The organism is Streptomyces sp. NPDC034085 (assembly GCF_055575555.1).
This window is the reverse complement of the sequence record NZ_JBVISL010000012.1, coordinates 1-115,026: the sequence shown is the minus strand read 5'-3', so window position 1 is coordinate 115,026 and position 115,026 is coordinate 1. Positions and strand designations below refer to the sequence as shown.

General features: G+C 70.9%; 97 protein-coding genes and 9 pseudogenes (1 of these 106 only partly in view). 58 read left to right on the top strand and 48 right to left on the bottom strand.

Features of this window, described 5'->3' with window-relative positions; all coding sequences use genetic code 11:
• Positions 1-133: the 5' end (the start) of an ABC transporter substrate-binding protein gene (locus tag ACZ501_RS30720; RefSeq protein ID WP_468799809.1), read on the bottom strand. 1,184 nt of this gene lie to the left of the window's left edge; only the first 133 of its 1,317 coding nucleotides appear in the window; the start codon lies at positions 131-133; its stop codon lies off the left edge, out of view.
• A gap of 186 nt (positions 134-319) precedes the next feature.
• Here ACZ501_RS30720 and ACZ501_RS30715 point away from each other — a divergent pair, with 186 nt between their 5' ends.
• Entirely contained in the window at positions 320-1,627 is a 1,308-nt protein-coding gene (locus ACZ501_RS30715) for an ROK family protein (protein WP_468799808.1), read from the top strand.
• 51 nt (positions 1,628-1,678) lie between these two features.
• On the opposite strand, the gene ACZ501_RS30710 is transcribed toward ACZ501_RS30715, so the two are convergent.
• The 7 genes from ACZ501_RS30710 to ACZ501_RS30680 all read right to left on the bottom strand — a co-directional run bounded on the left by ACZ501_RS30710 (position 1,679) and on the right by ACZ501_RS30680 (position 12,053).
• Complete coding sequence (locus ACZ501_RS30710; protein ID WP_468799806.1) at positions 1,679-4,111, bottom strand: glycoside hydrolase family 3 C-terminal domain-containing protein; 2,433 nt, start codon at positions 4,109-4,111, stop codon at positions 1,679-1,681.
• A 135-nt stretch (positions 4,112-4,246) separates the two neighbouring features.
• Positions 4,247-5,329, bottom strand: a complete 1,083-nt coding sequence (locus ACZ501_RS30705) for a DUF1996 domain-containing protein (RefSeq protein ID WP_468799804.1) — start codon at positions 5,327-5,329, stop codon at positions 4,247-4,249.
• Between the two features lie 58 nt (positions 5,330-5,387).
• Positions 5,388-7,556: a discoidin domain-containing protein gene (locus ACZ501_RS30700; protein ID WP_468799802.1), complete on the bottom strand. Its 2,169-nt coding sequence runs from the start codon at positions 7,554-7,556 to the stop codon at positions 5,388-5,390.
• A 72-nt stretch (positions 7,557-7,628) separates the two neighbouring features.
• On the bottom strand, positions 7,629-9,809 hold the full coding sequence (locus ACZ501_RS30695) for a discoidin domain-containing protein (RefSeq protein WP_468799926.1): 2,181 nt from the start codon (positions 9,807-9,809) through the stop codon (positions 7,629-7,631).
• Positions 9,810-10,030: 221 nt separating this feature from the next.
• Positions 10,031-10,684, bottom strand: coding sequence for a hypothetical protein (locus tag ACZ501_RS30690; RefSeq protein ID WP_361611665.1), 654 nt, complete (start codon positions 10,682-10,684; stop codon positions 10,031-10,033).
• Positions 10,685-11,230: 546 nt separating this feature from the next.
• Positions 11,231-11,458, bottom strand: coding sequence for a DUF5133 domain-containing protein (locus tag ACZ501_RS30685; protein WP_361611663.1), 228 nt, complete (start codon positions 11,456-11,458; stop codon positions 11,231-11,233).
• Between the two features lie 211 nt (positions 11,459-11,669).
• Positions 11,670-12,053 (bottom strand): hypothetical protein, encoded by a 384-nt coding sequence (locus tag ACZ501_RS30680; RefSeq protein WP_468799800.1) that lies wholly within the window; start codon positions 12,051-12,053, stop codon positions 11,670-11,672.
• Between the two features lie 103 nt (positions 12,054-12,156).
• Here ACZ501_RS30680 and ACZ501_RS30675 point away from each other — a divergent pair.
• From ACZ501_RS30675 to ACZ501_RS30660, 4 genes and pseudogenes are all read left to right on the top strand, one after another.
• Positions 12,157-12,234: pseudogene (locus ACZ501_RS30675) on the top strand (YxiG-like protein); the annotation flags it as partial.
• Between the two features lie 254 nt (positions 12,235-12,488).
• Positions 12,489-13,358, top strand: a complete 870-nt coding sequence (locus ACZ501_RS30670) for an MBL fold metallo-hydrolase (RefSeq protein ID WP_468799798.1) — start codon at positions 12,489-12,491, stop codon at positions 13,356-13,358.
• Positions 13,359-13,928: 570 nt separating this feature from the next.
• Complete coding sequence (locus tag ACZ501_RS30665) at positions 13,929-14,780, top strand: SAM-dependent methyltransferase (RefSeq protein WP_468799797.1); 852 nt, start codon at positions 13,929-13,931, stop codon at positions 14,778-14,780.
• Positions 14,777-15,874 (top strand): terpene synthase family protein, encoded by a 1,098-nt coding sequence (locus ACZ501_RS30660; RefSeq protein WP_468799795.1) that lies wholly within the window; start codon positions 14,777-14,779, stop codon positions 15,872-15,874. Before ACZ501_RS30665 ends, ACZ501_RS30660 begins: the two co-directional genes overlap by 4 nt.
• Positions 15,875-15,931: 57 nt before the next feature.
• On the opposite strand, the gene ACZ501_RS30655 is transcribed toward ACZ501_RS30660, so the two are convergent.
• Genes ACZ501_RS30655 through ACZ501_RS30635 form a run of 5 tightly spaced genes read right to left on the bottom strand, consistent with a single transcriptional unit; the run spans position 15,932 to position 20,235 of the window.
• The gene (locus tag ACZ501_RS30655) at positions 15,932-17,314 is read right to left on the bottom strand and encodes a cytochrome P450 (RefSeq protein WP_468799793.1); all 1,383 of its coding nucleotides are present in this window, start codon (positions 17,312-17,314) and stop codon (positions 15,932-15,934) included.
• Positions 17,311-17,931, bottom strand: coding sequence for a GTP-binding protein (locus ACZ501_RS30650; RefSeq protein WP_361606484.1), 621 nt, complete (start codon positions 17,929-17,931; stop codon positions 17,311-17,313). The genes ACZ501_RS30655 and ACZ501_RS30650 overlap by 4 nt, the downstream gene beginning before the upstream one ends.
• Positions 17,912-18,271, bottom strand: a complete 360-nt coding sequence (locus ACZ501_RS30645; protein WP_361606487.1) for a DUF742 domain-containing protein — start codon at positions 18,269-18,271, stop codon at positions 17,912-17,914. Before ACZ501_RS30645 ends, ACZ501_RS30650 begins: the two co-directional genes overlap by 20 nt.
• A complete protein-coding gene (locus tag ACZ501_RS30640) occupies positions 18,268-18,675 on the bottom strand; it encodes a roadblock/LC7 domain-containing protein (RefSeq protein WP_361606490.1) in 408 nt (135 codons plus the stop codon). Before ACZ501_RS30640 ends, ACZ501_RS30645 begins: the two co-directional genes overlap by 4 nt.
• A gap of 3 nt (positions 18,676-18,678) precedes the next feature.
• Positions 18,679-20,235 (bottom strand): sensor histidine kinase, encoded by a 1,557-nt coding sequence (locus tag ACZ501_RS30635; RefSeq protein ID WP_468799791.1) that lies wholly within the window; start codon positions 20,233-20,235, stop codon positions 18,679-18,681.
• A 551-nt stretch (positions 20,236-20,786) separates the two neighbouring features.
• On the opposite strand from ACZ501_RS30635, the pseudogene ACZ501_RS30630 reads away from it, so the two are divergent.
• The 4 genes and pseudogenes from ACZ501_RS30630 to ACZ501_RS30615 form a co-directional block, all read left to right on the top strand.
• Positions 20,787-21,005, top strand: a pseudogene (locus ACZ501_RS30630) (winged helix-turn-helix domain-containing protein); the annotation flags it as partial.
• Between the two features lie 282 nt (positions 21,006-21,287).
• A complete protein-coding gene (locus ACZ501_RS30625) occupies positions 21,288-22,370 on the top strand; it encodes an endonuclease/exonuclease/phosphatase family protein (protein ID WP_468799924.1) in 1,083 nt (360 codons plus the stop codon).
• Between the two features lie 174 nt (positions 22,371-22,544).
• Positions 22,545-23,054, top strand: a complete 510-nt coding sequence (locus tag ACZ501_RS30620; RefSeq protein ID WP_468799789.1) for a hypothetical protein — start codon at positions 22,545-22,547, stop codon at positions 23,052-23,054.
• Positions 23,055-23,204: 150 nt separating this feature from the next.
• Positions 23,205-23,669 carry a hypothetical protein gene (locus ACZ501_RS30615; protein WP_361606520.1) on the top strand — a complete coding sequence of 155 codons (465 nt, stop codon included), beginning with the start codon at positions 23,205-23,207 and terminating at the stop codon, positions 23,667-23,669.
• Between the two features lie 37 nt (positions 23,670-23,706).
• Here the strand turns inward: ACZ501_RS30615 and ACZ501_RS30610 are convergent, their stop codons facing one another.
• Positions 23,707-24,555, bottom strand: coding sequence for an SDR family NAD(P)-dependent oxidoreductase (locus ACZ501_RS30610; RefSeq protein ID WP_468799787.1), 849 nt, complete (start codon positions 24,553-24,555; stop codon positions 23,707-23,709).
• Positions 24,556-24,659: 104 nt separating this feature from the next.
• Here ACZ501_RS30610 and ACZ501_RS30605 point away from each other — a divergent pair, with 104 nt between their 5' ends.
• Both ACZ501_RS30605 and ACZ501_RS30600 read left to right on the top strand, forming a co-directional pair.
• A complete protein-coding gene (locus ACZ501_RS30605; protein ID WP_468799785.1) occupies positions 24,660-25,271 on the top strand; it encodes a CGNR zinc finger domain-containing protein in 612 nt (203 codons plus the stop codon).
• Between the two features lie 178 nt (positions 25,272-25,449).
• A complete protein-coding gene (locus ACZ501_RS30600; protein WP_361606508.1) occupies positions 25,450-25,887 on the top strand; it encodes a hypothetical protein in 438 nt (145 codons plus the stop codon).
• A 66-nt stretch (positions 25,888-25,953) separates the two neighbouring features.
• Here the strand turns inward: ACZ501_RS30600 and ACZ501_RS30595 are convergent, their stop codons facing one another.
• On the bottom strand, positions 25,954-26,211 hold the full coding sequence (locus tag ACZ501_RS30595) for a hypothetical protein (protein ID WP_468799783.1): 258 nt from the start codon (positions 26,209-26,211) through the stop codon (positions 25,954-25,956).
• Positions 26,212-26,583: 372 nt separating this feature from the next.
• Between ACZ501_RS30595 and rph the strand changes: the two genes are divergently transcribed.
• The 3 genes from rph to ACZ501_RS30580 all read left to right on the top strand — a co-directional run bounded on the left by rph (position 26,584) and on the right by ACZ501_RS30580 (position 30,391).
• Entirely contained in the window at positions 26,584-29,208 is a 2,625-nt protein-coding gene (rph, locus tag ACZ501_RS30590; protein WP_468799781.1) for a rifamycin-inactivating phosphotransferase, read from the top strand.
• A gap of 191 nt (positions 29,209-29,399) precedes the next feature.
• Complete coding sequence (locus ACZ501_RS30585; protein WP_468799779.1) at positions 29,400-29,705, top strand: hypothetical protein; 306 nt, start codon at positions 29,400-29,402, stop codon at positions 29,703-29,705.
• Between the two features lie 149 nt (positions 29,706-29,854).
• A complete protein-coding gene (locus ACZ501_RS30580; RefSeq protein WP_468799777.1) occupies positions 29,855-30,391 on the top strand; it encodes a DUF4240 domain-containing protein in 537 nt (178 codons plus the stop codon).
• A 13-nt stretch (positions 30,392-30,404) separates the two neighbouring features.
• Here ACZ501_RS30580 and ACZ501_RS30575 read toward each other — a convergent pair whose 3' ends face one another.
• The 3 genes from ACZ501_RS30575 to ACZ501_RS30565 all read right to left on the bottom strand — a co-directional run bounded on the left by ACZ501_RS30575 (position 30,405) and on the right by ACZ501_RS30565 (position 32,483).
• Positions 30,405-30,794: a hypothetical protein gene (locus ACZ501_RS30575; protein ID WP_468799775.1), complete on the bottom strand. Its 390-nt coding sequence runs from the start codon at positions 30,792-30,794 to the stop codon at positions 30,405-30,407.
• Between the two features lie 112 nt (positions 30,795-30,906).
• Positions 30,907-31,440 carry a hypothetical protein gene (locus tag ACZ501_RS30570; protein WP_468799773.1) on the bottom strand — a complete coding sequence of 178 codons (534 nt, stop codon included), beginning with the start codon at positions 31,438-31,440 and terminating at the stop codon, positions 30,907-30,909.
• A 134-nt stretch (positions 31,441-31,574) separates the two neighbouring features.
• Positions 31,575-32,483: a GlxA family transcriptional regulator gene (locus ACZ501_RS30565; RefSeq protein WP_468799922.1), complete on the bottom strand. Its 909-nt coding sequence runs from the start codon at positions 32,481-32,483 to the stop codon at positions 31,575-31,577.
• 129 nt (positions 32,484-32,612) lie between these two features.
• On the opposite strand from ACZ501_RS30565, the gene ACZ501_RS30560 reads away from it, so the two are divergent.
• Together ACZ501_RS30560 and ACZ501_RS30555 are read left to right on the top strand one after the other, a co-directional pair.
• Complete coding sequence (locus ACZ501_RS30560) at positions 32,613-33,206, top strand: MBL fold metallo-hydrolase (RefSeq protein WP_361601608.1); 594 nt, start codon at positions 32,613-32,615, stop codon at positions 33,204-33,206.
• A 189-nt stretch (positions 33,207-33,395) separates the two neighbouring features.
• Positions 33,396-34,340, top strand: a complete 945-nt coding sequence (locus ACZ501_RS30555) for an aminoglycoside phosphotransferase family protein (protein WP_468799920.1) — start codon at positions 33,396-33,398, stop codon at positions 34,338-34,340.
• 116 nt (positions 34,341-34,456) lie between these two features.
• Here the strand turns inward: ACZ501_RS30555 and ACZ501_RS30550 are convergent, their stop codons facing one another.
• From ACZ501_RS30550 to ACZ501_RS30540, 3 genes are all read right to left on the bottom strand, one after another.
• Entirely contained in the window at positions 34,457-34,738 is a 282-nt protein-coding gene (locus ACZ501_RS30550) for a hypothetical protein (protein WP_468799771.1), read from the bottom strand.
• A gap of 148 nt (positions 34,739-34,886) precedes the next feature.
• Positions 34,887-36,086, bottom strand: a complete 1,200-nt coding sequence (locus ACZ501_RS30545) for a threonine aldolase family protein (protein WP_468799769.1) — start codon at positions 36,084-36,086, stop codon at positions 34,887-34,889.
• 70 nt (positions 36,087-36,156) lie between these two features.
• Entirely contained in the window at positions 36,157-37,344 is a 1,188-nt protein-coding gene (locus ACZ501_RS30540; protein ID WP_468799767.1) for an MFS transporter, read from the bottom strand.
• Positions 37,345-37,951: 607 nt separating this feature from the next.
• Between ACZ501_RS30540 and ACZ501_RS30535 the strand changes: the two genes are divergently transcribed.
• A complete protein-coding gene (locus tag ACZ501_RS30535) occupies positions 37,952-38,773 on the top strand; it encodes an ATP-grasp domain-containing protein (RefSeq protein WP_468799765.1) in 822 nt (273 codons plus the stop codon).
• 69 nt (positions 38,774-38,842) lie between these two features.
• Here ACZ501_RS30535 and ACZ501_RS30530 read toward each other — a convergent pair whose 3' ends face one another.
• Together ACZ501_RS30530 and ACZ501_RS30525 are read right to left on the bottom strand one after the other, a co-directional pair.
• Positions 38,843-39,133 (bottom strand): hypothetical protein, encoded by a 291-nt coding sequence (locus tag ACZ501_RS30530; RefSeq protein ID WP_361601590.1) that lies wholly within the window; start codon positions 39,131-39,133, stop codon positions 38,843-38,845.
• A gap of 113 nt (positions 39,134-39,246) precedes the next feature.
• Positions 39,247-41,730 carry an MDR family MFS transporter gene (locus ACZ501_RS30525; RefSeq protein WP_361601587.1) on the bottom strand — a complete coding sequence of 828 codons (2,484 nt, stop codon included), beginning with the start codon at positions 41,728-41,730 and terminating at the stop codon, positions 39,247-39,249.
• 170 nt (positions 41,731-41,900) lie between these two features.
• On the opposite strand from ACZ501_RS30525, the gene ligA reads away from it, so the two are divergent.
• The 4 genes from ligA (at position 41,901) to ACZ501_RS30505 (ending at position 46,060) form a co-directional block, all read left to right on the top strand.
• Entirely contained in the window at positions 41,901-43,952 is a 2,052-nt protein-coding gene (gene ligA / locus ACZ501_RS30520) for an NAD-dependent DNA ligase LigA (protein WP_468799918.1), read from the top strand.
• A 269-nt stretch (positions 43,953-44,221) separates the two neighbouring features.
• Positions 44,222-44,518: a hypothetical protein gene (locus ACZ501_RS30515; RefSeq protein WP_361601584.1), complete on the top strand. Its 297-nt coding sequence runs from the start codon at positions 44,222-44,224 to the stop codon at positions 44,516-44,518.
• Positions 44,519-44,931: 413 nt separating this feature from the next.
• Positions 44,932-45,348, top strand: a complete 417-nt coding sequence (locus tag ACZ501_RS30510; protein WP_468799763.1) for a hypothetical protein — start codon at positions 44,932-44,934, stop codon at positions 45,346-45,348.
• A gap of 166 nt (positions 45,349-45,514) precedes the next feature.
• A complete protein-coding gene (locus ACZ501_RS30505; protein WP_468799761.1) occupies positions 45,515-46,060 on the top strand; it encodes an MOSC domain-containing protein in 546 nt (181 codons plus the stop codon).
• 54 nt (positions 46,061-46,114) lie between these two features.
• Here ACZ501_RS30505 and ACZ501_RS30500 read toward each other — a convergent pair.
• Together ACZ501_RS30500 and ACZ501_RS30495 are read right to left on the bottom strand one after the other, a co-directional pair.
• Positions 46,115-46,714: pseudogene (locus ACZ501_RS30500) on the bottom strand (transposase family protein); the annotation flags it as partial.
• A 304-nt stretch (positions 46,715-47,018) separates the two neighbouring features.
• On the bottom strand, positions 47,019-47,264 hold the full coding sequence (locus tag ACZ501_RS30495; protein ID WP_468799934.1) for a hypothetical protein: 246 nt from the start codon (positions 47,262-47,264) through the stop codon (positions 47,019-47,021).
• 283 nt (positions 47,265-47,547) lie between these two features.
• On the opposite strand from ACZ501_RS30495, the gene ACZ501_RS30490 reads away from it, so the two are divergent.
• From ACZ501_RS30490 to ACZ501_RS30480, 3 genes and pseudogenes are all read left to right on the top strand, one after another.
• Positions 47,548-48,111 (top strand): transposase family protein, encoded by a 564-nt coding sequence (locus ACZ501_RS30490; protein WP_468799759.1) that lies wholly within the window; start codon positions 47,548-47,550, stop codon positions 48,109-48,111.
• Positions 48,026-48,781, top strand: coding sequence for a transposase (locus tag ACZ501_RS30485; RefSeq protein WP_468799757.1), 756 nt, complete (start codon positions 48,026-48,028; stop codon positions 48,779-48,781). The genes ACZ501_RS30490 and ACZ501_RS30485 overlap by 86 nt, the downstream gene beginning before the upstream one ends.
• A pseudogene (locus ACZ501_RS30480) lies at positions 48,775-49,119 on the top strand (ISL3 family transposase); the annotation flags it as partial. The gene ACZ501_RS30485 and the pseudogene ACZ501_RS30480, both read left to right, overlap by 7 nt.
• Before the next feature lie 30 nt (positions 49,120-49,149).
• Here ACZ501_RS30480 and ACZ501_RS30475 read toward each other — a convergent pair.
• Together ACZ501_RS30475 and ACZ501_RS30470 are read right to left on the bottom strand one after the other, a co-directional pair.
• Positions 49,150-49,647, bottom strand: coding sequence for a hypothetical protein (locus ACZ501_RS30475; RefSeq protein ID WP_468799755.1), 498 nt, complete (start codon positions 49,645-49,647; stop codon positions 49,150-49,152).
• Between the two features lie 154 nt (positions 49,648-49,801).
• Positions 49,802-51,178, bottom strand: a complete 1,377-nt coding sequence (locus ACZ501_RS30470; RefSeq protein ID WP_468799753.1) for a M1 family metallopeptidase — start codon at positions 51,176-51,178, stop codon at positions 49,802-49,804.
• A gap of 255 nt (positions 51,179-51,433) precedes the next feature.
• On the opposite strand from ACZ501_RS30470, the gene ACZ501_RS30465 reads away from it, so the two are divergent.
• Positions 51,434-52,294: an alpha/beta fold hydrolase gene (locus tag ACZ501_RS30465; protein ID WP_468799751.1), complete on the top strand. Its 861-nt coding sequence runs from the start codon at positions 51,434-51,436 to the stop codon at positions 52,292-52,294.
• A gap of 193 nt (positions 52,295-52,487) precedes the next feature.
• Here the strand turns inward: ACZ501_RS30465 and ACZ501_RS30460 are convergent, their stop codons facing one another.
• From ACZ501_RS30460 to ACZ501_RS30450, 3 genes are all read right to left on the bottom strand, one after another.
• Entirely contained in the window at positions 52,488-53,066 is a 579-nt protein-coding gene (locus tag ACZ501_RS30460; protein WP_468799749.1) for a suppressor of fused domain protein, read from the bottom strand.
• A gap of 214 nt (positions 53,067-53,280) precedes the next feature.
• Complete coding sequence (locus ACZ501_RS30455; RefSeq protein ID WP_361601548.1) at positions 53,281-53,535, bottom strand: DUF6332 family protein; 255 nt, start codon at positions 53,533-53,535, stop codon at positions 53,281-53,283.
• Positions 53,536-53,691: 156 nt separating this feature from the next.
• A complete protein-coding gene (locus ACZ501_RS30450) occupies positions 53,692-54,726 on the bottom strand; it encodes a helix-turn-helix domain-containing protein (protein ID WP_468799747.1) in 1,035 nt (344 codons plus the stop codon).
• A gap of 107 nt (positions 54,727-54,833) precedes the next feature.
• On the opposite strand from ACZ501_RS30450, the gene ACZ501_RS30445 reads away from it, so the two are divergent.
• Positions 54,834-55,730 carry an alpha/beta hydrolase gene (locus tag ACZ501_RS30445; RefSeq protein ID WP_468799745.1) on the top strand — a complete coding sequence of 299 codons (897 nt, stop codon included), beginning with the start codon at positions 54,834-54,836 and terminating at the stop codon, positions 55,728-55,730.
• A gap of 215 nt (positions 55,731-55,945) precedes the next feature.
• Complete coding sequence (locus ACZ501_RS30440) at positions 55,946-57,040, top strand: serine hydrolase domain-containing protein (protein ID WP_468799916.1); 1,095 nt, start codon at positions 55,946-55,948, stop codon at positions 57,038-57,040.
• A gap of 568 nt (positions 57,041-57,608) precedes the next feature.
• Here ACZ501_RS30440 and ACZ501_RS30435 read toward each other — a convergent pair.
• Together ACZ501_RS30435 and ACZ501_RS30430 are read right to left on the bottom strand one after the other, a co-directional pair.
• Positions 57,609-58,307 carry a response regulator transcription factor gene (locus tag ACZ501_RS30435; protein ID WP_468799743.1) on the bottom strand — a complete coding sequence of 233 codons (699 nt, stop codon included), beginning with the start codon at positions 58,305-58,307 and terminating at the stop codon, positions 57,609-57,611.
• On the bottom strand, positions 58,304-59,497 hold the full coding sequence (locus ACZ501_RS30430) for a sensor histidine kinase (RefSeq protein ID WP_468799741.1): 1,194 nt from the start codon (positions 59,495-59,497) through the stop codon (positions 58,304-58,306). Before ACZ501_RS30430 ends, ACZ501_RS30435 begins: the two co-directional genes overlap by 4 nt.
• A gap of 112 nt (positions 59,498-59,609) precedes the next feature.
• Here ACZ501_RS30430 and ACZ501_RS30425 point away from each other — a divergent pair, with 112 nt between their 5' ends.
• The 12 genes and pseudogenes from ACZ501_RS30425 to ACZ501_RS30370 all read left to right on the top strand — a co-directional run bounded on the left by ACZ501_RS30425 (position 59,610) and on the right by ACZ501_RS30370 (position 73,182).
• The gene (locus tag ACZ501_RS30425) at positions 59,610-61,112 is read left to right on the top strand and encodes a hypothetical protein (protein WP_468799739.1); all 1,503 of its coding nucleotides are present in this window, start codon (positions 59,610-59,612) and stop codon (positions 61,110-61,112) included.
• Between the two features lie 188 nt (positions 61,113-61,300).
• On the top strand, positions 61,301-62,029 hold the full coding sequence (locus tag ACZ501_RS30420) for a DUF6193 family natural product biosynthesis protein (RefSeq protein ID WP_468799737.1): 729 nt from the start codon (positions 61,301-61,303) through the stop codon (positions 62,027-62,029).
• Between the two features lie 1,185 nt (positions 62,030-63,214).
• Positions 63,215-63,565, top strand: a complete 351-nt coding sequence (locus ACZ501_RS30415; protein ID WP_468799914.1) for an aminotransferase class III-fold pyridoxal phosphate-dependent enzyme — start codon at positions 63,215-63,217, stop codon at positions 63,563-63,565.
• Positions 63,556-63,870 carry a hypothetical protein gene (locus ACZ501_RS30410; RefSeq protein WP_468799735.1) on the top strand — a complete coding sequence of 105 codons (315 nt, stop codon included), beginning with the start codon at positions 63,556-63,558 and terminating at the stop codon, positions 63,868-63,870. The genes ACZ501_RS30415 and ACZ501_RS30410 overlap by 10 nt, the downstream gene beginning before the upstream one ends.
• 66 nt (positions 63,871-63,936) lie before the next feature.
• A complete protein-coding gene (locus ACZ501_RS30405) occupies positions 63,937-64,608 on the top strand; it encodes a LysE family translocator (protein WP_468799733.1) in 672 nt (223 codons plus the stop codon).
• A gap of 208 nt (positions 64,609-64,816) precedes the next feature.
• Positions 64,817-65,051 (top strand): annotated as a pseudogene (locus ACZ501_RS30400) (oxidoreductase); the annotation flags it as partial.
• Between the two features lie 170 nt (positions 65,052-65,221).
• Positions 65,222-67,345: an MMPL family transporter gene (locus ACZ501_RS30395; RefSeq protein ID WP_468799731.1), complete on the top strand. Its 2,124-nt coding sequence runs from the start codon at positions 65,222-65,224 to the stop codon at positions 67,343-67,345.
• Positions 67,346-67,684: 339 nt separating this feature from the next.
• Entirely contained in the window at positions 67,685-67,816 is a 132-nt protein-coding gene (locus tag ACZ501_RS30390) for a hypothetical protein (protein WP_468799729.1), read from the top strand.
• A gap of 1,869 nt (positions 67,817-69,685) precedes the next feature.
• Positions 69,686-70,036 (top strand): annotated as a pseudogene (locus ACZ501_RS30385) (DUF6354 family protein).
• Positions 70,037-71,429: 1,393 nt separating this feature from the next.
• A complete protein-coding gene (locus ACZ501_RS30380; protein ID WP_468799727.1) occupies positions 71,430-71,897 on the top strand; it encodes an NUDIX hydrolase in 468 nt (155 codons plus the stop codon).
• Positions 71,898-72,248: 351 nt separating this feature from the next.
• On the top strand, positions 72,249-72,632 hold the full coding sequence (locus tag ACZ501_RS30375) for a hypothetical protein (RefSeq protein ID WP_468799725.1): 384 nt from the start codon (positions 72,249-72,251) through the stop codon (positions 72,630-72,632).
• Positions 72,633-72,861: 229 nt separating this feature from the next.
• Positions 72,862-73,182 carry a hypothetical protein gene (locus tag ACZ501_RS30370; protein WP_468799723.1) on the top strand — a complete coding sequence of 107 codons (321 nt, stop codon included), beginning with the start codon at positions 72,862-72,864 and terminating at the stop codon, positions 73,180-73,182.
• Between the two features lie 75 nt (positions 73,183-73,257).
• Here ACZ501_RS30370 and ACZ501_RS30365 read toward each other — a convergent pair whose 3' ends face one another.
• Together ACZ501_RS30365 and ACZ501_RS30360 are read right to left on the bottom strand one after the other, a co-directional pair.
• A complete protein-coding gene (locus tag ACZ501_RS30365) occupies positions 73,258-76,140 on the bottom strand; it encodes an AfsR/SARP family transcriptional regulator (protein WP_468799912.1) in 2,883 nt (960 codons plus the stop codon).
• A gap of 1,453 nt (positions 76,141-77,593) precedes the next feature.
• Entirely contained in the window at positions 77,594-78,577 is a 984-nt protein-coding gene (locus tag ACZ501_RS30360) for a phosphotransferase family protein (protein ID WP_361607617.1), read from the bottom strand.
• 579 nt (positions 78,578-79,156) lie between these two features.
• Here ACZ501_RS30360 and gcvH point away from each other — a divergent pair.
• On the top strand, positions 79,157-79,546 hold the full coding sequence (gene gcvH / locus ACZ501_RS30355; protein ID WP_361610241.1) for a glycine cleavage system protein GcvH: 390 nt from the start codon (positions 79,157-79,159) through the stop codon (positions 79,544-79,546).
• Positions 79,547-79,623: 77 nt separating this feature from the next.
• On the opposite strand, the gene ACZ501_RS30350 is transcribed toward gcvH, so the two are convergent.
• Both ACZ501_RS30350 and ACZ501_RS30345 read right to left on the bottom strand, forming a co-directional pair.
• Positions 79,624-79,764, bottom strand: a complete 141-nt coding sequence (locus tag ACZ501_RS30350; protein WP_361610239.1) for a hypothetical protein — start codon at positions 79,762-79,764, stop codon at positions 79,624-79,626.
• A gap of 115 nt (positions 79,765-79,879) precedes the next feature.
• Positions 79,880-80,323 carry a hypothetical protein gene (locus ACZ501_RS30345; protein WP_361610238.1) on the bottom strand — a complete coding sequence of 148 codons (444 nt, stop codon included), beginning with the start codon at positions 80,321-80,323 and terminating at the stop codon, positions 79,880-79,882.
• A gap of 1,167 nt (positions 80,324-81,490) precedes the next feature.
• Here ACZ501_RS30345 and ACZ501_RS30340 point away from each other — a divergent pair.
• A complete protein-coding gene (locus ACZ501_RS30340; RefSeq protein WP_468799721.1) occupies positions 81,491-81,970 on the top strand; it encodes a hypothetical protein in 480 nt (159 codons plus the stop codon).
• A 302-nt stretch (positions 81,971-82,272) separates the two neighbouring features.
• Here the strand turns inward: ACZ501_RS30340 and ACZ501_RS30335 are convergent, their stop codons facing one another.
• Positions 82,273-82,536 (bottom strand): Ku protein, encoded by a 264-nt coding sequence (locus tag ACZ501_RS30335; protein ID WP_468799719.1) that lies wholly within the window; start codon positions 82,534-82,536, stop codon positions 82,273-82,275.
• A gap of 62 nt (positions 82,537-82,598) precedes the next feature.
• Positions 82,599-82,835, bottom strand: a complete 237-nt coding sequence (locus tag ACZ501_RS30330; RefSeq protein WP_361610236.1) for a hypothetical protein — start codon at positions 82,833-82,835, stop codon at positions 82,599-82,601.
• 233 nt (positions 82,836-83,068) lie between these two features.
• Between ACZ501_RS30330 and ACZ501_RS30325 the strand changes: the two genes are divergently transcribed.
• Positions 83,069-83,941: a hypothetical protein gene (locus ACZ501_RS30325; protein WP_468799717.1), complete on the top strand. Its 873-nt coding sequence runs from the start codon at positions 83,069-83,071 to the stop codon at positions 83,939-83,941.
• A gap of 898 nt (positions 83,942-84,839) precedes the next feature.
• Here the strand turns inward: ACZ501_RS30325 and ACZ501_RS30320 are convergent.
• The 6 genes from ACZ501_RS30320 to ACZ501_RS30295 form a co-directional block, all read right to left on the bottom strand.
• Positions 84,840-85,046: a DUF6207 family protein gene (locus ACZ501_RS30320; protein WP_361610233.1), complete on the bottom strand. Its 207-nt coding sequence runs from the start codon at positions 85,044-85,046 to the stop codon at positions 84,840-84,842.
• Positions 85,047-85,127: 81 nt separating this feature from the next.
• Positions 85,128-85,559: a hypothetical protein gene (locus ACZ501_RS30315; protein ID WP_468799715.1), complete on the bottom strand. Its 432-nt coding sequence runs from the start codon at positions 85,557-85,559 to the stop codon at positions 85,128-85,130.
• A gap of 352 nt (positions 85,560-85,911) precedes the next feature.
• Complete coding sequence (locus ACZ501_RS30310; RefSeq protein WP_468799713.1) at positions 85,912-86,700, bottom strand: NAD-dependent epimerase/dehydratase family protein; 789 nt, start codon at positions 86,698-86,700, stop codon at positions 85,912-85,914.
• Between the two features lie 393 nt (positions 86,701-87,093).
• Positions 87,094-87,645 (bottom strand): hypothetical protein, encoded by a 552-nt coding sequence (locus ACZ501_RS30305; RefSeq protein ID WP_468799711.1) that lies wholly within the window; start codon positions 87,643-87,645, stop codon positions 87,094-87,096.
• A gap of 833 nt (positions 87,646-88,478) precedes the next feature.
• Positions 88,479-88,925: a GNAT family N-acetyltransferase gene (locus ACZ501_RS30300; protein ID WP_468799709.1), complete on the bottom strand. Its 447-nt coding sequence runs from the start codon at positions 88,923-88,925 to the stop codon at positions 88,479-88,481.
• Positions 88,926-88,995: 70 nt separating this feature from the next.
• Complete coding sequence (locus tag ACZ501_RS30295; protein ID WP_468799707.1) at positions 88,996-89,628, bottom strand: UDP binding domain-containing protein; 633 nt, start codon at positions 89,626-89,628, stop codon at positions 88,996-88,998.
• On the opposite strand from ACZ501_RS30295, the gene ACZ501_RS30290 reads away from it, so the two are divergent.
• The 5 genes and pseudogenes from ACZ501_RS30290 to ACZ501_RS30270 all read left to right on the top strand — a co-directional run bounded on the left by ACZ501_RS30290 (position 89,585) and on the right by ACZ501_RS30270 (position 97,517).
• Positions 89,585-89,803, top strand: coding sequence for a hypothetical protein (locus ACZ501_RS30290; RefSeq protein WP_468799705.1), 219 nt, complete (start codon positions 89,585-89,587; stop codon positions 89,801-89,803). The genes ACZ501_RS30295 and ACZ501_RS30290 overlap by 44 nt on opposite strands.
• A 1,123-nt stretch (positions 89,804-90,926) precedes the next feature.
• Entirely contained in the window at positions 90,927-94,256 is a 3,330-nt protein-coding gene (locus tag ACZ501_RS30285; RefSeq protein WP_468799703.1) for an RHS repeat domain-containing protein, read from the top strand.
• A gap of 626 nt (positions 94,257-94,882) precedes the next feature.
• Entirely contained in the window at positions 94,883-95,305 is a 423-nt protein-coding gene (locus tag ACZ501_RS30280; RefSeq protein ID WP_468799701.1) for a hypothetical protein, read from the top strand.
• A gap of 42 nt (positions 95,306-95,347) precedes the next feature.
• A pseudogene (locus tag ACZ501_RS30275) lies at positions 95,348-95,830 on the top strand (HAD family hydrolase); the annotation flags it as partial.
• A gap of 79 nt (positions 95,831-95,909) precedes the next feature.
• Positions 95,910-97,517: a trehalose-6-phosphate synthase gene (locus tag ACZ501_RS30270; protein WP_468799699.1), complete on the top strand. Its 1,608-nt coding sequence runs from the start codon at positions 95,910-95,912 to the stop codon at positions 97,515-97,517.
• Here the strand turns inward: ACZ501_RS30270 and ACZ501_RS30265 are convergent.
• Positions 97,495-99,312 (bottom strand): helix-turn-helix domain-containing protein, encoded by a 1,818-nt coding sequence (locus ACZ501_RS30265; protein ID WP_468799697.1) that lies wholly within the window; start codon positions 99,310-99,312, stop codon positions 97,495-97,497. The two genes, ACZ501_RS30270 and ACZ501_RS30265, sit on opposite strands and share 23 nt — an antisense overlap.
• Positions 99,313-99,456: 144 nt before the next feature.
• Between ACZ501_RS30265 and ACZ501_RS30260 the strand changes: the two genes are divergently transcribed.
• A complete protein-coding gene (locus ACZ501_RS30260) occupies positions 99,457-101,007 on the top strand; it encodes a phospholipase A2 (RefSeq protein ID WP_468799695.1) in 1,551 nt (516 codons plus the stop codon).
• A gap of 427 nt (positions 101,008-101,434) precedes the next feature.
• On the top strand, positions 101,435-102,028 hold the full coding sequence (locus ACZ501_RS30255) for a DUF642 domain-containing protein (RefSeq protein ID WP_468799693.1): 594 nt from the start codon (positions 101,435-101,437) through the stop codon (positions 102,026-102,028).
• Positions 102,029-102,800: 772 nt separating this feature from the next.
• On the opposite strand, the gene ACZ501_RS30250 is transcribed toward ACZ501_RS30255, so the two are convergent.
• The gene (locus tag ACZ501_RS30250; protein ID WP_468799691.1) at positions 102,801-103,517 is read right to left on the bottom strand and encodes a TetR/AcrR family transcriptional regulator; all 717 of its coding nucleotides are present in this window, start codon (positions 103,515-103,517) and stop codon (positions 102,801-102,803) included.
• 115 nt (positions 103,518-103,632) lie between these two features.
• Here ACZ501_RS30250 and ACZ501_RS30245 point away from each other — a divergent pair, with 115 nt between their 5' ends.
• Both ACZ501_RS30245 and ACZ501_RS30240 read left to right on the top strand, forming a co-directional pair.
• Positions 103,633-104,340, top strand: a complete 708-nt coding sequence (locus ACZ501_RS30245) for an NAD(P)-dependent oxidoreductase (protein WP_468799689.1) — start codon at positions 103,633-103,635, stop codon at positions 104,338-104,340.
• A gap of 941 nt (positions 104,341-105,281) precedes the next feature.
• Complete coding sequence (locus ACZ501_RS30240) at positions 105,282-105,851, top strand: GNAT family N-acetyltransferase (protein ID WP_468799687.1); 570 nt, start codon at positions 105,282-105,284, stop codon at positions 105,849-105,851.
• Between the two features lie 267 nt (positions 105,852-106,118).
• Here the strand turns inward: ACZ501_RS30240 and ACZ501_RS30235 are convergent.
• Together ACZ501_RS30235 and ACZ501_RS30230 are read right to left on the bottom strand one after the other, a co-directional pair.
• Positions 106,119-106,322, bottom strand: a pseudogene (locus ACZ501_RS30235) (hypothetical protein); the annotation flags it as partial.
• A 125-nt stretch (positions 106,323-106,447) separates the two neighbouring features.
• Complete coding sequence (locus ACZ501_RS30230; protein ID WP_468799685.1) at positions 106,448-107,251, bottom strand: hypothetical protein; 804 nt, start codon at positions 107,249-107,251, stop codon at positions 106,448-106,450.
• A gap of 645 nt (positions 107,252-107,896) precedes the next feature.
• On the opposite strand from ACZ501_RS30230, the gene ACZ501_RS30225 reads away from it, so the two are divergent.
• From ACZ501_RS30225 to ACZ501_RS30195, 7 genes and pseudogenes are all read left to right on the top strand, one after another.
• Positions 107,897-108,859, top strand: a complete 963-nt coding sequence (locus tag ACZ501_RS30225) for a rhodanese-like domain-containing protein (RefSeq protein ID WP_468799683.1) — start codon at positions 107,897-107,899, stop codon at positions 108,857-108,859.
• A complete protein-coding gene (locus tag ACZ501_RS30220; RefSeq protein WP_468799681.1) occupies positions 108,856-110,127 on the top strand; it encodes an MFS transporter in 1,272 nt (423 codons plus the stop codon). Before ACZ501_RS30225 ends, ACZ501_RS30220 begins: the two co-directional genes overlap by 4 nt.
• 163 nt (positions 110,128-110,290) lie before the next feature.
• Positions 110,291-110,641 (top strand): hypothetical protein, encoded by a 351-nt coding sequence (locus ACZ501_RS30215; protein WP_468799679.1) that lies wholly within the window; start codon positions 110,291-110,293, stop codon positions 110,639-110,641.
• A gap of 33 nt (positions 110,642-110,674) precedes the next feature.
• Entirely contained in the window at positions 110,675-112,075 is a 1,401-nt protein-coding gene (locus ACZ501_RS30210) for an AbiJ-related protein (protein ID WP_468799677.1), read from the top strand.
• A gap of 161 nt (positions 112,076-112,236) precedes the next feature.
• Complete coding sequence (locus ACZ501_RS30205; protein ID WP_468799675.1) at positions 112,237-112,635, top strand: hypothetical protein; 399 nt, start codon at positions 112,237-112,239, stop codon at positions 112,633-112,635.
• A gap of 679 nt (positions 112,636-113,314) precedes the next feature.
• On the top strand, positions 113,315-114,061 hold the full coding sequence (locus ACZ501_RS30200; RefSeq protein ID WP_468799673.1) for a hypothetical protein: 747 nt from the start codon (positions 113,315-113,317) through the stop codon (positions 114,059-114,061).
• Between the two features lie 25 nt (positions 114,062-114,086).
• A pseudogene (locus ACZ501_RS30195) lies at positions 114,087-115,026 on the top strand (hypothetical protein); the annotation flags it as partial.

The following is a 115,026-nucleotide window of genomic DNA, read 5'->3' as shown; positions in this document are numbered from 1 at the left end:
AGGCCCAGTAGGTGAGGGACTTGGGCTGCTCGTTCGATCCGCCGTGGCCGGACGACCCCCCGCCGCAGGCAGCCGCGGTGAGGACGAGCGGGAGAGTGACGGCACCGACGGCTGCGGCTCGGATTCTGCGCATGGCTCCAGGGGCCTTTCGAGGAAGTGGCGGTGAAACCGGGGGGTGGGGTGGCGACGCCCCGCCTTCGGACCGCGACCAGCCCCCATGGCTTAATTTAGGATGTGAGTTAAACCTCAAGCGAAGGTCGCGTCAAGGCCCCGAACACATGTAAGTTGCCACCAGGAAGTCCAAGTTGAGGGGGCACGGGTGCGAGTACGCAGTGGCCGAACGGTTCATGACCTGCGGCGCGAGAACCGGACTGCCGTTCTGCAACGGCTGTATTTCGACGGGCCCCAGAGCCGCTTCTCGCTCGGACCCGCCACCGGGCTCAGCTCGGGCTCGGTCAGCAACGTGGTGGCCGAGCTGGTCGCCGAAGGCCTGGTGGAGGAGGCCGGCAGCGTCGACTCGGCCGGCGGCCGGCCCCGCACGCTGCTGCGCATCCGCGCCGACAGCGGGTACATGGTCGGCGTCGACGTCGGCGAGACGCGGGTGCGGATCGAGCTCTTCGACCTGGCGCTGACCGAACTCGCCCGCATCGAGAGGCCGCTCGTGACCGAGGGGCCGCGCCGGGTCGACCGCTACGACGTCGGCATCGTGCTGGACCACCTGCGCGAGGGGATCCCCGCGGTGCTGGCGCAGGCCGGCATCCCGGCCGAACGCCTGCTCGGCGTGGGCATCGGTGTGCCGGGCATCGTGGCCCGCGACGCCGACGGCGCGGTCGTCCACGGCCAGACCATCGGCTGGAGCGCCGTGCCCCTGGAACGACTGCTGCGCGAGTCGGCGATCGTCCCCGCAAACGTGCCGTACTCCATCGACAACGGAGCCAAGACGCTCGGTCAGGCGGAGATGTGGTTCGGCGCCGGGCGCGGCGCGCAGAGTGCGGCGGTTGTCCTCTTCGGGTCGGGTGTCGGCGCCTGCGTCGTCGCCGACGAGGTGGGGCCCGGGCGCGCCATCGAGTGGGGCCACCTCACGGTGCGCGTGCGGGGCCGCCGCTGCCGGTGCGGCGCCCAGGGCTGCCTGGAGGCCTACGCGGGAGCGGAAGCGCTCCTCGAACGCTGGCGGGAGGCCGGCGGACAGCCGCCTGCGGACGCGGACGAGGAGACCTCGCTGACCGCGATGATCGCCGCCGCCTACCCCGGGGAGGGCGGCCCGGAGCCCGACGCCACGGCCCTGGCCGTCCTGGAGGAAACCGCCGAGTACCTCGGCGCCGGCTTCTCCGACCTGATCAACCTCTTCCAGCCCGAGCGCATCCTCGTCGGCGGCTGGGCGGGACTGCAGCTGGGCCCCGCGTTCCTCGACGCCGTGCGCGGCCACGCCCTTTCCTACGCCCTGGCCTACCCGGCCGCGCACGTGCGGATCGAGCTGGGCGCCCTGGGCCCCGACGCCGTGACGGTCGGGGCCGCGATCCTGCCGCTCGCCGGGTTCTTCGCCCGCGGCGGACGCCGTGAGGCGGCCCGGCCGCAGGAGCCCGCCCCCGCGTGGCAGGCGACCCTGCGGGAGCGCGCGGCCCAGTGACCCCTCCTGCCCGCGCGGGCGCGCCGCCGGCCCGGCGCGCCCGGGGCGGTGTCAGGGTGCGCTGACGTCGACGGCCCCCGTCCACTGCGGGGCTCCGGCGGACCGGCCCACCACGAGCCGGAAGGTGCCGGGCTCCACGCACCAGGCGCGGTCCCCGGGGGACCAGTGCCGCAGGGCGCGGGCCGGTACCGTCACGACGGCCGTGACCGACTCCCCGGCCGGAGCCTCCACCGCGGCGTAGCCGGCGAACCATCGCGCGGGCCGCTCCACCGCGGAGTGCGGCCGCGCGAGGTACACCTGGACCACTTCCCGGCCCCGGCGCGAGCCGGTGTTGGTCACCCGCACCCCGACGCGGAACGGCTCCCCGGCCACGGCGCGCGCGGGAGCCGTCACCTCCCCGTACGCCCAGGTGGTGTAACCGAGGCCGTGGCCGAACCAGTAGGCGGGCTCCCGTCCGGCCCGCAGCCACGCACGGTGGCCGACGTGCAGCCCCTCGGCGTACTCGAGGACTCCTTCGACGGGCCGGGTACGGGTGACGGGAGCGTCCGCGAGGGTCGTCGGCCACGTGGTGGGAAGCCGGCCCCCCGGCTCGGCCGTGCCGAACAGGACGTCGGCGAGCCCGTCCCCCGCCTCCTGCCCCGGGAACCACGTCAGCAGCAGGGCGCCCACCTCCTCCCGCCAGGGCATCTCGACCGGCCCGCCGCTGTTGACCACGGCGACGGTCCGCGCGTTGACGGCGGCCACCGCGCGGACGAGTTCGTCCTGACGGCCGCCGAGGCGCAGGCCGGCGCGGTCGTGGCCCTCGGTCTCGTCGTGCTCGCCCGTACCGACGACCACGATCGCGGCGTCCGCCCGGCGGGCGGCCTCCACCGCGGCTTCCAGCGCGCGGCGCGCATCGGGTTCCGGCGGGCCCGCGGTGACCACCGTGGCCCGGCCGGAGCCGGGGACCAGTTCGCGCGTGGCGACCACGTGGACGGGCCGGTGCGCGGGCAGGAGCAGCCGGGCCGTCCGCACGGGCGGGTTCACGTGGACGACGGCCGGGTCGTCCGTCTCGCACGGGAAGTCGCCGGCGATGATCGCCCGCCCGTCCACGCTGAGCTCCATCCGGCCGAAGCCCGCGACCCCGAACGTCCACTCCCCGGCCTGCCGCGGCCGCAGCCGTGCGCTGATCTCCACGGTGTGCGCTCCCGCGGGCAGTTCCGGCTCGAGCTGGCGGCCCGAGAGGCGGTGCTGCGCGTACAGCTCCCCTCCGGCGGCGTCGAGGACGCGCAGCAGCACGCCGGGCTCTCCCGACCGCGGATCCCTGCACCCGTCGGTCCCCAGGGGGCCGGGCGGGACTCCCAGCGACGGGCCGGGCGCGTACACGACCCGGACGCGGCCGCCCAGCCGGTCCCGGATGCCCGCCAGCGGCGTGACGACCCCGGGCGGGAAGACCCCCGCGCTGCCCCCGCCCTGCGCGCGGGGCGCGGCGGCGTGGACGCCGATGACCGCGACGGTGGTGAGGGCCGCGGGATCGAGCGGGAGCACGTCGCCGTTGCGCAGCAGGACGCAACTCGCGCTGACGGCGCGGCGCAGGAGGGCCCGTACCCGCTGCGGTCGCACGGCGGTCGCGGCCCGGGGCCCGGACGCGCCGAGCGCGCCGACGCGGCCGGCCAGCCGCAGCAGCCGCAGCACCTTCTCGTCGACGGCCTCCTCCTCGACCAGGCCCTCGCTCACCGCCCGGAGCAGTGCGGCGCCCCAGGGGCCGTCCGGTCCGGGCATGGCCAGGTCCAGTCCGGCGCGGGCGGGCTCCACCGTGGAGCGCACGGCACCCCAGTCGGACAGCACGACACCGTCGAAACCCCACTCCGTCCTGAGGGGTTCCCGCAGCAGGGGGCTCGCGGTCATGGTCGCGCCGTCGACGGCGTTGTATCCGGCCATCACCAGCCACACCCCGGCGTCCACGGCCGCCTCGAACGGGGCGAGGTAGACCTCGCGCAGGACGCGTTCGGACATCCGTACGTCCACGGTGAGCCGGTCCGTCTCGGAGTCGTTGGCCACGTAGTGCTTGGCCGTGGCCGCCACTCCGCCCGCCTGGATCCCGCGGATCAGGGCCGCGCCGGCACGGCCGGTCAGTTCGGGGTCCTCGGAGAAGCACTCGAAGTGCCGGCCCCCGAGAGGAGACCGGTGCAGGTTCAGGGTGGGCGCCAGGACGACGTCCACGCCCTTCGCGGCGGCCTCCGCGGCCAGCAGGCCGCCCACCTTCTCCAGCAGGTCCTCGTCCCACAGGGCCGCCAGCGCGGAGGCGGAGGGCAGGAGGGCCGACGGTTCGCGCTCGTCCCAGGCCTGCCCGCGGACGCCGGCCGGGCCGTCGGACGTGACCATCTCCCTGAGTCCGATGGCGGGTTCGCCCGCCGTGCGCCATGTCGTGGCGCCGGTGAGCAGCCGGACCTTCTGCTCCGTGGTCAGCTCGTCGAGGAGGCTGTAGAGCCGTGCTTCCGTCATGGCCACCCCATGCTCGTCACCCGCGCGCCGGCGGGTGGGCGTGTTCGGCCCGGGCCGCGCGTGCGTCCCGGGAAGGAGAGGGCCCGGCCGCCCCACCGCCGTGGGAGGGCCGGGCCCCGCGGAATACCGGCAGGGTCAGGGCAGCCGGTATTCCGCGTTCAGGACGGCACCCTCCTCCGGGTGCGACTGGTCGTAGCCCCGCGGATCGCACTGGAGGCCGCCCACGATGCAGTGGTCGACCATCGCCCGGAGGGTGCGTTCCTCCCACGCGTTGAAGAAGTCGTAGTGGAAGGAGTAGCCGCGGCCGCTGGCCAGGTGGACCTGGCTCATGTCGCCGTTGACCGGCCACGCCATCTTGAACTCGATCATCGGCAGGGCGACCGGGTGGGATGCCGGGCACATGTTGTCGTTGGTGCCGGGCTTGACGACCGGGTACGCCATGTGGCTCTGGTGGTCGGGCGTGTCCAGGTACAGGCCGTTCCAGCAACTGGGCGCCTGCATGCGCAGGTTGAGCTGGACGTCGGGCCGGTTCGGGCAGCTCGCCGGGATGTCGACGTTGAAGAAGCTGTCACCGCATTCCCAGCCCTCGACGAAGCCCTTGTGCGCACGGAACTGCTGCGCGGTCTGCAACGGGTTGCCGACGACGAACCGCAGACCCTTGGGGAACGGGCGCACGCTGGTGTAGTCGGTGACGCCGGTCTTGTAGTAGATGACCTGCGGTCCCACCGGCAGGACCTTCTGATCGCCCTTGTACAACGAGGGCATCCAGTACGCCGAGGCGTCGGCGGGCGCCTTGCACGTGGTGCTGCCTCCGTAGAGGCTCGCGGTGGTGCTGGCCGCGTTCGTGCTCGTGTTGCCCATGAAGGTGTGGTCGTGGGACCGTCCCGCCTGCCCGGGGTAGACGATCGGGTCGTCGGGGGCGGTGTGCGTGACCGAACAGTTGGCCTGGAACTCGTGGAAGTAGCGCGGCGGAGGCGTCGCGCTGGACGGGGTCACGCCGGTGACCTGCGGAACGGCGGGTATGTAGCCGTCGCCGTCCGCGTCGTCGCCCGACGCCTGAGTGGATTCGGCACTCATGTGCCCGGCGTGGGCGGCCGACGGGGCGGCCTGAGCGGCCCCGGGGTCGGCCGCCGTGGCCATCGTGCCGATGCCCAGGACGCTTGCGACCAGTGCGCTGCCGAAGAGGAGTGCGGGAAGTTGCTTCGAGCGCCATCTCATGGGGATCTCCAGCCCGTTGTGGGAGGGGGAGGGGTGGGGGTGCGGGGGCGCCGGTCCGTCAGCCGTAGATGCCGAACTCGTGGAGCGAGTAGCCCCAGCCGGTGCCCCGCGCCGTCAGCTGCAGGCGGACGTACCGCGCGGTCGCCGTGACGTCGATCGTGTCGATGTCACCGTTGCCGGAGGCCGTGGTGTGCACGGTGCGCCAACTGCTGCCGTTGTCGGAGACCTGGACCTCGTAGGACCTGGCGTAGGCCGGGTCCCATTCCAGCTGGAGCTTGCGGAAGGCGGTTGCGGCGCCGAGGTCGACCTGGATCCACTGCGGGTCGCTCCAGTCGCTGGCCCAGCGCGTCCCGCTGTTGCCGTCCGTGGCCTTGGCCGGCTCGCACGGGCAGTCGCCGTAGGACGCCTGGAAGGAGGAGGCGGTGGTCGGCTTGTTCAGGGCGAGGTTCGGGCCGGCCACCGGCGGGGCGACGACCTTCACCGACCTGGTCTCGATGCCGGCGTTGCCGCGGCCGTCCTCCGCCTGGACGTACACCTTCCACACGCCGAGCTTCTCCGGTGCGGTGACGGCGAAGGTGCCGTTGCCCGTGGACCGCCACCTGGCCTCGACCAGGCCCTTGTCGCCGTTGGCGTAGTTCCCGCTGAGGAAGATCCGGTAGGTCAGCGGGTCCCCGTCCGGGTCCCGCACGGCGGCGCGCACGGTGAACTCACCGCCCGCGGGCGCGGCCGAAGCCGGGGAGACGGCCATGTCGGTGATCACGGGCGGGGTGTTGTCCCCCGCGGTGGAGCCGGCGTAGGCCTGCTTGACCGCGTAGTACGACAGTCTCTTCAGCCCGCCGGAGAGCACGTTGTACCAGACGCCCCCGAAGTCGTGCTCGGTGCCGTAGTGGAACATCGTCGCGCCCAGGGCGACGCCCCGGTGGCCGGTGACGCAGTTCCACGCATTGGTGTACCCGTCGCGCTTCTGGACGTCGGTGGGCTCGTCGGGGATGCCGTTGGCGTCGTCGGCGACCTCCCACTCCCCGACCGGACCCGTCTCGGTGATGACGTAGGGCTTGGTGTATCCGCCCTGCTCCCAGTCCTGGCGGACCTTGCAGATGTTCCCGTAGGAGTTCATCGAGTACAGGTCGAGGTCGGGGGCGTTGCGCTTGTAGTAGGGCCAGGCGCCCGTCCAGGCGTCGGTGGAGGTCACCGGGTGGTCCGGGTCGATCGAGTGGATCTTCCGGGCGACGTCGTTGACGAAGCCCGTGTAGGCGTTGCGCTGGTTCTCCAGCTCGGTGCCGCTGTAGCAGTTCTGCAGGCCGAGGACCGATTCGTTGCCCACGTTCCACATCAGCGTGCCGGGGTGGCTCTTGTAGGTGTCGACCCACTTGGCGAACTCGTTGAGCGAGGTGGTCTTGTACGTCGTGTCCGTCACGTAGTCGACGCAGCCTCCGGAGCCGGGGCCGCCGCCGGGCTGGAGCCAGAAGCCGTTGATCACGCGGATGCCGTTGGCGGCGGCGCTGTCCAGGAGTGGCTTGGTGGAGGCGTCGGTGCCCCAGGTGCGGACGGTGTTGACGCCCATGGACTTCAGGTCGGGCATGTAGCGGGGGGCGTCGGCCGCGGCCGGGCCCCAGGTGAAGCCCTTGACGGTGTAGGGCTGTCCGCCGGCCTGGAGCTGCCAGTTGCCCGCGGTGCCGGTCACCTTGACCGCCCCCGTGCCGGGGGAGGGGGTGCCGTCGGTGCTGCCGTAGACCTGGAACTCCCACAGGGAGTAGCCGTAGCCGCCGGAGCGCTCGGTTCCCAGCATGCGCACGTAGCGGCCGGAGCCGGAGACGGCGATCTCGTCGGTACCACCGTCCCCGCCGGTCACGCTCTTCAGGGTCCGCCAGTCGGTGCCGTTGTCGGACGCCTGGATCTGGTAGCTCTTGCCGTACGCCCCTTCCCACGTCAGCACCACGCGGGAGAGGTCGGACTTCTTGCCGAGGTCGACCTGGAGCCACTGCGGGTCGCTCCACTGGCTGGCCCAGCGGGTGCCGGTGAGGTTTCCGTCGACGGCGGCGGAGGCGGCGTAGCCTTCGCCCTCCTGGGAGGAGGCCGTGGCCGGCTTGCCCTGGGAGAGCAGGGCCTCCGCGGCCCGGGCGGGCGGGGCGGCCAGCGTGAGGGACGACGCCGCCAGTGCGCCGAGCACGAGCAGGGGAACGCCGCTCCGGCGGCGGATCGGGGTGGGGGAAGAAGGTCTGGGCACGTCTGCTCCTGGCACGATCGGGAGGGGGGCGGATACGGGACGGCCTGCGCGGCCGGCCTGCGCGGGGCCCGGTCAGGGGTAGGACACGACGGTGGACGGCACGGTCGAGGTGCCGGCGGGGACCGTGGAGGCCCCGGTGTCGTTGATGACGTGCTCGTAGTGGCCGTTGCCGCCGAGCGACACCGTCAGGAGGCTGTGGAACTTCACTCCCGGCTTGACCGGAGCCTTGAACCCGTGGTCCTGGCGGATGGTCGGGTCGACGTTGTAGTAGCAGTAGCTGCCCAGGCCCCACGCTTCGTGGGTGGTCACCGAGTCGTCCACCCGGTAGGCGGCGTAGCCCTTGGTGGAGCCGTTCTGGATCGCCGCCTGGTCGGGGGCGTCGTACGCCTTCTCGTTCTGGTAGAAGACCGTCTTTCCGCGCTCGCCGTACCACTCCACGTCGTACTTGTTGAAGTGCTCGACGAACAGGCCGGTGGCCAGGACGTCGTCGCCCGTCACCCGCACGCCGTAGTCGGCGCGGTTGGTCTCCCAGCCCACGCCCTCCCCGTGGTCGGCGCGCCACACCCAGGTGTGGTCGACGATGGTGTCGTCGCTGTTGATGACCATGCTGGTCGTCGCCTTGCCGGCGCCGGCGCCGCCGACGCGGATGTAGACGTCCTGGACGGTCGTCGGGTTCGCGGCGTGGTCAGCGGAGGCGCCGGCCGGGCCGACCTCCAGGAGCGTCGGGGAGTTGACGGGTCCGGCGTCGATGAGGAAGCCGGCGAGCTTGACCCCGTCCACGTCGGCGACCTTCATGGCGGTCACCCCGTTGTCCGGGATGATGGTGGCCAGGCCCAGGCCGAGCACGATGGTGCCGGGCCGGTTGACGTCGATGCTCCGGTCGACGTGGTAGATGCCGGGCGTGAACAGCAGGTGCAGGCCCTGGGCGAGCGCGCTGTTGATGGTGGCGGCGGTGGCTCCGGGCTTGACCACGTAGAACCTGTCCAGCGGCACCGACTCGCCCTGGGGTGTGCCGTTGGCCCAGGTGGTGCCGCGGGCGTTGGTGCGCTTGGCCGGCGCGAAGACCTTGTAGTCGTTGCCGTCCAGGTAGAGGAAGGGCTTCTCGCGCGAGACCGGGGTGGTGTCGAGGGTGGTGTACCGGGGCTCGGGGAAGGAGTTGGCGGGGGCGCCCTCGACGCCGGAGAAGGTCATGTTCCACACGCTGTTGGTCCAGCCGCCGATGCTGCTGTCGCGGGTGTACCACTGCTGCTGCGAGTACGGGCCGACCGTGCCGTCGATCCTGCTGTCGGCGATGTAGCCGCCGCTGGCCCAGCCGTACCCGGCGGGGGCGAGGTTGAGGCCGCCCTTGACGTGCATCCGGCGGAAGGACGCCGCCTGGGACACCGCCCAGCGGTTCGTGCCGTTGACGGGCTTGACGGCGAGGTTCTCCGCGGAGCGCCAGAAGTTCTGGGTGGCGTTGCCGCCGAACCAGCCGGCGTCCACGGTCACGTCGCCGTTGAAGGTGGTGTCGTCCGGCTTCAGGCCGAGGCCGGCGATCTGGGTGTAGAAGCCGATCTGGGCGTTGATGTTGTCGTAGGTGCCCGGCTTGAAGAGGAAGGCGTGCCGGCCGCTGCCGAACTGCGCCGACTCCTGCTCGCGGAAGACCTGGTCGAGCTTGTCCTGGATGCCGGGGGTGGCGGGGTCGATGACGTGCACGTTCGGGCCGAGGTCGCCGCCGCCCGGCAGGGTCGGTCCGCCGCCGCCTCCCGCGGTACCGAACACCTTGAACTCCCACAGCGAGTAGCCGTAGCCGGTGGCCCGGGAGACGCCCTGCATGCGGACGTAGCGGGCGGTCCCGGTGATGTTCACCGTCTCGGTTCCGCCGTGTCCGTCGGTGGTGGAGTAGGCGGTGCTCCAGTCGGTGCCGTTGGCCGACAGTTCGATGCGGTAGGCCTTGGCATAGGCGGCTTCCCAGCGCAGTTCCACCGCGCCGATCGCCGCCGACGCCCCGAGGTCGACCTGGAGCCACTGCTGGTCGGAGGCCGCGCTGGACCAGCGCGTCGCGTTGTCGCCGTCGACCGCGTCCTTGGCGGGGGTGCCGTAGTGCTCCTGGCTGGAGGCGGTCACCGGCTTCCCCTGCGACAGCAGGACCGGGTCGGCGGCCGCGGAGGCGTGCGGAGCGAGAGTCAGAAGGCCGGCCAGCAGGGCGCCGACGGCCGCGCCGGCCACGGCGCGGCGGACGGTGCGGGTGGGCGGCGACGCCGCCACCGGCATACCGAGAGACAACAAGACGGCTCCTACAGAGGGGAGTTGGGGTGGGGGGAGAGCGCTCTCCGGAACCCTGCCCTCCCCCCGGCGGCGGGGTCAAGCCTCGCGACATGACTTTTCTTTCAGCTTTCATTAAGTCGAGGCATCAGGCGTGGCCCGAGTGCGTGGGTCGGCAGGGGTGGGGGAGTGGGTGACGGCTTCACCGGTGTCCTCGGCGGCGTCGGCCGTCAGATCCCCGGAGCGTCCGTTCCCCCGGGCCGGCCGTCGCCGGGGCGAACAGGGCGCTCGATGGTGGAGACGACCCGCACCAGGGACGGTGCGGCAGGGGCGGAGGCGAAGCCGAACCGGACGGGCGGGAGGACCGGGGCGAGCGGACCGAGGTCGGTTCCCTCCAGGGAGGCCACGGCGTGGGTGATCGGGAACAGGTCGCAGGCCGCGTACCACTGCCGGTGGCCGGGCCGCGAGCTGCCGCGGGTCCGTACGCCGGGCAGCGCGCGGGCGGGCAGCGCGGCGAGGGCGGCCCAGCTCGGCCTGCGGGCGAGGGAGCGGGGGACGGCCCGGAGTGCCATGCCCAGTGGACCGCGCCGGCCGACGGTGAAGCGCAGGGTGAGCGAGTCCGCCGCGACCTCCCACACCGTGCCGCTGACGCGGACGGTCACCGGCCCGGTGCGGACCTCGTCGAAGTGGTAGACGCCGGCGATGCACCGGGCCGTCGGTGAGGTGGGGGCGAACAGGACGCGGTGCCCGTCGGCCCGCTCCAGCATCACATCGCTGAACGTTCCGAACGGAGAGCGGAGCCAGTGCCCGACGACCACGCGCGTACCGGAACCGGTACCCACGCCGGCGATCCAGCCGTCGAAGGCCAGCCGTTCATGTCCCATGGGGAACTTATAGCCGGAATGCGGTATTTCCCTCGGCCGTGACCGGCCCGTAGCCCGGGACGGAACCCCACCGGACGAGGGGACACGCCATCGTGCGCGAACGTGTCGCAGCGCCGCCCGACCCGGGACGACATGGGTGTCCGTCGGTGAGGCACCACGCCGTACCGGCGGCACGGGGTGCGTACGTCGCACGGGGCCCGGTGCGGGACGGCTCCGAGATCATCGGCACGCCGGCGGGCGAGGCGCGGCGGTCGTCTGCGCACCCATGCCGCCGCCCCCGCTCCCTCCGGGCAGCGCGCGGGTGCTCCGGCCGGTGCCTGACCACACGGGCGGAGGCCTCGACAGATCGGGTAGGGGCAGGGCGGACGGTGACGCATCCGGAGGCCGCAAGGGCGGCATCGACGTCCGAGCGCGGCCCGGCCAGGACATCCCCGCCCGGGCCGGGGTGTGTGTGCTGAAGAGTGGTCCGGCAATGAAGCGGGCAGGAGAGAAGGGCAGGGTGAGGCCGAAGGCCGCACCCTGCCCCGCTCCGGACTCGCCGTGAGGTCAGGAGGCCAGGACGGAATCGTCGAAGGTCTCGGCGCCCGGCAGATGGTGCCGGGCGGCGATCAGCGCCGCGTGCACGTCCGTCGTCCCGGTCGCCACGCACAATGCCCGCGCGACGTCCTCGATCTCGGCCTGCACGCCCTCAGCTCCGTCGCCTTCCGCCAGGACGGCCAGAGCCCAGTAGCGGTCGACGAGACCGGGAAGCACTGCCGGGTGAGCCATGAGCATGAACGCGCCCCTTCCTCCACAAAGATCAACCAAGTGTCGCCCACGTACCCCCCTTCCCGCGCCGCAATCCCCTCAGACGCACGCCCGCGCCGCGGGAAGCGGCGGGTCCTGGCCGAGCGCGCCGTCGACGGCCGGCCGGCCTCGGCGCCACCGGCCCGGCGCGCACGGCTTCGGCTGACGCGCTGCGTCGAGGCGGCCTGGAGCCGAGGCGCTACCGCTTCGTGTAGTCCTCGCGGAGGGCGTCGAGGATGTGGGCTGCTTCCGGGAGGCCGGCCGCGCGGCAGCGGGCGGCTGTCGTGGTCAGGCGGGCCACCGCGTCCTTGAAGCGGGCGAGGCCGTTGCCCTCGATGAGGGCTGCGATTTGGACCGCTTCGGCGCGCGGCATCTCGCCCTGTTCTCCGCCTTCCTCGTGCGCGGCGACGGCAGCCTCCGCCTCGGCCAGGGCCTGCTCGAAGCGTTCGGCCTCCGCGAGGACGCGGGCGCGGCGGTAGTGCACGTTGCCGCGTTCGTACCAGACGGCGACGTCGTCGGTCTCTGCCGGTCCGGCGGCGAGGAGAGCGTCGGCCTGTTCCAGGTGGTCGAGGGCCGTGTCCAAACCTTCCGCGCCCTTGGCGTGGACGGGATAGGCAGCTAGGACCTGTCCTGGAGATCTCTGAGGGCGGCGGCGCCCAGAGCCTGCGTGGAAGGGGCGGCAAGGTACCGCCGTACTCACGCAGATGCTGGACGAGACCGTCGATCACGCTGTCGTGCACCACGGATACACCGACTACATGCGCGTCCCTACGTCGCTGGGGAGACGGCAAGGTCGTAGCGGAGGGGTGGGAGGCGAGCTTGAGGCGCTGACGTCCGCCGCCGGAGAGGGTGGACAGCGGTTCACGGAAACACGACCGACCGCCGAGGGGGCTCGGAGAGAGCGGGTCCGGCCCGGAAGTACAAGGCCGGGAGGTCCTACCGATTCCCGCGCCGGCCGGGGTATCCCTGGAAGGCGTCCCTGATCGGGGCCGCTCGTTCCCCGGGAAGGAGACCCGCCATGGACGGCTGGTTCGTTGACGACCGTTGCTTCAACTGCGATGTCGCACGGCAGCTCGCGCCCGATCTGATCGGTGAGGTCGGCGGAAGGTCGCAGATCATGCGCGCGCCCCGCGACGAAGGGGAGACGCGGCGCTTACACGCAGCCGTCTTCGCTTGCCCCACGCGCTCGATCCGCCCCGCCTCCGGGCAGCCCGACCGGCGGCTCGACCCCTTTCCGATGGCCTTGGACAGCGGTGTCCTGTTGTGCGGGCACAACTCCCGGCACACCGCCGGAGCCAACTCCTATGTGCTCTTGAGGCCCTCCGGCACGGCGATGATGATCGACACACCGCGCTGGAGCAGTGGACTGGCCGAGCGTTACGCGGCATGGGGCCCGGTCACCGATGTGCTGCTCACCCACCGCGACCATGCCGCACACGGCCGCCGCTACGCGGACCATTTCGGCGCCCGACTGTGGATCCACGAGGGCGACCTCGACGCCGCCCCGGACGCGGACCGGGTGATCCGGGGTCTCGAGCCCGTGGAGATCGGTGAGGGGGTCGCCGCTCATCCGCTGCCCGGTCACACACCGGGCAGCGTGCTCTACCTCGCAGATGACCGGTACTGCTTCAGCGGGGACAGCTTCTACTGGTCACGCACCACCGCTGACCTGGAAGTCCCGGAAAGCGTGATCTGGTACTCCGTCGCCGAGCTGGCCGCCTCTCTGGCCAGGGCAGCCGGACGGATCCGCTTCGAATGGGTCCTGCCGGGCCACGGCGACCGCCGCCATCTGTCCGCCGACGACATGTCCCGGCGGCTGACAGGTCTGGCAGCGCGCACCCGCCAGTTGCAGCCCCGGCCGGTCGACTTCACCGCCGTCCGCTGGTGAGAACACGGCCGGCTGGGGCGCCTTCGAGTGAAACCAGGCCGCAGGGCTCATCGGTTCTGGCGGTGGCGGCCCCGGCCGTGTGGTTCCCTCGTCGCGAGCAGAACGAGGGCCAGGCCGAGAGGCAGCAGCAGGAGCAGCATCAACGTCATGGCACCCCTCGTGCCCGCCCTGCGCCGATGCACACCCGGTGCCGCGCTTCCGTTGCGACCAGGCGGCGCCTCCCGCCGGCGGCGCCACACCCGGCGTGCGCCTGTTCGGCCGTCGCACGATGCGAGGCCGTCGCACGATGCGATCACCGGCCCGGACCGATCCCCCATCCCCCCAGGTCGGGCAGAACTCATGTGCCCCCGACCCGGATGATCCGTACCGGTCCACCGGGCTGACGTGGGACGCGCGAAGTGCCACGATGATCCGTGCTTCAACAGTGTGCCGGTTCGGGACGCGGTGAGGGTGCGGTGATGTCGCGTCCCCGGGACCAGCCCTACGCCACGAAAGGGCGGACATCACATGCGCGTTACACCACGTGGAGCGTTCTTAAGCAGTGGTCGGGGCTCAGCCGAGGACGACCAGGTGCGGCTCTACTACAGCCGCAAGACACAGGAGATCCTCCAGAAGTACGGTCCCGGTCCCGGCGTGCACTTCCACGTGGGGCTGTTCCCCGACCGGCTCCCGCCCCACACGGCCGTCTCGCAGAGCACGCTCAAGCAGCACCTGCTCGACGCGCAGGAACGCATAATCGAGCACGCGGCCCGTTCCTGGGGCGCGTACGAGGAACCACCCCGCACGCTCCTCGACATCGGCTGCGGCCTGGGCGGCACCTCGCTGTACTGGGCGCAGGAGCACGGAGCGGCGGTCACCGGTCTCACCGTCGCGGCGGACCACATCCCGATCGTCCGGCGCTTCACCCGGCAGGCAGGGGTCGAGGAGCTCGTGGACCCCCTCCAGATGGACGTCCACGACTTGGACGTCACCCACGCGTACGATGCCGCGTACGCCAACGAGAGCAGCGGCTACACCGACCGGGCCCGCCTCTTCGACGTGGTCGCCAAGGCGCTCAGGCCCGGCGGATGGTTCGGCATCCAGGAGCACTTCCTGTGCCGCCCCGGACACCGCGAGTTCATGGACGGCTACTACAGAACACGGCTGGGGACGCGCGACGAATACCTGGCCGCGGCCGAGGCGTCCGGCTTCGAGCTGACGCACGACGAGGACGTGACCGACCGGGTGGCGGAGTTCTGGGTGCAGTCCATGGCATGGAACACCGCCGAACTCGACCGGCTCCGGGCGGGCGGCGAACCCGGCGCCTGGAGCACCACACGCCTGGAGCAGTCGACGATCACGCACAGCAGGTTCTTCCGCATCTGGCGTGAACACGCGGTGGAGACACGCCTGATGCGCTTCCGGGCCGGGGGCGGCCGATGACCGCCCCGCCGCGCCCCTCGCTCCTCGGTACGCAACTCCCCGCCTTCTACTGTCCCCTGCAGCGCGACCTCCTCCATCCGCAGGCCAAGCAGGTCGAGGAGCGGGCGGTCGAGTGGGTCGACGCCTTCGGCCTCTACCCGGACCCGGTCGAGCGCGCGTGGGGTCTCGCCACCCGCAGCGCCGACTTCTCCTGCCGCATCATCCCCGACGGGGACGTGGAGGCCCTGCTGCTGTTCACCGAGTGGAACTACTGGGCCAACGCCGTCGACGACTGGCAGGACTCCGGTTCCGAAGAGGTGGGGACGGGCGCCGTCGTCGAGCACGGCGTACGGCTGCTGCGGACCATCGAGAACCCCGGGGCGTCCGTGCTTCCCGAGGGGGCCATGACCCGCTCGCTGGTGGACCTGGTGGTCCGTACCCACGCCATGCTGTCCGCGTTCGAGCTGCGCAGGTTCACGGAGGGGACGCGGGACTGGTTGCTCGGTGCGGCCTGGCGGGCTGCCCGCGCCGAGGCCGGGAGCATGCCGGGGCTGAACGACTTCGTCGCCATGGGGCCGCTGGCGAACGGCACCCGCTTCTCGATGACGTGGTCCGACGTCGTACGCGGGGCCCGGCCGCCCGTGGAGCTGCTCTACGACCCCGCCCTGACCGCGTTGACGGACGCGGCGCAATTCATCGTCAGTGCCGACAACGACCTGTTCTCCTACGACAAGGACGACCACCTGGAGCCGAAGGAGATCAACCTCGTCAACGTCTTCGCCCATCAGGAGAACTGCTCACCCGCCGAGGCCGTCCCGCTCTCGGTGGCCCTGCGGGACCGGGTGATGGTCCTCTACATCCGGCTGCGGGCCCGGCTGGCGCAGGGAGCGGACGCGGAGCTCCGCTCCTGCCTGCGGGCTCTGGACCACTACGTGGCCGGCTGCATCGCGTGGCAGAGCCGGGCGCCCCGGTACGCGAGCCCCCGCAACCGGTACGGGCTCCCGGTCGAGGAGGCCCGGTTCACGGTCCGGTTCGCCGATGCGCCCAGCGACGCCGCGACCGAACCCCCGGACCTGCCGGCCCTCGCCGCCTGGTGGCAGTGGCTGCGGAACTGAGCGGTGCGCCGGAGCCCCCGGCCGCGCCGGCCGGGGGCTCCGTCCCGCACCGTCGGCTCAGCGGAGCCCGAACAGCCGCCGCCACCAGCCGGCGCGGCGCCGGGAGCGGGCGGCCGCGGGCACCGCGGGCTGCTGCGGCGGGACCGGCGGGACCTCGTACGCCTGCTCGGGGCCCGGTTGCGCGGAGGACACCGAACGCGGGGTGAACCGCACCGGCAGGGACAGCAGATGGCGCGACATGAGGGTGCCGCGCCACTGGAGCTCGTTCGCGCCGACGGCCAGCTGGAGGTCGGGCAGCCGGTCGAGCAGGACTTCGATCCCGGTGTCGGCGATGGCCCGGCCGATGTCCTGGCCCGGACACTCGTGTGCTCCGCTGCTGAACGCCAGGTGGGAGCGGTTGCCGAAGACGGAGACGCTGCGGTCGGGGCGGATCTGCGGGTCGGCGTTGCCCGCGGCCAGGCCGAGCAGGAGCATGTCGCCGGCCTTGATCTGCTGGCCGGCGAGTTCGGTGTCCCCGGTGGCCCAGCGCCCGATGACCGTGTTGATCGGAGGGTCGTCCCACAGCACCTGCTCCAGCGCGTCGGGCAGGGTCATCTGCCCTCCCGAGAGACTCGCCCGGAACCGCGGGTCGGTCAGTACGGTCCGCAGGGTGTTGGCGATCAGGTTGGCGGTGGTCTCGTACGCCGCGATCAGCACGACGCGCAGGTGCATGAGCACCTCGGTGTCGGTCAGGGCCGCCGGGTGCTCGATCAGCCAGGAGGCGAGGTCGTGGGCAGGTTTGGCCTTGCGTTCGACGACCAGCTGCTCCAGCGTCTGGGTGACGTAGCGGTCGCTCTGGAGCGCCGTCTCGGTTCCCTGGAGCATGTCGCGTGCCGCGTTGACCAGTCTGGGCCCGTGTTCGTCGGGCGCCCCCACGAGCTGCGTCATGACCAGCATGGGGAGCTGGTCGGAGAAGGCGGACACGAGGTCGGCGTACCCGTCGCTGGCGATCCGGTCGACGAGCTGGTTGGCGAACCGTGTCACGTAGCGGCGGATGCCGCGCTTGTCGAAGCGTTCCAGGGACTCCACCACGGCTCCGCGCAGCCGCTCCTGGACGGGCCCGTCGGTGAAGTTGCACACCGGTACCCAGGAGACCATGGGGCCGAGCGGGGTGTCGGCCGGCACCCGCCCCTCGCGCATGTCGCGCCAGCCGCGGGGGTCGCGGGCGAAGCGCGACGGGGTGCGCGCCACGTCCAGGTTCTCCCGGTGGCCGAGGACCAGCCAGGCCGGCAGGTCCCCGCTGACCAGCACGGGGGCCACCGCCCCGTACTCGGCCCGCAGCTTCTCGTACAGCCCCAGGGGGTCGGCCTGGGCCTCCGGTCCGTGGAGGCGGTACAGGCCGCCCTGGGCGCGCGCCGCGTGGGCGGGGCACTCCGGCGGCGGGGTCGGGTGGGTGGTCACATTGCCTCCTGGGTTGCTGCCTGGGAGTACAGGTAGCGCATGAGGGTCAGCAGGACATCGCGGGACGAGTCCCGTCGTCTGGCGTCGCAGACGAGGATCGGTACGTCGGGGGGCAGGTCGAGGGCCTCGCGGAGCTCCTCCAGCGGATGCTCGGGGGCGCCGGGAAAGGAATTGACGGCCACGACGAAGGGGACGCCGCGCTCCTCCAGGCGGCCGATGACGTCGAAGCTGATCTCCAGCCGCCGGGTGTCGACGAGCACGACCGCCCCCAGCGCGCCCTCGAACAGACCGCGCCACAGGAACCAGAACCGCTCCTGACCGGGTGTCCCGAACAGGTACAGCACCAGCTCGTCGTTGATGCTGATGCGGCCGAAGTCCATGGCCACGGTCGTGGTCGTCTTGCGCGCCACGCCCCGGGTGTCGTCGACGCCGACGCCCGCCTTGGTCATCGTCTCCTCTGTCGTCAGCGGCTTGATCTCACTGACCGCGCCGACCATCGTGGTCTTGCCCACGCCGAAACCGCCGACGATGACGACTTTGACGGCGGCCGCGGCGGTCTGCGGGAGTATGTCCGCCTGCCGCGGCCCGGCAGGCGGCTCAGAGCTTCTGAAGTCCATCGATCACTGCCTCGATCAGAGCTAGGTCGGGGAGCTGGGCGGCGGGGACGGGCGGGCGGACGTACACGAACCGGCCCGCGATCAGGTCCCCGATCAGCACGGTCACGGCACTCACGGGCAGGCCCGCGTACGCGGCGATCTCGGCCACCGACAGCGGTGCCCGGCACATCCGCAGGATGGCCGCCTGCTCGGGCTGCATCCCGGGTCTCACGGGCGCCTTGGCCACGACCAGGGTCACGAGGTCGAGGGGGACGGTGGTGGAGGGTCCGCTGCGTCCGCCGGTGATGACGTAGAGCCGCTCGGGACTGCCGTCCTCCCAGCTGGTGGGGGGCTCACTCACGCCGGCTGCCCGTCGTGCCGGGGCGGACTGCTCAGGTGGTCCCCCATCCGGGTCACCAGGTTCCGCATCTGTGCACCCATCAGGCCGGCGTCGACGCCCTCGTCGGCGAGGACCGCCAGGTAGGAGCCGTCACCGGCGGCCATCAGGTAGAAGAACCCGCCGTCCATCTCGATCACGACCAGGCGCATTCTGCCCTCCGAGCGGGGCAGTTCCGCCGCCACCGCTCCGGCGAGGCTCTGCAGGCCGGCGCAGGCCGCCGCGAGACGGTCGGCCGTGTCGGTCTCGGCTCCGTACTGCGCCACGCAGAGGCCGTCCGCGGAGAGGACGATCACGTGCCGGACCTGCGGCACTCCGACGGCCAGGTCCTTGAGCATCCAGTCCATGCTGCTTCGCTGGGTCATCATCGTTCACGCCCCTTTGGTCGCTGTATCCGACGCATCCTGGGCGTCCTGGGTGGGTTGGCCGGGCGCGCCGGACAGTCCGCTGTGGAAGGCCTCCAGCCACATGCCGGGGCCCGGGTCCTCCGCCGACGGCTGCTCCACCGGCGGCCGGATGGCGGAGGTGGTGGCACGGTCCTTGCGCCGCCGCTGCGGCAGCCCGTTCGCCGTGCGCTCGTCGGCCGGCCGGCCGGCGTCGGGCGCCGGCCTGGCGGCCAAGTCCGGTGCGGGTGCGGGTGCGGGTGCCGGCGCCGACCGTGGTGCGGACACGCCGGCGGAGAGACGGCCGGCCGGGTGTTCGCGCGACGCGGGAGTGACGGCCCGGGGGCCCGAGGAGGAGCCGATGCCGTGGGCGAGACCGGTCGCCGCGGACGCCGTCGTGATCAGGTGCTGCGGGACGATGACCACGGCCCGGACGCCGCCGTACGCGGACGAGCGCAGGGACACCTGGAACCCGTACGCCTGCGCCAGCCGGCCGACCACCGCGAGGCCGAGCCTCGGTGTCTCGCCCAGGTCGTTGAGGTCGATGCCGGTCTGCGCCTGCGCCAGCATCGTCTCGGCACGCCGGCGGGCCTCCTCGCTCATGCTCAGACCGCCGTCCTCGATCTCCACGGCGATGCCCGACTGCACCTCGACGGCCGTGAGGTGGACCCGGGTGTGCGGCGGCGAGTACCGCGTGGCGTTGTCGAGCAGCTCCGCCAGGGTGTGGATCAACGGCTCCACGACCGGGCCGACGACGGCGACCTCGGTGACCGAGTGGAGCTCCACCCGCTGGTAGTCGATGATCCGTGACATCGCACCGCGCAGCACGCTGTAGAGCGTGACGGCCCTGCTCCACTGGCGGCCGGGGCGCGCCCCGCCGAGGACCGAGATGGAGTCGGCGAGCCGGCCGATCAGGGCGGTGCCGTGGTCCAGGCGCAGGAGGTCGCCGAACACGTCCGGGTTGCGGCCGTGCCGGTCCTCCATCTCCCGCATCTCGTGCGCCTGCTGGTGGACGATCGCCTGCACGCGGCGGGCGATGTTCACGAAGGCCCGCTGCGCCGAGTCGCGGAGGCTCTCCTCGTTGTCGACCGCGTCGATGACCCGGGCGAGCACGGTCTGCAGGGCGGCTCTGAACCGCGGGGTGAGGGAGGCGTCGTCGCCCCACCGGTTCCCGTGGCCCCCGCGCCCGCCCAGGGAGGTCAGGATCTCCTCGGGCAGCTCGCCCTTGCGCAGCCGCTCGATCGCCTCGGTCAGCACCACCTCGCACAGGCGCACCAGCTCGGTCTCCTGCCGGGCGAGGACGTGCTGGAGCGACGCCACCTCGACGCGCCGGGCGGTGAGCGCGCGGCCGCGCCGGATCACTTCGACGAAGGCCAGCACGGTGCACGCGGCCCCCGCGGCGATCCAGACGGTGCGCACCGGTTCCGAGGAGGAGACGAGCGCCCCCACGACGCACACGGCGGCCACGGCTGCGACCCCGGGCATCATCCGGCTCGTCGCCGCCTCCGCGTGTGCGGCTTCGGGTGGAGTGTTTTCTGGCGCCATCAGCATCCTCGAACCATCGAAAGTGGGATCTCCTGACCAGTGGGCGGGAGCATAACTACGGCCAACTGCCCGTAAGGCCGCTTTCTTTGAGGTTCATCGGACCGGAGGACCGATTACGCGCCACCGCCAGGACGGAATTCGTGCGTCGCCGAAGGCCGTCCACGGAGAGGGGCGGCGTCGGGGGAGGTCGGCGGCTTGTCGGAGCGCTACGGACTCATAAATTCGAACGAATTTCCCGCCGAATTTCGGCCACGTCCCCTTGTTGGGAAGTGGCGGCCGCAACAGAAGTACGCTAAGAACACCTTTCGCGGAGCTCGGCACGGGGCGCGGCGTGATCGGAGCGCCCGGTCTCAGCGCTGGGCCGGCCCCCACCCGCGAGGGCGGCGTGCCCGGCCTTCCGGCGGGAGGCGCCCCCGCCCGGCGCCCGGACACCTGATCCCCCGGGTCCCGGCCTACGGGCCGGATGCCCGAGGTCGCCCCGTGCTCCTCCACCGCAGCCCTCGCGGTTTCTCGATACGCCCACGACATGCGGCGGCTCGTACCCTCGAACCATGCGCGTGCTGATCGTCGAGGACGAGCCGTATAGGGCGGAGGCCATCCGCGACGGCCTGCACATCGCGCTGACCAGGAAACAGTTCGCGGTGCTCGAAGTCCCCGTCGCCGCCGAGGGCGGGGTCGTCAGCGCCGAGGAGCTGTTGGAACGGGCGTGGGACGAGAACGCCGACCCGTTCACGAACGCCGTGCGCATCACGGTCTCGGCGCTGCGCAAGCGGCTCGGCAGGCCCTGGGTGAACCAGGACCCCGGCTTCCTCGACGGCGTCTTCCCCGTCCGGTCCCGCCTCCTGCGCGCATTCGCCCCCAAGGCGGCCGCGGTCATGGTGTTCCTGCTGGTCTTCGGCCTCGTCGGAGGCCGGCTGCTCGCCGGCCGGATGCTCGCCCCCCTGACCCGCATCACGGACGCCACCCGCGCGGCCACGAAAGGCTCGCTGTCCCACCGGATCAGCCTGCCGGGACGCAAGGACGAGTTTTTCCAGCAACAGGACGCCCGACCAGTGAGCCGAGCAGTACGAGAAGTCACCGACCCCCCGCGGCAGAGCGGCGCCCGCCCCGACGGCAAGGGCCTGAGCCCGCGGATCCGCAGGGCTTTCCGCGCCCTCGCCGGCCCGGGCCCGTGGAAGCGCGGCATCGTGCTCGCGACGCTTGCGGTGCTCCTCGGCCTGCTCATGGCACTGCACTCCGAGATCACGGACTTCGGCGGCCTCGGCTCACTGGTGGAGACCCTGCTGCCGTGGTGCGGTGCGTTCGTCCCGCTGCTGCTCGCCGCCGCGCTGTGGCGACGGTCCGCCACGGCCGTGGTGGCGCTGCTCCTGCCGGCCGTGGTGTGGGTGAGCCTCTTCGGCGGGCTGCTCACCGACAAGTCCCGGGCGGGCACCGAGCTCACCGTGGCCAGTCACAACGTAGGCGCCGAGAACCCCGACCCGGCCGGCACCGCACGCGCCCTCGCCGCCTCCGGTGCGGAACTGCTGGCGCTGGAGGAGCTGACCGACCAGGCCCGCGGCACGTACGAGAAGGAGCTCGCGAAAACGTATCCGCACCACGCGGTCGAGGGCACGGTCGGACTGTGGAGCAAGCTGCCCCTGTCGGACATCCGGGCGGTCGACGTGCTGCGCGGCGACGCCGGCCCCCTGGCGCGGCAGCGACGGCCCGAGGAGGTGCCCGTCGAGCCGGCCCGTGCGCTGCGCGCCACGGTCGCCACGGACCGAGGGCCGCTCGCGGTGTACGTGGTGCACCTGGGATCGGTGCGCGTGATGCCCAGGGGCGGCTTCCGGACGGACTCTCGGGACAGCGGCGCGGCGAAGCTCACCGAGGCCGTCGCCGCCGACCGCAGCGAGCGGATGGTGGTGCTCGGCGACATGAACGGCACCACGGACGACCGCACGTTCGCCGGACTCACCTCGCAGCTGCGCTCGGTCCAGAAGGAGGCCGGTGACGGCTTCGGCTTCAGCTGGCCGGCGTCGTTCCCGATGGTGCGGATCGACCAGATCCTGGTCAGGGGAGTGGAGCCGAAGAGCTCACGGGTGCTGCCGGAGACCGCAAGCGATCATCTGCCGGTGGCGGCCGGGATCAGCTGGTGAACCCCCCTTCGGCACGGACCCGGTGCTGATGGGGCACCGGTCGTGGGCCGGTCGAGCGAAGTCCCGCTCATCCGGACCGGTCCGGCTCGACGTGTGCCGGACGGCTGGACAGGGTGGAGATCCGTCTGCGGGAAGCCGTGCACGCGTAGTCCCGCCTCACTGATGGGAGCGTCCATGCGCGGTCTCTTGCGCACCGCCAGGAAGGCAGGCCTCGTCCTGGCCCTGCTGGGCCTGACTCTGTCCGTCGCCTCACCCCCTGCCGCGGCCGATGACCGACGGACCGTTGTGCTGCCCCTCAGCGGCACCTTCCGCACGTTCGGCTCGGAGCCGATCGACGTCACCGGCAGCATCAGCATCCGGGTCGTCACCGAAACGGCGCAGGGGGGCGGGGGCACGGCCCGGGTGACGAGCACCTTGCTGCGCACCACCGGCGTCGGCCAGGTCAGCGGCGGTCTCTACCGCTTCGTCGGCAGTGACACCAACATCGCCGCCTACCCGCCTGACCCCATCATCCCGCTGACCTTCCACCCGCGCTTCTACAACGTCTGGCCGCCGGACCCGGTCATTCCGATCGTCCCGCCGCACCCGATCCAGCCCGTCATCGTCGACGTGTCGCTCGCCCCGGGCGGGACCATCACCCACATCGGCGCGCTGATCGACCCGGGCTCGGTCGACAGCCCCTGAGACCAGCCCCAGCGCATGCTCCGACGGCCCGGCCTCCCGCGCAGGGGGAGGCCGGGCCGTCGTGCCGGGATCCCCCGATCAGGGGGTGTCGATGGTGTGAGGGCGGGCACACGCTCTTGCATGTCCGGACACCAGGAGCGTCCCGTGAGCATGCCGTCCAGCCCGGCGCCGGCCGGTGATCCGCCGTCGCCCGGCCGCCGGGCCAGGCACGGACGCGGGGGAAGACTCGTCGGCCGCCTGCGCCGGCGGTTCCTCGCCTACCGGGAAGTCGAGTTCCTGTCCACGCACATCCCCGGTGACCCCGGTCCGGGCGAGGAATGCCTCCTGCTGGTCCATGTCCGCAAGGTCGTCGGCCGGGTCCACTACCGGCTGTGCCGGGACTGCGCCGATGCGGTCATCACGGGCATCGTGATCGACGAACGCTTCCTGTCGACCGGTCTCGGAACCCGTGCGCTGTCGCACCTGCGCTCCCGTCACCCGGGGGTTTCCTGGCGCAGTACGTTGGGTCTGCGGACGACGCGTGACCTTCTGCGCCGCATGCGGGTGCCGGTGATGACCGCCGATGCGCAGTGCCCGCACGTGCAGCCTGCGCAAGCGCTGGTGAGAGATCGCTGACTCCGGGGTCAGGCCGAGCCCCCTGCGCGACCTGCGATCACCTGTCGACGGCGTCGGCCACCTGGTTCCAGTTGTCCAGGTCCGCGGTGCGGGCCTCCAGGGCGGTGCGCATGCCGGTGGCGCTGGAGGTGCCGAGAGCCAGGCGCAGCGGGGGGTTCCGGCTGTCGACCGCGGTGCGGACGCCTTCTGCGATCCGGGCTGCGGAGGAGAACGCGGACGGGGGCAGTTCTCCGATGCTCTTCTGGACCTCGCGGACGGTCCGGTCGTAGTCGTCGAGGCCGGCGGCGACGTCGAGGTTGGACAGGAAGGGGGTGGCGGTCATTCCGGGCTGGATGAGCGTGACATGGATGCCGAGCGGTGCGACCTCGGCCACCAGCGCGTCCGACAGTCCCTCGACCGCGTACTTGGTCGCGGCCAGCAGCCCCACGCCGGGGTGGGCGGACTGCCCGTAGACCGACGAGCCCTGGAGGATGTGTCCGGATCGCTGGGAGCGGAGTACCGGCAGCGTCGCGCGGAGCACGTTGAGCACGCCGAAGACGTTGGTGTCGAACACGGCGCGGGCCTGCGTGTCGGAGGCTTCCTCGACGGCTCCGAAGAGCCCGTAGCCGGCGTTGTTGGCCACCACGTCGATGCGGCCGAACCGCGAGAGCGTGCGTTCCACCGCTTCCCGGACGGCCTGCTCGTCACGTACGTCCGCCCGGATGGGGAGCAGGCGGTCGCCGTGCGCTTCGGCCAGTTCTTCCAGGGGAGAGGTGTCGCGGGCGATCGCCGAGACGACCTCGCCGTTCTCCAGTGCCTGGAGGGTCAGTTCGCGACCGATGCCGGAGGTCGCGCCGGTGATGAGCCATATGCGGGGACTGGTCTGCTGGTTCACTGTTCCGTTCATGTTGCGACCGTAAGCGCTTAGCTCGTAACGAGTCAAGCAAAGTCGCCTAGCCCGTTGCCCATTAGGCGACTTAGCGGCTCTTCTCGCTGATGTACGATGACGGCATGAGCAGTGCTGCAGCCGGATCTTCGAAACCCAGTCCTCGCACCGTCATGCCGGTGGTGGAGACCGTGCTCGCCTTCGTCAACACGCGCGCGGACGGAAGCGGTCGGCGAGAGCTGTTCGAGGACGGGCACTCGTTCGCGGCCTGGCTCGCGGAGCGCGACGAGTTCGGCGGTGAAGCGGTGGCGACCGATGCCGACGCCGCGGCCGCACGCGAGCTGCGTGACGCCCTGATGACCCTGCTGCTCGCGCACTCGGGCGATGAGGAGAGCCTGGGAGAGCCGCTCCGGCGCGCCGAACAGCACCTGCGGCGCGCAGGTGCGCTCTACCCCCTGGCGACGGTGGTCACGGCCGATGGTGTCGAGCTGGCGTCGCCGCAGGCAGGGGTGCCGCGGGTGTTCGGGACCGTTCTGGCCGCGGTGACGACCTTCGCGCAGTCCGGCGACTGGGGACGCGTCAAGGCGTGCCGCAACCCCCCGTGCCATTTCGGCTTCTTCGACCGCACCCGCAACGGGGCGGGGCTTTACTGCAGTACCGGCTGCGGCTCCCAGGTGTCCATGCGCAACTACCGCCGGCGGCAGCGCCGGGAGGGTGAAGCACCGCCCGAGGCGTGAGGCCGGCCCGCGCGACGCGGGCGGAGCGGCCGGGGAAGGCCCGGTCCAGCCCGGCCCGAACCACAGCCGCGTCGGATACCTGAACGGATCAGGCCACGGGCGCAGGCCGAGGGGCATAGAGTGCGGTGGGGAGCGGTCGGGCGCAGGGGTTTGCCCGGACGCGTGTGAGGGGGACCCGGTGAACGACGCATCTGACCACTTCCCCGCAGGCTTACCCGCCGACGCCGGTGACGTACTGGACACCTACCTGCAGGCGCTGGCCTCGAGGTGTGGACGCGCCGAGTTCGAAGCGGTCATCGCTGCTGTCCGGGACACCTGCGGCATGCTCTCGGACGGACATCCGGCCGTCTTCGCCGGCCCCGACGGCGGCAGCTTCCCTCCGAACCTCCAGCGCGAGTACCTGGCGCTTCTCGCGGTGCTGATGACCGGCCGAACGGACTTGAAGATCATCAAGGTGCCGTCCCCGGACGGACAGCCCGGCTGGGCGGTGGTCGAACCCGACATCGCCGAAGACCCCCGGGCCGCCGACGCCGTCCGCCGCCGCGTGGCCGCAGCGGAAGCCGACCGAATCCGCGCCGCCGACACACTGACCGCCCTGTTCACCCCGGAGCCCTGACCACGTTCCGCGCGACGCCCCGTCGCGCAGCCGACCATCCCGGCCCCCGACGGTCGACCATTCCCCTCAGGGCATGTTGGTGAGCGGCCAGGGGTTCCGGGCGTTGCGTCGGATCGCCGCCCGTATGTGGACCATGGCCAGGATGGCGCTCATGTGGGTCTTGCCCTTGGTGTACCGGACGTGGTCCTTGCAGAAGCAGCGGGCGTTCTCGGGATGCCCCTCACGGTCGAGCGGGGGCTCTATCGCACGGAAGTGCACGAGCGTGAAGGCCCTGTAGTCGTGGTCCCTGAGGGAGGCGCCGCAGATCACACAGCGTGGGGGCATCACGGCTCAGCAGGGCAGGACTTCGTGCGGGGTCGGATGAAGCGGCGCGGTGTGGCGTCGACTTCGCCGGGGAAACAGGCCCGCAAAAAACAAGGGCAAGGAGAGCACTCTCCTTGCCACTCTCAAGCTATAGCGCACTGGGGGGCTTGCCGCAAGACCCCCGTCACAGCGCAGAATCATCGGCCGAAGCCATGAACTGCGAAGAATGAGGCCTGGAGTGCGCGTTTTGTCGTTGTCGACGTACGGGGTGAACGGCCTTGCCGGGCCAGTGAGAGGGCCGGCCGGGGACGTGCGACCACAGGCGCTCGGAGCACAGCAGCCCGGCCGCACGTCGGTGCACCGCACGAGCACAGCAGTCCCGGAGGGATCGCGATGATCGAACAGTACGTGCTGGATCTGCAAGAGGCCGAGGCGGCGCAGGTAGCCGTCGTCGGAGGCAAGGCCGCGCACCTGGGCGGGCTGTCGCGGATCGACGGCATCCGCGTACCGGAGGGCTTCTGCGTGACGACGGACGCCTTCCGGCGGATCCTGGCGGAAGCACCGGCGGTCGAGGACGGGATCGACCGGTTGTCGCGTCTGGACCCGGGCGACCGGGAGGCCGTCCGCACGCTCAGCGGGGAGGTTCGCCGGGCCATCGAGGGGATCCCCGTACCGGACGATGTCGCCGTGTCGATCACCGACGCACTCACCCGGTTCGGCGAGGGCGCCGCCTACGCCGTACGGTCCAGCGCGACGGCAGAGGACCTGCCGACCGCCTCCTTCGCCGGCCAGCAGGACACGTACCTGAACGTCGTGGGGCCGACGGCAGTCCTGCGGCACGTCAGCCGGTGCTGGGCCTCGCTGTTCACCGAGCGGGCCGTGACGTATCGCCGGAGCAACGGCATCGACCACCGCTCCGTCCGGATGGCCGTGGTCGTACAGCGGATGGTCTTCCCGCACGCGGCCGGTGTCCTGTTCACGGCCGACCCCGTCACGGGCGATCGGAAGGTCGCCACCGTGGACGCCGGCTTCGGCCTCGGCGAGGCCCTGGTGTCCGGCCTGGTGAACCCCGACGTCTTCAGGGTGCGGGACGGCCACGTCGTCGCCAAGACGATCACCGCCAAGCAGCGTGCCGTCCACGCCCTGCCGGCCGGCGGTACGCAGGAGGTGGCGATCGACGTACAGCGGCAGGAGCAGCCGGCGTTGACGGACGCACAGGTCGTGCGGCTCGTCCGGCTCGGGCGGCGGATCGAAGCGCACTTCGGCCGCCCGCAGGACATCGAATGGTGCCTGGTCGACGACGACTTCCAGATCGTCCAGAGCCGGCCGATCACCGCCCTCTTCCCCGTCCCCGTCCCCGATCCCGGGAGCGGCGACCAGGAGAACCGCGTCTACGTCTCCGTCGGCCACCAGCAGATGATGACCGACCCCATGAAGCCCCTGGGGCTCTCCATCTGGCAGCTGACGGCCATGGCGCCGATGCACGAGGCCGGCGGGAGGCTGTTCGTCGACGTCACCCCGCGCCTGGCCTCGCCCGCGAGCCGCGCCGGCCTCCTGGACATCATCGGCAGAGGCGATCCGCTGGTCAGGGATGCCCTGGAGACCCTCCTCGACCGCGACGGCTTCCTCCCGTCGCTGCCCGAGCTCCCCGATGCGGCTCCCGGCGGGCCGCCGGCCGGCCGTGCGCCCGCCCCGCTCGAGACCGATCCGGCCGTCGTCACCGAGCTGGTCGAGCGCAGCCGTCAGTCCCTCGCCGCCCTGGAGCAGGACATCCGGACGAAGAGCGGACCGGCGTTGTTCGACTTCCTGCTGGAGGCCTTCCAGGAACACAAGCGGCTTCTCAGCGATCCCCAGAGCCTCCAGGCCATCATGGCGGGGATGGAAGCCACCTGGTGGCTGAACGACAACCTGCTGGAGTGGCTGGGCGAGAAGAACGCGGCCGACACGCTGACGCTGTCCGCCCCCGGCAACGTCACGTCGGAGATGGGACTGGCACTGCTCGACGTCGCGGACGTGGTCCGCCCACGACCGGAGGTGGTGGCGTTCCTGCAGGGCGTCGAGGACGACGACGACGGCTTCCTGGACGAGCTGGCGAAGCTCGCGGGCGGGTCCGAAGCGCGCGACGCCATCGAGGACTACCTCACCCGGTACGGCATGCGCTGCGTCGGCGAGATCGACATCACGCGACCGCGTTGGCGCGAGCGCCCCGCCACGCTCCTGCCCGTGATCCTCGACAACGTCAGGAACTTCGAGCCGGGCGCCGCCGCACAGCGCTTCGAGCAAGGGCTGCGGAGGGCGCAGGAGAAGGAACGGGAAGTCCTGTCGCGCCTGCGGGTACTGCCGGACGGTGACCGGAAGGCTGACGAGACCAAGCGGATGATCGACCGGGTCAGAACCTTCATCGGCTACCGGGAGTACCCGAAGTACGCCATCGTCAGCCGCTCCTTCGTCTACAAACAGGCGCTGATGGAGGAGGCCGAGCGACTCGTGCAGGCCGGCGTGCTCCCCGAGAGGGAGGACGCCTTCTACCTCACGTTCCAGGAGCTGCACGACGTCGTACGCTCGCACCGGGCGGACGAGCGGCTCATCCGGCTGCGCAAGGACGCGTTCCGGTCGTACCAGGCGCTCACACCGCCCCGCGTCCTCACATCGGACGGTGAGGCCCTCACCGGGGCGTACCGGCGCGACGACGTGCCGGCCGGAGCCCTCGTCGGCCTCCCGGTTTCCGCGGGGACCGTCGAGGGACGGGCCCGGGTCATCCTCGACATGTCCGAGGCCGATCTCGAGGCCGGCGACATCCTGGTCACGGTCTTCACGGACCCCAGCTGGTCACCGCTGTTCGTCGGCATCGCGGGCATGGTGACGGAGGTGGGCGGGCTGATGACGCATGGCGCGGTGATCGCGCGGGAGTACGGCCTGCCGGCTGTCGTGGGCGTCGAACGGGCCACCCGCCTGATCCGGGACGGACAGCGGATCCGCGTCCACGGAACCGACGGCTACGTCGAGATCCTGGACTGACCCCTCGCATGCCGGGCCGGCCCGGACAACCGGCGACCAACCAGTGCCGGTGCCCATCCCGCGACGGCGGGGGCTCCCACCGGCAGCCCCAGGCCCGGAAATGAAAGGAGCGTCACGGGGTACCGGGGAGAGGGGCAAGCGGGCCGGGGCGGACCGGCCCGGCCGGACCGAGAACGGAAGGCGCACCACGGATGACGCAGGACACCACGCTGGGCGAAGCGCACGAGCCGACCCCCGAGGAGCACGCCGCCGTCGACCGCGTGCGCCGCCGGGCCACGGGGATGACGCACCACCAGGCCGCCGAAGCGCTGGAAGCCCTGGAGGAGACCGCGGGCGACGACCCGTCGGCCGCCGACACGGGCTCCCGCGCGGAGGTGGCGGAGTGGCAGCGCATCACGGACCTCCTCTACGACCACGGCGGCCCCTACACCCCGGACAGCGATGCGTACGTCCAAGGCCAGCTCACCGCCCGCGAAAACCGGAACACCACCCCCTGAGCCCGCCCCGCGCCGAAGGACGAACCGTGCCCGCCTCGGGCTGCTGACAGGTTTCGGGGCGCTCGACTGCCACGACAAGAGCGCCACCCGCCTGGTCACCGAATCCGGCAGAACCACCGATGTCAGTACCAGGTGGCAGGCTCTGCCCCATGAACAGACAGCAGTTCTGGCAGCTCGTTGAGGCAGCCCGCCATCAGGCGTCCAACCCGAACGACGGCGGAGCGGTCGCTCGCAAGGCGACCGCGCTGCTGGCCTCCCGGCCGGTGGAGGAGATCGTCGCCGCTGAGCAGGTGCTGTGGGACTTGATGGTTGCTTCCTATACCAATCCTCTGTGGGCCGCTGCCTACATCGCCAACGGTGGGTGCTCTGATGACGGCTTCGACTACTTCCGCGGCTGGCTGATCGCTCAGGGCCGGGAAGTCTTCGAGCGCGCAGTTGCTGACCCCGATGCCCTGGCAGAACTGCCGATCGTGCGCGCCTCCGCGGCCACGGGCGCCGACCTGGAGGGTGAGGACATGCTGGGCATCGCCTGGCACGCGCACCTCGCGGCGACCGGTGAGCAACTCCCCGCCAGCCCCACCACCATCCGCTTTCCGGAGCTGGACCCCACCTGGAACTTCGATTTCGCTGACCACAGCGAAATGACTCGCCGACTGCCCCGCTTGGCAGCTCTCTATAGGGAGTAAGTGGAAATCGCAGTCACGTTCCTTGGCTTAGTGCTCGTCGTTGCCCGCGCAAGAGGACCCCGGGGTCATCCGGTCCTGCGTAGCCCTCGGGTGTGTAGCGAAGGTGCACGTCCATCGCCTCCTCATACGCGATCAGGTCCCTTTCCAGGGCCGACAGGTCCCTCCCGACCAGCGGCAGTCCGTCGAACGCGACCTGGGGACCCTTTACGGCGTCGGCAGCGATACAGAACAGCCCTGCGGCTCGGCTCACGTAGGCCGCGACAGCAGGCGCAGAGGAAGTTACCTCACGACGGTGGACTTCGATCCTCCAAGTCGGCGAGAAGAGCGGGTAGCCCCGTGCACAATCGCTGACCTGCGTCCGTCCGTACATCTCTGCCGCCTCGACCACTTCGTCGACGGTCATACCGAACCGGAGCGGCCCGACGCCCGCTGCCGGCGAATAAGACCACCGCAATCAGCCGGGATGCTGCTCCAGCGGAGTCGAAGCGCGTGGCCCGAGCTGATGTGGGTCCCGGTTATCGCGCCGAGCCGGGAAGGGCGGGGGAGGGGGCGAAGTGGAGCTTCTGGGGGCCCTTCCCGTCACCGTTCCAGTCGAGGAAGAGGATCACGTCGGTGTAGACGCGGTACCGCCCGGGCCAGTGGGAGGAGTAGGAGGCCGGGGTGATGGATCCGTCCTTCGCCTTGTTCAGCCGCTCGGCCAGATCGGTGCGCCTGGTGACGGCGAGGCCGCCACCGGTGACCATCGCGGTGACTTCGGCGTTCGTGCCGGTGGGGTGGAAGATGAGGCCGGGTTGGGTGGAGGCTGCCGGCAGATCCCAGCTGATCGTCGCCCAGTGCCGGATGTTCGCCCCGGATTCCGTGACGCAGGCCTTGACGGTGAAGCTCCAGTTGTCGGGCCAAGGCCCGCTGTAGGCGGGGTTGTCGACGGTCTTGGACGACACCTTGCAGCGCTCCGCCGCGTGCGCGGGGCTCATCCCCGTGGCAGCCGCGGTGACGAAGGCAGCCACCAGTACGGCCGCGAGCCGGCGGGCGGGAGATGTACTGAGCATGAGCGTGCCTCCGTTGGTCGCGTGCCCAGGACAACGAGGCGGCGCGGGCGAGGAAGCGTGCCGGCAAGGGTGGTGCGCCAAAAGTCCCGGTGACGGCGCTCATCGCCTAGCGCGGCCGCAACACGCATGGTCCGTTACGGCGTGTTCGTGAAGGAGCGGCGGTACGAGCGGGGCGGCACTCCCCGGCGGCGTACGAACTGATCGCGCAACACGGCCGCGCTTCCGTATCCGACGCGACGGGCGATCTCTTCGACTGGCAGCTCCGTGGTCTCCAGGAGTTCCTCGGCGGTGCCCAGACGCAGGCTGCGCAGCCAGGCGTGGGGCGTGGTGCCGGTCGCCGCGGTGAAGCGGCGGGCGAAGGTGCGTTTGCTCATCATGGCCCGCCGGGCCAGTTCTGCGACGTGAAGCGGCTGGTGGAGGTTCCCGCGGGCCCACGCGAGTACCTCGGCGAGACGCTCGTCGCGGCAGTCCTCGGGGACGGGGGTGGCCAGGTACTGCGCCTGCCCGCCATCGCGGTGGGAGGGCAGTACGACGTCCCGGGCCACGGCGTTGGCCATCGCGGCTCCGTGTTCCCGCCGCAGCAGGTGCAGGCAGAGGTCGAAGCCCGCAGCGGCTCCCGCGCCCGTGATGATGCGTCCTTCGTCGATGTAGAGGGCGTCGGATTCGACGGTGACCTCGGGGTGGCGCTGGGCGAGCAGTTCGGCGAACCGCCAGTGGGTGGTGGCCCGCCGCCCGTCGAGCAGTCCGGCGGCGGCGAGCGCGAAGGCGCCGACGCAGTGGGCCGCGACCAGTGCACCGCGCTCGTGCGCGGCCGACAGCGCACCGAGCACGGCGGGGGCGGGTGGTGTGCGGAAGCCGGCCCACGGCAGGGCGATCACCAGATCGGCCGAGGCGAGCCGCTCCAGACCGTGCGTGATGGTGAGCGGCACGCCGAGGTCGGTGGGGACCGGCCCGGGCCGGTCGGTGCACAGCGCGAAGTCGAACCCGCGCAGTGCCTCCCCGTGCGGCCCGAAGACCTCGGTGACGATGCCGACGGCGAGCATGCCGACTCCGGGCGGGGTGTAAGCGGCGACGGTCCTGAAGGGAGGCACGCGTACAGTGTGGCAGCAATCCTGCGATCAGCGGCAGCTGTGCCACTCGTGGATGATCGACTGCTCGGCGAGGATGGGGGCATGACAGACGCACCGATCGGCCGCAGCGCCGCATTCAAGGTCCTGACCACCGGATACGTTGGCTCCACCGGCCCCGGAGTCGCCGCCACCGTCTCCTACGTGCACGACGCGGGACGGCACGTGATCTTCGACCCCGGCATGGTGGCGAGCCACGACGACATCCTTTCCCCGCTCGCGGAGTTGGGGCTGGGTCCCGAGGACATCACCGACGTGGTGCTCAGTCACCACCACCCCGACAACACCATGAACGTGGGCCTGTTCCGAGAGGCCCGGGTGCACGACCACAAGGTGGAGTACCTGGGCGACCAGTGGAAGAACCGGGACGCGGAGGGCTACGAACTCACCCCGTCGCTCCGGCTGATCCGCACCCCGGGGCACAGCGCCGAGGACATCACACTGCTCGCCGGCACGGACTCCGGCGTTGTGGCCTTCGCCGGTGACCTGTGGTGGCACGCGCAGGGTCCGGCGGACGACCCGGTAGCCCCTGACCGTGAGGTGCTGCGTACCTCCCGGCTCCGGGTGCTGGCCGCCGCGGACCTGATCGTGCCCGGCCACGGCGCCCCGTTCAGGGCCGACGACACCACGCCCCGCTAGGCGTACTGCCCGCTCTGAGCCGCGGACTTCCGTCCGCCGCGCTGTCGCGCGGCGGCGGGCTGTTCCTCGGTGAAACGCAGAGCGGGGGGTGCGGAGGACGCCGTACGATCGCATGGCGGCGGTCCGACGGTCACGACGAGGACGGTCAGGCACGCTGGTATCCCTGCACCGTTGCCCTTCAGGAGCGTCGTGTCCTTCAGCCGGTCTCAGTCCCGGGTCCAGGTGCCGGCAGCCCTGGCCGCCTCGCAGGACGGCGATGCCTGGCGGGCATGGACTGCTGCCCTGCCGCCTCTGGCGGAGGAGTTCTTGGACCGTTGGAGCCTGCGACTGGACGGACCGCCCGCGCACGGGGCTGTCGCACTCGTACTGCCCGTTCTCCAGGCGGAGGGCCCGCCCGCGGTACTCAAGCTCCAGCCCGTCGACGAGGAAACGCAAGGCGAGCCGCTCGCCCTGCGCGTCTGGGGCGCACGCCACGCGGTCACACTGCTGGACAGCGCACCGGACTCCGGGGTCATGCTTCTGGAACGTCTCGACGCCGCTCGGTCCCTTGCGACGGTGTCCGACGGCACTGCGGCTCTCGAACGCCTTTCCGAGCTGCTGGCGCAGCTGGCCGCCGTTCCGGCTCCCGCCGGCCTGCGGCTGCTGTCCGACATCGCCCGCGCCATGATCGACCGGGTTCCCACCTACTCCCGCTCTCTGGCGGACCCCTCCGAGCGCCGACTGCTGGCGACGTGCGCGGCTGCGGTGCGGGAGCTGCTGGACGAGCCCGGGGACCGGCTGCTGCACTGGGATCTGCACTACGACAACGTCCTCGCGCCTCTTCCGTCCTCGCAGGTCGCGGGACGGGCTCCGTGGCTCGCCATCGACCCCAAACCCCTCGCCGGCGACCCGGCCTTCGAACTGCTGCCCGCGTTGCGCAACCGGTGGGACGACGTCATCGCCGCCGCGGACGTGTCACGGGCCATACGCCATCGCTTCCACCTCATGACAGAAGTGATCGGACTGGACCGAGAGCGGGCCGCCGGATGGACGCTCGGCCGCGTGCTGCAGAACTGCCTCTGGGACATCGAGGACGGCGCTGTCGCACTGCAGCCCGAGCAGACAGCGATCGCCCGAGCACTACTCGACCCCTGACGACTGCGCCCTCGGGCCACGGGACCGGCCGGCCCACACCAGGGCAGCCACCTGATCAGTGCCACCTCCAGGGCACTACGGCCTGCGGTGTAAGCGATCAGGAAGTCACGCGCAGCTCACAACCCGCGGATGGCTTCGGCCAGTTCGGAGCCGTAGGATGCCCAGCAGACGAGTGAGCCGTCGGCGTCGAGCTCCCCCATGAACCATTCGCCGTCAGCTCGGGCGAGGCACAGGCCATGGAAGGACAGGATGACGTCAGGCTGGAGGACGTCGTAGTCGGCGGAGCCGACCTGTTCGACAACGACGAGTCGTTCCAGCGACAGCAACTCCGCCTGAGCATCGCCCGACACCGAACGGACCCGCTCGATCGTCCATCCGTCCGGGAGATCTGCGTTCACTGCTGCATGGTCGCAACCAGGGTGTCTCAAAGCCACTCGTTTACCGCGGCGACCAGCACCGTCACGGTCCAGGTCCGCGGGGGCCTGGCTTTCGCTTCTCCTGCCCGGGGGGAGGGCGCTCGCCCGCCCCCCGGGCTTTCGCCGTCGGCTACTTCGTCGTGCGGTTCGTGGAGAAGGCGGGCGCTCTCCCCAGCACTTCGATCGTCTCTTCCATCTCACGGACCCTGCGGCGCAGTTGCACCAGTTCCTCACGCTCGGCCGTGGTCAGCGCGCCCGCCGGCCCCTCGCCCCGCTCCGCCGCCAGCTCCTCCGCGATCGCCGCCGCGAACGCGTCCACGTCGTCCTCGGTGGTGTCGAAGGACGTCATCCAGCGGACCTCGCCGGCCTGCTCGTCCCAGGTGTAGAAGCGGAAACGCTTCTGGAGACGCTCGGTGACGGCCGCCGGCAGGACGGCGAAGATCTGGTTGGCCTGCACCGGGCGGGAGATCTCCAGGCCCGGCAGTCCGCGCACCGCCTCGTACAGCCGCTGGGTCATCTCGTTGGAGCGGGCCGCCGAGCGCAGCCAGAGGTCGCCGCCGAGCAGCGCCTCGAACTGCACCGACATGAAACGCATCTTGGAGCCCAGCTGCATGCTCGTCTTGCGCAGGTGGGCCATACCGCGCACCGCGTCCTCGTTGAGCACGATCACCGCCTCGCCGAAGAGCAGCCCGTTCTTGGTGCCGCCGAGCGAGAGGACGTCCACGCCGGCGTCGGTGGTCATCTCGCGCAGGGACACGCCGAGGGTGGCGGCGGCGTTGGCGAGCCGGGCGCCGTCCAAGTAGACGAGCATGCCGAGGTCGTGCGCGTGGTCGCAGATCGCGCGGATCTCGTCCGGCGTGTAGCAGGTGCCGAGCTCGGTGGACTGGGCGATCGAGACGACCTTGGGCCGGGCCCGGTGCTCGTCCTCGAAGCCCCACGCCTGACGGTCAATCAGCTCGGGGGTGAGCTTGCCGTCCCAGGCGGGCACCGTCAGGAGCTTGATCCCGGCGACCTTCTCGGGCGCCCCGCCCTCATCGACGTTGATGTGGGCCGACTCGGCGCAGACCACGGCGTCCCAGCGGTCGAGCATGGTCTGGAGTGCGACCACGTTCGCGCCGGTGCCGTTGAAGACCGGGTACGTGCGCGCGGTGGGGCCGAAGTGGCCGCGCACCACTTCCTGGAGGCGCTCGGTGTAGACGTCGGCGCCGTAGCTGACTTGGTGGCCGCCGTTGGCCAGGGCTATCGCCGCGAGGATCTCGGGGTGCGCGCCCGCGTAGTTGTCGCTGGCGAAGCCGCGCTCGTCCGGGTCGTGTCGTCGCTGTACGGTCATGGTGCTCGCTTACTTGTCTCGGTCGTAGGGGTGTGACACATGTGGTCCGGACGGACGCCGGCCGGCCCGCTCAGGCCGGTGCCGGCTCCGTCCGGGTGCGGGCCTTCTCCAGGCCGCGCACCAAGGGCGGCGCGGCGAACCCGAGCAGGGCGAAGAGCGCCGCGAGGACCAGCCGGCCGGTCGCCGCCGCGCCGACGACCAGGGAGGTCATCAGCCACGGCCCGGCGAACTGCTGGAGCCCCCGCCCCAGGGAGAACACCGCCTGGTACTCCCCCTGCCGGCCCGCCGGGGCGAGCCCGAAGGACAGGCCCCAGCTCGCCGACGCCTGGTACAGCTCGCCGAGGACGAGCACCAGCGCGCCGCCCAGCAGGGCCGCACTGTCCAGGAGCGCGCCGTGCCCCTCGCTCGCCGCGAAGACCAGGCAGGACGCCCCCAGTGCCCACCCCGCCCAGCGCAGCATACGTGCCGCTCCCGCCGGGGTACCCGCGCCCCTGCTCACCGTGACCTGGAACAACAGCACCAGCACGGTGTCCAGGATCATCAGCCCCGACACCAGCAGCGCGGGCGCGTCGGTGCCGGAGACGATCCACAGCGGCAGACCGACCGTCAGCAGCGGGTGGTACAGCTCCAGAGCGCCACACACCAGCGCGACCGCCACATAGCGCACGTCCCGTAGCGCGGCGCTGCGCAGCACCCCGCCCGGCGCCTCCGCGGCGGTGGTCCGGGGCCTGGCGCCCGCGGGCAGCTGCATCCCGAGCAGTACGGCGACGGAGACCAACTGGAGGGCGGCGTTGGCGAGGACCGTGGCGTACAGGGCGGTCGAGGTGCCGGCCGCGATGGCGGCTCCGGCCAGTGCGGCCCCGCCGAGGAAGCCCAGGTTGAACAGGCTGCGCATCTGCGCGCTCACCCTGACCCGCTCCGCCTCGCCCACCAGCGCGTCGGTGAGCGACGCCTGGAGCGCACCGGCCGAGGTCTCCAGGACCGCGACGGCGCAGGCGACCGCGAGGAACGCGGCGAAGCCGTCCACCAGGCAGTACGCGGTGAAGCCGACGGCCGCGAGCAGGAAGTCGACGGTGAGCACCCGGCTCGCGCCGACCCGGTCCGCGAGCCGGCCGAGGGGCACGGTGCAGACCAGACCGCAGAGCCCGGCGACCGACAGTGCGAGGCCCACCCGCTGGGCGGGGCTGCCGATGGTCTGGGTGAAGAACACGGCGCTGGCGGTCAGGAACACCCCGAGCCCCAGCGACTGGATGAGCATGAGGACGCCGAGCCGCCGGGCATTCCCGGCGGCAGCCCAATCCCGGCTGCGACGCCGATCAGGGTGGCGCCCCGGGAGGAGGCGGGTTCGACCACGAGGACGCGGGCAGGACGAAGTGCATCTGTGTGCGGCAAAGCGAAATCCCCCGAGGCTGAGCCGTGTTGGACCGGACTCATGGGCGCGGTCCTGATCATGATCTTTCTATCCGGACGCCTCGACCCCGGTCAACGGATCACCGCAAAAAGATCGGCGAGAGCGAACCCAAACCGCACATTTTCCGGGACGAGGGCCCTGTCAGAGCCCGTTCGGGCTCCGAAACCGCCGGAAGGCCCTCGCGAAAGGTCCCCAGCGGAGAGCCCCCCTCGGCGGACTCCGCCGCGGCCGGCGGGCTGTGAGGAACCGGGGCCAACAGCCGTACCGGCGGTAGAGCTCGAGGGCGACAGCCGGCGGCGTGAAGCAAGTGCCGTCCGGGTCGCCGCTCTCCCTCGATCCGCCCCCCGCTTCTTGGGCCTTCGCCGTAGACCCGGCCGGCGGGACGGGAGAGGTGACCGGGTGGGCGTTCGTGCGCCCGTTCGGTTGCCGGCCGAGGTTCGTTAGGCTCGCAGGCATGGAAGCCCGTACCCCGCCCGTTCTCCTCCTGTCGGCACCCCGGACCTCCACGGGCGAACTCCTCGCCCGCGCGGCGGCCTGGCGCGGCTACGAGGTGACCGACCGGGCGGCGAGCGCCGAGGGTCGCAGGGTGCACTGGTACGGCGGTCCCCGTGCGGCCGCACGCCTTGCCGCCCCGTTGGGCCTCGGGCTGCTCGAGCCGGCCGATGACTGGCTGACGCGCGTACCGGACCCCCTCCTGCGGCGCCGTGTACGGCTCACCACCCTCGCCGAGGCCCGTGCGCTGCGTGAACGGGCCTTCGTGAAGCCGCCGTCGGCGAAGATCGACCTGCTTCCGGCCGCCGTCCACGAGGACGGGACCAGCCTGCCCGGCGGACTCGATGGCTCCACGCCGGTCCTGGTGAGCGGCGTCGTGGAGTTCGTCGCGGAGTACCGGCTGTTCGTCCTCGACGGCACCGTCCTCACGGGGAGCCGCTACGCCGTCTGCGGGCGCCTCGACCCGGCGCCGCTGGACGCCGGGAGTCTCGCCTTCGGCCGTACGGTCCTCGAGGCCACGGCCGCCGGCCTGCCGAGCGCGGTGTGCCTGGACATCGGCCGGCTCGCCGCCGGCGGCTGGGCGGTGGTCGAGGCGAACATGGCATGGTTCGCCCACTGTTACGCCGCCGAGCCGGAACGCGTCCTCGACACGGTGCTCCGCGCCGCCGGCCCGATCGCCGCGGTCGCGAGCCGGGACCGGCCGTACCTGAGGGGGGAAGTGGAAGAACGGGGGGCAGACCGAGAGCGCGGCCGACTGCAGGAGCGGGCGGCACCCTCGGTGTAGCCGACTTCGGGTGCAAGGGCTGCTTACGGGGTAGGCGCAGGTGAGGCTGACTCGACCGGCGGCGGGCCGTCAGTCTTCGTCCGGTTGCGGGACGTGGCCCGCCGCTTTCTGCACGGTGCTCTCCAGCTCGTCGCGGTTCAGACCGAGAGCCTCCGCGTACTGGTCCAGGGCCGTATCCAGCAGCCACCAGGGCTCGCGCGCGTCTTCCCACGCGTCCCGCCAGGTGACGTGCTGCTCGTCGGTCCATTGAGCCGAGTCGCCGAGTTCCGCCTGCAGGCGGGTCAACTCGGCTTGTGCTTCGTCGGTCGCTTCCTGCAGTTCGAGCAGTTCGTCCAGCACGTCAGACAGTTCGATTTCCACTCCGGGATTCTAGGTGCCAAGAGCCGCCCCCAGGGCCCCGGCCGGGCACGCCGAGCGATGCCGGAACGTGGGTCGATGCCGCCCAGAGGACACAGAGACACCCCCCTGCACCGTCATCGGGCGCTGGCGTCGGCCGCGCTGGGAGTCCGGGCCCTGAGCAGCACGCCGGCCACCAACGCCGCCAGCAGCAGAGCGCCGGCGGCCCACCAGAGGGCGTCGGTGTAGCCGAGCAGCAGCTGCTCGGACTGGCTCTCTTCCGACGAAGCGGCCAGACGAGCGCCGACGAGGGTCACGAGCAGCGCCCCACCGATCGACTCGCCCACCTGCTGCGCCATGAGAACGACCGCCGAGGCCGCGCCGGAGTGCCGCAGGGCGACGCCGGAGGTGGCGGTGGCGAAGAGCGGCCCGAAGGCCAGACCGCTGCCGAATCCGGTCAGGAGCATGCCGGGCACCACGTCGGGCCCGTACGCGCTCTCGGGGTCGACACCGGCGAGGAGCAGCGTCCCGGCCGCGGCGGTGACCAGTCCGGACACGATCAGCACGCGGGGCGCGGTGCGGCCCTGGAGGCGGGCCGAGACCTGCGTGGCGGCGATGACGGCCGCGGCGGCCAGCGGCAGGAGCAGCACCCCGGTCATGCCCGGGGCGTAGCCGAAGACGTACTGCATGTAGACGGTGAGCATGGGGAGCAGCACCACGAGCCCGGCGCCGGTCAGGAGCATCGCCAGGGCACACCCGAGGCGGTCGCGGTGCCAGTTGAGGTTCCCGGCCGACGGAGTGCCGGACGTCTTGGTCTGCCGCCACAGGAACACGATGAGCAGGAGGACGCCCGCCGCGAGGAGGCGCAGGGCCAGGGGAGTGGTCCAGCCGAGCCGCCCCGCCTCGTCCATGCCGTAGACCAGGGCAGCGAGTCCGCCGGAACCGAGCAGCACGCCGAACCGGTCGGAGCGGGCACCATCGTCCGACGGGCGTCCCGGCAGCAGGGTGGCCGCGCCGGTCACCGCGAGGGCCGCGAGCGGGACGGAGGCGTACTGCGACACGCGCCAGGACGCCAGCTCCGCGAGCCAGCCACCCGCGAGCATTCCGAGCGCTCCGCCGCCGGCCGCGACCGCCCCGTAGATCCCGAAGGCCCGGGAACGTTCCCTCGGGTCGGTGAAACCGGTGGACACCAGGGACAGTCCGGACGGTGTCACCAGGGCGGCGAACGCGCCCTGCAGGGCACGCGCCACGACCAGCAGGCCGGGGTCGCCCGCCGAGCCGCACAGCACCGAGACGGCTGCGAAGCCGGCCAGGCCGATGATCAGGGCCCGCTTGGCGCCCACGCGGTCGCACACGTACCCGCCGAACAGCAGCAGACCGGCGAAGGCGAGTACGTAGGCGGTGACCGGGTTCGGTGCGTCGTCGGCGAAGCCGAGATCGGACTGGACCGTCGGCAGGCCGGCGCTGAAACCCACCACGTCGAGGAGGACCAGCAGCTGCGTCAGGGCGATCACGCCCAGCCCCCACCAGCGCCTGGGGTGCGGGCCGGCCGGGTAGGGGAGGGCGGCCGGGGGCGGCCCGTAGCCCTGCGCGGGGACGGACCGCGCCGCGGCCGGGGCCGTGGGCGCGTACGGGGGCGGCGGCGCGGGCACCGGCTGGTGCTGGCGCGGTACGGAGGGGACGCGGGGATCCGGCTGCGCGCCGGGCGCCGCGGTGGGCGTCTCGGGGGACCAGTCCAGCAACTTGGCGGCACGGCGGCCGAGTTGCGCCAGTACCGGGCCCGGCAGCCACTCCCCGGGCTGTTCGACCGCCGTCCGGTCGGCGACCTCCTGGGGCGTCGGCCGGGCGGCCGGATCCTTCTCCAGGCAGGCGCGTACGAGGCCGCTCAGCGCCTGCGGAACGCCGGTGAGGTCCGGTTCCTCCTCGGCCACCCGGAAGAGGTGGGCGTTCAGCCCGGAGTCGGCGGCGCCGAACAGGAGCCGTCCGGTGGAGGCGTACACGAGGACGGCACCGAGGCAGAAGACGTCGCTGGCGGGCGTGAGTTCGCGGCCGCGGACCTGCTCCGGAGACATGAAGCCGGGGGAGCCGATGAGCATGCCGGTGCGGGTGTGCAGGCTGTCCCCGGTGAGGCTGTCCATCGCCCGAGCGATGCCGAAGTCGATGACGCGGGGGCCGTCGACGGTGACGAGTACGTTCGACGGCTTCAGGTCACGGTGGATCAGGCCTGCCTCGTGCACGGCCCGCAGGGCGACGGCGAGCCGGTTGGCGAGGGTGTGCACCGAGTACTCGGGCAGCGGCCCGAAGTCCTCGGCGACCACGGTGCGCAGGTCCGGCCCCGGGATGTACTGCGTCGCCACCCACGGCACGGCGGCCGCCGGGTCGGCGTCGAGCACCGCTGCCGTCCAGTCCCCGCCCACCCGCCGGGCTGCGGCCACCTCGCGGGCGAAGCGCCTGCGGAACTCGGGGTGCCCGGCGTGCTCGGCCTGCACGACCTTCACCGCCACGGTGCGCCCGCCCTCGGACCGGCCCAGATAGACCAGGCCCATGCCGCCCTCACCCAGCCGGGCGATCAGACGGTACGGGCCGATGTGGGTCGGGTCTGCTGCGATCAACTGGTCCACGGGGCGAAGTATGCCAACCGTCAGGCCGGGGTGAGCCCGGGGTGGCGACGAAAGCGGCGGCCGGAGAGACGTATCGGGGCATCGTCACCGCCTCGGTCGCGGTCCGCCGGCGGAGCAAGGGGAACGGCCGACATGGCGGGACCCCGGCGTTGTCAGTGCTGGGCAGCATGATGACCTTCATGACCGAAAACAGCGCCCTGCTCTCTCCTGCCGCTTACGTGCAGGCCGTGACCACCGCCTTGGCTGCGTCGGCCGCGTACTACGGCGACGGGACGACCCCGCTCGGCGACGACGAGTACGACGGACTGCTGCGCGCCATCGCGGCCTACGAGGACGCCCACCCCGACGAGGTGCTGGCCGAGTCGCCGACCGGGAAGGTGGCGGGCGGGGCGGTGCAGGGCGACGTGCCGCACTCGGTGCCGATGCTCTCCCTCGACAACGTCTTCGACGCCGACGAGCTCGCCGAGTGGGCGGCAGGGCTGGAACGACGGCTCGGGCGCCCTGTTGCCGGGTGGTGTGTGGAGCCCAAGCTCGACGGCCTCGCGGTGGCCGCCCGCTACCGGGGCGGCCGGCTCGTTCAGCTCCTCACCCGCGGCGACGGTCTGGCCGGCGAGGACATCACCCACGCCGCCGACGCCGTCCTCGGACTGCCGCCGGTGCTCACCGAACCGGTCGACGTCGAGTTGCGCGGGGAGGTGCTGCTGACGACCGCGCAGTTCGAGGAGGCCAACCGGATCCGGCTCGCCCACGAGGCCACGCCCTTCGCGCATCCGCGCAGCGGGGCGGCCGGCACCCTGCGGGCCAAGGACCGCCTCTACCGGATCGAGTTGACGTTCTTCGCCTACGGCGCGATCGGCCTCGACGACCTCGGCCACCTCGCCCTGCTGGAGAAGCTGGCCGCGCTCGGCGCGAACACGGCAGCCGGCACGCCTACAGCCCCGAAGCGCTGCGAGACCCTGGAGCAGGTGCAGGAACGTATCGACGTGATCGCCGGCCTGCGCGCGGACCTGCCGTTCGGGATCGACGGTGTCGTCGTGAAGGCCGACACGGCCGAGGACCAGCGGCAGGCCGGCAACGGCTCGCGCGCCCCCAGGTGGGCGGTGGCGCGGAAGCTGGCGGCAGAGCACAAGGTGACGCGCCTTGTGGCGGTGGAGTGGAACGTCGGCCGGACCGGGATCATCGCCCCGCGCGCCGTCCTGGAGCCCGTGGTCATCGACGGGGTGACGGTCACCTACGCCACCCTCCACAACCCGTCCGACATCACCCGCCGCGGCCTCATGATCGGCGACCAGGTGTTCGTGTACCGGGCCGGCGACGTGATCCCCCGCGTGGAGGCACCGCTGGCCGACCAGCGCACCGGCGCCGAGACCCCGATCCTCTTCCCCGAATCGTGCCCCCGCTGCGGCGACGCGATCGACGCCTCCGAACAGCGGTGGCGGTGCGTACGCGGACGCAGCTGCCAGGCCGTGGCCTCGGTCATCTACGCAGCCGGCCGCGACCAGCTCGACATCGAAGGCCTCGGCAGCACGCGCGCCGTCCAGCTGGTGGAGGCCGGCCTGGTCAACGACATCGCCGACCTGTTCACCCTCACCCGCGAGCAGCTCCTCGGCTTGGAACGGATGGGCGAGACCAGCGTCACCAACCTCCTGGCCGCGATCGAGACCGCCCGCGAGGCCGCCCTGAACCGCGTGTTCTGTGCGCTCGGCGTCCGCGGCACCGGGCGCACGATGTCCCGCCGGATCGCCGCGTACTTCGGCTCGATGGCCGCCATCCGGGCCGCCGACGCCGACACCCTGGCCGGGGTCGACGGCATCGGCACCGAGAAGGCCCGCGTCATCGCGGCCGAACTCGCCGAACTCGCCCCGCTCCTCGACAAGCTCCAGGCCCAGCAGGTAGGCACGCAGGTCACCGAACCGCAGCACGAGCCCGCGTCCGAGGCGACCGCCGGCGACGCCGCGGAGGGCGGCCCGCTGGCCGGACAGGCCGTCGTCGTCACCGGCTCCATGACCGGGCCCCTTGCCGCGCTGTCCCGTAACGAGATGAACGAGCTGATCGAGCGGGCCGGCGCAAAGGCATCGTCCTCTGTGTCCAAGCGCACCACCCTCCTGGTGGCGGGCGAAAAGGCCGGCTCCAAGCGCACCAAGGCCGAAGAACTGGGCATCCGCATCCTCGCCCCGGAGGAATTCGCCACCCTCGTAGCCGACCTCCTCCCCACCCACTAGCCCTCACCGCCCGCCGACCCCCGGCCCAGGCCTGTCCGGACTCACTTCGCCGTAGACCGCGTGCCGGGATGCCTCGGTACTACGCCCCCGGCTTGGATGGCGTGCGCTGCGCGCACCTACTGCCCTGATCATCGACGGCCGCCGGTGATCGAGCTCGAGGTCCAGGGCATCTCCGATGCGTGAAGACATGCTGGGTCTGAAGCGAAGGACTGTGGGCCGGCTTCTACGACCAGAACGCCGACGACACCGCCGACCTCATCCTCATCCTCATGCTCCGCACCACCGAGGCGAACCCTCAGCTCAAGGCGGAGAAGGCGCGGATGTCCATCAGCCAGGAGTTCACGAACTTCATCGCCGGGGCGAAGGCACACGACGCCGCCACCGTCGACGCCGGCCCGCATGGCGGCGGGCTCACCTGCGGCGTCGTGACGTATCCCGTCGGTGACCGGCCTGTCTGCTCGTGGAGCGACGCCGCCACCTTCGCTGTCACCACGCTGTTCTACCCCGCCGCGCTCGCCGACGCCGCGAGCACGACCCTCGCCGCCCGTAGCGCCGCCATGAGCTGAAGGGCGGCTTCACTCCTGTGGGGGGACAGCCCCGGTCAGGCCGTCCACCAGCATCGCAAAGGAGTTCCGGGGCAGCTGCTGAAGGGGCTGGCCTTCGGTGTGACGGGAATGCCTGGACGTCTCGGCGAGGACGAATTCGCGTCGGGGTATCAGCTCGCAGGGGCGTCATCGCGTCTCGGATCACCGCTGCGGTGACGGCGAGGCGGCGGGCCGTGCCGGCGGAGGCACGCCGTCCCCACCGCTGCGGAAGCTCAGCTGATCACACCTCTCCACCTGGAGCAGGAGGCGCCTGACGGGGCCGCCCGATAGGGGGCGGGGCCCGCGGCCACTTTGTGACGTGTTCAAGGTCGGTCGCGAGTAGTGTTGTTGCAGCTTCTGTTCGCTCCAGGTTCGTCCGACGGAGAGGAAGAGACATGCGCAAGGCCCTGATGGTGATGAGCGTGGCCGTGATGACGGCCATCGGTTTCGCCGCGCCGGCGCAAGCCGCCGTGAACGACGTGGACATGCCCTTCGGCATGGCCTACGGCAACAGCACCACTGCTGGGACGATCCACTTCACCGACGGGTACACCGCCACCGTGTCCGGCGCCGTCCATGCGGCGAGCGGCTACCGCCGGGTCTGCGCCTACGGGGCGAACGGTGACGCGAGGTCGGGTCTCATCTGCAGCCCGTACGCGCAGGCGGGCGGGGCGGACCAGCCCCTCAGCGGATCACTGCGGATCGCGGTCCCGGGCGGCGTCCAGCGGGTCTACATCACGATGTACGACGGGAACAACGCGCGTCTGGCCGAGGAGTTCTGTACCCGCAACGGCTGTACGCGAGTGGTCTGAGCCGACAGTAGTTCTGTCCTCCATCCACACGATCCGAGCGCTTGTTTCATTCCCCGTGCACAGTGATCGCCGTTGCTGAAGTAGCGCGGTCCGGCCGGCGGTACGCCCTAGGATCATCCCGGTTGCAGACCTGGAGTACATGGACCGAGAGCACGTGGGGTGAGTGATGGCCGGCCGGGTCGTGGCGGTGAGCCGCAACGAGATGTATGCGTTCAGCAAGCCCAACCGGGAGTCGGTCACGTTGCTTGCCGGGCTCGGGGTCGAGGGGGACGTCCATGCGGGTGAGACGATCCGCCACCAGTTCCGCATGACGTACGAGCCGGATCTTCCCAACCTGCGCCAGGTCCATCTGATGCATGAGGAGCTCTTCGACGAGCTGGCGCTCAAGGGGTTCGACATCTCCGCGGGCCAGCTCGGCGAGAACATCACCACCCGTGGGGTGGACCTGCTGGGCCTCCCCACCGGGGCGCTGCTCCACCTCGGGGAGCAGGCGGTAGTCGAGGTGACGGGGCTGCGCAATCCCTGTGCGAAGATCAACGACTTCCGTGCAGGACTGCTCGGTCAGGTCTTCGCCCTGGACCCGGACTCGGGCGAGTTCACCTTCAAGTCCGGCGTCATGGCTGTGGTCCGTCGCGGCGGACCGGTCCGCCCGCAGGATCCCGTACGGGTCGAGCTGCCGCCGCCCCCTCACCGCCCCCTGGAGCGCGTCTAAAGGGTGTGGCAGGCGGTTGGTCTCGCCCAGGTCTGAGTGGTTGACCTGCTGTTTTCACCCTGTCAGGGCGAGGTTGTGCATGGTGGCGACGTCTCGGACGACATGGTGGAGGCCGTTGCCCCTCTGACGGCAGTCGCGCAGGATCTTCCAGTTCTTCATGCGGGCGAAGGTGTGCTCGCCACGGGCCCGGACTCGGCGGTGTTCGGTGTTGTCTTCCTCCTGCCCGCGCAGGAGAGGTCGTCCGGCTCTTCTGCCATGCGGCACGATGAGCCCGGTGCCCAAGTGGGCGCCGTCTGCGATGCGCAGGCATCCCGACGGCCTTGGCGGGCAGGTCGGACTTGCGCCAGACATGGGCGTCGGCCCTGTTGCCCGGCGCGGGCCGGGCCGGGCCGAGGTGACGACCAGGCGGTGGCGGCGTCGATGATGACCGGCCGCGGAGAACCGGTAGTTCCATGACGAGGCAGCAATGGTGTGATCGTGCACCGGGTCAAGGTGCCGTCCACGATCCGCAGCCGGCCGGTGTCGGCCACCGGCCGTGGGGGCCGGCTCGAGCGCCGGCAGCGGACGCAGCCGTTGGATGACCCGGCGGACGGCGGCCGGGGAGATCCCGAAGAGCAGCGCGAGCTGGTGCATCGTGTGGTTCGTGCGGTAGTACGCGGGCCCGGCCCTGGTCCTCCTGCGCGGAGGGTTCCTCGACCATCGGATGCGGGAGGAACAGCTCGGCGCCCTCAGCCCATACCACCGGGTGATTGTTGCCGATGGCCGGGGATGCGGAGCGACCTCGCCGGTTTCCTCCGGGCGATCGAGGCCGGGCCGGCCGTCCTGGGCGGCGTCCCGATGGGCGGTGCCACCGCGGTCGATACTGCGCTGATACACCCCCGAGTGGTCCGCGCGCTCGTCGTCGGCGGCGCGGGCACGCGTGAGCCGGTCTCCCAGAGCCTCGGGGCGCGTTGGCCGCTCAGCCGGACGCCCTGCCGGCTGGGTGGCTGCCTGCATGCCCCTGACCTTCGGCCCGCACCGCACACTCGACGAGGTCGACCCCGAGCCGGTCCGCCGCCTGCGGGAGATGATCTTCGGGATGCTCGCCAAGCACACCGATGACGAGCCCGACCTCCGGGTGCCCGGCGTGGACACCTGGCGGCGCGCCGCCGGCATCGCCGTACCGGCACTGGCTGTCAACGGCGCCCTCGACGCCGCCGATCACCTCGAGATGGCCGCCCGCCTGATGCGGCGCCTCCCGGGCGGCCGGACCGTCTCGGCCCCGGCGCGCCGCACTACCCGAACATGGACGACCCGGCCCGCTTCAACGCCCAACGGCGCCTGCCTGAACGGACGCGGGCTTCCGGTGGCTTTGTCAGCGAGTTGCGGTTCTGGTCCAACTTCTGTGGTGTGCCTACTCCCTGTGACCGTTGATCTTGCTGGTAGATCTCGCGAGATCGTCTGGAAACTGCTGGTGCCGACGACGTCCCGGCCGATGGTTCTGGGCTGTGCGCGAGGTACTACTCCGGCTGGAAGAGCTGCTCTTCCTGGCGGATCCGGGGATCAGGGTGGAGTCAGTGCAGGACGATGGCGAGGTGATTCGGGTCGGTGTCAGATGCCGGACGGCTGGGGTTCTGTGCCCGGGTTGTGGGAGCTGGTCGGGGCGGGTGCACGGCTCCTACCTGCGGTTTCCAGCTGACCTCCCCGTGGCGGGACGGCGGGTGGTGCTGCGGCTTCGTGTCCGGCGCTTCCCGTGCGAGGACGTCTCCTGCGGGCGCCGGACGTTCGTCGAGCAGGTCGCGGGCCTGACCCGGCGATACAGCCAGCGGACCGAACGCACGCGGTCAGTCCTGGCCGAGGTCGGCCTCGCATTGGCCGGCCGTGCCGGTGCCAGGCTGGCCGACGTCTTCGGGGCGAGGATCAGCCGGAATACGGTCCTGCGGCTGGTCGACGCCCTCCCGGAAGCCCAGCCACAGGTCGCCGCGGGTGGTCGGCGTCGACGAGTACGCGATGCGAAAGGGCCGTGTCTACGGGACTGTGCTGGTCGACGTCGAGACTCGCAGGCCGATTGACCTGCTGCCGGATCGTGAGGCGGGCCCTGTCGCGGCCTGGCTGGCCGAACGCCCGGGGATCGAGGTCGTCTGCCGTGACCGTGCTCCGTTCTGCGCCGAGGGGGCCAGGGTCGGGGCGCCCACTGCGGTCCAGGTCGCCGACCGGCTCCACCTGTGGCGCAACCTCGGCGAAGCGGCCGAGCGATGTGTCTCCCGCCACCGCCCGTGCCTACGTGCGACCTTCGTAGAGTCGGTGCCGGAGAAGGCGCCGGCCCCGGCCGAGAGCGGGTCGCCATGGCCGACCGGGCACCGTTTCGCCGATCGCACCCGGGCCAAGCACGCCACCGTCCACGCGCTGCTGACTGCCGGTCACAGCCGACGCTCGATCCAGCGCCAGCTCGGCATGACCTACCGAACCGTCCAACGGCTGGCCGACGCCGCCAGGCCGGAAGACCTGTTCCAGGGGCAGTGGCAGAACCGCCCGACCAAGCTCGACGACTTCAAGCCCTACCTGCACGAGCGATGGGCCAAAGGCTGCACGAACGCCTGGACCCTCTGGGAAGAGATCAAGGCTCACGGCTACACCGGCGGCTACGGAGCCGTCCGCGCCTACCTCCAGCCGTTCCGCACGGCCCGACCGCACCAGCAGCCCGCACGCCGTCCCCACGCACGGTCACCAGCTGGATCCTGACCCACCCCGATACCCTGCCGGAGAGCGAGCGCCTGAAGCTCAAAGCCGTCCTGGCCGGCTGCCCCGAACTGGATGCCCTCACCGGGCACGTCCGCGCGTTCGGGAAGATGCTCACCCAGCTCCAGGGCGACCAGCTCCCGCAATGGATCAAGGCGGTCCGCGCCGACGACCTGCCCAGCCTCCACACCTTCGTCAACGGCCTCGAACGCGATCTCGTAGCCGTCACCGCCGGCCTCACACTGCCGTGGAGCTCCGGCGTCGTCGAAGGCCACGTCAACCGGATCAAAATGATCAAGCGCCAGATGTACGGCCGGGCTGGCTTCGGCCTCTTGCGGAAACCGAGTCCTGCTGGCGTCCTGACGGGCGCGTCACGAGCTCTGCTGGAGTCGCTCCGCAGCCTGAGCAGGGGTGTCGTAGTAGCCAGGCCGTGCCAGCAGGACCGAGCTGAAGTGGTAGCCCTGCTCTTCCTCGGGCTCATCGTCGGCCGCGAACGGACGCCAGAAGCTCAGCAGCAAGTCCGGGGCAATGAATGACGCATCGTCGTCAGGATCTTCCTCAATCGAGGTGAACTGGCCCATGCGCTGGACAACCTGGCGGGACGGAAGCGCGAACACGTCCACACCCTGAAACAACACTCGGTCCGCCTGGGACGACGGCCTTCCCAACTCGATGGCTTCAAGCATGTCTCGCATGCAGTGGATGCTGATCATCAGTCCGCTGGGACGGAAGACGTGCTGCCCCGGCCGATCAGACTCCGAGACCGCGGAGAGATCGCGGAGCGCGTCCAGCGCCGTGTTGGCCGCGTGCCGAGTCATACCGATCCGCAACGGGCCAACGCCGGTCGGTGGGGCGAGGTCGAAGTCCATGTGGGCATGATCCCAAACAGGTCTGTCAACGAGTCACGAAGGGCCATCCAGTCCCGGCAGGTTACAGAGCGTGAGAGCTCCACAGAAGTTGGACCAGAACCCGCTCTCACCTACGCAGCCATTCCGGAACCCGCGGGCCGCGTAGGCGTCGCGCTCAGAGGATCCTGTGCTCCGTCCAGAACGGGCCGAGGTCCCCGGCCGCGGCCGCCTGCGCCGCGCGCTTGAAGTCCGCGGTGGTGGCGACGCCGAGCCAGTGGTCTCGCACGTAGCCGTTCAGCAGGGCCGCCATCGCCGTGCCGCCCAGGACGCGTTCGAGGTCGTGCAGGGCGCAGGCCCCGCGCATGTAGACGACCCGGACGTACTCCGAGCGGCGGCCGTCCGCGTAGTAGGCCAGGGAGCGCGTGAGGGCGGCCGTGTCGCTGGGCCAGGCGCCCTGGTCCTCCCAGCAGGTGGTGGTGTCCTCCCGGTGGTACAGCTGGTTGGCGTACTGGGCGAAGGACTCGTCCAGCCAGGGCGACGCGAACTGGTCGTTGCCGACGATCCCGTAGAACCACTGGTGGGCGACCTCGTGGACGACGGCCGACCCGTCCGGTTCGGTCCACAGCAGGACGAGGCCGGGGAACTCCATGCTGCCGAAGTCGTCGAGGGTGTCGCTCATGACGAGGTCGAGCTCGCCGTACGGGTAGCGGCCGAACCGCCTGCCGAACTCGTCCACCGCGCCGGCGGCGTCCCTCAGACCGGCGGAGACCCCCTCGGGGGAGGTGGTGGCGGTCCAGTACGCGTTCAGCCGGATGCCGCCGGGCGTCGTCACCGTCTGCGACCGGAAGGGGCCCGCAGCCCATGCGAAGTCCCGCACCCCGCGCGCCACGCTGACGCTGACCGTACGGCCGGGTGCGCCCGGGCGCCGGGTGGTGGTGCCCGTCGCGGGGACGACGAGCGCGCTGGGGTGGTCGAGCGTGACCCGGAAGTCACCGGCCAGGGTGTGGAAGCTCTCGCCGAAGCCGACGTCCGGGTCGAGGTGGCGGCCCTGGGCGTCGCGTACGGACAGCAGCGGCAGCGCGTTGCCGAGGTAGCGGTGCGCGCCGTCCCTGCCGAAGCGGTGGACGCGGTCCGGGACGGTGATCTCGACGTCGAAGGAGACGCTCGCACGCGCCCCGGACGGCAGCGGAGCGGGCAGGTCGATCGGTAGCGCGGTGCACCCGACAGCGAGCGGCCGCGGGGCCCCTCCGGTGACCCTGCCCACGCGCACCGCGGCCGGCCGGCCGGGGGCACCGCAGCCGTCGGCGCCGTTGCCCCACAGCCGTACGTCGACCGAACGCAGCGGCGTACGGGCGGAGTTGCGGAACGACACCGTCTGTCGGCCGGTCCAGCGCGACCCGTCGCCATCGGCGCGCAGCGACACGTCGTACGAGGGGCGGTCCGGTGTCGCCGCCCCCACGGGGGTCGGGTCGCCCTGGGCCACGGCGGCCTGCGGCACGAACAGCAGAACGCCCACGAGCGCGAGCAACGGCATCCACCTGAACGAGTTCATGCCAAGCACGCTAGAACCCCCCTCCCCCCGGACGCACACATTCCGCCGCCCGCACCACCCCAACCCCGCCCCGGCAGCACAGAACGTTCGACCGCATCGGTACGCCGACGGAGGGGCGGTCAGAGCCCTGGCTTCGCCGCCCAACACGGGGGCCTCGGCTTCTCGGCGGTACGGATGAGTGCCAGGGCTCTTCAGGGGCAGGCGGAGTGGCGGGGCTGTGCGGACGGACTGGGCCGGAGCCGGGAGGGGCGTCGCGTGTTCGAGGGGTTCGTGACCAGGACGGTGTGCACGGGGGATGCGTCCGTCTTCGTTCGGTACGGGGGGGAGGGGCCGCCTCTCCTGTTGTTGCACGGCCACCCGCGCACGTCGGCGACGTGGCACCGGGTCGCGCCCCTCCTGGTACGACGCGGCTTCACCGTCGTCTGCCCCGACCTGCGCGGTTACGGCCGCTCTCGTGGCCCGGCGCCTGCTCCTGATCATGTCCCGCACTCCAAGCGTGCCGTGGCCCGGGACATGGTGGAGGTCATGCGGACGCTGGGGCACCGGCGCTTCGGGCTCGTCGGGCACGACCGTGGGGTCGCCGTGGCGCTCCGCCTGGTGCTGGACCACACCTCGGTGGTGACCAGGGTGACGTTTGTGGACGGCCTGCCTCTGAGCGAGCACCTGGCCCGCGCAGATACGAGGTTCGCCACCGCGTGGTGGCACTGGTTCTTCTTCGCCCAGCCACAGACTCCCGAGCGCGTCATCAACGCCGATCCCGACGCCTGGTACCGCGGCACCCCCGAAGCCATGGGGCAGGAGAATTACGACGAGTGGCGGGCCGCGACCAGGAATCCGGACGTCGTCCGCGCCATGCTGGAGGACTACCGCGCCGGGCTCACCGTGGACCGCCGACACGAGGAAGCGGACCGAGCCCGGGGCGCCCGGATCGACTGCCCCGTCCTGGTCCTGTGGTCGCTACGGGACGACCTGGAAGACCTGTACGGCGACCCGCGCACCATCTGGCGCAACTGGGCTGACGACGTCCGGGGTCACGGCATCGACGCCGGCCACCATGTTGCCGAGGAAGCCCCTGGCCCGCTCTCCGCCGCCTTGGGTGACTTCTTCCTCGACTGACTCTGCCTTGAGCCCACCCGTCTCCACCACCGGAACGCAGGTGTCCAGCCCAGCCGAGGAAGTGCCCGAGAACTTCATGGTCGGTGCCAGGCTGACCGCGGCACTTGCTTCCACGCCGACCATGCGACCGAAGCCGTGGTCGCCGCCCCGGTGATCACCCGCCTTGACCGACGGGAACGGTTCGGCCAACGCCTCACACCACCGACGCCCGGAAAGGATCAGTGGGAATGATCTCCGCGTCGTCGAAGAGTTGCTCCAACGCCTCATGGCCCTCGCGCCTGCGGAACTCGATTTCGGCGGCCGTCACGGGCAGAGTCCACAGGATGCGGGCGTGTCCCCCGGGCAGCGGACAGTGCTCAAGGTCCGGGCCGTGGAGATAGGGCAGGCTGATCAGCAGGTGGTCGCAGGTCGAGCCCGGCACCCATGGTTCACCGATCGGCATGCTGTGTTCCAGATCGAGCTGATGCCCTCCGCAGTGGTAGTAGGCGATCATGGCCATGAGGTCGATGAACCGCTGGTCGCGGACGTGGGCGGTCATGACGAACTCAAGCCCACGGCCGTCCTTCTCCATCGCGGCCCAGCACCCTGCGGTCACGTAGCCCCAACTGTCGCTGCGCGGACCGGGGCCCACAACGAGAACCCGCAAGTCGGGCACAACCTCGCGCCGCCCCGACCCGAGGTCGCAGACGACGACCTCCACCAAATGCCCCTCGAAGAAGGCCCGAACATGTGACTCAACGGCCTCCGCGGCCAGCAGCCTCGCATCACTCACCGCGCGATCATGCCAGACCACGAACAACCGGCCCGATCACGCACCCAGCGTGAGGACTCGTGGGCATCAGCCGTGTATACGCGACACCTCGGCATGTGGGCCTACCGGTCCCAAGGCCGAGGCTGCACACCTGCCACAGCCCACCATCGAACGGGCCCGAATGGCCGACCGCACGTCGAGCCGGCGGAGCATGCGCCACGACGCTGCCCCTGCGTCAACGCCCCTGCCGTCGGCGGGCATCGAACCGGAGCAGCACCCGCACCACACGCCACACCGCGGCAACGACAGCCAGCACGGTCCCCACCACGAGCAGGCCTTTCCCCGCAGGCTCGGAGACACCGACGACCAGTGCCGGCACCAACAGCACGCCGAACACGGCCGCCGCCAAGACAGCAGCCGTCACCAGGGCGAACACGATCTCGACCGTCATCGCGTCCTTCTCCCACCGCGACTCTCGCCCCTGGCCCATGCTGCAAGTTTCACATGACGCCCAGTCCGCGGACCCTCATCTGAACCAACCCCCGCGAGGAATGTGCGACGCCCCAGCACGGGAGTCCACGAATCGGGGCCGACGGCCATGTGCCGGACGAGATCCGCAGTGCCCGGCCGCGGACGTACGGCCTCCTCAGCCGTCCAGGAGCCGCCATGCGGTGAGCGCGATCCTGGCCCGGGTCAGCCCCGTCGGTGCGGTGAGTTCGATGTCCAGGGTCTTCGCGATCTGTTCGAGGCGGCGGGCGACGCTGCTGTGGTGCAGGTGAAGGAGGTCGGCGGCCCGGCGGAGGGAGCCGGTGGCGCAGTACGTGTCCAGCGTCCCCAGATCCTCCGGGTTGCCGGCGATGCGTGCGATCGCGGCCACGTCGGCGTTCTCCCGCGCGGTGTCCTGGGGCACCTCGGCCAGGAGCGCCAGCGCGCCCAGGTCGGCGTGGCGGACGACGGGTTCGCGCGGGGTCGTGAAACGCAGGGCGGTGCGTGCCTCGCGCCAAGAACGGTCGGGGCTGCCGGCGGCGCCGATGCCGGCGCGTACGCCTGCCGGGAACCGGGCCGGGTCGGCGGTGGCGGCCAGGATGACGCCGACGTCGGCGAGCGGCGCCGCCTTCACCGGGCGGTCCGGGCAGATCATGCCGCCGATCCGGTCGAGCGGGAGCTGCGAGCGTACGGCGACGACGTGGAGGGGCAGTTCGGCGGCGAAACCCAGGAGCCGCAGGGCCCGGGCTCTGGCCGCCTCGTCGCCGTCCGAGCTGATCGCCAGTTCGACGAGGGCGGGGTCGGCCATGGTCGTGCGGGCCGGGCCGTACCGCTCGGCGACGGCCGCCGCGGCGATGGCCAGCCTGTCGAGGAGCACTTCGTCGAGCGGATTGGGCGGGCCGGGGCGCTCCAGCCACACGCTGCCGATCTCCTCCTCGTCGAGTGTGATCGGCGCCGTGGTGGACGCGGGTGCCGACGGGGCGGACGCCTGCCTGCCGTCGGGCGAGACGCGGGTGGTCCGTCCCGTGCCGTGGAGTCGCAATCCGGCCACGCATTCGGCCAGGCCCGCCGACGCCCGGGCGAGCGCGGGGAGATCCACCCGCCGGCGCATGAGCGTGTCGTAGAACGCGACGATGCGTATCGCCCCGTCGACGTACGGATCCAGTCCCGACAGCCGAACGGCCAGTGCCTCCATGGCAGAAGGATAGGGGGACGGGGGTGCGCCGATCGGCGCGCGACGGGGATGGGATGCGCGACGGATGGCGGATGAGTCCCCGGGGGACGGCCGTGAGGATGGTCGTCATGGATCCCGAACTCGAAGCATTCATCCCGTTCCTCCCGCAGCTCGACATGAACGACCCGGTCACCGCGCGGAAGGAATTCGCCGAGCGTGCGGCTGCCACTCCCGCCCCGGACACCTCGGACATGGAGATCGAGGACCGTACGGTGCCCGCCGGTACGGACGTGCCGGTCCGGGTCTACCGCCCGCACCCGGCGCAGGGCGCCATCGTCTGGTTGCACGGCGGCGGCGGAGTCTTCGGTGACCTGGACACCGAGCACCCGTGGGCCGCCCGGGTCGCCTCCCTTTCCGGGGCGGTGGTGATCTCGGTGGGCTACCGCCTGGCGCCCGAGCACCCGTTCCCGGCCGCCTTCGACGACGCCTACGCCGTCCTGGCCTGGACGGCCGAGCACGCGGACGAACTCGGCATCGACCCATCACGGATCGCGGTCGGCGGCCACAGCGCCGGCGCGAACATCGCGGCCGCGGTGGCGCTGCGGGCGCGTGACGAGCAGGGACCGGCGATCCGCTTCCAACTGCTCAACCAGCCGGGGCTGGATGACCGGCAGGAGACGTGGTCGGCGCGGAACTTCACCGACACGCCCTGGTTCGACCGCGACAAGCTCGCCGCGGCGTGGCGGCACTACCTGGGCTCCCGGCCCGCCACACCGTACGCCGCCCCCGCGCGGGCCGTCGATCTGTCCGGGCTGCCTCCCGCCTACATCGCCACAGCGGAGTTCTGCCCGAACCGCGACGAGGGCATCGCCTACGCGCTGCGCCTGATGCAAGCGGGCGTGCCGGTCGAGCTCCACCAGTGGGCCGGCACCTTCCACGGATCGCAGGCCCTCCTGTTCGCCGACGTCTCGCAGCGCCAGAACGCCGAACTGGGTGCCGCTCTGCGCCGCGCTCTGGCCGAGTGAGCCGGGCGCGTCCCAAGGCACGGGGAGCGTCCCCGTCGCCCGTACTCAATGATCACGAAAGGACGGCTGTCTTGAAGATCCGACTGGCGGTTTGTGGAAGTGTGGCCGCGCTCGGCGTCTGCGCGGGCACGGTGGCGGCGGCTCCCCCGCCCGACGGGACGAACGCGGTGGCGGCCGGCAGCACGAGCCCGTCGGCCCCGTTCCGGCCCGCGGAGCTGCAGACCTCCCTGGACGGTGTCCACCGCGCCGGGATCCCGGGGGTGTACGCCGAGGTCCGCGACGGCGGCCGGACATGGCGCGGGGCTTCCGGGGTCGCCGATCTCACGACCCGGCGCCCTGTCACGCCCGACATGCGGCAGCGCGTCGGCAGCATCACCAAGACCTTCACCGCCGCCGCGGTCATGCAGCAGGTCGAGCAGGGCAGGATCCGGCTCGATGCGCCGATCGGCGACTACCTGCCGCAGCTGGTGCCGGGAGAGCGCGGCAGGAAGATCACGGTGCGCATGCTGCTCAACAACACCAGCGGCATCCCCGATTACATCCGCTACGCGTTCCCGTCCCTGCAGACACCCTCGCCCGAGAGCCTGGACGACAACCGCTTCAGGCAGTTCCGCCCGGCCGAGCTGATCGCGCTGGGGCTCAACGCGCCTCCCGCGGGCGAGCCCGGAGGTCCCGTGGGGGTGTACTCCAACACCAACTACCTTCTCCTCGGCCAGCTCTTGGAGCAGGTGACCGGTACCCCGGCCGAGGAGTACATCACCCGGAACGTCATCGAGCGCGCCGGCCTGCGGCACACCGCGTTTCCGACCGGGACGCGCATCAAGGGACCGCACTCCCGGATGTACGAGGCCGCGTACGGCCTGCTCGATCCGCCGCGCGACTACAGCGTCTACAACATGTCCTGGACCGGGACAGGGGCCGCCCTCGTGTCGACCATGGACGATCTCAACGTCTTCTACGCCAAGCTGCTCGGCGGGAGGATCGTCAACCGGTCGTCGCTGGAGCAGATGCAGCGCACCGTCCCGGTCATCGCCCTGGACGGATCGACGATCCAGTACGGCCTCGGCCTGCACAAGCTCGACATCCAGGGCTGCGGCACCTTCTGGGGCCACGACGGCACGGTATGGGGAGCCGGAACGATTTCCATGACCCGGGCCGACGGCAAGCGCCAGATGTCCGTCGCGGTCAACCTCCAGAGGTGGGCCAAACCGGACCCCGCGGGGAACGCCCAGCACCACCCCATCGACGAAGCGCTGCAGACGCTGTTCGGGCAGGCGATGTGCGGCGACGGTAAGGCCGCCCGGCCGTAGCCGTCCGGGGCGCATACAAGGCGCCGGCCCCGGAAGGCTGAGCGCAGCCGCCGGTCCCGGGTGACCGGCACCAGGGCGCCGCCTGACCCTCTTGGAGGACGGGGACGAGCCCGGCGACCGGGCCGTCCCCGTCCCAATCCAGCTGCTGACGAGGACCCGCAGGCGGCTACCGGCTTAGACCAAGTCGGGCATCCAGGAGTCCTGTTGACCGCGGCAGTGGGGTCCTGGCCCCGCCGAGTTCCGGCCTTTGGCCTCCGCGCGGCGCTGCGAAGGTCCGTAAGGCACCTTACGGAGTGGTACGGGAGCGAGTCGTACGACGGCCGCGCAACGTGATCGGCACGGGAGGTGGTGCAGGGTCGGTCACGGTCAGAGGCGGGCCCCGCTCTCGACCTTGTGGTTTAAGGCGGCGGACAGGGCTTGGCACACAGCCGACCGGCAACCACCATGAGACGGTGCTCACCCTGCCAGGCGACCACAGAGCGAAGCATGGCGCCGCCTCGCAGTGGCTCGGCTGTAGGGACAACGCGGACTTCGCCCCCTACAAGTCCGGCAAGTCCGCGAGGGGCGCCTACGAGCCGGCCGGCCGACCCGGTCCGGCGGCCTCGGCGATGCGGTAACCGACCCCGGCCGTCGTCGTGATCACCGGGGGAGCGCCCAGCTTGCGGCGCAGGCGGCCGATGGTGACGGTGACCGTGTTGGTGAAGGGATCGGCGTTCTCGTCCCACACCTGCTCCAGCAGCTGCTCCGCGCTCAGGAAGCCGGGGCTGGCGCGCAGCAGCGCCTCCAGGACCGCGAACTCCTTCACCGACAGCTCCAGCGGCCGGCCCTCACGCAGCACCGTCCGCCGAACCGGGTCGAGTTCGAGGCCGGCCGCCCGCAGCGTGCGGCCCCGGGCGGCCGGCCTGCGCCGGGCCAAGGACCGGATGCGCAGGACGAGCTCGGGGAAGTGGAAGGGCTTCGCGAGGTAGTCGTCGGCCCCTAGGGTGAGACCGCTGACCCGGTCGCCGGGCTCGCCGGCGGCGGTCAGCATCAGCACCATCGCCCGCCCGTCCCGCCCGTCCCGCTCGGTGATCATCTGGCACAGCACGTCACCGTGGATGCCGGGCAGATCGCGGTCCAGGACCACGACGTCGTACGCGTACACGTCGATCCTGGCTGCGGCGGCCAGGCCGTCGTACGCCACGTCGACGGCCATCCCCTGGTCCCGTAGCCCCTCAGCGACGACCTCGGCCAGCGACCGCGAGTCCTCGACGACCAGCACCCTCACGCCGCCACCCCCGCGTCCCCGTCCGGCCCGGCGGCCGCGGGCAGTAGCACGGTGACGCCCAAACCGCCTTCTGGAAGGGCCCGCAGGGCGAGGCGGCCGCCGTGCGCCCCGACGATCGCCGCGACGACGGACAGCCCCAGCCCGGATCCGTCCTCCGACCCGGTCCGGTCGGCGCTGAGCCGCTCGAACGGCTGCGCCAACCGGTCCACTTGCCCCTGGTCCAGTACGGGTCCTCCGCTCTCCACGACCAGGCGTACCCGGCCGTCGTCCTGCCCCGCCGAGATCCGGATCCAGCCGCCCTCCTGGTTGTGCACGACCGCGTTGTCGACGACGTTCTCCACCAGCCGCGACAGCAGCGCGGCACTGCCCCGCGTCCACGGCGGCGGACCTGCCCCATCCACACCCTCGACGGTCAGCCCCTTCGCGGCGATGTCGGCGGCCCGCGCGGTCAGCGCCTCCGCCACCAGTCCGCCCAGCGGCACCGGGGTCCGCTCGGCGAGGGTGCCGTGCTGCGCGCGGGCGAGGACGAGGAAGCCGTCCAGCAGGCGGTCCAGCCGGTCGAGCTCGGTCCGCAGCCGCCCGGCGAGGACGACGGTCTGTTCCGCGGGTTCCGGTTTGGCGACGGCCACGTCCAGCGACGCCCTCATCGTCGCGAGCGGCGTACGCAGTTCGTGCGAGGCGTTGCCGACGAAGCGGCGCTGCGCGGCGAACGAGGCCTCCAGGCGTTCCAACAGGGAGTCGACGGTGTCGGCGAGCTCCTTGACCTCGTCGGCGGGCCCGGCGACGGCGAGCCGCTCGTGGAGATTGGCCGCGGAGATCCGCCGGGTCGCCACGGTGATCATCCGCAGCGGACGCAGCACCCGCCCGGCGAGGACCCGGCCGAGCAGGAGCGAGAGCCCCGCCATCACCAGCAGCGCGAACAGCGAGCCGACCAGCAGCCGGTGGCCCTGCTGCCCCTGGATCTCGGCGAGCTGCCGCTGGAGGTCCTGGACCTGCTGCTCGACGGCGACGGCGGACCCGCCGGACCCGCCTGACCCGCCGTCCGGGAGCTGTCCGGGGGCGATGCCCGTCACCCGGGTGCCGGACATCAGGTGGCTGAGGGCGAGCAGTACGGTCCCCGACCCGAGGAAGCCGGCCGCGTAGAGCAGCGTGAACCGCCGGCGGACCGTCCCGCCCCGCAGCATGTCCATGGTCCCCGTCCCCCTCCGCGTCCGGCCGGGCCCAGGATGCCCCGCTGCACCTAACAGCGGCGTAACGGGGACGGTTCGGACCGTGTGAGGGACCGGACCGTAGAACCGCCCCATGACCACGACCAACGAACCGCTGCGGCGGGAGTGGACCCGGTTCCGGCGTCCGGGCCGGCTGATCGCGATGGCCGCGGCCGCCCTGGCCGTCATCGCCCTCGGCCTCCTCCATGCCTTCGGCAACCACGCGTCCTGCGACGGCCCGTGCCCCGTCGACCCGACCGGACCCGACGGCTCCCTCGTCAACGACCAGTTCGCCTTCGCCCACCGCGAGCTGGGCGAGCACGGCACCATCACTGTCCGGATGACGTCCATGACCGGCACCATCACCTACCCGCCACCGAACCACGACCAGATCCTCCCCGGCCTGGTGCCGTGGGCGAAGGCCGGGATCATCATCAAGGACGGTGTCCGCCCCGGATCCTCGTACGCGGGGCTGATGCTCACCGGCGCCCACGGGGTGCGCATGCAGTACGACTACCACCACGACATCGCGGGCCGCGCCGGCGGGGTCTCGGCCCAGTCGCCGCGCTGGCTGCGGCTGACGCGGTCGGGTGAAACCGTCACCGGCTACGAGTCCCCTGACGGCGAGCGCTGGACGAAGGTCGGCACGGCGCGGCTGCCCGGACTGCGCCAGACCGCGCGGGTCGGGTTGTTCGCGGCCTCACCCGGCGACCTGACGCTGCAGCCCACCGGCTTCGGAGGCGGCGTACGCGAACACGTGCGCTTCACGCAGGCCTCCGCGGTCTTCGACAAGGTCGCCCTGACGGGCGCGGCCACCGAAGGCGGCTGGACCACGGACACCCTCGGCGACATGAACCGCACCGACTGGGAGAAGTACCACCAGCCGTCCGGGGCAGTGGAGAAGGACGGCACGATCACCGTCACCGGCATCGGCGACATCGGCCCGGCCGGCGCCGAGGACGGCGCCCGCCCGGTGGAGAGCACCCTGGGCGGCCTGCCGCTCGCCCTCCTCGTCGTCCTCGTGGTCGCGGTGCGCTTCGCCACCTCCGGGAACCCGGGCGGGCCGCCCACCCGCCGGGTGCTCGCGGCCCGGGCGGCCGTCGTCGCGGCCGCCACCTTCGCCACCGGGCTCCTCGCCGTCGCGATCGTGCTCCCGGCGGGCGTGTCGGTCCTCAAGGGGAACGGGATCACCGTGCTCCCCGTGTCCACACCCACCGGAGCGCGCGTCGTCCTCGGCACGGCCGCCGCCCTCGCCCTCTCCGCGGTCGTCGCGTTCGCCCTCGGCACCCTGCTGCGGCGCGCCCGGTTCGCGGTTCCCCTCGCACTCCTGGCGGTCGGGCTCCCGTACGCCGTGACCTCCTTCCCGCTGATCGCCGACGGCCCGGCGCAGTGGCTACTGCGCCTCACCCCGGCCGCGGGCTTCGCTACCCGGCAGACCCTCGTCGAGCACCCGCAGGTCCTGGCCCACTACGCGCCCTCCGCCGGGTACTTCCCGCTGCCGTGGTGGGCCGGGCTCGGCGTGCTGTGCGCGTACGCGGCGCTGCTCCTGTGGTTCGCCGCGCGGTGCAGGAGCTCCGGGGGCGGCCGGGCCGGCTGAACCGCCCGCGCCCTGCCCGACCCCCAGGTCGGCGACCTCCTCGGAGGCCGGGTTCTGCGCGGGCGGGGAAGGCGGGGAAGTACCCGTCCGACAACAACACGACCACGCGGCTCTCCCGGTCTGGCATCCACTGACCGCCGGTCCCGCCCTTCGAGCGCCAGCCGTCAGGGCAATGGCAGACTTCGGAGGTGAACTCTGAGCTATATCCCGAGCTAGTAGCTGCAGGCAGCCTTGCCGCCGCGCTGGAACGACTGGCGGCCGACCTTGGTGTCGATCTCGCGGTGGTGCCCGGCGACTGGGGGGCACTCGTTTCGGCGGGCATCGCTGCGTCGGTCCCCGAGCGCAAGCCGCTGTCCGTTCGCATCGGGGCCGAGAGCCGTTGGTTCGGTGTCTCCGGTTGGAGCCAGGGGGTCGAACTCATCACCGGATCCACGCCCGATCTTGCGGATGTCGTCAGGGCCGGCGTGGCGTGGGGGCAGGGCGGGAGCCTGCGGGAGCTGCGGGCGGAGCTGCCGTTTCTGCACTCCAGCGAGCACGCCGAGGCGCACGAGCGCGGGCCGGCCGCGGTCGTGGAGCTGCAGTGGCGTTTGATACGGAATGAGGCAGCCGAGGCTCCGGATTTCCCTGAGTTCGGCGCACTCGTGGAAGCGGCTCACGCCGAACGGCGGCTGCGAGAGCTCTATGTGTTCTCCAGCCACTGGACGCTCGGCTTCAGCTCCTGCACCGGATTCCCGTTCCAGAGCGAGGTTGCCATCGCCCCGTCACATGGCGGCAGTCCGTACCGCGTCCTGAAGCACCCTCACGCCGACGTCATCAGCGAGGCCACCACGGCCGAAGAGGCTGTCGCCCAGGCGGTGAACCACCTCCCCGGCGGACTTGGTCCGGCCGTCATGGGCACGGCCAAAGGCAGGGAGTGACGCCAGGCGGGGGAGGCCGAAGCCTGTCCCCGTCATTGACGCTTACCCATCTCCAGGCCATGTGGCTGCCGTTAGAAGCGGGCAGGCGGCGGTCGGTCAGGGCGCCCAGGACAGTCGTGCGGCCTCGATCTCCGAGTCGTTGAGGAGGGCCCCGACGAGCGGGGCCGGGCCGGCGGCCTTGGTGGGCCCACAAGTCTGAGCCCGTGCACAGGACCCAGGACCGCTCGTAGGAGAGGATCACCTTCCGATAGGGCCGCACGCGCCGGCCTCGGGACCTACCGCGCCGTGATCAGGCGGGGTAGTAGGCCCCGGCGAGGATCTGGAGGGGATTGGCCGCCGCAGTCCCACAGCACAACTGGCTGGACCTCTTCCGCGCTGCCCAGGCTTCCGCCCACGACGGGAGGGGCGGTCCTCGTCGTACCCACCCGGGACGAGCTCATGGACCCTGCCGGGTTCGTGGCACGGCACGAGCTGACCCAATGGTTCTCCGTACCGTCGGTGGTCTCGCTCGCCGCCCGCATGCGGCGCCTGGCGCCCGAGTCGATGCCGACCCTGCGCTACGCGGCCTTCGCGGGTGAGCCGCTCACCCTCAAACAGGCCCGTACCTTCGCCGCGGCCGCACCCCGCGCGGTTCGCCGTCGAACTCGGCGAGGTGGAAGAGGCCCTGCAGTCACGCCTCGGAGTGATCGACGCGGTCGTAGTAGCCCGCATCAGCCGGCCCGCTCCCGTCCTGCGGGCGGTCTACACCGGCGAACTCACCGCCGCTCCAGGAAGCTCGGCGCGAGGAGCTGCCCGCCTACATGGTCCCGCGCACGCTGCTGCGCCTCGCGCACCTGCCCCTCCGCCCCAACGGAAAGACCGACCGCAACGCGGTGCTCGCCGCCCTCGACACTGCCTCCCCCCCCACGGACCGGCCCGCGGTCCCTGCCGCCGGGCGCACGCCGCGTACCCCTCCCGGAAGCGGCCCGCCTCGGCGGCGGCGAGAAGGCCCCCGCCCGCCACACCGCCCGCTGATTACGGCGTCCAGTTCCCCGGGCCTGTCGGCACCAACGCCCTCGAGGCCGCGCCCAAGCCCCCCCCGCAAGGTCACCGGGCGCCACACCGTCGCCTACTTCACGCACGGCTTCCACGGGATGACGCTCGGGGCGCTGGCGGTCACCGCCACCCCGGCCGAACGCGCCGCGGCTGGCGTACCGCTGCCCTACACCGTGCCCGTGCCGTTCGACGACCCGCGGACGACGACGAGCAGGCCTCGGCCCGCCTCACCGGTCCCTGGACATCGCCGCCGAGGGTCCCCTCGCAGCCGCCGTCATGGAGACCGTCCAGGGCGAAGGCGGCATCAACACGGCCCGCCCGGCCTGGCTGCGCACGCTCGCCTCCCGGATCCGGGAGCACGGCACCCTGCTGGCGGTCGACGACATACAGACGGGCTACGGGCACACGGGCGCGTTCATCTCCTTCGAACCGGCCGGGATCGTCCCCGACACCGTCTGCCTGCCAAAGTCCACAGCGGGTACGGGATGCCCATGGCCCTGACCCTGATACGGCCCGAGTACGACGTGTGGAAGCGCGGCGAGCACAACGGCACCTTCCACGGGCTGCCCGCCCCGCGCGGGCGCGGCCTGGCCTGGGGCCTGCCCTTCAAGCGTGCGGGCGCGGCCCGCGAGGTGTGCGAGGCCGCCTACCGCAAGGGCCTGCTGATGGAGACGGCGGGACCGCACGACGAGGTGGCGCAGATCCTGCCGCCCCTGACAGTGGCGTACGCACAACTCGAACAGGGCCTGGCCACACTCGAAGACGCCGTCGCTTCGGTGGCGGGCGTCGAAACCCTCGTGGCCTGACGGCACGACAGTCGAACGGACCACCCCGGCGGCACACCGGCCACGGGACTGACGAACGGAGAACGGATGTCGGTCGACCTCGTAGGGTTCCTCGGCGTGGTGCTGCTGGCGTACCTCGTACCCGGGCCCGACTTCCTCGTGGTGCTCCGGTCGGCGGCCGAACACCCGTCGAAGGGCCGGGCCGCCGCGCTCGGCGCCCAGGCGGGGCTGTGCGTGCACATGCTGGCCGCCGCCACCGGGCTCTCGCTGATCGCCACCCGCTCCCCAGTCGTCTACGAAGCGATCAAGCTGCTCGGCGCCGCCTACCTCGTCTACCTGGGAGTCCGGGCCGTGCTGGCCGCTCGGCGGACCGCGCGCGAGCGGGCCGCCGGGCAGCGGACCGCCACCGGCCCCGACGGCCTGCCCGCGAAGGAACCGCCCCCGACCGGCCCGGCCCGGAGCCGGTGGCGGTCCGGCTTCAGCCAGGGCTTCCTGACCAACGTCCTCAACCCCAAAGCGGCCCTGTTCTTCCTCAGCATCCTGCCGCAGTTCGTCCACGGCGACGGATCCATGACCCGCCAGATCTTCTTCCTCGGCACCCTGGACGTCGTCATCGGCATCGTCTACTGGTTCGCCCTGGCCGCCCTCGCCACCCGCCTGCGCACCCTCCTCTCCCGCCCCACCTTCCGGCACCGCTGGGAACTCACCACCGGCTGGCTCTTCATCACCATCGGCATCGGCGTAGCCGCCACGGCATGACGCCGGGGCCACTCCGGATCCGACAGGCCGGCTGACCCCCGGCGCCGGGGAGGTGCAACGCGCACGCGGGGGAGTCCTGCACGGGGCCGTGTCCGGCGCTGCCTCCCACGTGGCTTTCGAGCTCTGCAGGGTGGTGAGCCTGCTGAGCGACGAGTCGGGCCGGATCACCCTGCCCGGCTTCCACGATGCGGTGGCGGTGGCAGAGCGGTCGCCGTCCCAAGGGGCCGCCACCGGCCGCCACCGGTCTGTGGGCGGCCACCTCCCCACTCCTCGACGACCGCGGCGGCCTCTACCTCGAAGGCTGCGACGTCGCACGCGTCGTGGACCGTGACGCGCCGATGGACGACGGCGGCGTACGCCCGTACGCGATCGCCCCCGACCCGGCCGCACGGCTCTGGGACCTCTCGCTCACCGCGACCCGAGCCACCCCGATCCCCGGCTGACCACCGCCGTACGGCCTGGCCGCGGAAGCAGGGTCCGGTCGGTTGAACCCAGCGTCCGGCAGAGGACTGCATCCGATCGAGTCGTCGCACGGAAGTACCGGAGGGAGACCGGACTTCTGATCTGTCGATCATCGAGACACTTCACGGTTGAGTAGAGGAGAGCCCTGTCGATGAAGAGCTTGTCGAGGTGGAGCCGATGGCTGGTGCCCGCACTGCTGCTGGTGGTCTGGCTGGGAATCGGCGGAACCCTCGGCCCCTACGCGGGGAAGCTCGGTCAGGTCGCCACGAACGACGAGGCGGCCTTCCTGCCGCAGAGTGCCGAGTCCACCCGCGTCATGGAGGCGCGGAAGGCGTTCGAACGGTCCGAGTCGGTGCCGGCGATCATCGTATGGCAGGCCGAGGACGGCGCTCCCGTCACCGGCGTCCAGCAGCAGGAGGCCACCGCCTCGCTCGCCGTGCTGGCCGGGAAGCCGGGGATCTCCGGACCGCCCTCGCCCGCCCTGCCCTCCGACGACCGGCTCGCCCTCCAGGCCGTCGCCCCCCTCGCACCTGATCTGGGCGACGAACTGCCGGCGGTCCTGGACGAGGTGCGTGCCGCGGCGGAATCCGTACCGGGTCTGAGCGCGCAGATCGCGGGACCCGCGGCCACCCAGGCCGATCTCGCCGACGCCTTCTCCGGCATCGACGGTCTCCTGCTGGGCGTGGCGCTCGGCGCGGTGCTCCTGATCCTGCTGCTGGTCTACCGCAGCCTGCTGCTGCCCCTGGTGATCATCATCAGCGCCGTCTTCGCCCTCGGGCTGGCGTGCGCCGCCGTCTACGCCCTCGCCGACCACGGCGTCGTGCGGGTCGACGGCCAGGTGCAAGGAATCCTGTCCATCCTGGTCATCGGCGCGGCGACCGACTACGCGTTGCTGCTCGCGGCACGGTTCCGGGAGGAGCTCGCCGCTCGTGGGGACCGCACGGCCGCTGTTCTCGCTGCGGTCCGCCGTTCGGCGGGGGCGATCACCGCCAGCGCCGCCACCGTGGCCCTCGGCCTGCTCGCCCTGCTCGCGAGCGACCTGACCAACAACCGGGCATTGGGCCCGGTCGGTGCCATCGGTATCGTCTGCTCCGTCCTGACCACCCTGACGTTCCTGCCGGCCGTACTGGCCCTCCTGGGCCGGACCGCGTTCTGGCCCGCTACTCCGAAGGCCGGCGACGCCACCGGGGAGGGACACCGCGTGTGGAACCGGGTGGCGGCCGTCGTCGGCCGGGCTCCACGCCGCGTCTGGGTGTCCGCCACCGTCCTCATGCTCGCTCTGGCCGCATGCGCAACGGGCCTGTCCTCCCACGGTGTTCCCCTGGACGAGATCTTCGTCAAGGACGCGCCCTCCGTCGCCGCACAGACGGCCCTCAGCCGGCACTTCCCCGGCGGATCCGGCCAGCCCACGGTGATCATCACGGACGCCGCGAAGGCCTCCGACGTACAGGCAGCCGCCCGTGCGACGGACGGCGTCGCCTCGGTCGCACCCGTGACAGCGGGCGGCCGACCCGGTAATGGCGAGCCGCTGGTGGTTGACGGCCGCATCCGCATGGACGCCACCCTCGAGGCCGCCGCCGACAGCGACGACGCGAAGCAAACGGTCGCCGCCCTGCGCACCCGTCTCCACGCCGTTCCCGAGGCCAACGCCATCGTCGGCGGCTACACGGCCCAGCAGTACGACACCCAGCGGACCGCAGCCCGCGACCGCACGGTCATCGTCCCCGTCGTCCTCGGCATTATCCTGCTCATCCTCTTCCTGCTGCTGCGCTCCTTCCTCCTCCCGCTCCTCCTCGTCGCCACCGTGGCACTGAACTTCCTGGCCACACTCGGTGTCTCCGCGCTCGTGTTCGAGCACCTGCTCGGGTTCAGCGGCACCGACTCCTCCGTCCCCCTCTACGGCTTCGTCTTCCTCGTGGCGCTCGGCGTCGACTACAACATCTTCCTGATGTCCCGGGTCCGCGAGGAATCGTTCGTCCACGGGGTGCGCCAAGGGGTGCTCCGGGGCCTGACCACGACCGGAGGCGTCATCACCTCCGCCGGAGTGGTGCTCGCGGCCACCTTCGCGGCCCTCATGGTGATCCCGCTCGCCTTCCTCGTCCAGATCGCGTTCATCGTGGCCTTCGGCGTCCTGCTCGACACGCTCGTCGTCCGCTCCCTGCTGGTCCCGGCCCTGGTGATCGACATCGGCCCGCGCAGCTGGTGGCCCAGCTCCCTGGCCCGAGGACCGCATCCCGACCCGCTGTCGAAGAACCCGGCGCCCAGCGCGCCGTAGCCACGCCCCGTCGGGCAGCGGGAGGACGCCCGCGCGCACATCTGCAGGAGCCAACCGGCGGCTGTGAAATTGCTGTTCGATTCTGAGAGGGGATCTCTCGGGGCTGGGCTGCGGCCATGGGCCCGGCCCCTCTCCAGCCCGTCACCGACCCGCCTAAAGGCGTCAAAGTGCATGATTTCGTCGCACCCCAGTGCACGGTCCGGCCTTGCTGTGGGGCGGGGAGGGACGACCGTACCCGGGGCGCGGACGTGATCGCTGCCCGACCGGCGAGGACGCTGCGGTGTCTCACCGGACCGGTCGACGTGCCGTAACGGGTGCTCAGGCGCGTGGAGTTGAGTCGTGTGGGTGACCCCTCCGGTGCGCCGGGAGGTGGCCGCGGACGCCGCCGCCTGGACCACCGGGACCATCCTCGAGGTTCTGCGCGCGAGCGGAGTCCGGGCACCGGTCCGGCTCGCCGTCCGCGGCGTGTGAGGAGCAGCACCTACGCCGGCCCAGCGCTCGGCGTCACCTGGCGGGGACGGCGCATTCCGGCTCGGCGCTTCCCAGATCGCCACCACGCGGGCCTGCAGCCGCCTATATGGTCGTCAACACCCCTTTCCCAGTCGCCGACGCATCTGTGGTACGGGCCCCTCGCCGAACCCGTCGCCTGTTCCGTCCGCGGCCTCGCTCCCGCCCTCGTCGGCGCCAACGCCGCCGATCACGAAGGTCTCCAGGACCGCCTGGCCCAGGCCGTGCCCCGCTCCCGGGCCGGGTCGTGGGCGGTCGGCGCGCTGGACTGCGCGGCCTGAGACCTGCGTGCCGAGGGCGACGGCTGCCCGCCGCCAGCAGGTCAGGACCCCCCTGGACCATCCGAGTCCCTCGTCGGGGCGGTGGTTTCGAGGCGTCGTTCAGTCGATGCCTCCCTCGTCACCAGCTTCCTCTGGCCGCGCCGTGCGCCGTCCGGGCGCCGGGGAGGCGGCCTCGTCTCCCTCTTGCTCTTCAGTGGAATTTCGAGTCGGGTACAAGTTGGCCAAGTGCGGAAGTGATGACGGCCCACCCCGACTGTAACGCCGAGGTAGGCCGAGGGTGCTGCCTACTTAAAAGCAACAAACTGGTGCTTCTCATAGCTCGTCTCACGCCAAAGAACCGGGTGCCCCTGCAGCTCGCCGGTCCAGAGTGATCCGAAGCAATCTTCTTTGAATTTAAGAGCAATTCGTACGCTCCTCTGCCCGGTTTCCAGTGAGCCCCAAGTGCCACTACCTGGGTCAGGTGCGCCATTGGGTCTACATTCAAGGGTTTCGAGGTTGATTCCCTCAGAGGCAAACGTCCCGTCTTTGTGCAGGGTAATTCGGCTCTCGCCGTATGTCCATGAGCGCGCCAACGCTGCTCGCTCGATCAGAATATTCTTAGGATATCCAGCGTCCGGGTGCTCGAAAGTAGCGCATGCAACCACTCCGGGAGTAAAGAGAGCGAGGCGCACGAGAGTGATGCACAGCTTGCGGAATCTATTCATCCCACCCTCTTGTGGCTGTAATGCCGAGGGATCACCGTTCTGGACACCATGGTCATGTCCTGACCCCCCGTCATTTCCATCGCACCGGGTTTACCGATCCATCTCTGAATGTATTTGTTCGAGGGCGTTCCATAGTCTGTCACGGCGTGCGCAAACGAGGATAGCGTCCTCGCATTCCTGATCGTAGTCCTTGCCTGCACTCCATTCTGGCCTACGCGAAGGATCTAGTAGCTGGCAGCATAGAACCCTAGGACAGGGCTCGGACCGTGTTCCCGGTCAGGCGCCACTGTTGCGCCTTGATTTCGTGGCAGGGGTGAAGTTCGTTTACCGCGCCGGCGACAAGTCCCTCAACAACCCGGCCACCAACCAGTGCGTCGACGTTCCCAACAACGCCGCCGACGCAGATTGCAGTACAGCTGGCCTTGATGACGGCTACCGTCACAACGCATCCCTCCATCACCTGCGGGACCGGCTGAAGGCCGAGCTGTGGGACAACACCCCCTTGCGGCAGGGCCCTGGATCCGAGCACGCGGGCCGCATGCTCGGCGCGGCCTTGCCGGCCCTGCACGCCCCGCCCGGCGCCTTGTTCCCCCACGGCCCCCGTGCCTCCGCCAGCGCCTCCACCACCATCCCCACCGTCCGAACCGGTCGCGGGGCTGGGACCGGAGCGGCACCACGGCCGAGCTCTCGCAGAGTTGCCCGCTCGGCACCCCGCCCCGCCGGCCTGCCGGAGCCCGGGCGCCGTCCGGATAGCGCGTGGCTGCTCCACCGGGCCCGTACCGTCCGCCACAGCGGCCACCGGACCGCGTTCGATCAACACCCGTACCCGGGAAGGGGAGTCACCCGTGATGAGGAGTGCTGTGGCCGAGGGGCAGCTGTACCGCGACCTCGCGCCTGACATGAAGGACCGGGACCGGCGGCTGCGCGTCACCCAGGTCCGCGACTGACGGGCCGACTTCGTGGTCGGACACGACCTGCGGGGCCCGGCCGACCGCACGACCCATGCGAGCTCCGCCCGGCTCCGGTCTGCCGCATTTGAGCTCGTCGAGGACCCGGCCGACGCCGACCCCCAGTACCTGGCCCTCTTGGCCACCCTCACCGAAGTCCACCACCCCGGTGCCACACCGCCCGACTACGCGCGGGTGGCCCTGAACGTGCTGCGCCGGCTCGTCCCGGCGGGAGAGGTCCAGTGCCCGTAAGCGAGACGCACCGGACCGGGACCGGCGGCACCGAGGACTGGCGTGACCCGGACGATCCTTGCGTCCGTACCGACCCGCACATGCCCCACGGGGCCCCGTTCACCGAGCGGGTCGGCGTCTGCCGGGGTGTGCCGGGCCCTGCCGGTGCCCGGCGGCGCCGATGAGTGTGGCGGCCGACATGGCCAGATAGCCCAGCCGCCGGGGCGCGGTGCGTGCGGCTGGCCGACACTGCGGGGCCGCGCAGTATGAGGGCGCATGGTACGCAGGGCGCTGTCGGGTGTCGTGGACGGGGCGCGCATGCTGGTTGGCCCGTCAGGTGGCGGTCGGCTGTGACCGGGCTGGTGGCCGGGTGGGAGGCTGGTTTTTGACGGGGCTGCAGGCCAGGAGTTGCGCAGCTGGCGAAGAAGGCCGCTCGGAAGGTTCGCAAGCCCCGGAAGGCGATCGCGAAGGGCCCGGCGAAGCCCGCCCCGGAGGGGTCTGTCGCAGCCTGCGGGGCGGCTGTTTCTGATGAGGACCGTTGCACCCCAATGGGGGGCAGTTGCTCAAGTCTTTCCACTGCAGCTCACGCCAGTCCGAGACCAGCCCGGCCCGGGCCTCGGGGGTGCGGACGATCTCGTGGGCGCCGCGCAGCAGGGTCGCGAGGAGTCCTGAGGCGCGGTGGACGGTGTTGACCTCGCCGCGGGCGTGCAGCCATCCCTGGACCTCGGCAGCGCTCCAGCCTGCGTCGGCGACGTGCCGAACCACCCAGGCGATCCGGGGCGTGGTGGCAGGGCCAGCCAGGGGACTTCCCGGATCAGCTCCGCAGCCAGCTGGTAGCGGTACTACCTCGCTTCCCTCTGAGACGACAGACATCGCCAGCGGGAAGAGCGAGTCGTCCACCAGGAAGCAGTCCGGTGACCACATCTGCTCTCCGCTCCTGGGGGCGGCAGGGCGGTCCCTGCACCAGGGCCGGCTGTCCGTGCAACCGCGGGCAGCTCGCCGGGGCGGCGAACCGAGCCTGGCGTGCTGGATGACCGAGCCCGGCGGCCATGTCCTCGGTGGTGCCAGCCCTGTTCGGGTTCCCACGAGCTGGCCGCACCGGTGTGCGGCGCATCGCAGGTTCCGCTCTACCCCCTGAACAACAGCGGGCACAGACACGTTGGCCCTTCATGGTCTTCTCAGTCCCTTCAGTCCCTCGGCCGCTGACCGGCGGCGTCGGCGGCCGCGACCTCGCAGGTGGCTGCGTACGGCTCGCCCCGCGGGGTCAGCAGGACCGGGTGTTTGTAAGCACTTCTTTGGGCTCCGCCGCACGGAACAGAAGTGGCTCCAGGGCCTAAGAAGTTGATCTGGCTCCACTCCGCGTAGCGATGCGCGGATCCTGGACGTTGGATAGGGTCCGGTAGGGGGTGCGGGGATGAGTTTCCGGTTGGCGGCGTACGCCGTGTGTATCGAGGACGGGCGGGTGCTGCTCGCCCATCACGTACCACCGGAGGGCGGGAGCCACTGGACTCTTCCGGGCGGAAGGGTCGAGCACGGGGAGGATCCGTTCGATGCGGTGATCCGGGAGGTCGCCGACGAAAACGGCTGCACCGCGGTGGTGGATCGCCTGCTGGGAGTGGACTCACGAGTGATCCCTGCGGCCACCGCTCGTGCGGGTGTCGAACACCAGAATGTCGGCATCTTCTACCGGGTCCGTATCACTGGCGGCCAGCTCCGGCCTGAGCCGAACGGCGAAATCGCAGAGTCGGTCTGGACTCCGGTTTCCGATGCCGCTGGCCTGCGACGGTCATCGTTGGTCGACATCGGCCTCTCCCTGGCGCAGGCTCTTCCCGCAACGGGCCACGTCGCTCCTGTCCCGGTCGGTGGCCTGCTCCAGCACTGAGGCATCGCCAACATCTGCCCGGCCTGCTTGCCCCGGCGACATTCGTGAGCAGGCCGATAAGCCAGGTCTGCGACGTGCCCTCTTTGGAGTGAATGCGCTGCTCCGTTCGCCCGGCGACGGCAGGGGGTGTGCGTCGATCACGGTCTGGTCAGAGGCCGTGTGTGTTGATCGCGGTCATGTCGGGAGGCCAGGGTGGGTTTGTCGCGCGTTGAACTGTTCGCTGCGATCCGTCGGGACAGGCGTCTCGATGCGGGTCTGTCGCAGCGTGCGCTGGCGGAGAAGTACGGGGTGCATCGAAGGACCGTGAGGCAGGCGTTGGAGTCGGCCGTCCCGCCTCCGCGCAAGGAACCCGTGGTTCGCAGATCGGTGCTGGATCCGGCCAAGGACTGGATCGACGAGATGCTGCGGGAGGATCTGACCGCGCCGCGGAAGCAGAAACACACGGCCCGGCGGATCTACCAGCGTCTCGCGCAGAAACACGGCTTCGATGAGGTGTCGTATTCGACGGTCAGTGACTACGTCGCGGTCCGCCGGCCGGAGATCGAGACCGAGGCCCGGGAGGGGCACCGGCAGCTGGTGGGGATGGTCCCGCAGGTCCATCTCCCCGGTGAGGAAGCCGAGGTGGACTTCGCGGACGTGTGGGTGCGGCTCGCGGGCACCGTGACCAAGTGCCACCTGTTCACGCTGCGGCTGTCGTACTCGGGCAAGGCCGTCCACTTCCCCCCCCGCCCGTGAGAGCCGGCCCGGCCGCCGGCGGTGGCGCGGACCTGGTCGGCGACCGGAGCTTCCGCGCGTGCGGTTGGGCTCGTGTTGGTGGGCTGTTGGCCCGGGCCAGCACAGTGCTGTCCGTGCGCTCCCCACGGAGCAGCACCTGTGACGAGGCAAGCGGAACGCATGTCTCGTCCAGCGGACCTTTCTTGGGAAACACGGAGACACCATGAAGAAGAGGATCATTCAGGCTGTCATGACAGCTACCGCGGTAGCCACCTTCGGGCTGATAGCCGCCGGCCCCGCGAGCGCGGCCTCCTCGGTCTGCGAGGGATACACGTGCACCAGCGGAAGCGTGCCCGCCAACGGCAATCACGAGGTCTGTTTCTCCGGCACCCACACGGGCCTCGCCTACTGGGGGCGGGCTGAACTCTGGGACGCCGACACCAATGTGATGGTCGCCTCCTTCCCCACCAACGGGTGGGAGACCAAGAGCAGGTGCGTGGGCGGTCTGTACGGCGAGCACTACTACGAGCACGGTACCGGCGGGTTCTTCTACGGCAAGGTCTGGAACTGAGCAACGCCTGAAACGAGCATCGTGAACGGCCCCCGCCGGGAGAACCGGCGGGGGCCCCGTTCGTCTGCTCGCCGATCAGGCCGCGAGCCGGCGGAGTTCCGGGAGGACGGGGGCATCCGTGCCCTCCAGGGCACGCAGGGCGCTGTGCCAGTGCCTCTGGGCTCCCAGTTCATCGCCCGCATCGCGGAGGACGTGTCCGTACTCGTGCTCGGCCAGGCCGGTCGCGTACACGTCGCTGCGGTTCCGAGTGAGCTCCAGGAGCAGCTCGCAGGTGCGCCGCGCCGCCTCCAGGCGGCCGAGCAGGCGCAGCGCCCGGGCTTCGCCCCGGCGCATCTCTCTCTCCGCGTTCCAGTGGGACCCGCCCCCGGCGGTGACGGCCAGGCCTTCGGCGAAGCGCGTCAGCGCGGCTTCGGGCTCGCCCAACACCAGGTGGGCGTGGCCGATATTGCACAGCGCCACCAGCCGGAGCGCCTGTGCGCCGATCCGCGTCGCGATGTCCAGGCTCTGGAGGTGGTACGAGATCGCGAGGCGGGCGTCAGTCAGTTCGGCCACGTATCCCTGGTTCCCCAGGAGGAGCGCCTGATGGAAGGCGGACGTCGGCTCGGGGCGGAGTGACAGGCATTGGGCCAGGGCCGTCCGGGCCTCGTCGCACCGTCCCATGGCTCTCAGTACGGCCGCTCGGTTGCCGAGCGTGATCATGCGCGTGACGGCGTCCTGGCCCGCTGGCATCGCGCTGGACTTCTCCAGCAGGCGCAGCGCCTCGTTCATGAAGCCGTCGGAGTACTGGGCGACTGCCAGGCAGCGGAGGGCCTCGGATTCCGCCTCCATATCGCCGCCTTCCCGGGCCAGGCGGACCGAGTGGTGCGTCAGACGCTTCCTCGCCTGTGTGAGTCCGCGGTCGTGGAAGTAGGGGTAGAGCATCTGGATGAGTTCGATGGCTTGCCGGCGGCCCAGTCTGCCGCCGTCCGTCTGTCCAGCCAGGAAGATCAGGTTCTCCGCCTCCTGATCCGCCCACGTGAGGGCTTCCGTCGCGTCGTGGAAGGACGAGCCGTCCGCGGGGGACGGGTCCGTGTCCGCCCACGGAGTACGGGCCCAGAAATTGTCAGGGCGTAGGACTCGGGCGCACGCCGCTGCCTGGCGCAGGTACCAACGCAGCGCACCCTCGTCCAGCCCGGCGTGGTGGGAACGCGCGGGGTGGGAGCGTGCCTGCTCCCGGGCGAAGTCCCGTACGAGGTCGTGAGGCGCGTACCGGCCGGCACACGACTCGTCCAGCAGCGCGACCTCGGCCAGCCGCTCGAGCGCCAGATCAGCGCGGAGTTCGGACACGTCCATGAGCCGTGCCGTCAAGCCGACGGAATACTCGGGCAGGTCGAGGGAACCGAGACGTGTGAGCGCGTACGCCGCGTCGCGGTCGGTCTGCTCGGGCGACGAGGTGAGGGCCTCGTGGGCTGCGGCCAGCGAGCGGCGGACGCTCAGATCGTCGAGTTCGAGGTGGTCGAGCCGGGCTTCCTGTGCAGCGAGTCGTTCGGACAGCGCTTCCAGGGTGAGATTTTCGCGGGTCGCCAGGCGGGCGGCCGTGATCCGCAGTGCGAGCGGCAGTCCCCCGCACAGGGCGACGAGTCTGTCCACCAGGGCGGAGTCATCCGCCGTCAGCGGGCGGCCCGACGCCCTGCGCAGAAGGAGGCCGCTCGTCGCCGGTGTCAGAGGTGCCAGTCGGATGTGCCTGCCCGAATCCAGCGTTGCGAGCGCAGGCCGACTCGTGACCAGCACGCCACAGCCTGGTCCGGCCGGCAGCAAGGGCCTGATCTGGCTGACCGAGGAGACGTCGTCGAGCACCAGGAGAACGCGCTTGTCGGCCAGGGTGGACCTCAGCAGCGCCGATGCCGCGGCGCTGCTCGTCGGGATCAGCCGCGGGTCCACGCCCATGCCCTGCAGAAGCAGCGCGACCGCCTCGCCGGACTCCACCGGCGCGACTCCGGGAGTGGCCGCGTGGAGGTTGAGGAAGAGCTGTCCGTCAGGGAAGGCGTCTTGAAGTTCCCGGGCTACGTACAGGGCCAGGCCGGTCTTTCCCACGCCCGCCATCCCGCTGATCACGGCCATGGCCGGGTGGGTGCGGGCCGCGAGCAGCACGGAGCGGATCGCTTCGATGTCCTGGGTACGGCCCACGAAATGCAGAGGTGGTAGGGGGAGTTGCGCCGGCCGGCTGGGCGGAGCGGCGATGGTGGCCGCTTCCTCCGGGGCGTCCGGGTGGCACTTCCCCGCCAGGATGAGCCGATGTGCCTGCTGGACCGCGGGGCCGGGTTCCACGCCCAGTTCGTCCACCAGCATGGTCCGCAGGCTCTGGTACCGGGCCAGTGCTTCCGCTTGCCGGTCCGTGCGGTCGAGGACGAGCATCAGCTGCCGGTGGAACGATTCGCGCAGCGGGTGCTTCGCGACCAGGAGGGCGAGCTCGGCGGACAGGCCATCAAGCCGTCCGAGCTTGAGCAGGGCCTCGAACCGGCACTCCAGGATCTGGAGCCTCTGCTCTTCCAGATAGACGATCCCGGGGTGCTCCGGCGCCGTCGACGTGTCGGCCAGGGGCGTACCCCTCCACAGGCGCAGCCCTGCCCCGGTTTCCCGCTCGGCTTCATCCCACTTCTCCAGACGCAGGGCTTCCCGGGCACGGTCGCCGTGTCGCAGGAAGGAGTCGGCGTCGACTTCCCCCTCCGCTACCTGGAGCTGGAATCCCCGGCCTACCGTGCGGAGTCGGGCCGCACCGTCCGGGCCCAGGTCCTTGCGGAGGCGCGCGACATGGTTGTGTAGGGAGGCGGTCGCAGAGGCCGGCTGACCATCACCCCACAAGGCGGTCATAACGGTTCCGAACGCAACTACGCGATTCGCGTCGAGGAGAAGGGCAGCGAGTACGGCCCGGGACTTCGGCCGCGCGACGGGGCGAAGCCGGCCCACGTCGTCCAGCACCGTCAACGGCCCTAATATGCCAAATCTCATCAGCCACCCCCCGAAGTCTGATCGATCGGACATTCTCGTTCAGTGACAGATAATGATCAACTCCACACCGCCCTACGGTCCTGAATTACCTGGTCGGCGAGTCCCGGGCGCACATCGAGGCCCGCTGCGGGGCGGACGACGAGTAGGGCGACGCCCTGGGCGGAGTACAGGGAGGGCATCACCCCCGGAGGAAGCAGAGGGGCCTCAGCGCCAGGAGCGTCAGGCCTCAGGCCGAGGAGGGCTGTCGGTCGTCGCCATGCCGAGGGCGGTACGAGCGTTGTCCTGCCCGACCTACGCGGCGGCATCCCGGTCCTCCGGGGATGTCTCCGACGGCCTGACCCCGGCCGCGGCGCTCCAGATGACCGGTGCCCTGAACACCCCGCCGGCGCGTGCACCCGCGCCGTCCCGGCCGCGACGCCGAGGGCTCGGGTACGGGGGGAAGGGCATCGACGCCGGTTGAGTAGGCGCTGGAGTGTCACGCGGGGCGGCTCGGGGCTCGGGTCCGTGACGTCGATGTCAATGCCCTCCCCCTCCCAGCATCGACCGCGCAACGGTCCGGGGTGTGGTGTACCGCGTTGGTGACCAGCTCGGTCACCAGCAGCAGCGCGGTCTCCTCCAACGCTGGCGGCACGGGATGTCCCAGCAGCCGTGCCTCGTCCACCAGCCGGTGCACCCGCGCGCGGGCCAGGGCCGCGCCTCCAGGGCCCGGGCATACGCCATGCCGGCCCACCGAATCCACCACCGCACCCTTCCGCCGGTTTGCACACAGCCCCTGCCTCGTCCCATCTGCACACCTGCCGGCCACGGACGGCCGTCGCGTCTGTTCGGCACGCCATGCTGCCGACCTGACCGGGTCGGCTGCGAGGCAGGGGAGGCAGGGCCATGAGCGAGAGCAAGCCCACGGGCTCGCGGGTCATCCGCAACGGCGCGTCCCACACCGAGGTCATCGTCACCTCCACCGGCCGCCCGTACGTCGTCGAGACCGCGGCCCGCATCGGCGCCGGCCACATCGGTGACCTCCTCCACCACGCTCTCGGCATCAGCCCCTGGACCGCCCTTCTGGACATCGCCCTCGGCCGCCCCGCCCGCCTCATCCCCGCCCGACGCCACCACGCCACCGTTCGCTTCTTCACCAGCCCGGCCGCCGGCCGCCTCACCGCCGTCACCGGCCTGCCCCGGCCCGGCCCGGACACCCCCCTCGTCCGGCTTCGTGTCCGGCCCGGCGACCCGGTCGGTCCCGCCACACCAACGCCGGACGGCTCGGCAGCCTCATCGTCGTCAGCCCCGACGCCCGCACCACGGCGGCCCGCGCCGCCCAACTCTTCGACGACATCCGCATCGAGGTCGAACCCCATTCCGCCTGAGCACAGCGAAAGGGGCGCCACCCAGGTCCATGGGTGGCGTCCCTTCGGTGTGCCCGAGGTCAGATCAGCGCGCCGAGCTCCTCGGCCACCGCCCGGTGGGAGTCCGCGAAGCCGGCCTCGTTCCCGAGCCGGTGACGCTCCAGACGCAGCGCGCCGAGGTGGCGCACCTCGTACACACGCCGCCGCCACACGCTGTTCGCGGTCTCCTCCGCGCCGCCGTAGGAGTCGAAGAACGCGGTGCGGGCGTCCTGCTTCGCGCGGGCCATCCGCATCGTCCAGTCCGCCTCCGGATCCCCCCACCAGGTGCGGTCCATATGCAGGACACCGCAGATCGTCGGGACGGGGGCGGCCGCGAGCATCGTGTTCACCGTCCACAGGTCCCCGGTCAACAGCCGCGGCACCGTCACCTCGTCCAGGAGCTGAGCGCCGGCCTGGGCGGCGTCGGCGGCCTTGCGCAGGTCGGCCGCGTCCAGGCCGCAGCTCTCGACGTCCTCGGCGATCAGATGCAACGACGCGACGACGGCCTCGCTCCACCGCGCGTGGCCGGGGCCGCCCACCGGGCCGAACCAGGGCCCGGCGACCGCGTGCACCGATGCGGTGATCTCCCCCATCTGCCGGAAGAACGCCGTGTGGGTCTCTTTCGGGTAGGAGCCGAGCAGCTCCGGTGCCGGCGTCCCGGGCAGGAAGGACTGGATCATCCAGTCCCGGCCGATCACGGACTGGGTGAAGTCGGCCGCCAGGACGTGCGGCATCAGGTCGGCGATCGGCGCGAGCCACGGCACCGACGCGTACTCCGCGCGCATCAGCTCCCGCTCGGAATGGAACTGGCGGGCCGGTTCCGGCGCCACCCGCAGGACGACCGGCTCCGCGCGGCCGGCCAAGTCGATGCGGTAGGTGGTGTTGTACATGCCGCCGCCCAGCTCCGTCGCGGAACGGACCTCGGCGCCGGGCCCGAAGGCGCGCTCGGCGACCGCCTGGATCTGGCGGCCGGTCAGGCCCTGCTGAAAGGCGTTTGCAGTCCGCTCGATGACGTGGAGTTCCACAGGACTTCCTTCCGGGCTGTGAGGACTTCGAGGGGGCGGGGGAGTCTGCTGGTCAGGCCTTGCGGTTGCGGGGGCGGCCGTTGCGCTCCAGCACGACACCGAGCTGCGAGGGCTGCATCGCGGCGGCGACGCCGATGGCCCGGCGGTCGGCGTGCGGGCTGGTGGCGTCGGCCGCCGCGATGTGACGCTCGCGGGACAGCGTCAGGTGGGTGATGAGCCGACTCAGCAGGCTAGTGGAGGCGAGGAGCTCGTCGAAGTCCTCGGCCTTGGGGTCGGTGATGTCCGGGCTGTTGGTGAGGACCGCTGCCGCGGAGGCCGAGTTGTGGAGCCGTCAGCCAACGGTCGGCGGTCATCGGTCCAGCCCTCGGTGAACGCCCTGAGCCGGTCCCGTTGCCGTTCCTCTTTCGCACCGTCGTCGAGTTCAACCCGGTTCCGGGGCGAGCCGTGCGCGGTGATCCAACGCTAGGGGGAAGTGGAGGTACAGGATGGGAGTGGCCCCGTTCGCAGAGCGTTGACGGCCGCGAACGCGGCCCGCAGGGCCCTTGCTCCGTGCGACCATCACAACCCACAGAGGACGACATGTCTCAAGTTCCAGCAGATCTGCGATTCACCCGGCGCCACGAGTGGGTCCGTCTGGAGGCTGACGGCACCGTGACCGTTGGCATCAGCCACCACGCCCAGAACGCTCTCGGCGACATTGTGTCCGTCGAATTCCCCCCGGCCGGGGTGGTCGTCGCCGCAGGCGAGACGGTCACTCCCATCGAGTCAACGGAGGGGGCAGCGGACATCTACGCGCCGGTCGGAGGCGAGGTCGTCGAGGTCAATACCAAGCTCGAATCCCTCCCTCGCCTGCTCAACTCGGAACCCTACGCCGCCTGGCTCTTCCGACTGGAGCCCTCCGACAGGAACGCACTCGACGGTCTCGATCTCCTCGACGCCGCCGGCTACAGAACACTGTGCGGCGAATGACCGCAGGCTTCAAAGGCAGAGTGCAACTCTGTCCCTGAAGCCCACCCTTGCCGGGGCGGCGGCCCGCAATGCTGCGTTCACGCTCCGCCGGTGTCCGGGCTCCACACAGCCGGCCCACCACCGCGCGCCTGGCGAAGGGTGCAGCCGCCGACCGCGTCGTAGCTGGTGACGATGTCGGCAGCACAGGCCACGATCCGCGGCCACTGGAGTCGGGTCACACCGGTACGTGTACCCCTTCGAGCGGTCGACGGCGTGCTGACCCGACCGGCACGGTCGGACCGGGATCTCCGATGGCGGCTGGCCGTGCAGCACCGGTCCGTCGGTATGGCCGACTCAGGGGTTGGCGACGACGGACCGGAGCCGGTCCAGGTGTCGCATGGCCTCCTCCCGGCCGTACGCGGCCACGCAGCGGGCGACGGCAGAGAGAGCGTAGATGGTGGCCAGCTGCGCGTCGTTTAGAGGGAGGCGCGGTGCTGCGCCGTCGCCTGCAAGGGCCATGACCGTCTCGGCGACGGCCGTCTCCATGGGCACGCTCTCCAGCCACTCGATGCCCGCCGGCCCCATCACCGCGCGGCGGTACGGGGAGAAGCCGGGGTCGGCGAGGACGGCTTCGGTCAGCAGTCCCGAGGCCTGCTGGGGCATGTAGGCGGCCTTGGTCGGGTACACGGCGCCCGCCGCCGCAGCGGCCGCGATGCCGTCCGGGTCCGCGGCGAGGTACCCGCGCATCAGATCCAGGGCGGCCGTTTCGCCGGCGATCTGCTCCGTGCTGGTGGTCATGCCCGTCCAACGACGCAACGGCGCCGTGGGCGCGGCCGCAAGGGCGCTGGCTCCTTTGCGTCCCGGGACGGACCTCGACGGCCCGCTGCTGCTCCTGGCGGACGGGGATCCTGTCAGGGCTCAGCCCATCTCCGACCCTGATTGCGACTTCCGGAGACGCCGCCGGAGAGCACACTCGCCGGCGGACCGGGCTGGCTCCGTAGCTGCGTCGATGCCGTCCACCTGCGCTCTCGGCTACGCCGTCGCGGCGGGAGATGGGGAGCCAGCGCGGGCCGTCGTGCCACTTCTTGGGGCCAGCCAGGTCAGCCCTTACCAGCTGATTGAGCGAGGAGCCGGCGAACGGCGCGCTTGACCGAGCCGAGCTCCTTCAGCACCTGGTCCATCGCTGTCAGCAGGTCAGCAGGGGGGCGCCCCCCCGTCGACGCGGTTTCGCGAGGGGCTTCGAGTACCCCGGCGCGCGTGCCGCACCGGCGCGGGACGCCCAGAGCCGCTCCGCCACGCGTGTGGGGCGCGGGTCGGCCCGGATGGCCGCGCACCTCGCGACCGGGGAGGCAGCCGGTGCGACCTTGGAGGAAGGGGCGTGCGAGCAGGAGGTCCGAGTGCGGCTATTTGGTCCGGAGCGATCTCTTCGGTCTGGTCACTTCTCTGAACTAGAGCGGGAGGCAGTGAGTGGGCCGCTGGCGACTCGCAGCAGGTACGCCCAAAACTGCCCAGGAGGCCGCAGGTCCTGGTTCGGTCGTTGAACCGAGGACTTTCAGGTTTTCAAAGTGTGGCCCGCCACCCGGGTGACGTGCATCCCGGGTCGGTGCGCGTTCCAACAGGAAGAGGGACTCCCCGTCCGCCGACAGGCAAGACGTGATAACCGCCAGCCAACGGCTTTGCATTCCCTCCTCGACGCAGGTTCCGTGAAGGGGTCAACATTGCAGACTCGTCGCGGAGATGTGGCTCGTTCATGTCAGCCAGGCCACCGAGCAGTGGGCTGCCCGTTCTACATGCCGAACGTCCCGTCGAAACCACCCGCGCGAAATGGACCATCCAAGATCGGGCCGACGACCCGGTGATCAGCCCTCGGCGCGAGGTGTGTCCGGTGGGTCCCACGATTCTGGGACCTTTCCCAGCAACTTTAGGACGCATCAGAAATTCGCCGCAGCAAGGAAGGAGCCTCTGATGCCGACACAGAACCGCTGGCGGAACTGCTGGAAATGTCAGAGCCTGTACTACAACGGGCATGGTGAAGGCAATAGGGGGGTCTGCCCACGCGACGGAGAAGGCCATGGCGTGGCGGGGCCCGACTTCACCCTGACCTACAATCAGGCGCCGTCATTTCTCCCCTCCACTTATCAGAATGAATGGAAGAACTGCCGGCATTGCCAAGTACTCTTTTATGCACCCAATCTAGGCACCTGCCCTAGCCCATATTCCGAATTCGGCACCCATTCTTCAGGCTCCGGATTCACCTATGATTTTCACCTCGTGCACGCGGATATTTGGGTTGACACGTTCAAGAACCAGCCCAACTGGCGCAACTGCTGGAACTGTCAGGCCCTCTACTTCGACGGATTCGACGATAAGGGTAGATGCCCGATAGGCGGAGGGCATGACGGCCACGGGATCGATCCGGCTGTCTATAATTTCCGTCTCCCTTAGACGATGAGTCCGTCCATACAATTGCTACAAACGGGAGTGCGTGTCGTTAGGGTCCTTGGGGTGGGGTTTACGCCGGAAGCGAAAGTGAAGGTGGACCGGGCAGTCCACAACTTGGGCGGCGATTACAATTACGGAAACGGAGAAGTGGACACTGGCCGTGACGGTGAATTTTCGACTGATCTCTCGTGGTCAAGGTTTGCCGCTTGGGACAGGATTGATGTAGGCGCCAGGGATACAGGGAGCGATACAGTAGCCTCAAGTTATCTAAATCCGTAATCCCTCTCTGGCCGAATAATCTTCGATCACCGATAGGGCGTGTCCGGGCGCCAGCGGCGGCGACGCTGGGGCGGCCGTGCTGGCGGTGGCAGGCTGGAGGGGTGGGGGCCGCGCCTGATGAGGCACTGATCGCCGGTGCGTTCATTGACGCGGCGGTTGCGGATCCGGTCGGCGCTGCCGCGCTGGAGCTGGTGGAAGCGGATGGTGTGGCTGTCGGTCGCGGTGTAGAGCGCGATCGGCAGGGCGACGAGCCTGAAGCTGACGACCCCGGTCCACACGGGTCTGGCCATGATGGATCACCACCTTGACCTGCGGTGTCGTGCCTTCCGCTTCTTCCCTGCCTGCGTCCTGATCACCCTTGCCGGTCCGCTCTCGGCGTCGGCAGGCCGAGGAGGACGGGGCCGCCCGATGCCGCCGAGTCGATCTGGCCGATCTTGGATTCGGCGCCGGCGAGGCTGACACGGAGGCCCTCGATCTCGCCGAGCCACCCCTCACGCTCGGCTTCGACGATCCGGTCGAGCAGGTTGTTGCGGATCTCCACCAGCCACCCGCGCTGGGCTGGATCCGGCCGCAGGAGGGAGCAGCGCACGCAGGCTTCTCTGAACTACGAGGTGAGGGCGCCAGCCGAGGTTCGGGCGTCGGTCAGGGTGCCGCACCGGGCTCGCGGCAATCCGTTCGCGTGGCCCTTGCCCGGCCGCGTACGGTCTGCGCATGACGAGGACCACACCGGCCAGACCGGTGTCCGTGGAGGCCGTGTTCCCGGAGCTGGCCCCCTACCGGGCCCGGACGACCCGGTTGCACCCGAGACCGGGGCGGCCTGGCATGCATGACAGCCACGTCGGCGGGCCGATGCTGTGGCCGGACGGCGAACCATGGCCGCTCTGCTACGAGCCGCACCAGCGCGAGACCGAGGGGTACGCACCGGAGGAGATCCGCAGCTCCCGGGCCGCTGGCGTCTGGCCGCCGAGCCAGCCATGGAGTGCCGAACAGGACGGTCCGGTGCCTTTCGTGGGGCTGGCTCAGTTCTTCCGCCGTGACATCCCCGGCCTTGCCTGCGGGCCCGGCGGTGCAGACCTGGTGCAGCTCTTCCGCTGCCCCTTCACCCACGGCCCATACCTGGAGCGCCAGTACCGACTGCGGTGGCGACAGGCCGAGCAGACCGAGCACGCGGAACGCTTCGTTACCGCTCCGCCCGAAGTGCCCCTGCTTCGGGCGGAGCACGAACTCCCCGAGCCATGTGTCCTGCACCCGGAAGAGGTGGACACCTATCCCTGGGCGGAGGACGACCCATTGCCCGCCTCGCTGATCGCGCGAATCGACGCGTGGGACGACGCCCAGGTAGCGGAACACGGCCCCGATGCCCCCAGCTACCAGTACGACCTGTCGATCCCTCCCGGCTGGCGCGTCGGCGGCTACCCCAGCTGGGCGTCGACGGGCCCGATGGCCGTCGACTGCGCGTCCTGCGCAACCCCCATGCGGCTGCTGCTGACGGCAGAGGGCTACGAGATGGACGCCGGCTCGCACAGCTGGGTGCCTGTGGAGGACCGAGATCCAACCCTGAGGGGGAAGGCATCGATCCGGGGTGGCCAATCCGTTGCCCAACCCACCCGACTCCGATTCGGCCGGGACCGGGACCTGCACGTCTTCACCTGCCCGGCCGACCCCGGTCACTCGCCCCAATGGGTGCTCTCCTAAGGGCGCTTCACGGCGAAGGACCAGGGACGCCTCCTAGCGAAGTCTCGATGCCCTGTCCCGCCGACGCAGGCACGGTCACCTCTCACGGCTCCCTCCGGAACTTCGGGACCGGGAGGTCGATCAATGCCCGGGCCGTGCGCCTCGTGATCTGCGCGAGTTTGTCCTCGGCGCCGGCCAGGCTGACCCGAAGTCCTTCCACCTCGCCGAGCCAGCCTTCGCGCTCGGCCTCGGCGATGCGGGCGACGAGGTTTGCGAGTGACTCGTTCGAGGCGCAGGCCGGGAATCCCGGAGACCTCGGAGGACGCGTCCGGGAACGTCCGGACGTAGGGCAGGAGGTAGCTTGAGACCCGGGAGGCCACGTTGACCCGCAGAATCATCCGGTCGGGCTGCGGAGCGACCCAGCCGAGGTACGACAGAAGCTCGGGGAAGGTCCGCCCGCCCCTCAGGTCAAACGGATGCTCCGCGCCACGGCTGAACATGCAGTCGAACAGGAGCGCCTGGAGCTGCTGCTGGCCGGGACGTTCGGTGTCCAGGCAGATCCGGCCACTGGGCTGTCGCATCCGCCGAAGGTAGTTGTCGGGGATCGAGAGCTTCTCTCGGCACATGGCAAGGGCGGCCTTGTCGCGGCTGTAGGGCATGACTGTTCCGTTCGGGCGCGTCCCGGACCGCAGCCGGACGAAGGGGACGGTGCGAAGACACCGATCCAGGCGGACAGCGTGCGGGATGAAGAACGGCTATCGCATCCTTGGGCGCATCAGCGGGCTGTCCGGGCAGATCCGCAGGCCTCCAGCCGGTCTCCACGGCTGCGGGGAGAGCCTAGCCTCACAACATCGTCCACCTCACGGGCGCAACGCCGCAGCTACGGGCAAATTCACGACAGGGCTACCCTGACTTCCTCTTACGTCTCCGGATCGATATAGCCGCCCTCGCCCGGAGCCCTGTGGACGTCCGCGTATACCGAAACCCGTACCTCGTCCTCGCCGGGCGTACGCCGCATCCGGCACGGTCCGCTGGACAGGAACAGGGCCGAGATTCGGTGTGCCGCTTCGAGCGCAGCCTTCTCGGGGCCCCGGATCTCGATCGTGATCACGCTCTCGTCGCTCATGCCCGGGGAACCCGCGCGCGCTGGCGGGCCGGTTGTTGTGTGCGCAGCAGGTCCACTCCATCGAGTGCCGCAGCACACCCCCTACAGGGGCCTGAGCGACCGGCGGATGGCTCGCGCCGTCTCGGCCACCCCTGGATCGAGCGGTGCGCCGGCCGCCGTCGCGGGAGTGCGCTGACGCTTCAGCAAGACCTTCAGGTCCTCTGACCGTGAGATGGCGACGTGTCCCAGCAGGGGGGCACCGGCCGCTGCCATGTTCTCCGCGACAGCCCGCAGGAACGCGGGAGCGGGCCAGCGCACGGGCTCGCTCGTCCACTGCGTCTGGGAGACGACCACACCCCGCAGGGGGACATGGCAGTCGAGGTAGCTCAGGTGCCGGTCCCGCAGCATCGCGGCGCTCTGCTCCGGCGTGAGGGGAACCCGCTCGGCCCTGCTCCCGCTGGTGGTGCGGCGGCATACGGACTCCTGGTCCGGGATGCCGTCCTCGGTGTGCGCGCGCGCCCTCCCGAAGCTCACGGGCGACGCCGTCGGCGCAGCCCGCCTGATCGTGACGAAACGGGGCCCGCGCGCGTCCGGCTTCCTGCCAGGCCTGCGGCGCCTTCCCTGCCCTGCACCTCACCCGTCAGCCGGGCATCGACATCAATCCCGCGGTCGGGCCCGGACCCGGAAGCGCCTCTGCGGCCTGCGCGAGTATCGGCTCCACCGGCGGCCGCAGCACCGGCGAGACGTCACAGGGCTCCCCAGAACACCGCTTACCCCGCCGATTGTCCTCTGACACTGAAGCTGGACCGTTTGCCACCGAAGTTGGACCGCTACAACCCGGCAGCGGAACTGCAGCCGTCACGCATCCCGACGGTGGATATGGGCGTCATGGCCGAAGGTGCTTGAGGGTGAATTGCGGTAGGGCGTAGGGGCCGGCCTGGGGCGCGGCCGGGTCTTCCGGGGAGTCCGCCGCAGGAATGCCCGCGGCATGGTGTTCGGCGTTGTCGACGGGGGTGTAGGCCAGTTCCGCCGGGTCGGGCAGGGCCCAGAAGCGGCGGCTGTTGGCGGAGACGGCGTACGCGGTGGTGAAGCGGATGGAGGAGGGTGCGACCAGGGCGGCCCGCAGGTAGCCGACGGCGTCGCGCGGGCTCAGCCAGGTTGCCAGGTGTCGGGGCTCGGTAGGCAGATGCTCGAAGCTGCCGATGCGCAGGCAGACGACGGACAGGCCGAACTTGTCGGCATACAGCTGTCCGAGCGCTTCGACGGCGGCTTTGCTCACTCCGTAGAGGCCGTCGGGGCGTACCGGCTCCTGGGGGCTGGTGAGGTGCGCGGCAGGGTAGAAGCCGGTGACACGATTGCTGCTGGCCAGCACCACCCGTTCGATTCCTACGCGCCGCGCACCCTCCAGGACATGGTGCGTGCCCAGCACATTGGTTTCGAGCAGATCGGGGAGGGGCGCCTCGTCGGGTATCCCGCCCAGGTGGAGCACCCGGTCAGCTCCCGTCAGGGCCGACTCCACAGCGGCGGCGTCCCGCAGGTCCACGGTGTGCACGTCCTCGTTCTCAGCCTCTGGGCGGAGCGGCACGCGGTCGAGCAGGATCAACCGCTCCGCCGCGCTCCGCAGCGCCTCCCGCGCCATGGAACCGATGGTGCCCGCCGCTCCCGTTACTGCCACCGTTCCCAGAGTCACTGTGTCTCCCCTTATTTCGACAACCCGGGCATCTTCGCTCCCGTTGATCCACTCAGCAAGGCGGGTGGGGAACCCGCGGAACTCCACTTACCTCTTGCGTGAGACACGGGGACCTCCGGGAGCGCCGCCGACGATCCAACTTCGATGGCAGACGGTCCAGGTTCAGCGTCAGAGGACAGCCATTGAGCTGGACGGCCTGAGCCCCGCGTTCTATCTCCTGCGTGCCCTGGTAACCAGAAACGCCACTCCGACGATGACGATCAAACCGATGGCGATGATCCAGAAGGCCGGGGAGCCCTGCCCCGCTCCTTTGGCCAAGAGCTGCATGTTCGACATGTCGTTTCCCGTCCCATCCCCGCAGTATCTGACTACGCCCCGTCATTCAGGTGCCCGGTCAACGCGTACCCCGTGAACCCGTCCAGCTTCGATGGCAGGCGGTCCAATTTCACTGGCAGAGGACACCGATGGTCCCAGCAGCCACCGCCCGCAGGTCAAAACAGCAAAAACCCCGGCAACGGTCTCGGCTGCGTCCGGCGGACGCGAAGAGGAGGCCGGTGCCTGTACCGGTCCCAGGCGCGTGCTCTCGGGCCTCCGGGGGAACGGCTCCCCACAGGTGATCGCTGCCGTGTCGCCGACGGCTGCAAGGGAGTACCGGATGGGGGAGCGGGTCGCGCGCGTCGGCAGACGCAGGCGGGCGACGCCGGCCGGGAGTTCGGCCCGAGCCGCTCCGTGCCATCGGATCCACAGCGCGGGACGCCCGCGCAACGCCTCGTCGCGGAGCTTGTGCACGGCGGTGCCGATGTCCTCACGGTCGATCTCCACCGCGATCGGGGGACCGTCCTCGCGCAGCAGCCGGAGGTCGAGGTACGCGGACCACGACGGCCGCCACACCCTCCGGTTATCCATCGGGGGCGGGTCGATGTAGCGCATGGGCGCCTCCCAACGCGAATTGTTCGGGCCCCGAGGGGTGACGCTGGCGGCGGCATCGGCCTTCCGTCGCCTGTGGCAGCCCTACCTGGGGGTCGTGGACGGACGTGTCAGGCGTCGACGACATTGTGATAGCCCCTGACCAGCCGCTGTCACCCTACATACAAGGGGCGGACCAAGCTCCGTCGCCGGGACACCACCGAAGCGATCATCGGCGCGATCACGGGCACCCTGGCCCCGGAGTACCTGGCCCCAGCCGGCCCGGGCACCCCTGGGAGGGGGCCCGGTTCACCGCGTCATGGGGGTTCCGTGACGTCCTCGACATCACAGTGGTCCGCCCCGAGCTGGTGGCCGAAGTCAGCGCGGATCGCGCCGCGAGGCCACCGCCGACCTCGTCGCGCTCCTCACCCGCGCCGCCGAGCCGGCCGATCCCGCAGGTAGCCCGGCGTGAACCACGACCAGGAGCTGATGTCGTCGCGGTCTGGCACACCGCCAGCGCTATCGGCCGGCACTTCGAGGAGCTGCTCGCCGACGGCACTGTTTTCGCGTGGACCGAGCCGCCGCTCGGCGAGATGAGCTGCGGGCGCACCTCGGCCATGATGGCGTCCAGGCTGTCCGCGTGCCGCAGGTCAAGGTGGCGCCACGCGGTCGGGGAGGCGGGACCGGGCTTGGTTGCGTACGTCGCGACGGTCGTGTGCCCCGCTGTCATCGCCTGCCGGAGCTCGGTCCCGAGGAAGCCTCTGCCGCCGACGATCAGAACTGTCATCACGACACCGTAGACCGGCTCCGCGATGATGAAGGCGGTCACCCTGGAGTTCGGGTGACCGCCTTCATCGTCAGCGTGTTGGTGGGGGAGGCCAGACGTAGCGGACGTCCGGCTCGCGCTCGTCGTTGCCCAGTCCGTCGGTTCGCTCGACCGCGACGAAGCCGTGTCGCTCGTAGAACCGGTGGGCCGATTCGTTGACCTGGAACGTCCACAAGGCCAGTCCGTCCGGCTGCCGCTTCTCGCCCAGGCCCCGCCCGCGCCACGCGGGTTCAAGGTAGAGCTGTTTCAGCTCCTGCCCCTTGAGCACCATGAGCCCCACCACTTGACTGCCGGTGACCGCCACCCAGGTCTCGTACTGGGGCACGAGCACGCGCGTGAACCAGTCGCGTACGTCGGCTTCGTCGTGGGCGCAGCGCACGGTCGGCAGCGCGGCGGCGAAGGAACGCAGCCACAGATCGGCCGCGGGGCGCGCGTCGGAGTCGTCGGCACGACGAAGAAGGACGTCGTCACTGGTCATGGCAGGGCACCTCCGGCTTTCGAGGGCGTTGATGATGCGATGCAGGCCTAATCCTCGGGGACCGCCGGTTCTACTTGCCGGGTCGTCCGAGCTGGTGGAGAGTCCAACCGGCCGTGCGCCAAGGCTCGGGGTCGAGGGTGGTGCGGCAGTCAACGAGCAGGGGGTCGGCCGGACGGTTCACGAGAGCCTGGGGGTCGGCCTGCCGGTACTCCGGCCACTCGGTGGCCAGAACGACGAGGTCGGCTCCCTCGACGGACGCGACCAGGTCGTCGGTGTAGTCCAGCTCCGGGTTGCGGGTCATGGCGGAGGCCATAGCCTGCGGGTCGTGAACGGTGACGTTGCCACCGGCCTGCTGGAGGGCGTGGGCGAGGGCGAGGGCCGGGGACTCACGTACGTCGTTGGTGCCGGGCTTGAACGCGGCGCCCCACACGGTGACCCGGGTCCCCTTGACGGGGCGGTCACCCAGAGCTGCGCGGATGAGGTCCATGGCGACGTCGGTGCGGCTCTCGTTGATCTTCTCGGCTGCGCGCAGGAGGGTGGCGGCCTGTTCGGCGCCGAGCTGGCGGGCGGAGGTGGTGAAGGCGCGGACGTCCTTGGGGAGGCAGCCGCCGCCGTAGCCGATGCCGGGCCTCATGCCGCCGGACCCGATCCGCGGGTCGATGCCGAGGATCTCCACGATCTGCGAGACGTCGCCGCCGGGCACCTACGAGATCCCCGACGGCTGGAACAGCGGCGGCTCCTGGATCAACAACCAGACGAGCAATCTCCAGGCCGTCATGAGGAACAAGCGCCACCAACCGGTGTACGTCACCCCTCCGGCGTACTCCAGCGACAGCAGCGGGGACTGGGGCCCGGTCTGGTTCATCACCAACTGCTGATCCGCCCCATCGCGCCCCGTCACCGCCATCGGTCTCAAGGGCCGGTGGCGGTCCGCGTTACCCGGGCCAGCACCTCGCTGTAGCTCCTGGACCGCAGGATTCACGCTTCACTGCTCTGCTGCTCGCTAGTGACCCTGCTGACCACGGTGTCGTCGTGCACAAAAATTGCCGGCCCCAGGCCGCCGCCCAGCAGCTCGGCGGGGTGCCGTGCGTTCAGGGCGTGGATGACGGCGGCGTGCGGGCTGGGGGAGCCGCGACCAAGCTCCGGGCGCGGCGGTGCTCGGCGTGGCATTCCAGGAGTTGGGCAGGGCGGAAGGCGGCAGTGGTTGGCCGTGGCGGGTTGTGCTCCGGAAGGCTGTCGGCGGACGATCCGTCGTCGGAGTGCTGTGCTAGCCCCACCGGGCTGCTGTGTGGTGCGGCCAAGCAGTGGTGGGGATCCCTCCGGCTGCCTCTGCCTCGTGGCTGGATGTGGTCAGGTGATCGTTTCCTTCTCCAGGGACGCAGTGTGGCGGGGCGGGGTGTAGGGATCGCGTACAGCTGGGGGGACAGGGTCGCGGTGGATGTGGCGGGCTAACAGCAGACCGAAGGAGGTCGCGGTCAGGGTCCAGATGGTGAGGATGGCGAAGCCGGACGGCGCCGAGTTCACCGGCCCCGACGCCGAGCCAGATGGGCATGGCGGGTCAGTCCGTTCGACACAGGGACGATTAAGGGACTCAGGTGCCCGCTGGGGGGAGATGCATGCGTGTGGGCTTCTTCATATGGCCTGCACCTTCAACAGTTTGTTAGGTCATCAGCCGGGCGGGCCCTTGATCTCCAAGGGACAAGCCCGCAAACTTTCTCGCAATACGCTCCTGCAGCCGATGAATTCCTTGCCTTCACTCCGGGTGACCTTCATGTCAGCGGGTGACGGCAGCCCGGAACCTTTCATTCCACCGCAGGGAGGGCTGAAGGATGAGGAACGCCCGCCGCGGGGCGGGCGCTTCTTCGCATGGGGGGTTCCATGTCGTATTCGGGCGTCAAACGACGCTGGCCACACATGTTCAGCGCGGCGGGGGTAGCCGCAGCGATCACCGCGTGGGGGATCACGCCGGCGGTGGCCGCGCCAGGAGCGCTATCGCAACTGGTGGCGTTGACGGAGTCGACGCAGCCGGTACTGACGGCGAAGACCGCGGCAGGCACCGGCCAGGTCACGGTGAAGTTCTTCGCCGGTACCTACGCGGCCGGCGGTGCCAACGACCTCGTCAACGGCGCCGCCGTGACGGTCAACGCCGGTGAGGTGGCACGGCTGAAGCTGCCGGACCCGATCCGCATCGGCACACAGTTCGACTGGCAGGCCCAGGCTTGCCAGGGCACGGACTGCACCGCGCTCACGACCCGCCAGTCCACCCGGGTCAGCCCGATGACCGGTGCCGGCGAGCGGCCGGGCGCCACGCGCTTGAAGTTCGCCGCGGGCGACCACGTGGGCGCCCAGGTCGACGTCGGCACCGGCAACCTGCTGGTCACCACGAGCGACCTCACCCTGCCGGGCATCAACGGCGACACAGGCCTCGGCGTCGCCTACAACAGCGCCGCCATCGGTACGGACGCCACCGGCGCAAACGCCAAGGCCGGCTACGGATGGAAGCTGACCCCCTACGACATCGCGCTCGCGGTGCACGAAGAGGGCTCGGTCACCTACTACGGCCGCGGCGGCACCACCTGGCTGTTCACCAATTCCCCCTCCGGGCTCACCGCCCCGGGCGGGATCAAGGCGAAGCTCGTCAAGAACGGCGACGGCACCTACACGCTGACCGCCAACGACGGCTCCGGCAAGCAGGACTTCGACGCGGCCGGCAAGCTCACGAAGAGCACCGACCGCGACGGCAACGCCACCACCCTCGCCTACAACGGCGACCTGCCGACGACGATCGTCTCCACCCGCGGCACCCAGACGCAGAAGACCGCCGTCTACGCCTCCGCCTCCGGCCGCGTTACGACGCTGACCCAGACCGGCTCGGACGGCAAGAAGCGCACCGTCACCTACACGGTGAACGAGGCCGGAGACCTGGCCTCGATCAAGGACACTCTGGGCCGCACCACGTCGTTCGGCTACTCCGGGCACATGTTGACCTCGATCACCAACCCGGGCGGCGGCGTGACCCGCTTCGCCTACGGCTCGATCGGCGTCACCTCCATCACCCAGGAGAACAAGGCGGCCGGCTCCCCGGGCGACTCCGTCACCCGCCTCTCCTACGCGGACCCGGCCAAGACCGTCGTGGCGTCGCCGAACACCGACCAGTCGCAGCCGATCACCGCGGTTCCCCACACCACGTACGAGCTGACGGACGACAAGTCGGGGCGGGTCAAGAAGGCCACCGACGCGGAGGGCCGCGAGCGCTCCAAGACGTACACGGCGAACTTCGACACCGCCACCGCCACCGACGGAAGCGGCGCCGGCGCCGGAACGACGACCAACACCTTCGGCGCCAACACCGGCGAGTCCCTCACGAAGTCCGAGTCTCCGGCCGGGGCCTCGTTCTCCGCCGCCTACGGCAACACGGCGGCAGCGTCGAAGTACCTGCCCTCCGAGACGACGGACCCCCAGTCCAACAAGTCGACCTACACCTACAACGGTGCCGGCAACCTCACCCAGACGACCGACGCGAACGCCTCCGCCGCCAAGGTCGACTACAACACCGACGGCACGGTGAAGACCTCCACCGACCCCGGCAACACCACCAGCACCACCTACAACTACGACAGCACCACCCACCAGGCCACCTCCGTCGACCCGGCCGGCGGCACGCTGAAAACCAAGTCGTACACCTACGACACCTTCGGCCGCCTGGCCACCGCCAAGGACGGCCGCGGCACCACCACCACGTACACCTACGACGACGGCGACCGGATCGGCAAGGTCGACTACTCCGACACCACACCGGACGTCACCTACACCTACGACGCCTTCGGCCGCGTCGGCACCCGCACGGACGCCTCGGGCACCACGACCTTCGGCTACGACGACCAGGGCCGCCTCACCTCACGCTCCGCGACCTCCGGCGGCGGCACCATCGCCTACCGCTACGACAAGAACGGCAACCAGACCTCCCTGACCGACGCCCGCGGCACCACCACCTACACCTACGACGACGCCGACAAGCTCACCCAGGTCACCACCAACGCCCCCACCACCTCCACGAAGATCGGCTTCACCTACGACGACCGGGGCCGCCGCACCGACACGTACTACGGCACCAACGACTCGCTGACCCTCTTCAAGGCCCGCGTCCACCAGGACTACGACACCTCCGGCCGCATCAGCCGTGTCTGGGCCGACCAGGGCCCGGCCGACACCCCCACCCGGCAGTTCGACACCACCTACTGCCGCGCCGTCGGCACCCCCGGCACCTGCTCCACCAACAAGGCCGACGACCGGAGCCTGCTCCAGTGGAGTAAAGACAACCTGACGGGCAAGACGACGAGCTACAGCTACGACACGGCCAACCGGCTGACGAAGGTCGCGACCTCAGGGGGTGGCAAAACGTACACCTACACCTACGACGCGCGCGGCAACCGCAAGACCTCCGCGGACGGCACCACCACCCAGAGCCTCGCCTACGACGCCGCCAACCAGATCACCACCACCGGCTACGCCTACGACGGCCAGGGCAACCTCACCACCACCCCGGCCCTGTCCGCGATCACCTACGACGCCGCGGGCCGCATGGCCACCGCCAAGACCGCGAACGGCACCGGCACCTACACGTACGCCGGAACCGACGCCGACGAACTGGTCCACCAGAGCACCGACAAGGGCGAAACCGTCGACTACGTCCACGGCCGCACCGACCAGTACGGCATGCCCGTCATCGAGCAGGTCAAGCTCGCCGCCGGCACCGCCTACATCGAACACGACCCCACCACCGGCCAGCCCCTGGCCCTGCGCACCACCAACGGCTACGAGGCCTACTACATCATCGACGGCCTCGGAAACCCGGTGCAGTTCATCAACCAGTCCACCGTCCAGTCCGGCGTCTACGAATACGACCCCTACGGCGCCGCTCAGACCGTCAAGTCCGGCACCGCCGCCACCGAGAACCCCTACCGCTTCGTCGGCGGCACCCACGACCGCACCACCGGCTACCTCAAGTACGGCCAGCGCTGGTACGACCCCACCACCGGCCGCTTCACCACCCAGGACTCCCTCACCTTCCTCGCCAACCCCGCCCAGGGCAACCGCTACGCCTACGCAGCCGACGACCCGATCAACAACATCGACCCGATGGGCACATCCGTCCTGGCCTGTGTTGGCGGAGGGCTGTCGGTCCTAGGCGGAGGCATCAGCTTCGGAGCAGGTGTCGCCGGTGCGATCGGCAGCGGAGGACTCTCCACGCCCGCATCCATCGCGGCTATCGGCGGAGGCATAGGCCTTGTCGGAGCCGGCCTCAACGCGATTGACGACTGCAGCTCATGAAACGAAACCCCGTCACCATCATCCTCTGGATCGGCCTCGTGCTCGGAGTGATCGGACTGCTCCTCATCATGATCGACCGCTTCCTCACCTGAGCAGCCTCTCCTGTAGCCGGCTGCGCCCTCGAACCACATGACGGCGCAGCCGGTCCCCTCAGGCACGCACAACGGGGTCTTCTCCCCCACCGCCTCATGACATGCCTTGCGGCCTCCGTCTGGGCCCGCCCCTTACCCGGAGGGCAGGACGCTTCGGTCCGATAGACGAGTGAAAGCCCCGGCGGGCTCGGCACGACCAGCCCGTCGGGGCTTCGTGCTGTGGGAGACGTCGAGCCCAAGCGTCGGGCCCCCGCTTCCGGCGGAACGGCCTCGGCGTCTCCTCAGTGAGGCTGCCCTGCGGGGAAACGATCTGGGGCATGGGGGGGCGCTCTTCGGATCGTGCTCCTACGCGTCACTCCTCGCCCTGCGCCCACCACGGACCACGACCACACCCACCGGATCGACGGAACCGCAGGAGGGGGCACTCCACCGGGAGGGGTCACTGGGGTCACTCCAACGGCAGCGTCCGAGATGCCCGCGGCCCGGCCGGAGGCGAGAGTGGAGAGGCTGCCCGCTCACGAAATGGGTACCGCCGTGTCATCGAAGAGCGAACACATACGGGCCCGCCACGGATACACCCACATCCACGTCGCACTGACGCAGGAGCCCTCGGGCATGCGGAACGCCGACCGGGACACCGGCGACGGGGGAGTCTCCTTCGACTTCAGCATCCCGCACGGCGGGCCCATCATGCCGCTGCTCGCTCCGCACGGCGAGACGGTCCCCTCCCGTCTCCTCGACGAACTCCTCGGCTGCGCTGCCGACATCCCCCGCGAGACCGTCGATCGCCTGCTGGCCGGTGACGACGTGCACGCGGCGAGGCTCGGCCGGGCCCTGCGGGCCGTCCAGCGCACCCTGGGCATCCAGCCCAGCGGCCCCGCCCCCGCCGCCCCCTCCCGTCCCGCCCCGTGTGACGGCGCGGTGATCGACCCGGTGACCCACGACCCTGCCTGGTGAGCCCCGGCACCCTCCACCTCCGGGCCGTAGGAAGGATCAGCCATGGGACGTACGGCCACGGCACGCCCACACGCTCGGCGGCAGCCGCTCCGCACCGCCCCCGGTGACAGAGTGCTGGTCACCGATCTCGACGGAACCCTCCTGGCAGGCGACGAGGACAGCCGCCGCCGACTGGCACACGCGCTGGACCGGCATCCCCACATCACCGTGGTCCATGCCACCGGGCGCAGCCTCGCCTCCGTGCGCACCCTCCTGTCCGAGGACCCCCTGGTTGCATGGCCGCGCTGGATCATCGCCGACGTCGGGGCGAGCGTCATCGACACGGCCGACATGAGCCACTGCCAGGCGCTCGAGAAGACACTGCGCACCGGATGGCCGGGACGCCGGCGCGTTCGGGCAGCGATGGACCGGTTCCCGCGACTCGTCCACCAGGACGGCGTGGTACAGCAGGGCCGATGCTCCTACTACCTCGCCCCGGAGGACCTGTCGCAGGAGATCACGACGGCCGTGCAGGCACTGGGATGCCGCTGGACCTACTCCGCGGACCGGTACTTCGACGTCCTCCCCCCCGCGGGCAGGCAAGGGGCCGGCCCTACGGGCACTCATGCGCAGCCTCCACTGGCCGAACGAACACGTCCTGGTAGCCGGGGACTCGCTCAACGACCTCTCACTCTTCCGCCTCGGCACGCACGGCGTCGTCATGGGCGACGCGGAACCCGCACTGCTCGCGCACGTGGCCACCGGCCGGCTGGTCCAGCACCCCCCGCTCGAGGGAGCCGCCGCCATCCTGCACGCCCTGGAAGGGCTCGGCTGGGTACAGCGCCCCAGGCGGGTGGTCATCGGCTACCACCGTCCGCCGTGGCAGCACCACCAGGGACGCTGGCAGCAGCCGGCAAGCCCCAACGGAATCCTCCCCACCCTGATGTCCGCCCTGGGGGCCGACACCGACCCGGAGCTGGACGCCGTATGGGCCGCCGCCACGACCGAGGACGCTTCCACCGCGGCCACCATCCCCACCAGCCTGCCACTGGCCCTGCTTCCCCTGCCGGCCACCCAATGGGCCGGCTACTTCCACCGGGCCTGCAAGGAAACCCTCTGGCCCGCCCTGACCGCCCAACCCCACCTCATCCACCACGACCCGGCCCACTGGGCGGACTACGAAGCCGTCAACGCCGCCTTCGCACAGCACATCAGCGCCCACGCCGCACACGGCGCGACGGTGTGGCTGCACGACTACAACCTCTGGCTCGTCCCCGCCCTGCTCAAGAGCCACCGGCCCGACCTGGCCGTCGGCCTCTTCCACCACACCCCCTCCCCCGACCGGCGGACCTTCCACACCCTTCCCGCAGCCGGGCAATTAAGCGCCTCCCTCGCACAACTGGACTGGGCCGGCTTCCACACCGCCGCGTTCGCCCACAACTTCCGCACCCTGCTGGCCGGCGCCCCCCGCACACCCCGCATCGGGATCCACCCCTTGGGCATCGACCGCCACGCCGTCGCCGCCCTCGCCCGCACCCGCCCCGCCCCACCCCGGTCGGACACCACCCTCATCCTGTCCGTGGAACGCCTCGACTACGCCAAAGCCCCCGTACACAAGATCCACGCCCTGGCCCGGCTCCTGGACCAGCGCCCCGACCTCCGCGGACGCCTGCGCTACCGGCTCGTCTGCCCGCCACCCGAGCAGGGCATCCGCGCCTACGACACCACCCGCACCGCACTCGAGCGAGCCATCGCCGACCTCAACGCACGCCTGCGGAACCGAGACTGGGAGCCGGTCGAGTACATCCCCCGCACCCTCCCCTTCGAGGAGGTCTGCGACCACTACCTCGCAGCCGACGTTTTCTGGGTGACCTCCCTGGCCGACGGCATGAACCTCACCGCCCAGGAGTACCTCACCGCCCAGACGGCCACGGGACGCGCCGGCGTGCTGATCCTCTCGCGGTACGCCGGCGCCGCCGACCACCTCCAGGACCACGCCCTCCTCACCGACCCCCACTCCCCGCACGACCTCGTCGAAAAACTGCGCCTCGCCCTCGCGATGTCCACGGAACAACGCAGGACGCACACCGCCCGCCTCGCCGACCTCCTGAACGCCACGGCGACCCCTGCGGAGTGGGCCCGTACGATCATCGACGCCATCGGCGCGGCCGACGAGGGCCGTCCTCACCAGACCGGGCCACAGGGTCCGCTCAGCCGGCCCGGTGGAAGGTGAATGCGCGGAAGAAGCCGCCGTCGTCCGCCCATTCCACGTGCAGGGTGCCGTCCTGGCGCTGGGAAACGATGCGGGTGGGGGTCTGCGTGCAGAAGCGTGCGGGTTCGGAGGCCGTGACCGTTTCCGGGCTGAAGGTCAGGGTGTCGCCGATGGAAGCGAGTACGGAGAAGCCTTCGCAGTGGTGGGCGTCGCCGTCCCAGACGAATTCGGCCCGGGCGCGCCCGGGTGCTCCCTGGTGGATGGTCATGCGCACCGACGAGGTGGGGTCGTCGCCGTCCTGGGCGTGCCATGTCCCGAGGAAAGGGGCGGGGACGGTCTGGCTCTGGGCCGCGGTGCGGTGGAGGGTGACGGTGGTCCCCTCCGACTTCCATATGAGGTCGGCGTCTGCGGAACGTCGGAGCGTGATGTCCCCGGTCGTTCCGCAGAGGTGAGCGGGGATTCCCGAGGTCGGACTGGTCGAGAGGACGAGAAGTGCTCCGGCCGAGGTGAGGGTTCCCTTCGACTGGCAGAGGGAGGTGGCGGACGACGTGAGGATGTCCGCGGTTTCCGCGCCCACGGCGCCCTTGCGGATCTCGATCCTGCGCAGGGTGGGCGCTCTGTCTCCGGGGCGGGTGAACTCGCCCTGCCACGTGCCCACGTAGTCCTCCGGGACGGACGTCACAGCAGCGGTCTTTCCCGGTCCGGCCGAGCTCGGGGTCGAGGCCGGGTCGGTCAGCGCCGGGCTGGGCGTGGGCGGGGGAGATCCTGGACGTGCGGGGGGCGGTGCAGACGCGGCCGGGGCGGTCGCGGGGCGGTTCGCCTGTTCCCATGGAGGCTGGGCGCCGCTTCCCACGAGGGCGACGGCGACCAGCGCCGAGAGGGCGGCGCCGAGGGCTGCGGCCGCGGTCGTCATGACGACCAGGCGCCGCCGGCGCGAGCGGTCGGAGGGCGGGGCGTGGGTGGTCGAGCCGGAGGGTGCGACGGTCAGGGCGGGGGTGTCGCGGAGGTGGCGGACAGCGGGAGCGGTCGGCTCGCCCGTGTCCAGACCAGCGGCCCGGGCGCTCAGTATCCGCGCCGCCGCGTAGTGCTCCACCAGCGTGGAACGGGAGACGACCAGGATGGCCGCGGCCTTGCGCGAAGCCACGTAGGGCACGGGAAGCAGTGCGTCGTGGCCGGGCAGGCCGGCCTCGCCGCCCGGGGGTGCGGCATCCGCCGCATGCGCGGTGGCGGCGGCGGCTTCGTCACGCACATGGCGCACGGCGTCTTGGACCAGGCGCACCTGATCCAGCCGGTGGTGTGCTTCGCGCAAGTCCGAGGCCGCCCGGTCCCGGGCGGAAGCCGTCCCCACTCCTTCGGCGAGCGAGGGCGTGCCGTGCGCCGTGGGCAGCTGCATCTGGAGGCCGGCGATGATCCCGAGGAGGAGGTGGACCAGCCGCTCCGCGTCCTGCAGCGTTTCGTCGGCCTGAGCCGTCGCCTGCTCCGCGCTCACACCGTCGTCGACGGTTCCCGGCCCGCCGGGGGGTCGAGGCTGCTGTGCCGTGGTCGCCCGGTCGTGGAGACGTTGGGCCAGCTCCCACTTCGCGATGCGGGTGCGCTCATCGCGCACCAGGTCCTGCAGCAGGCGCTTGAGCAGGTGGAGGTGGATCGTCTTGGTCCCGGAACGGTACTCGCCCCAGCTGCTCTTGCTGATCTTGTACCGCTCCGCGAGCTCCCGGACGGTGAGGTGGCCGGTCAGCTCCCGCACGAACAGCGCGAGCTCGTTGGCCTCTTCCGTCGGCCCCTTGGGGCCGCCCTGCGGCCGGCCGGCCTTCACCACAGCGGCACTCCCCGTCGGTTGTCCGCGTTGTCCGCTGCTCCTCGGCGCCTGAGCTGCACGAACGGACAACACCCGTTGATGGACAATCAGACCAGGTCGCACCGTGGGTCTCCAGCCCTTACCGGACAAACCCTGGAGCATCCCATGACCCGACCTCCTTCAAGCGACCGCACCCGGTCCCCTCGCCGTGCGGGGCCCGTCCCCCTCGGCACGACCCCGGCCCCCGACGCCGACGACCGGACCCCGGGCGCACCCAAGCCCTGGGCGAACGCGGTGCCGAAGAAGTCCCCGGAGCTCCGGGGCGAGATCCGCTCGGCGGAACCGCAGGAACCGCAGAGTCTCCGCCGCCGCATCCTGCGCCGCCCCGCGATCGGGCGGGCCGGTGCCGTTGTGGCCGGTGTCCTGACCGCGGTGTTCCTCTCCGCGCTTCCCGCCGCGGCGGAGCCGGCCGCCGGCGCCGGCCCGGTGGTCCTCTCGCGCATCGTGGCCGCTCCGGAGGACCACCTCTACGGCCTGGCCGCGGACCACTCCGCCGTCTACGAGCAGACGGGCAGCAACACCCACTGGGAGAAGATCGGCGGCCCGGCCCGCGATCTCTACGCCGGCGGAGCGGGCCTGTTCGCCACGAATCCGGACACGGGTGCCCTGTACAAGTACGGGGGCACCCCGGAGGCGTGGAGCGAGATCGGTGATCCGGGTGCCGACTTCGCCGTCACGGGCGACCACCTCTACGGCCTGAGCACCGACCGCTCCGCCGTCTACGAGTGGACGGGAACCGGTACGGCCTGGAGCAAGGTCGGTGGCCCGGCCGGTGACCTGTACGCCGGTGGAGCGGGCCTGTTCGCCACGAATCCGGACACGGGGGCCCTGTACAAGTACGGGGGCACCCCGGAGGCGTGGAGCGAGATCGGTGATCCGGGTGCCGACTTCGCCGTCACCGGCGACCACCTCTACGGCCTGAGCACCGACCGCTCCGCCGTCTACGAGTGGACGGGAACCGGCACGGCATGGAGCAAGGTCGGCGGTCCGGCCGACGACTTGTACGTCGGCGGAGCGGGCCTGTTCGCCACGCGTCCCGACACCGACGCCCTGTACAAGTACGACGGCGCTCCCGACGCCTGGAGCGAGATCGGAAGCGCGGGAACCGCCTTCGCCGTCACCGACCGCCACGTCTACGGGCTCACCCCCGACCGCACCGCCGTCTTCGAATGGCAGGGCAAGGGCACGAAGTGGAACGCCAAGCACGCTCCCCTCGCCGGCGGGGAGACACGTCAAGCGAAGCTGGAGCGCATGAAGCAGCTGACCGAGCCCGGGCTGCCTGCCACGAAGGACTGGTTCGACACCCTCTCGCAGCATCTGCAAGGGGCGCCCGACCCGTTCGTCTTCGACTGGGCGAACGACGGCTGCAGCCATGTGCCGGACACGATCCAGGGCTTCGACTTCACGAACGCGTGCAACCGCCACGACTTCGGGTACCGCAACTACCAGTCCCTCCTCGGTGAGCAGAACTTCCTGACGACAGCCGTCGGACAGGAAGCCAAGAAGCGGGTCGATGACATCTTCCTCCAGGATCTGCAGGCGGAGTGCACGTTCAAGATCTGGCCCGTCGACCCCCGGCCCGATTTCTTGCGAGAGCAGTGCCTGAGGGTCGCGAAGGGCTACCACGACGGCGTCGTGCACTTCTACAAGGGCTGAGCCGGCTGCCCGGGACGGACCCCGGGCAGCCCGGACCCACGGCCGGCCGCAGCACTGAACCGACGCGCGCAGAACGCAGCGTCCCGTCTGCGCGCGTCGGCCGCGCGTTGCGAGCGGCCGCCAGGCACTCGTGCCGGGAGCCGGGGCGGGACGCGTGGTGCCTTGCGGCAGTACCGGGTGGCCGCACTGCTCCTCGGCCTCCCGGCGCTCCGGCCCGTGGCGGCCGACCCGGCGGGGCCGATGACCGGCTTCCGGCCGTCCCGCAATCAGCTCAGTGGGCGGGCGGGGTGGTCCTTCGTGCGGATGATCACGGTTCCGCATTCGTTCACGGAGGGTGACTCTGTGGCAGGGATAGGTCCGCTCATCCGGAACGGACCCAGCGTCGCCTCGCGGCGACGGAACAGCTGGGAGAACGGAGACATCTCTGATGCCGACTACGCGGATCACCAAGCGTGTGCTCATCGCGGCCGCTGCCGCCTCGGCCTTCGTGGCGACCGCCGCTGTCCCCGCCAGCGCAGCGCCCGAGCACCAGTACCTGCCGCTCACCAACCCCCCCTTCAACCAGCCGCAGTTGTCCAGCGGCTACCAGGGCGTGGGCGCAGGCAACGGACATTCCGTCATCCCCGGCTGGACGGTGACGGGGACGGTGGACATCGAGTCCGCCGCGTGGGCCAAGACCGGCTCGGCATCCCAGGCGGTCAGCCTCAACGGCAGCAGCCTGGGAGGCATATCCCAGGCGTTCCCCACCACGCCGGGGAGGAAGATCACCATCACGTTCCGTCACGGCACGGACACGTGGGACGGCTGCGACACGACCAAGTCCCTGCGCTTCAGCGTCTCGGGAGCGGGCCCGGACTCGGAGCGCCTGTTCAATGCAGGGCTGCCCGACAAGGCCAACCCGAACTGGAACCTGGCGACCTACACCTTCATCGCTGAAAGCCGTATCTCGCACCTCCGGTTCGACTCCGTCGTCGAAGGCCACTGCGGTGCCGTCATCACCGACGTCACCGCGGAGGAGTAGCACAGCCGGGCCAGGCCCCGCCACGTCACCACCACGGCCGGCTGCGCGCCTCTCCTGATCCTCGCGGGTCCGGCGACGCCCGGCCGGCCGACCCCGAGACCGGGCCTGCGCCCGGCGTGAAGGGCCGGCCGGCAGCGGGAGCAGCCGCCGCCCGGCCGCCCCTCACCACCCGCCCTCTACGTCGCCTTCGGCGTCCTCCAGCCCGCCGAAGGCACCGACCTGACCGCCCTCCGTTAGCGGAGCGCAGACGGCCCTGGAAGTCCTGTTCGCCGCCCGCGCCCTGACCTCGCCGCGGGACCCTGTGCCCGATGACCACGGACATCGCGACGGCGACGGACTGGCTGGAGTCCTGGACCGACGTCGCCGGCCTCAAAGGCGTGGTGGCCACACCCATGGGCGCGCCGTATCAGGCCGGCCGCCGCACCTGGACCAAGATCCGCTGCAGAGGGACGCCACCGAAACCGTCATCGGGTGCGCGAGTTCCCCATGGAGGCCCGGGCCGGGTCGCGGCGGTGAACGGGGGCCGCCGGAACGCCGACTTCCCCGCCCCAGTCGGTGGCACGGACGTGCACCCGCAGTTTCGACCAGGCGGTGATCATGGTGTAGCTAGTGCTGCAGGGCTTGAAGGCCCAGCACCCGGGCCTGGCCCCTGCGCGCGGCTGTCGGCGTTCGCGTGAAAGTGCCCAGCCGGGTACACGCGAACGTACCCAGGATGTCGTAGCCTCGGTGGCCGGAGCCGGCCCGGATTTAGGAGGTTGCGGGCCGGGGGCGTTCACGCTTCGCGGGGAACGTTCAGTGTCCGTACGAGTTGGGCCAGTTCCTCGCGGAAGAGCTTTTCCGGGCTGATGGTCTGGTTGCGCATGTGGCCGTAGACCTCCAGCGACACCAGACCGTGCAGGTGACCCCAGATTCGCAACGCGAGAGCGACGGCTGCGGGTGGCAGTTCTGGGAACGCCGGGCGCACCTTGTCGAGAAGCCCGGCATCGAAGTCGGACCACTCGAACGCGCTGCCGTCGTAGAACTTCTTGGCGTGAGGCCAGGCGGCTGCTGCGAGTGCGGTGAGCCCGGTGCAGACTCGGCGTGCGGCATCCGGGGCGGCGCCCTGCTCGGGGGCGCGGTAGCCGGGAACGGGATCACCGTAGATGAGCCGGAAGCCCTGGGGGTTGGCCAGGGCCCAGTCCCTGAAGGCGCCCGCCCATGCCTGGATCCGAGTGGCGGGATCCGTGGCGGGTGAGGTCTCCCAGGCAGTGTCCACGGCGTCGGCCAGGGCCGTGTACACGTCGTTGACGAGCGCAGTGACCAGGTCGTCGCGGGTGGCGAAATAGCCGTAGATGGCGTTGGCGGTCATACCCATCTCGCGGGCGATGGCCCGCAGCGTGATGGCGTCGGGTCCGCCTGAGGCCATCAGTTCCAGTGCCACGCGCTTGATCTCGGCCGTTGTCTCAGCGCGTAGCCGCTCGCGTCTTCCCCTGCTGGGTGTACTCGTCACGCACACAGTCTACAGCGTCACCTAAATTGGTGGCCGTATTGAAACTTCACGCCGTACAGTTGCGTGCGTCACGAGTCGTGGCCGCGTCCACCTCCGCGTCAACAAAGGGAGAACCATGCACATCGGAGTCATCGGAGCGACAGGAACCATCGGCAGCCGGGTGGTCGTCGAGGCCCTCGACCGAGGGCATCTCGTCACGGCGTTAAGCCGCGATGCCTCGCAGAACAAGAGCAACGAGCGCCGGGACAACGTCCGCTGGGCGAGCGTCGACGTCCTGGCCCCGGCGAGCATCACGGCCGTCCTCCCAGGGCTCGACGTGCTCATCAGCGCCTTCCAGCCCGGCAACGCCGCAAGGGACATCGCGGACACCGTGCAGCGTTCGATCGCCGATCCCACCGTCTACGCCACCGTGGTGCGGGCCCTGTTGAAGGCGCTGGAGAGCCACCCCAGAACCCGGCTCATCGTGGTCGGCGGTGCGGGCAGCCTGGAGCTCGAACCGGGGGTGGTACGCGCCGACTCCGACGAACTTCTGCACGCCGTCCTCGACCAAGTCGGGCTGCCCCGGGAGTATGCGGCAGCAGTGCGCGGCCACCGGGACGCCCTGAACGTTCTGCGCACCTCAAACCGGCTGTGGACCTACTTCAGCCCGGCCGAGGACATTTCCCCGGGCGAGCGCACCGGTCGCTTCCGGATCGGTGGTGACCAGCCCGTCGTGGACGCCGACGGCCGCAGCCGCATTTCGGCGGAGGACGCCGCTGTCGCTCTGATCGACGAAGCGGAACTGCCGCGCTTCGTTCAGCGCCGCTTCACGATCGGCTACTGAGGTCTGCAACCAGTACCCGCCAGGGGACCGCCCCCGTTGCATCACCGTGGCCGGCACGGCCCGGCCACGGACCGCCCGACGAGTCGGGCGGTCGCCGTAACCCGTCCGAAAGCATCAGAGCCTGAGCACGTACACCTGTACCTGCCTGAGCACGTTCAGGTGTACGCCGACACGCGGCCCGCATGGCCGGCTTCGCCCGCGGGCCGGAAGGCGAGCCTGGGGCTGCCCGAGCGGTTGCAGGCCGGGCTCATGGAACGCACCGCCTGGCGGCAGGGCCCGCCCGGAGAGCTCAAGGGCCGCATGGTCGGCCAGGTCCTGCGCGCCCTGCCGACCCCGCCCGGCGCCCCGGGTCCGACGGCCCCGCGTCTCCACCACCGCGGCCCGCTCCCGCTCCATCACCGCCCCGGCCGCTGCGCCCGGCCAAGGCCTCTGGGCGGAGCCGGTGACGGCGGGACGCCTGAGCCCGGAGGCCGGCGACGGAGTGCCGGTCGCTTTGGGGCGGCCCTGTGCTGGGGCTGGCGGAGGCCGGATCGCTGGGGTGGTCAGTTGGGCGCTGCGGTGGTGCGGGTGGCGGGTGACGCCGAACCGAACGCCTGGAGGCGGTGTCCGGAGGTGGGCCGACCGCGGAGAGAGCACCTTCCAGGCGAGGGAGCCAATCGGGTCGTACCCGCATCTCCGTGTCCAGGGCGACGGCCGTCAGGTCATCTTCCCGCCGGTTCGATTCAGCTCGTCCAGAAGTCGTGAAAGATGGTCTGCCGACTCCGTCGGAAGACCATCATGCAAGATCGAGGAGCGTGGGTCAGTGAGCAACTCCTGGAATGCCGAGCCCCGTGGTGACGTGCGGCTGCCCTGGCGCTGCTCTTGAAAAGGCGTGGCTGCCGGGCAGCCGTGATGCCAAAATCAGGCCGCAACTTGATGCACATCCGCCTCTGGAGGTCCGGTTGGACATCGTCCCGCTGCTGCCGTTGACCACGTCCCGGTTGTCGCTGCGTCTGTTCGCTCCCGACGACGCCGATGACTTGTACGCCTACCAGAGCCTGCCGGGCGTGGCACGCTACTTGTACCGGCCGGTGCACACGCGTGAGCGCAGCGGACAGGTGGCCGCCGAGCGCGCGGCGCAGACGGTCTGGCACGCCGACGGGGACAAGCTGGCGCTCGCTGTCTGCCGACGCGATGAGCCCGGCGTTATCGGCGAGGTGAGCCTCGCCCTGGCTGATGCCCGCGCGGCCCAGGCCGAGATCGGCTGGACTCTCGACCCGGGTCACCAGGGACACGGCTACGCGACCGAGGCGGCCGCGGCGCTGGCCGGGTTTGCCTTCGACACGCTGGGCGTGCACCGGATCTACGCACGGCTGGACGTGGAGAACACCGGATCTGTGCGGGTCTGTGAGCGTCTCGGGATGCGCCGTGAGGCGCACCTGGTCGAGAACGACCTCGACGGGGATCGCTGGGGCAGCGAGTACATCTACGCGGCGCTGGCCGCTGATCTCGGCCGTCGATCAAGCGGTTGAGCCCGACACCGCCCCCATGCTCCAGACTGCCAGACATTCAATCACCAACGCTCGGTGGCTTGCTCGTTACCGGCCCACGCTTCTAGCCCGTGTCCGTGTCCAGGGCGACAGCCGTCAGGTCGTCTCACAGGCCGGTTCAGTCCTGCTGGTCGAAACGGTCCGCGAGATCGGCCTTGACCAGGCTATATCCGCAGCCCTGACCCCGTGGCGGAGGATGGCGTCGGGACGGCAGGCCGGGCAGGCCTGTACGCCCTCGGCGAGGGCCCGCCGGGCGAGGCCGGTGGTGGCGCCCTTGCAGCGGCTGCGGGTGTCCCAGCAGCTGCCGACGTGCACCCGCGCCGCCTCCACCGCCGCGTGCTGCTCTTCGGCGGCTATCCAGTCGCGGGTGCGCTGGAGGTCCCGGAGCTGGACGCGTTCGAGGAAGCGCAGGACGTCCAGCCGCGGGCTGTCGGCCGGGGGCGGTGCGGACATCGCTACTCCCCGTACTGCGCCGCCCGCGCTTGCCTGCACGCAGGGCACAAGGGTGAGGCACCCACCCCGTAACGGCAGGTCGGAGCGGGCTTCTCTGTACTACTTCAGGGGGCCCGCGAGGTGGATCAGTGCTGGTCGAAGACGTAGCCGTGTTCTTCCCCAGCTGGGCAGGAGAAGATCCGGAAGTCGCCCCATCTGCCCACCGTGATGCCGGTGGTGTGGTCGCTGGCCACGGTGAACAGCAGGCGGCACGGGGCACCGCAGGTCAGGCACACGATGTCGTAAGGGTCGGTCAGGTGCCAGGTGGGCCACCCGCCGAACTTGGTCCCGGCCACCCGGGTGATGACATCGCTTCCGTCCCCGGTCGCCTTCACGTACTCGCGCACGGCCTCCTGGAGCTTTCTGTCCGGCAGGGCCTGCGGGTAGGGGAAGTCAACGAGCGGCATGGGGGTGAGCGTGCACGGCACCGGGGTGTATCCGCAGTCGGGCTCCTCCTGCCGTACGGGCAGCGGGGGCGAGGCGAGTATGCGCGTCACGTCCGCGCTGTTGCGCCAGCGGATCTCTGCGACCGGGCTGACATCGGCATGCGGAGCCGGGGGATCCCAGTGCACGTTGGGGCACCACAGAAGTTGGAACACATCCTTGCCCTCAGGCCACCAATCGCCCGGCGCATCCTTCCGGTACACCTGCACGACTGCCACCATGGCGGTCGCTGGTACACCGGAACCGGACTGCTCGTCCGGGACATCGCAGCACGGCCACGCCTCGTCGGCCGGCCAGAGCAATGGTCCACCCACGGAACTCTGGTGGACGGTCGGTTCCCCCGGCACGGGAACCAGTGTCACGGCCGGCACGGCGTACGGTGCCACTCCGGGCACGGCGGCGACGATCTCCTCCGCGGAGGGCCTGGCGTCGTAGGTCAGTTCCATGGCCGGAGACTAGCCACCCCGACCGACAGCGGCTCCGGCCGGTCCGCCGCACCTCCTGTACCCGTTGCGGGTGCGGCAGGGGGTCAGCACCAACATCCGCCCCCCGATAAGTGGGTGATGCCTCATGTGCGTCAGCGGCACGACGAATCGGGGAGGGTGCAGTCAACACGCCAGCGAGAGCAGGGCTCGGTCTGGCTGGGCGCCCAGGTCGCAGGCTGGGGTCTGCCGGGCGCGGGGGTGGTCACGGTGGGCTCCCGGGGCGGTGCGGAAGCTGACATACCGCAGCGTGGGGGAGCCGTGACACCTTGGACGTCACGCGGGTACGCCCGGATCTGGTGGCGGAGGTGAGCGCGAACAGGGCTATGAGCCAGGGCGTTTTCCGGCACCCGTTCAGGTTCCAGCGGATCCGCCTGCACATGACCGTGGACGATTTCCGGCCCTTCGGGCCACGACGACGGAGCGGAAATCCTCGCCTCCGCCGCCGGGCGGCGGGCCTTCGGACACCGGGGCCTCGGCGACGGCGACGAGGTCGATCTCGGCGGCCTGACCCTGCGGGCCCTGGCCACCCCCGGCCACACCGACGAGCACCTCTCCTTCCTCCTGCACGACGGCGGCCGGGAACTGGGGGTGTTCACCGGAGGCTCGATGATCGTGAACTCCGCCGCCCGCACCGATCTCCTCGGCCCGGACCGCACCGAGGAACTCGCCCGCGCCCAGTACCGCTCGCTCCAGCGCCTGATTGCCCTGCCCGACGCCACCGCCGTCTGGCCCACCCACGGCGCCGGCTCCTTCTGCTCCGCCGTACGCGGAAACGAGCGCACCTCCACCATCGGCGGCCAGAAGCAGACCAACCCCCTGCTCGCCGCCGCGGACGAGGACGCCTTCGTCAAGCAGCTGGTGGCCGGCCTGGGCAGCTACCCCGCCTACTTCGACCGCCTCGGCGAAGCCAACCGGCGCGGCCCCGCCGTCCTGAGTGCCGCCCCGCTGCTGCCCGCGCTCGACGCCGGCCAGGTCAAGGCGCTGCTCGCCGACGGCGCGCAGACCGTCGACGTCCGCCCGGCGGCCGACTACGCGGCCGGCCACATACCCGGCTCCCTGTCCATCCCGCTGCGCGGCCAGTTCGCCACCTGGCTCGGCTGGCTCCTGCCCGACACCGACCCGGTCGTCTTCGTCACCGGTGAGGGCCAGGACCTCGCCGAGATCGTGTGGCAGTCGTACAAGATCGGCTACGAGCGTCTGGCCGGACGGCTCGCGGGCGGCATGGCGGCCTGGCTCGCCGACGGCAACCCGCAGACCACCACCGCCTTCCTCACCCCCGGCCACGCCGCAGGCCGCCCCTACGTCGATGTCCGCCAGGACGCGGAGTTCACCGCCGGACACGTCCCCGGCGCCCTGAACATCGAACTCGGTTCCCTCGCCGCAGCCGCCGCCGATGCCCCCGAGGGCGCGGTCGTGGCCTGCGCCCACGGCGAGCGTGGCATGACCGCCGCCAGCGTCCTCGAACGCGCCGGCCACACCGACATCGCCGTCCTCGACGGCGGAGCCGCCGAGTACGCCCAAGCCCACGGCCAGCAGCTCATCCAGGGAACCGGGGACACCACCTCGTGAGCACCACGTACCCCACCGACGCACGCGGCCGGCCCGTACGGCTCGGCCTGCGCGAGAACCGGCTCCAGTTCACGCTGCTGGTCATCGTCAACATCTGCGTCGGCGGCCTGGTCGGCCTCGAACGCACCACCGTCCCGCTCATCGGCTCCGAGACCTTCGGCCTGACCAGCGACCTGGCCGTCTTCTCCTTCATCATCGCCTTCGGCCTCACCAAGGCGTTCACCAACCTCGCCGCCGGCGCCCTCACCGCCCGCTTCCGCCGCAAGCAACTCCTCATCGCCGGTTGGGTCCTCGGCATCCCAGTCCCCTTTGCCCTGGCCTACGCGCCGTCCTGGGGCTGGATCGTCGCGGCCAACGTGCTGCTCGGGTTGAACCAGGGCCTGACCTGGTCGATGACCGTCAACATGAAGATCGATCTCGTCGGACCCGCCCGCCGCGGGCTCGCCACCGGACTGAACGAGGCCGCCGGATACACCGCCGTCGGCGTCACCGCCCTGCTCACCGGCTACCTCGCCACCAGCTACGGCCTGCGCCCCGTCCCCGAACTCATCGGCGTCATCTTCGTCGTCGCCGGCCTCGCCTTGGCCCTGGTGGTCCGCGACACCGCCGCCCACGTCGCCCTGGAACTGGCCAACCACACCAAGCCGCTGCCCACCGGCGAGGACACCGGCCTCAAGGCCACGTTCACTCGCACCTCCTGGCGCAACCGCTCCCTTCGCGGCGCCAGCCAGGCCGGGTTGATCAACAACCTCAACGACGGCCTGACCTGGGGCGTCTTCCCCCTGCTCTTCACCGACCACGGCCTGGGCCTGGCCGCTGTCGGCCTGATCAAGGGCCTCTACCCGATCCTGTGGGGGCTCGGGCAGATCCCCACCGGTCACCTCGCCGACCGCATCGGCCGCAAGCCCTTGATCGTCTACGGCATGCTCGTCCAGTCTGTGGGCTTCGTCCTCGCCCTCGTCCTGCTGGAGCGTCCGCTGCTCGCGGGCGTCTTGTCCGCGGTCTTCCTGGGCCTGGGCACGGCCATGGTCTACCCAGCTCTCATCGCGTCCATCTCCGACCACGCCCACCCTGCCTGGCGGGCCAACGCGCTCGGGACGTACCGGTTCTGGCGGGACATCGGCTACGCCGCCGGAGCTCTCGTGGCCGGTGTGCTCGCCGACTGGCTCGGCCTGAACGCCACCGTCGTCGCCGCCGCCGTCCTCACCGCCGCCTCTGGCCTGCTCGCCGCCCGCTGGATCACCGAGCACCGGCCCGACGCCGGCTGAACGGAAAGCCTGCCCCGGCCGCTACCGGGGCAGGCCCTCGGCGACCCCGGCCTCGGCCCGCAGCCGCTGGGTGACGGGCGTGCTCTGTCGACGTGAGGGGCAGGCTGCTTCGGCGCGGCGGGGCTGCCGTAGGCCTATTGCCGACGACGACGGATATCTGTGGGTGGACACGGCGGAGGTCCGCCGCACCGAAGAGGCTGTTCGCGCGTGGGAGGAAGAGCGCACGGACGGAGCTGACGGATCGCTCTCCTTCAGCGGGGACGACATCTTCGGCTACCCGGAGAAGGTGCGCTGGCAGGCTCACCATGCCCTGTGCGACCCGGCCCCGGGCGAGGGCGCCTATGACATCCCCGCAGCCAAGATCCGCTCCTGGGAGCAGCTCCTGGACTGGACGGCCCACCTCATGGAGAAGTCGTGGCTGTCGCACACGGACTGGGACGACTTCCTGCGGGGCGTCCACCGCGGTGGTGGCCGCCTCGTGGTCGCCTCGCAGGCCGGTACCCCGAACCCCTGACCGGGTGTCGGTGCCGTCTGAGACGATCGTCGGATGGCCGCTAGCAGGGATCGCTCGACTCTTCGACAACTGGTCGGCGACGTTGTCGCTCGTCTCGACGCGAACACGCACGCCACGCTCAACGAGACCTTCGCGAAGGTGGGGATGCCGCCCAACTCCCCAGAGGAGGGCACGAAGCGCGAGCGGGTCGCTCGAAGCTACGCCCAGGTACCCGACAGCCACCTCCACACCGTCGCCCTGAACCTCCTGGCCAACGGCTACGCGACCACGGCCCAGAGGATCGGGATCGAAGACCTGCTGTGGGCGGAGGCCTCCCCACCGGAAGTACCCAGCCGGATTCGACGAGAGCTTGCCCGCTCGCTCGATCTCGCCGACCTCGTGCGCAGCGAGAACCGGTTCATGGGGATGCTCAGCCGCTTCTGGGTGCTCGCCGACGAGATGAGCCCGCTCATGGACGCGATCTTCGGCAGTCCGGGGCCGAGCCTGAAGCGCGACATCGAGCAGCACGTCTTCCGCAGCCCGGGGGACTGGTCGACCGAAGACCTCTTTGAGAACCTGGGTGCCTTCGAAGCCGGCGACGCCAGGTTCGCCCGCTTCCTCGAAGCACTGGTCTCCGCGGACGTCCTGCTCGACGAAGCCGCGCAACGGCACCTCGTCGCCGCGATCAACGCGCACGTCCGGGCCGCCGCGATCGAGCTGAGGGAGACGGGGATGGAGGGGGGCTACCCGCGCTTCAGCATGGTCTCCACCCGGCTCGCCCAGAACCGCAAGCCGAAGAACATCATCTTCGCCTCGCTCACCAAGCCCGACATCCGCTTCCAGTCCGCCATGGACAACGACATCGAGATCGTCGGCAACCGCGACGACTCCCTGGTCTACGACCGCCCCACGCCGGAAGACGGACTTCGCTGGCGCGACCTCCAGACCTGGTGGCAGGACAAGCACCAGATCCCCACCGAAGCCGACGCCAAGATTTCCCTCTACCGCCGACTCCGCCGCAGCCTGCCCGACAACTCACCCGGTCAGCAGAACCTCTTCGACTCCTACCACCAGATCCTCGGCACCAAGGTCTACGACCACCCCGTCCTGCTGCCCGAGGTCTGGCTCCACTGGGATCACCAGACCGTCCGCGAACGCGGCCCCCAGGCGCTGCTGCGCTCACGCATGGACTTCCTACTCCTGCTGCCTCACGGACAGCGCATCGTGCTCGAAGTCGACGGCTCCCAGCACTACACCCGCGACCGAGGCCAGCGCCCCGACACCGCGAAGTACGCGGAGACGATGGCAGCCGACCGCGACCTGAAACTCAGGGAGTACGAGGTCTTCCGGTTCGGGCACGACGAACTCAAGGATGCGACCGCGGCCCGGGTGCTCCTGGAGCAGTTCCTGCCAGCTCTGTTCCAGCGCTTCAACGTCAGCGCCGGAACATCCTGACCCCCACGGCACCGTCGGTCAGGACACCTCTGTCGGCGCGTGTGCGACAAGGGTGTCCGTGATGGCGATCCACAGCGGACGTACGCCCGCAGGAACCTTCGGCAGTGCCTTGTGCATGGACTGGACGGCCGAGCAGCGGCGCCTCTGACGGCGCCCGGAGGATGGCCACGCAGCTCCCCCGCGAGCGGCTGACGTCCGCGCCGCGTGCTCGGCGAGGGAATCTGTCGTTCAACGACGCGGAGCTGGAGGTCGTCCGGCTGGCCGCAGGGCGGGAGGGGATGTCACCCGCGTCGTGGGCGGGGCGTCAGGTGATGGCGGTCGCGCAGCATGTGCTGGTGCCGGTTTCGCGGGATGCCGGTGATGTCCTTCGTGAGCTGATCCAGGCCCGGGTCCACCTGCGGGAGACCGTGGCAGCGCTCCGCGCCCTGACCGCCACCGGCCCGGCCGGGGCCGAGGTTCCGGAGTCGGCTGCCACCGTGGTGGAGGAGGCCCTGAAGGTGGTGGCGCGGGTGGATGAGGCGACGGCCCGGGTGATGCGGGAGAGGCGCCCCCGGTCGTGATGCCGAAGAAGGCGGAGAGCGGTTCGACGACAATCGGCCTCCTGGACTACCTCTTCGGTCCGGGCGAGCGTGACGAGAACGTCGATGCCCACCTCGTCGCGGCCTGGGATCCGGATCTGCCGTGCTCGGCCCGTACTCCGGACCGCATGTCGCTGGCGGATCTGGCGCTGCTCCTGGACGCCCCGGTGGAGGCGCTGCGCGGCCCGAAGCCGGCGGAGCATGTGTGGCACGTTTCGGTCCGCAACGCCCCCGGCGACCGCCGCCTGTCGGACGCCGAGTGGGCGGAGGTTGCGGCCGCGATGGTCCACGCCGCGGGCATCGCGGAGCACGGCGACGAGCAGGCCTGCCGGTGGGTCGCCGTACGGCACGCGGACGACCACATCCACATCGCGGCGACCCTGGCCCGCCAGGACGGCCGTCACCCCCGCGTGCGCGGCGACATCCCCGCGATGCACACGGCCGCCCGCGCCTTCGAAGCCCGCTGGGGCCTGACCCCGATGTCTGCCCTGGACCGGACCGCCCGCCGGCGCCCCGTCACTGGGGAGGCCGAGAAGGCCGCCCGCCGCGGCCTGGCCGAGAGACCGCCCGGGAGTCCCTGCAGCGCACCGTTCGCACCGCGGCCGCGCTCGCCCACGGTGACACCGACTTCCTCGACCGGCTCCGTGACGCCGGAGTCCGCGTGCGTGAACGCCGGGACGACGACGGCGCGCTCGTCGGGTACTCGGTCGCGCTGCCCGGGGACCGCGCCGACCGTGGCAGCCGGCCCGTCTGGTTCGCGGGCTCGACGCTCGCGTACGACCTGTCCCTGCCCCGCGTCCGGGAACGCTACGAACCCCTCGTCACCGACGCCGACTGGGCGCTCGCCGAGCACCACATCCGGGAAGCATCCGAACTCCTCGGCCGGGCCGGGCAGGACGAAGGCGCCGGTGACGTCGCGGCCCTCGGCGACCTCCTGGCCGTCGCCGCCGCCCACACCCCGGCACTCGTCCGCGACCGCGTCCAGCGGGCGGCCGACGCCTTCGAGCAAGCCGCCCGCGCCCCCGGCGCCCGCACCCTCGAAGGCCGCGCTCGAGCCGGCTGGCGCGCCGGGGCCCGCGCCCTGGAACACACCCCGCGCGCGGCCCGGGGCGGCGGCGCCGCCGTCGTCCTCACCCTGCTGATCGCGCTCGTGGAGGCGGTGGAGGCCGCCGCCGACTGGCACCGCGCGCAGGCCTTCCGGGCACAGGCGAAAGCCGCGGCAGAGGCCGCCGTCCTGCTGCGGGAGGCAGCCGGCCTGACCGGCGCCCCGCCCCCGACCACCAAGCCGCGTACCGGTCGGGTGGTGCGCACTCCACACCGTGGCCTGCCGCCCGCTGCGCCCGTTAGCGGTGTACCGGTCCGGCCGCGTCCGGATCCCGGCCGGCCGGGCCCGTCCCGTACGCGCTGACCCCACTCGAGGGAGCTTGCTGCCGATGACGTACCCGCCCCAGCCCGAGCCGTTCGCCGAAGCCCTCGGGGAAGCCGCGCAGACCGCCGCGATGGCCTACCGGCTGGTGATGACCATCAACGACGCGGTCCGCCGCGCCACCCAGACACGGATCACCGGACGGGAGGAGGAACTGAGCGAGGACGCGTCGAAGAAGGCGCCGGGCTGGTCGGCGGACCAGCTGCGCGGCGTCATCGGCGACGACATCCTGGCCGTGCTGATGGAGGGCGCGGACTGGCCGGTGATGGCCCGCCAGCTCGTCGGTCTTCAGCAGGCCGGTGTCGACCTCGGTACGTTTCTGCCGCAGATGGGCCGCATGACCGCCGGAGTCCACCAGGCGGTGGTGGCCAACGCGGCCCGGACGAAGGCGGAGGGCACCGACCGGTGGGCCGACCTCCTGACGGCGACGATGCCCGAGGGCGTGGTCCGCGACGCGATCCTCTCTTCCCCGGCGTGGCCGGACATCGCCGCCGACATGGGCCGGCTCGACGCCCGCGGTATCGACGTCGCCCGGATCCTCCTCGACGCCCACCGTGCCGGTGCCGGCGTCGACCAGGCCGTCGCCGCCGTCACCACCGCGGCCGCCGCCCCGGCCGCCCCAGCCCCGACCCCGACGTCGGCTCCGGCCGACGCCCGTGTGCCCGCACCCGCCGCCGCGCCGGGTACCGCGCCGACTGCCGCGCCCACCCCAGCTCCTGCGGCGCCGGTGCGGGAGGCCGTCGATCCGTGGGCGCCGCCCGCGAGCCGGGACGCGAAGCGCTCCTGGGGCCCACTGACCGAGGGGCTGACCGTGCCCCGGGACCTGGACCTCAGCGACCGCGCGAAGGCGCTGGAACAGCTGGGCGTCAAGCCGCTCGCGCACGCCACGATCGTCGGACTCGTCAAGGACGTGCTGCCCGAGACGCAGGTCGCTCTCCTGGTCGGCT

Excerpts from the sequence above, each read along its gene's own strand:
- gcvH (WP_361610241.1), top strand. The coding sequence starts at position 79,157 with ATGTCTCAAGTTCCAGCAGATCTGCGATTCACCCGGCGCCACGAGTGG.
- ACZ501_RS30260 (WP_468799695.1), top strand. The coding sequence starts at position 99,457 with ATGACCCGACCTCCTTCAAGCGACCGCACCCGGTCCCCTCGCCGTGCG.
- ACZ501_RS30245 (WP_468799689.1), top strand. The coding sequence starts at position 103,633 with ATGCACATCGGAGTCATCGGAGCGACAGGAACCATCGGCAGCCGGGTG.
- ACZ501_RS30405 (WP_468799733.1), top strand. The coding sequence starts at position 63,937 with ATGTCGGTCGACCTCGTAGGGTTCCTCGGCGTGGTGCTGCTGGCGTAC.
- ACZ501_RS30660 (WP_468799795.1), top strand. The coding sequence starts at position 14,777 with ATGACCGCCCCGCCGCGCCCCTCGCTCCTCGGTACGCAACTCCCCGCC.
- ACZ501_RS30595 (WP_468799783.1), bottom strand. The coding sequence starts at position 26,211 with ATGCCCCCACGCTGTGTGATCTGCGGCGCCTCCCTCAGGGACCACGAC.
- ACZ501_RS30225 (WP_468799683.1), top strand. The coding sequence starts at position 107,897 with ATGATCGTGAACTCCGCCGCCCGCACCGATCTCCTCGGCCCGGACCGC.
- ACZ501_RS30565 (WP_468799922.1), bottom strand. The coding sequence starts at position 32,483 with ATGCTCGCCGTCGGCATCGTCACCGAGGTCTTCGGGCCGCACGGGGAG.
- ACZ501_RS30290 (WP_468799705.1), top strand. The coding sequence starts at position 89,585 with ATGCCGAGGATCTCCACGATCTGCGAGACGTCGCCGCCGGGCACCTAC.
- ACZ501_RS30695 (WP_468799926.1), bottom strand. The coding sequence starts at position 9,809 with ATGCCGGTGGCGGCGTCGCCGCCCACCCGCACCGTCCGCCGCGCCGTG.
- ACZ501_RS30410 (WP_468799735.1), top strand. The coding sequence starts at position 63,556 with ATGGCCCTGACCCTGATACGGCCCGAGTACGACGTGTGGAAGCGCGGC.
- ACZ501_RS30325 (WP_468799717.1), top strand. The coding sequence starts at position 83,069 with ATGCATGACAGCCACGTCGGCGGGCCGATGCTGTGGCCGGACGGCGAA.
- ACZ501_RS30395 (WP_468799731.1), top strand. The coding sequence starts at position 65,222 with ATGAAGAGCTTGTCGAGGTGGAGCCGATGGCTGGTGCCCGCACTGCTG.
- ACZ501_RS30575 (WP_468799775.1), bottom strand. The coding sequence starts at position 30,794 with ATGACCGTCGACGAAGTGGTCGAGGCGGCAGAGATGTACGGACGGACG.
- ACZ501_RS30545 (WP_468799769.1), bottom strand. The coding sequence starts at position 36,086 with ATGACCGTACAGCGACGACACGACCCGGACGAGCGCGGCTTCGCCAGC.
- ACZ501_RS30300 (WP_468799709.1), bottom strand. The coding sequence starts at position 88,925 with ATGACCAGTGACGACGTCCTTCTTCGTCGTGCCGACGACTCCGACGCG.
- ACZ501_RS30535 (WP_468799765.1), top strand. The coding sequence starts at position 37,952 with ATGGAAGCCCGTACCCCGCCCGTTCTCCTCCTGTCGGCACCCCGGACC.
- ACZ501_RS30210 (WP_468799677.1), top strand. The coding sequence starts at position 110,675 with ATGGCCGCTAGCAGGGATCGCTCGACTCTTCGACAACTGGTCGGCGAC.
- ACZ501_RS30345 (WP_361610238.1), bottom strand. The coding sequence starts at position 80,323 with ATGACCACCAGCACGGAGCAGATCGCCGGCGAAACGGCCGCCCTGGAT.
- ACZ501_RS30205 (WP_468799675.1), top strand. The coding sequence starts at position 112,237 with ATGGCCACGCAGCTCCCCCGCGAGCGGCTGACGTCCGCGCCGCGTGCT.
- ACZ501_RS30450 (WP_468799747.1), bottom strand. The coding sequence starts at position 54,726 with ATGGAGGCACTGGCCGTTCGGCTGTCGGGACTGGATCCGTACGTCGAC.
- ACZ501_RS30650 (WP_361606484.1), bottom strand. The coding sequence starts at position 17,931 with ATGGACTTCAGAAGCTCTGAGCCGCCTGCCGGGCCGCGGCAGGCGGAC.
- ACZ501_RS30320 (WP_361610233.1), bottom strand. The coding sequence starts at position 85,046 with ATGAGCGACGAGAGCGTGATCACGATCGAGATCCGGGGCCCCGAGAAG.
- ACZ501_RS30425 (WP_468799739.1), top strand. The coding sequence starts at position 59,610 with ATGACCACGACCAACGAACCGCTGCGGCGGGAGTGGACCCGGTTCCGG.
- ACZ501_RS30380 (WP_468799727.1), top strand. The coding sequence starts at position 71,430 with ATGAGTTTCCGGTTGGCGGCGTACGCCGTGTGTATCGAGGACGGGCGG.
- ACZ501_RS30335 (WP_468799719.1), bottom strand. The coding sequence starts at position 82,536 with ATGGCCAGACCCGTGTGGACCGGGGTCGTCAGCTTCAGGCTCGTCGCC.
- ACZ501_RS30430 (WP_468799741.1), bottom strand. The coding sequence starts at position 59,497 with ATGGACATGCTGCGGGGCGGGACGGTCCGCCGGCGGTTCACGCTGCTC.
- ACZ501_RS30475 (WP_468799755.1), bottom strand. The coding sequence starts at position 49,647 with ATGGACTTCGACCTCGCCCCACCGACCGGCGTTGGCCCGTTGCGGATC.
- ACZ501_RS30685 (WP_361611663.1), bottom strand. The coding sequence starts at position 11,458 with ATGCTCATGGCTCACCCGGCAGTGCTTCCCGGTCTCGTCGACCGCTAC.
- rph (WP_468799781.1), top strand. The coding sequence starts at position 26,584 with ATGATCGAACAGTACGTGCTGGATCTGCAAGAGGCCGAGGCGGCGCAG.
- ACZ501_RS30505 (WP_468799761.1), top strand. The coding sequence starts at position 45,515 with ATGGCCGGCCGGGTCGTGGCGGTGAGCCGCAACGAGATGTATGCGTTC.
- ACZ501_RS30510 (WP_468799763.1), top strand. The coding sequence starts at position 44,932 with ATGCGCAAGGCCCTGATGGTGATGAGCGTGGCCGTGATGACGGCCATC.
- ACZ501_RS30620 (WP_468799789.1), top strand. The coding sequence starts at position 22,545 with ATGCGCGGTCTCTTGCGCACCGCCAGGAAGGCAGGCCTCGTCCTGGCC.
- ACZ501_RS30670 (WP_468799798.1), top strand. The coding sequence starts at position 12,489 with ATGGACGGCTGGTTCGTTGACGACCGTTGCTTCAACTGCGATGTCGCA.
- ACZ501_RS30640 (WP_361606490.1), bottom strand. The coding sequence starts at position 18,675 with ATGATGACCCAGCGAAGCAGCATGGACTGGATGCTCAAGGACCTGGCC.
- ACZ501_RS30605 (WP_468799785.1), top strand. The coding sequence starts at position 24,660 with ATGAGCAGTGCTGCAGCCGGATCTTCGAAACCCAGTCCTCGCACCGTC.
- ACZ501_RS30370 (WP_468799723.1), top strand. The coding sequence starts at position 72,862 with ATGACAGCTACCGCGGTAGCCACCTTCGGGCTGATAGCCGCCGGCCCC.
- ACZ501_RS30230 (WP_468799685.1), bottom strand. The coding sequence starts at position 107,251 with ATGGAACTGACCTACGACGCCAGGCCCTCCGCGGAGGAGATCGTCGCC.
- ACZ501_RS30255 (WP_468799693.1), top strand. The coding sequence starts at position 101,435 with ATGCCGACTACGCGGATCACCAAGCGTGTGCTCATCGCGGCCGCTGCC.
- ACZ501_RS30570 (WP_468799773.1), bottom strand. The coding sequence starts at position 31,440 with ATGCTCAGTACATCTCCCGCCCGCCGGCTCGCGGCCGTACTGGTGGCT.
- ACZ501_RS30585 (WP_468799779.1), top strand. The coding sequence starts at position 29,400 with ATGACGCAGGACACCACGCTGGGCGAAGCGCACGAGCCGACCCCCGAG.
- ACZ501_RS30580 (WP_468799777.1), top strand. The coding sequence starts at position 29,855 with ATGAACAGACAGCAGTTCTGGCAGCTCGTTGAGGCAGCCCGCCATCAG.
- ligA (WP_468799918.1), top strand. The coding sequence starts at position 41,901 with ATGACCTTCATGACCGAAAACAGCGCCCTGCTCTCTCCTGCCGCTTAC.
- ACZ501_RS30705 (WP_468799804.1), bottom strand. The coding sequence starts at position 5,329 with ATGAGATGGCGCTCGAAGCAACTTCCCGCACTCCTCTTCGGCAGCGCA.
- ACZ501_RS30540 (WP_468799767.1), bottom strand. The coding sequence starts at position 37,344 with ATGCTCATCCAGTCGCTGGGGCTCGGGGTGTTCCTGACCGCCAGCGCC.
- ACZ501_RS30560 (WP_361601608.1), top strand. The coding sequence starts at position 32,613 with ATGACAGACGCACCGATCGGCCGCAGCGCCGCATTCAAGGTCCTGACC.
- ACZ501_RS30455 (WP_361601548.1), bottom strand. The coding sequence starts at position 53,535 with ATGGGCCAGGGGCGAGAGTCGCGGTGGGAGAAGGACGCGATGACGGTC.
- ACZ501_RS30305 (WP_468799711.1), bottom strand. The coding sequence starts at position 87,645 with ATGCGCTACATCGACCCGCCCCCGATGGATAACCGGAGGGTGTGGCGG.
- ACZ501_RS30340 (WP_468799721.1), top strand. The coding sequence starts at position 81,491 with ATGCCGACACAGAACCGCTGGCGGAACTGCTGGAAATGTCAGAGCCTG.
- ACZ501_RS30445 (WP_468799745.1), top strand. The coding sequence starts at position 54,834 with ATGGATCCCGAACTCGAAGCATTCATCCCGTTCCTCCCGCAGCTCGAC.
- ACZ501_RS30690 (WP_361611665.1), bottom strand. The coding sequence starts at position 10,684 with ATGGGACATGAACGGCTGGCCTTCGACGGCTGGATCGCCGGCGTGGGT.
- ACZ501_RS30470 (WP_468799753.1), bottom strand. The coding sequence starts at position 51,178 with ATGAACTCGTTCAGGTGGATGCCGTTGCTCGCGCTCGTGGGCGTTCTG.
- ACZ501_RS30610 (WP_468799787.1), bottom strand. The coding sequence starts at position 24,555 with ATGAACGGAACAGTGAACCAGCAGACCAGTCCCCGCATATGGCTCATC.
- ACZ501_RS30615 (WP_361606520.1), top strand. The coding sequence starts at position 23,205 with ATGCCGTCCAGCCCGGCGCCGGCCGGTGATCCGCCGTCGCCCGGCCGC.
- ACZ501_RS30635 (WP_468799791.1), bottom strand. The coding sequence starts at position 20,235 with ATGGCGCCAGAAAACACTCCACCCGAAGCCGCACACGCGGAGGCGGCG.
- ACZ501_RS30270 (WP_468799699.1), top strand. The coding sequence starts at position 95,910 with ATGCGCAGCCTCCACTGGCCGAACGAACACGTCCTGGTAGCCGGGGAC.
- ACZ501_RS30515 (WP_361601584.1), top strand. The coding sequence starts at position 44,222 with ATGCTCCGCACCACCGAGGCGAACCCTCAGCTCAAGGCGGAGAAGGCG.
- ACZ501_RS30710 (WP_468799806.1), bottom strand. The coding sequence starts at position 4,111 with ATGACGGAAGCACGGCTCTACAGCCTCCTCGACGAGCTGACCACGGAG.